78 protein-coding genes and 2 tRNA genes (1 of these 80 cut by a window edge) are annotated in these 88782 nt (G+C 43.9%); 19 read left to right on the plus strand and 61 right to left on the minus strand.

All coding sequences use genetic code 11. The annotated features are described in order from the left end of the window. A protein-coding gene (locus L8S15_RS10095) for a hypothetical protein (RefSeq protein ID WP_280572910.1) crosses the window boundary here: on the minus strand, positions 1 to 254 show its 5' portion. It extends 133 nt beyond the left edge of the window; 254 of the gene's 387 nt are visible here — the first part of the coding sequence; its start codon is at positions 252 to 254; its stop codon lies off the left edge, out of view. 157 nt (positions 255 to 411) lie between these two features. Between L8S15_RS10095 and L8S15_RS10100 the strand changes: the two genes are divergently transcribed. Next, the gene (locus tag L8S15_RS10100) at positions 412 to 1314 is read left to right on the plus strand and encodes a hypothetical protein (RefSeq protein WP_345781726.1); all 903 of its coding nucleotides are present in this window, start codon (positions 412 to 414) and stop codon (positions 1312 to 1314) included. Positions 1315 to 1714: 400 nt separating this feature from the next. Here L8S15_RS10100 and L8S15_RS10105 read toward each other — a convergent pair whose 3' ends face one another. From L8S15_RS10105 to L8S15_RS10120, 4 genes are all read right to left on the minus strand, one after another. Further along, positions 1715 to 3595, minus strand: coding sequence for a RimK/LysX family protein (locus L8S15_RS10105; protein ID WP_010440630.1), 1881 nt, complete (start codon positions 3593 to 3595; stop codon positions 1715 to 1717). Between the two features lie 305 nt (positions 3596 to 3900). Continuing rightward, positions 3901 to 4728, minus strand: a complete 828-nt coding sequence (locus L8S15_RS10110; RefSeq protein ID WP_010440629.1) for a M15 family metallopeptidase — start codon at positions 4726 to 4728, stop codon at positions 3901 to 3903. 82 nt (positions 4729 to 4810) lie between these two features. Further along, positions 4811 to 5539, minus strand: coding sequence for a DUF429 domain-containing protein (locus tag L8S15_RS10115; protein WP_010440627.1), 729 nt, complete (start codon positions 5537 to 5539; stop codon positions 4811 to 4813). A gap of 46 nt (positions 5540 to 5585) precedes the next feature. Further along, positions 5586 to 7298: a class I SAM-dependent methyltransferase gene (locus L8S15_RS10120; protein ID WP_016784814.1), complete on the minus strand. Its 1713-nt coding sequence runs from the start codon at positions 7296 to 7298 to the stop codon at positions 5586 to 5588. Positions 7299 to 7563: 265 nt separating this feature from the next. Here L8S15_RS10120 and L8S15_RS10125 point away from each other — a divergent pair, with 265 nt between their 5' ends. The 4 genes from L8S15_RS10125 (at position 7564) to L8S15_RS10140 (ending at position 13003) form a co-directional block, all read left to right on the plus strand. Then, entirely contained in the window at positions 7564 to 8502 is a 939-nt protein-coding gene (locus tag L8S15_RS10125) for a hypothetical protein (protein ID WP_010440623.1), read from the plus strand. A gap of 197 nt (positions 8503 to 8699) precedes the next feature. After that, on the plus strand, positions 8700 to 9467 hold the full coding sequence (locus L8S15_RS10130) for a 1-acylglycerol-3-phosphate O-acyltransferase (RefSeq protein WP_010440621.1): 768 nt from the start codon (positions 8700 to 8702) through the stop codon (positions 9465 to 9467). 147 nt (positions 9468 to 9614) lie between these two features. Next, on the plus strand, positions 9615 to 10985 hold the full coding sequence (locus L8S15_RS10135) for an MBL fold metallo-hydrolase (protein ID WP_010440618.1): 1371 nt from the start codon (positions 9615 to 9617) through the stop codon (positions 10983 to 10985). A 470-nt stretch (positions 10986 to 11455) separates the two neighbouring features. Then, positions 11456 to 13003 carry an alanine/glycine:cation symporter family protein gene (locus tag L8S15_RS10140; protein WP_016767148.1) on the plus strand — a complete coding sequence of 516 codons (1548 nt, stop codon included), beginning with the start codon at positions 11456 to 11458 and terminating at the stop codon, positions 13001 to 13003. A gap of 159 nt (positions 13004 to 13162) precedes the next feature. Here L8S15_RS10140 and L8S15_RS10145 read toward each other — a convergent pair whose 3' ends face one another. The 5 genes from L8S15_RS10145 to guaB form a co-directional block, all read right to left on the minus strand. Further along, entirely contained in the window at positions 13163 to 13756 is a 594-nt protein-coding gene (locus L8S15_RS10145) for a GPR1/FUN34/YaaH family transporter (protein ID WP_010440610.1), read from the minus strand. Between the two features lie 578 nt (positions 13757 to 14334). Continuing rightward, entirely contained in the window at positions 14335 to 15885 is a 1551-nt protein-coding gene (locus L8S15_RS10150; protein ID WP_016790479.1) for a Na+/H+ antiporter NhaC family protein, read from the minus strand. Between the two features lie 335 nt (positions 15886 to 16220). Beyond that, positions 16221 to 17903, minus strand: coding sequence for a chitinase (locus tag L8S15_RS10155; RefSeq protein ID WP_102286480.1), 1683 nt, complete (start codon positions 17901 to 17903; stop codon positions 16221 to 16223). A 288-nt stretch (positions 17904 to 18191) separates the two neighbouring features. Continuing rightward, entirely contained in the window at positions 18192 to 19745 is a 1554-nt protein-coding gene (gene guaA / locus L8S15_RS10160) for a glutamine-hydrolyzing GMP synthase (protein WP_010440596.1), read from the minus strand. 378 nt (positions 19746 to 20123) lie between these two features. Next, complete coding sequence (gene guaB, locus L8S15_RS10165; protein WP_010440594.1) at positions 20124 to 21587, minus strand: IMP dehydrogenase; 1464 nt, start codon at positions 21585 to 21587, stop codon at positions 20124 to 20126. Positions 21588 to 21856: 269 nt separating this feature from the next. On the opposite strand from guaB, the gene xseA reads away from it, so the two are divergent. After that, positions 21857 to 23203, plus strand: coding sequence for an exodeoxyribonuclease VII large subunit (xseA, locus tag L8S15_RS10170; RefSeq protein ID WP_010440592.1), 1347 nt, complete (start codon positions 21857 to 21859; stop codon positions 23201 to 23203). A 121-nt stretch (positions 23204 to 23324) separates the two neighbouring features. Here the strand turns inward: xseA and ureG are convergent, their stop codons facing one another. The 34 genes from ureG to trmJ form a co-directional block, all read right to left on the minus strand. After that, positions 23325 to 23966 (minus strand): urease accessory protein UreG, encoded by a 642-nt coding sequence (gene ureG, locus L8S15_RS10175; protein WP_004735125.1) that lies wholly within the window; start codon positions 23964 to 23966, stop codon positions 23325 to 23327. Positions 23967 to 24012: 46 nt separating this feature from the next. Then, complete coding sequence (locus L8S15_RS10180) at positions 24013 to 24693, minus strand: urease accessory UreF family protein (RefSeq protein WP_010440589.1); 681 nt, start codon at positions 24691 to 24693, stop codon at positions 24013 to 24015. 41 nt (positions 24694 to 24734) lie between these two features. Next, entirely contained in the window at positions 24735 to 25331 is a 597-nt protein-coding gene (locus L8S15_RS10185) for a HupE/UreJ family protein (protein ID WP_010440587.1), read from the minus strand. 73 nt (positions 25332 to 25404) lie between these two features. Next, positions 25405 to 25857, minus strand: coding sequence for an urease accessory protein UreE (gene ureE, locus L8S15_RS10190; RefSeq protein ID WP_010440584.1), 453 nt, complete (start codon positions 25855 to 25857; stop codon positions 25405 to 25407). 115 nt (positions 25858 to 25972) lie between these two features. After that, positions 25973 to 27676 carry an urease subunit alpha gene (gene ureC / locus L8S15_RS10195; protein WP_010440581.1) on the minus strand — a complete coding sequence of 568 codons (1704 nt, stop codon included), beginning with the start codon at positions 27674 to 27676 and terminating at the stop codon, positions 25973 to 25975. A gap of 41 nt (positions 27677 to 27717) precedes the next feature. Beyond that, positions 27718 to 28053, minus strand: a complete 336-nt coding sequence (locus tag L8S15_RS10200) for an urease subunit beta (RefSeq protein ID WP_010440579.1) — start codon at positions 28051 to 28053, stop codon at positions 27718 to 27720. Positions 28054 to 28064: 11 nt separating this feature from the next. Then, complete coding sequence (ureA, locus tag L8S15_RS10205) at positions 28065 to 28367, minus strand: urease subunit gamma (protein ID WP_004735119.1); 303 nt, start codon at positions 28365 to 28367, stop codon at positions 28065 to 28067. A gap of 133 nt (positions 28368 to 28500) precedes the next feature. Then, entirely contained in the window at positions 28501 to 29448 is a 948-nt protein-coding gene (locus L8S15_RS10210; protein ID WP_010440575.1) for an urease accessory protein UreD, read from the minus strand. Then, positions 29445 to 30140, minus strand: a complete 696-nt coding sequence (gene urtE, locus L8S15_RS10215) for an urea ABC transporter ATP-binding subunit UrtE (protein WP_010440573.1) — start codon at positions 30138 to 30140, stop codon at positions 29445 to 29447. The genes L8S15_RS10210 and urtE overlap by 4 nt, the downstream gene beginning before the upstream one ends. 1 nt (position 30141) lies before the next feature. Further along, entirely contained in the window at positions 30142 to 30984 is an 843-nt protein-coding gene (urtD, locus tag L8S15_RS10220; protein ID WP_010440572.1) for an urea ABC transporter ATP-binding protein UrtD, read from the minus strand. Then, a complete protein-coding gene (gene urtC, locus L8S15_RS10225; protein ID WP_010440571.1) occupies positions 30981 to 32162 on the minus strand; it encodes an urea ABC transporter permease subunit UrtC in 1182 nt (393 codons plus the stop codon). Before urtC ends, urtD begins: the two co-directional genes overlap by 4 nt. 10 nt (positions 32163 to 32172) lie before the next feature. Beyond that, positions 32173 to 33801: an urea ABC transporter permease subunit UrtB gene (gene urtB / locus L8S15_RS10230; RefSeq protein WP_010440570.1), complete on the minus strand. Its 1629-nt coding sequence runs from the start codon at positions 33799 to 33801 to the stop codon at positions 32173 to 32175. 235 nt (positions 33802 to 34036) lie between these two features. Further along, positions 34037 to 35323: an urea ABC transporter substrate-binding protein gene (urtA, locus tag L8S15_RS10235; protein ID WP_010440568.1), complete on the minus strand. Its 1287-nt coding sequence runs from the start codon at positions 35321 to 35323 to the stop codon at positions 34037 to 34039. Positions 35324 to 35618: 295 nt separating this feature from the next. Then, complete coding sequence (locus tag L8S15_RS10240) at positions 35619 to 35846, minus strand: zinc ribbon domain-containing protein (protein ID WP_010440564.1); 228 nt, start codon at positions 35844 to 35846, stop codon at positions 35619 to 35621. Between the two features lie 40 nt (positions 35847 to 35886). Then, a complete protein-coding gene (locus L8S15_RS10245) occupies positions 35887 to 36891 on the minus strand; it encodes a sensor domain-containing diguanylate cyclase (protein WP_010440561.1) in 1005 nt (334 codons plus the stop codon). Positions 36892 to 37180: 289 nt separating this feature from the next. Next, entirely contained in the window at positions 37181 to 38083 is a 903-nt protein-coding gene (locus L8S15_RS10250; RefSeq protein ID WP_010440558.1) for a metal-dependent hydrolase, read from the minus strand. 133 nt (positions 38084 to 38216) lie between these two features. Beyond that, complete coding sequence (der, locus tag L8S15_RS10255; RefSeq protein ID WP_010440555.1) at positions 38217 to 39698, minus strand: ribosome biogenesis GTPase Der; 1482 nt, start codon at positions 39696 to 39698, stop codon at positions 38217 to 38219. A 158-nt stretch (positions 39699 to 39856) separates the two neighbouring features. Further along, positions 39857 to 41017, minus strand: coding sequence for an outer membrane protein assembly factor BamB (gene bamB, locus L8S15_RS10260; protein WP_280572931.1), 1161 nt, complete (start codon positions 41015 to 41017; stop codon positions 39857 to 39859). A 10-nt stretch (positions 41018 to 41027) separates the two neighbouring features. Further along, positions 41028 to 41642: a YfgM family protein gene (locus L8S15_RS10265; protein WP_010440549.1), complete on the minus strand. Its 615-nt coding sequence runs from the start codon at positions 41640 to 41642 to the stop codon at positions 41028 to 41030. A gap of 79 nt (positions 41643 to 41721) precedes the next feature. Then, complete coding sequence (gene hisS / locus L8S15_RS10270; RefSeq protein ID WP_010440547.1) at positions 41722 to 42990, minus strand: histidine--tRNA ligase; 1269 nt, start codon at positions 42988 to 42990, stop codon at positions 41722 to 41724. 70 nt (positions 42991 to 43060) lie between these two features. Next, entirely contained in the window at positions 43061 to 44182 is a 1122-nt protein-coding gene (gene ispG / locus L8S15_RS10275; protein ID WP_009848294.1) for a flavodoxin-dependent (E)-4-hydroxy-3-methylbut-2-enyl-diphosphate synthase, read from the minus strand. Between the two features lie 7 nt (positions 44183 to 44189). After that, positions 44190 to 45125 carry a cytoskeleton protein RodZ gene (gene rodZ, locus L8S15_RS10280; protein WP_010440538.1) on the minus strand — a complete coding sequence of 312 codons (936 nt, stop codon included), beginning with the start codon at positions 45123 to 45125 and terminating at the stop codon, positions 44190 to 44192. A 441-nt stretch (positions 45126 to 45566) separates the two neighbouring features. Beyond that, complete coding sequence (locus tag L8S15_RS10285; RefSeq protein WP_010440536.1) at positions 45567 to 46709, minus strand: bifunctional tRNA (adenosine(37)-C2)-methyltransferase TrmG/ribosomal RNA large subunit methyltransferase RlmN; 1143 nt, start codon at positions 46707 to 46709, stop codon at positions 45567 to 45569. Positions 46710 to 47103: 394 nt separating this feature from the next. After that, the gene (ndk, locus tag L8S15_RS10290; RefSeq protein ID WP_010440533.1) at positions 47104 to 47538 is read right to left on the minus strand and encodes a nucleoside-diphosphate kinase; all 435 of its coding nucleotides are present in this window, start codon (positions 47536 to 47538) and stop codon (positions 47104 to 47106) included. Positions 47539 to 47644: 106 nt separating this feature from the next. After that, positions 47645 to 48940 (minus strand): aminopeptidase PepB, encoded by a 1296-nt coding sequence (gene pepB, locus L8S15_RS10295; protein WP_016767136.1) that lies wholly within the window; start codon positions 48938 to 48940, stop codon positions 47645 to 47647. A gap of 206 nt (positions 48941 to 49146) precedes the next feature. Next, on the minus strand, positions 49147 to 49347 hold the full coding sequence (gene iscX, locus L8S15_RS10300; protein WP_010440526.1) for a Fe-S cluster assembly protein IscX: 201 nt from the start codon (positions 49345 to 49347) through the stop codon (positions 49147 to 49149). A 147-nt stretch (positions 49348 to 49494) separates the two neighbouring features. Beyond that, a complete protein-coding gene (gene fdx / locus L8S15_RS10305; RefSeq protein ID WP_010440525.1) occupies positions 49495 to 49833 on the minus strand; it encodes an ISC system 2Fe-2S type ferredoxin in 339 nt (112 codons plus the stop codon). Positions 49834 to 49853: 20 nt separating this feature from the next. Further along, positions 49854 to 51704 (minus strand): Fe-S protein assembly chaperone HscA, encoded by a 1851-nt coding sequence (hscA, locus tag L8S15_RS10310; protein WP_010440524.1) that lies wholly within the window; start codon positions 51702 to 51704, stop codon positions 49854 to 49856. Between the two features lie 22 nt (positions 51705 to 51726). Continuing rightward, on the minus strand, positions 51727 to 52242 hold the full coding sequence (hscB, locus tag L8S15_RS10315; RefSeq protein WP_010440522.1) for a co-chaperone HscB: 516 nt from the start codon (positions 52240 to 52242) through the stop codon (positions 51727 to 51729). 84 nt (positions 52243 to 52326) lie between these two features. After that, complete coding sequence (gene iscA, locus L8S15_RS10320; protein WP_010440519.1) at positions 52327 to 52650, minus strand: iron-sulfur cluster assembly protein IscA; 324 nt, start codon at positions 52648 to 52650, stop codon at positions 52327 to 52329. Between the two features lie 98 nt (positions 52651 to 52748). Further along, positions 52749 to 53126: a Fe-S cluster assembly scaffold IscU gene (gene iscU, locus L8S15_RS10325; protein WP_004735094.1), complete on the minus strand. Its 378-nt coding sequence runs from the start codon at positions 53124 to 53126 to the stop codon at positions 52749 to 52751. Positions 53127 to 53159: 33 nt separating this feature from the next. After that, complete coding sequence (locus L8S15_RS10330; RefSeq protein ID WP_010440514.1) at positions 53160 to 54374, minus strand: IscS subfamily cysteine desulfurase; 1215 nt, start codon at positions 54372 to 54374, stop codon at positions 53160 to 53162. Between the two features lie 27 nt (positions 54375 to 54401). Continuing rightward, complete coding sequence (iscR, locus tag L8S15_RS10335; RefSeq protein ID WP_010440512.1) at positions 54402 to 54923, minus strand: Fe-S cluster assembly transcriptional regulator IscR; 522 nt, start codon at positions 54921 to 54923, stop codon at positions 54402 to 54404. A gap of 116 nt (positions 54924 to 55039) precedes the next feature. Further along, on the minus strand, positions 55040 to 55768 hold the full coding sequence (trmJ, locus tag L8S15_RS10340) for a tRNA (cytosine(32)/uridine(32)-2'-O)-methyltransferase TrmJ (protein ID WP_010440509.1): 729 nt from the start codon (positions 55766 to 55768) through the stop codon (positions 55040 to 55042). A gap of 181 nt (positions 55769 to 55949) precedes the next feature. Between trmJ and suhB the strand changes: the two genes are divergently transcribed. Next, the gene (suhB, locus tag L8S15_RS10345) at positions 55950 to 56753 is read left to right on the plus strand and encodes an inositol-1-monophosphatase (protein ID WP_010440508.1); all 804 of its coding nucleotides are present in this window, start codon (positions 55950 to 55952) and stop codon (positions 56751 to 56753) included. Between the two features lie 234 nt (positions 56754 to 56987). Here the strand turns inward: suhB and secF are convergent, their stop codons facing one another. The 5 genes from secF to queA form a co-directional block, all read right to left on the minus strand. Further along, the gene (gene secF / locus L8S15_RS10350; RefSeq protein ID WP_016788422.1) at positions 56988 to 57935 is read right to left on the minus strand and encodes a protein translocase subunit SecF; all 948 of its coding nucleotides are present in this window, start codon (positions 57933 to 57935) and stop codon (positions 56988 to 56990) included. A 14-nt stretch (positions 57936 to 57949) separates the two neighbouring features. Then, on the minus strand, positions 57950 to 59806 hold the full coding sequence (gene secD / locus L8S15_RS10355) for a protein translocase subunit SecD (protein ID WP_080572723.1): 1857 nt from the start codon (positions 59804 to 59806) through the stop codon (positions 57950 to 57952). A 20-nt stretch (positions 59807 to 59826) separates the two neighbouring features. Continuing rightward, positions 59827 to 60156, minus strand: coding sequence for a preprotein translocase subunit YajC (yajC, locus tag L8S15_RS10360; RefSeq protein ID WP_010440492.1), 330 nt, complete (start codon positions 60154 to 60156; stop codon positions 59827 to 59829). A gap of 111 nt (positions 60157 to 60267) precedes the next feature. Further along, positions 60268 to 61404: a tRNA guanosine(34) transglycosylase Tgt gene (gene tgt / locus L8S15_RS10365; protein ID WP_010440490.1), complete on the minus strand. Its 1137-nt coding sequence runs from the start codon at positions 61402 to 61404 to the stop codon at positions 60268 to 60270. 193 nt (positions 61405 to 61597) lie between these two features. Next, positions 61598 to 62650 carry a tRNA preQ1(34) S-adenosylmethionine ribosyltransferase-isomerase QueA gene (gene queA / locus L8S15_RS10370; RefSeq protein ID WP_010440488.1) on the minus strand — a complete coding sequence of 351 codons (1053 nt, stop codon included), beginning with the start codon at positions 62648 to 62650 and terminating at the stop codon, positions 61598 to 61600. Between the two features lie 334 nt (positions 62651 to 62984). Between queA and L8S15_RS10375 the strand changes: the two genes are divergently transcribed. Both L8S15_RS10375 and L8S15_RS10380 read left to right on the plus strand, forming a co-directional pair. Beyond that, positions 62985 to 63428, plus strand: coding sequence for a CBS domain-containing protein (locus tag L8S15_RS10375; protein WP_010440484.1), 444 nt, complete (start codon positions 62985 to 62987; stop codon positions 63426 to 63428). 275 nt (positions 63429 to 63703) lie between these two features. Then, complete coding sequence (locus tag L8S15_RS10380; RefSeq protein ID WP_010440481.1) at positions 63704 to 65644, plus strand: methyl-accepting chemotaxis protein; 1941 nt, start codon at positions 63704 to 63706, stop codon at positions 65642 to 65644. A gap of 107 nt (positions 65645 to 65751) precedes the next feature. Here the strand turns inward: L8S15_RS10380 and L8S15_RS10385 are convergent, their stop codons facing one another. After that, positions 65752 to 66657: a hydrogen peroxide-inducible genes activator gene (locus L8S15_RS10385; protein WP_010440478.1), complete on the minus strand. Its 906-nt coding sequence runs from the start codon at positions 66655 to 66657 to the stop codon at positions 65752 to 65754. Between the two features lie 209 nt (positions 66658 to 66866). Here L8S15_RS10385 and L8S15_RS10390 point away from each other — a divergent pair, with 209 nt between their 5' ends. From L8S15_RS10390 to L8S15_RS10410, 5 genes are all read left to right on the plus strand, one after another. After that, complete coding sequence (locus tag L8S15_RS10390; RefSeq protein WP_010440476.1) at positions 66867 to 67475, plus strand: peroxiredoxin C; 609 nt, start codon at positions 66867 to 66869, stop codon at positions 67473 to 67475. A 305-nt stretch (positions 67476 to 67780) separates the two neighbouring features. Beyond that, positions 67781 to 68524 carry a copper homeostasis protein CutC gene (locus L8S15_RS10395; RefSeq protein WP_016789119.1) on the plus strand — a complete coding sequence of 248 codons (744 nt, stop codon included), beginning with the start codon at positions 67781 to 67783 and terminating at the stop codon, positions 68522 to 68524. Between the two features lie 99 nt (positions 68525 to 68623). Then, positions 68624 to 69553, plus strand: a complete 930-nt coding sequence (locus L8S15_RS10400) for a LysR family transcriptional regulator (protein WP_016767126.1) — start codon at positions 68624 to 68626, stop codon at positions 69551 to 69553. Positions 69554 to 69679: 126 nt separating this feature from the next. Then, positions 69680 to 70237, plus strand: coding sequence for a porin family protein (locus L8S15_RS10405; protein WP_010440457.1), 558 nt, complete (start codon positions 69680 to 69682; stop codon positions 70235 to 70237). A 222-nt stretch (positions 70238 to 70459) separates the two neighbouring features. Continuing rightward, entirely contained in the window at positions 70460 to 70951 is a 492-nt protein-coding gene (locus tag L8S15_RS10410) for a hypothetical protein (RefSeq protein WP_102420282.1), read from the plus strand. 9 nt (positions 70952 to 70960) lie between these two features. Here L8S15_RS10410 and phoU read toward each other — a convergent pair whose 3' ends face one another. The 4 genes from phoU to L8S15_RS10430 all read right to left on the minus strand — a co-directional run bounded on the left by phoU (position 70961) and on the right by L8S15_RS10430 (position 76603). Further along, on the minus strand, positions 70961 to 71659 hold the full coding sequence (gene phoU, locus L8S15_RS10415) for a phosphate signaling complex protein PhoU (protein WP_016789121.1): 699 nt from the start codon (positions 71657 to 71659) through the stop codon (positions 70961 to 70963). A 75-nt stretch (positions 71660 to 71734) separates the two neighbouring features. After that, entirely contained in the window at positions 71735 to 72553 is an 819-nt protein-coding gene (gene pstB / locus L8S15_RS10420; RefSeq protein ID WP_010440452.1) for a phosphate ABC transporter ATP-binding protein PstB, read from the minus strand. Beyond that, positions 72554 to 74263 carry a phosphate ABC transporter permease PstA gene (gene pstA / locus L8S15_RS10425; protein WP_010440449.1) on the minus strand — a complete coding sequence of 570 codons (1710 nt, stop codon included), beginning with the start codon at positions 74261 to 74263 and terminating at the stop codon, positions 72554 to 72556. It lies immediately after the preceding gene. Between the two features lie 123 nt (positions 74264 to 74386). Further along, positions 74387 to 76603, minus strand: coding sequence for an ABC transporter permease subunit (locus tag L8S15_RS10430; RefSeq protein WP_016800981.1), 2217 nt, complete (start codon positions 76601 to 76603; stop codon positions 74387 to 74389). 200 nt (positions 76604 to 76803) lie between these two features. Here L8S15_RS10430 and ppk1 point away from each other — a divergent pair, with 200 nt between their 5' ends. Then, positions 76804 to 78909 (plus strand): polyphosphate kinase 1, encoded by a 2106-nt coding sequence (gene ppk1 / locus L8S15_RS10435; RefSeq protein WP_010440444.1) that lies wholly within the window; start codon positions 76804 to 76806, stop codon positions 78907 to 78909. Beyond that, positions 78900 to 80411, plus strand: a complete 1512-nt coding sequence (locus L8S15_RS10440; protein ID WP_016788428.1) for an exopolyphosphatase — start codon at positions 78900 to 78902, stop codon at positions 80409 to 80411. Before ppk1 ends, L8S15_RS10440 begins: the two co-directional genes overlap by 10 nt. 74 nt (positions 80412 to 80485) lie before the next feature. Here the strand turns inward: L8S15_RS10440 and L8S15_RS10445 are convergent, their stop codons facing one another. The 3 genes from L8S15_RS10445 to phoB are packed head-to-tail and all read right to left on the minus strand — an operon-like array spanning position 80486 to position 83481. Continuing rightward, complete coding sequence (locus tag L8S15_RS10445) at positions 80486 to 81442, minus strand: phosphate ABC transporter substrate-binding protein (RefSeq protein WP_010440438.1); 957 nt, start codon at positions 81440 to 81442, stop codon at positions 80486 to 80488. A 17-nt stretch (positions 81443 to 81459) separates the two neighbouring features. After that, entirely contained in the window at positions 81460 to 82758 is a 1299-nt protein-coding gene (gene phoR / locus L8S15_RS10450; RefSeq protein ID WP_010440437.1) for a phosphate regulon sensor histidine kinase PhoR, read from the minus strand. 33 nt (positions 82759 to 82791) lie between these two features. Further along, positions 82792 to 83481, minus strand: a complete 690-nt coding sequence (gene phoB / locus L8S15_RS10455) for a phosphate regulon transcriptional regulator PhoB (protein WP_004735064.1) — start codon at positions 83479 to 83481, stop codon at positions 82792 to 82794. 194 nt (positions 83482 to 83675) lie between these two features. Between phoB and rdgC the strand changes: the two genes are divergently transcribed. The 3 genes from rdgC to L8S15_RS10470 all read left to right on the plus strand — a co-directional run bounded on the left by rdgC (position 83676) and on the right by L8S15_RS10470 (position 86502). Then, positions 83676 to 84590, plus strand: coding sequence for a recombination-associated protein RdgC (gene rdgC / locus L8S15_RS10460; protein WP_010440435.1), 915 nt, complete (start codon positions 83676 to 83678; stop codon positions 84588 to 84590). Between the two features lie 205 nt (positions 84591 to 84795). Further along, positions 84796 to 86214 carry a tRNA 5-hydroxyuridine modification protein YegQ gene (yegQ, locus tag L8S15_RS10465; protein WP_010440433.1) on the plus strand — a complete coding sequence of 473 codons (1419 nt, stop codon included), beginning with the start codon at positions 84796 to 84798 and terminating at the stop codon, positions 86212 to 86214. Positions 86215 to 86247: 33 nt separating this feature from the next. Then, on the plus strand, positions 86248 to 86502 hold the full coding sequence (locus tag L8S15_RS10470; RefSeq protein ID WP_004735061.1) for a YfhL family 4Fe-4S dicluster ferredoxin: 255 nt from the start codon (positions 86248 to 86250) through the stop codon (positions 86500 to 86502). A gap of 40 nt (positions 86503 to 86542) precedes the next feature. Here the strand turns inward: L8S15_RS10470 and L8S15_RS10475 are convergent, their stop codons facing one another. The 4 genes from L8S15_RS10475 to L8S15_RS10490 all read right to left on the minus strand — a co-directional run bounded on the left by L8S15_RS10475 (position 86543) and on the right by L8S15_RS10490 (position 88739). Continuing rightward, positions 86543 to 86851, minus strand: a complete 309-nt coding sequence (locus L8S15_RS10475; protein ID WP_010440431.1) for a hypothetical protein — start codon at positions 86849 to 86851, stop codon at positions 86543 to 86545. A 274-nt stretch (positions 86852 to 87125) separates the two neighbouring features. Then, positions 87126 to 87965, minus strand: coding sequence for a penicillin-insensitive murein endopeptidase (gene mepA / locus L8S15_RS10480; protein WP_046209362.1), 840 nt, complete (start codon positions 87963 to 87965; stop codon positions 87126 to 87128). A 585-nt stretch (positions 87966 to 88550) separates the two neighbouring features. Beyond that, positions 88551 to 88627 (minus strand) — tRNA-Trp (locus tag L8S15_RS10485). 35 nt (positions 88628 to 88662) lie between these two features. Continuing rightward, positions 88663 to 88739: transfer RNA gene (locus tag L8S15_RS10490), tRNA-Asp, on the minus strand. Positions 88740 to 88782: the final 43 nt, after the last annotated feature.

The following is an 88782-nucleotide window of genomic DNA, read 5'->3' on the forward strand; positions in this document are numbered from 1 at the left end:
GTTTTTACGTCCAAAGGAAATAGAGGGTAACTCGCATCTAAAATAATTTGATCTAGCAAATTAAGTGACAACAGATTTAGCTCTAGGGTTTCTAGCAACCAGTCATAACGAGATGAATTCTCTTCCTGATCTTGTTTGCTGATGAATCCGGAATTTTGGCAATGCTTCAACACTGCTAAACGGATTTGTTCTGACTTCAATTCTGGTGTTGTCATGCTATTGGCTAGCAATTTCTCAAAATTTTGTTTTTCCATGGTTTTCTTTAAACATACAAATTGCACAAAACCAGTGCAACTTTTACTGGGGGGAGTTGAGAGGGGGTATCCCAATCTCACCAGTGGCCAAAAAACTCAGCGAAGCATGAGGTTGGCCTATCTGGAATACTCATGAGTACAGCACTATTGAAATAGGTTGTTTGCATTCTTAATCGGGAAATTAATATGCTTAATAAAAAGCATGATTAAAAATTGGACAATAACAACCGAAGCAGTAAAACATGGCACCGATGGAGTGATGGCAAGGGAGCGCTACCTATTAGCTGAAAACCATCCAAACCACAGAACCACAGAAGCGATAATTTCATTGTTTGGTAGTGCAAAGAGCTCACAACGGATTGCTCTGGTTGGGGAGCAGTTCAGACTAAGCCAGCACCTCAATCGCAAAGGCGGAAGACGGTTATCCAGCTACGCGATGGAATACTGCTTAACTCTGCCAAAAGGTCATAGACCAACACCTGAGAGTTGGAAATCAATCATCAGTGATTGCTGTTTGGCAATTAGTAAGCAGCTCGAACTTAAACCAGATGAGCTTAAACAGTTCAAACCTCAAATTCGCGCGGTATTACACCAGCAGCAACAATCAGGCGTTCGTGGCACAGGTGATCACGTTCACCTCATCATTGGAAAAGTTATAAACGGTAAGGTATTGAGAGTCCTCCAACAGAAGAAGTGTACCGCTTTGCTAAAACAGGCATTTAACGCAGCAGTGCTTAAACATACAGGTTTAGACCACAAACAATATAAGCCTCACGAACTTAACAGAGGAAAAAGACTAGAAACTTGGAAATATCGAGAGCAAAAAGCGACAGATTCTATAAACATTCAAAAGCTACTGATCAAACTGCAAACTCAAGCGGATAAGTGGTTTTTAGCTAAAGAGAATGATGATTACAGACAGCAAAATAGACAAATGAATCGATTGATAAAAACTTTTGAAGAATTATCTCACGCAGAGCTACCTAGTCACCAAAAACACAATATTCTGAAATTAAAAAATGAGATTGAATCTCGTTCTAAACGAAAACTAACGCCCTAACACTCTCGGTTCAACTCCCAACATGGGAGTTGAACCGAGAGTGTTACATTTGGTCGATGATCACCAACTTAAACACCCCATTGAAAACACCTACAAAACCTACTAACCTATGGTACTAATTCATTCATTGGCACATAGATCAAAAACAGCAAGCCTTTGATATCAGTAACTTAAGGTAGGATTGCGAACGTCTCCCGCCAGCTCCACCAAACGTTTGGAAAGGGCCAACTCGAAAGAGTTGGCCCTTTTTTTATCTTTATTTTACTAGCCATAACAAGGAAAGTTTCTTTTTAACAGTGACTTACCTTTAGCACGTCAACAATAAAAAACCACACATCCCGTTGCTGAAATGTGTGGCCGTCTAGAACTGTTATCTTACGAACTTAGATAAGTTCAGGCGTTAATCCATCTCGCCCAGCAAGTAATCTTCATTACTGCTCACTACTGCGCCGTGCTTTAAGAAGTTCTTACCTAGGATCATGCTGTATTCAAAGCGAGAGCGATCTTGAAGGTTTACCCTTACCTCTTTCTCTAAGTCACCTAACTTAACCTTCATTTCGACGACAGGGCGAATGTTCACCTTCTCGCCTTTCTTGGCTTTAATACGCATCACATCAATCACTGGCTTAGTGAAATCTTGCTTATCGCCTTGGTTGTTTTGGTAGGTAAAACTCACCATGTCTTGGCCATCTTTCTTGAATCGTTTGATGTTGACTGCATTCATTGAGCTGACATCCGCGCCAGTATCCAACTTGGCAGGGAACGTCATGCCGTTGACTTCAACAACTTCGATGTGCCCAACTTTAAATAAAGGCTCCGATTTCAAAAGGTAGTCAGATCGAGTATTCACATACACCCCATCTTTCGCCATCTTTTTGCCTAACACGAAGTAGGACTCTTTCTCGTTGCTATTAAGTACGTCGATAGCAAATTCTTGTTGGCGAACTTTACCAGCACCTAAAAATTCACCACTTACAACTGGGCGAACGTCATCCCCAACTCGAAGCTTTTTGATTATTTTCTTAATGACTTTCTGTTGCTCACCATTCGCATCAATAAGGAAGAATTCAACAGAAGCATCTTTGCCTTTACCTGTCATTTCAAAACTGTCGACCTTCAACAAAGGCGTGTTGACAGTAAATGAAGCAACAGCCTTCATAGGGAAACCATCTAATGTGATATCTTCTTCCGGTGAGATAATCAGTGGCTCAGTCTTCTTCGCGACCTCGCTGAAATTCTCAGAACCTTCAGAAAGAATATTTTCAGCGTTGGTATCAATCATGAAAAGTTCGCTAGCGGTGCTGGTTCCAAACCTCAACTGTGACTCACTACTTGAACGGTCACGTAAGTACACTAGAACATCTTTAGTGATGTTTTCATCGAGTTGAACAGGTACATACACCAAAGGTCTCTTCTTACCACTCACGCTCAACATACGAACTAATGGCAGTGTCATTTCTTTTTGCTTACCGTCGTTATCGACCATATCAAACGTGACTTCATTGTTTTTCTTGTCTACATCGATATTTTTTGAATGCAAAATACTGTATCGATTCTTTAAAGAGAAGGTCCCATTCATCGCCATTCCTGAAATAGACACTACCTCTTTTCGACCTACTACTGTCGCGTTTTCCTGCTCTTGCAAGTAGTCATAGCCCGCAAATACTAAAGCGTTATCAGCAAGAAAAGTTTTGCCAATCAGCACTGGTGCTGAAAAATGGCTTCTGTCGGTAAGGTTAACGTCTGTTTTTAATTCTTGATCCGCAATGGTGAGTGACATTTTTACGGTAGGACGAAGTAAAGGCGTGCTGCTGGTGCGGCTACGTATCATGCTGACACGCTCTAAAGGCGCTTCGATTAATACCATATCTCCCGTGCGCGGGTTTTGAACTTTAAAAGACACCACAGCCTCATATTTCGCAAAGGCACTGCCATTCCAATCATCGTAATCAACATCGGAATTATTCAACAAGTCTTCGGTTAACGCCGCCATCAACTCTTTGTCTTTAAGATTCTTATAATCGGCATTCGTGCTCTTCACATGAATATCTTCAGCATGCATAGAGGTAGTTTCTGCACCAGTGTCGATTTTGCCAATGAAAGGAACGTCTTTTAGCCCTTGAACGCTAGAGAGGTATACATTCTCAGTACGGCCTAATACCGCCTTACCATCCAATTCATAAGTTGGGTTTTGAGTCGTGTGCGAAGTGTCTGTAGCCAAAGCATATTGTGAAAAAAGTAGCGTACTTAGAAGAGTTAGAGCCAAAGGTATCTTTTTCATTAGTTGGTCCGTTGTGATCAGTTCACTAATAATACTGGCGTTTCGGCGAAGAGTTCCCCTACCAGCACAGGTTCTCACATAACGTTAACGCTATGAGTTTTTCAATGACAAACCGATGACTTTGCAGAGCAATACCTTATCGATTATTGACTAATGGATACCCAATAACCTTTTTAATGCCTAGTGTTATATTGAAGAAATGAATATAAAAAAGGCCAACGACATACGTTGACCTTAGCGATTCAAAACACACCTTAAGCAGGCTTAACTTGCTAAAACACAAACGGTTCTAGATAAACATAGCACTAAAAAGTCCCGACTGTTTTCTTTGCACAGATAGCGCGAGCTTTTTCTGCGTCCTCACCTTTATTTTTTGAATCACTGTGGTTCTTATTTAAACATTGTCGATAAGATTCGATGTAACGCTCAAATAACACCTTTGCTTCAGGTAGAGGTTTATCGAGCAGTTGGGTAACGAACTTTCTTGATCCAACCTCAAAATGTTGAGTATCGATTGGGCTATTCCAATCCCCTCCCCAGATCATAAAACCATGATGGGCGAACAGCTCAACCACTTCTTCTGCCATGCCTCGACGTTCAATTTCATCACGCGCGCGAAAACGAGTACGATTCACATAGCTTGTCGCAGATTTTGAAGGCTTTACCGTGATTTTTCCGTTGCTATCGAACTCTAAGAAAGGGTTTTGAACTGGGTTGATGTCTATTGCCACACCATACGCATGTTTCGACCAACCTCCTCCGCCTGTAATAGGACGAGCGTTAAACGCACTGCTGTTGTTCGCATCCATTGAGGCGTTATCGTCACCTCTGAATTCACGCATTAAACGAGCGGAATGAAGAGGAAAATTGCGCAGTTTGAGCTCTGAAAAGATTTGTTCAACAGCCGGCGCAACAACATCAAGCACAATCATGTTCCCCTGCTGCGTTTCGCCCTTAAAGTTAACGAAATCGAAATCCACTTTGGATAATCGCTCACAACCAACGGGGGCACCGCTACTCAAGACATTGTTCTTTTTCATCATGTCGCATTGCCATTGAGATATAGGGGCAACTTGAGCATAACTCGCAGCACTAAGCACAGTGGCCAGCCAGCCGACAAAAAAACGTTTCATATCAAAGACTCAAAAATAATAAGAGTGGAAGTAAACAGGGTTTGAAAAATAACACATTAAACAAAGCTAAACGCACGCTTTGTTAGCGCGGTTTATTCCAATAAACAATCTCTCTAACTCGTCCGTTCTGATCTGTGTCAGGAGCTCCACCAACATCAGAAAGCTCAGGCAAGGTCGATAATTGCGGAGCGTGACAGGCAACCAGCATAAGTACGAACGCATCGTAAATATCGTCTATTGCAACGTCTTTACGCTTTGTGTTTGAAATGGCCAACAACAAACCGTCACACCATTGAGGGGCTAGTTGCTGAATAATAGAAAGCCGTTCATCTTTGCCTTCTTGTGTTCGTTTGGAAAAGGTCAACGGTTCGCCTTTCAAAGCTGCAAACACGACCTCAGGATGTGATTCTCTTATAGAAAGATCTGGATGAGCTTCAATGAGTTCATCAAGCTCACGGATCTTGGGCACAATTCCCCAAGTCTGCTTAGAAAACTTCTTATCAAGCTGCTCCACATTTGCACTGCACGCCGCAATGTAATCGGTTTGATAAACCGCCTCACGACACGGTACCGGAAACACCGAAGATCCACGTTTGCTGGTAAGAAAACGCCTTGCTGCTTTGTCGCATAATCTATCCGGAGTCTGTGAATCGCTAAAACCAATCGGCATATCGATTAACGTCGTCGAACCTGCAAGTTCATCGACTAACTCATCGAGCGTGTTTACCACTTTGAACGTAGGTAGCTCATTGCCAGAGACAATCCAAGCGATCCACCCCGCCTTGCAGCCATCAATTCCGATGTATTTCATTGTTGTCTTGATAGTAAATCGCCTCAATAACTCGTTTATTTTCTGCTCAGTTCCACTCACTGATCAGAAGTCGACTTTTTACTCCACGTACTTGCAAGCCCATTGCATCAAACACCTCTTCAAAGTCTCGACACAGTGCTGGTATGTTGGGTAAAGAAAGTGCCGCTTCAGAAAAAAACTGCTGTTCAAAATGATCAGAGTCGCTCCACGCCAATTGCCACCATTCAAGAATCCGAGACTTAGACGAACGAAGCTTTTCCGCTGTGGGAACTTTATCACTTTTACTTAGGTTCTCTTTGCTCGTAGTTGGAAAGAGGTTCCACTTATCGTTGTTTGGCCAGTAAGCAAAAGGCAAACAGTGATCAACGTGATACTCATTTTTCAATGACTTTCCACTCCAGACGCTAACAATGTCGGCACGATTAGATCTAAGTTGCTCGACACGTTTACGCACATCGCGAGTGTCGTGGTTTTGATCGATCCATACCAAGCAGTCGTGATAAGTCTGTAATGAGATATTTCGCTGTCGGTTTAACTCGAAACGCTGCATCTCCATGACCCATTGATTCACCACTAGCGGTTCAATCCAAGAGTGGTAGATTCTAAAGCACTCCCACAGGCTTTCATCGAGAGTGAAATAGCCAAAACTTTCTAGGAACTCACTATCCATGACCAATGATTCCCGGCTCTTCCGTCGTTTTTGAGGAGGGTATATATCGAATAGTCTGTTGTCTTTCGAGCCTTGATAAATAAACGTCACAGGCCCTGATTTAATGGTGCTAATCGTCTGTGAAAATAGCTTTTGTAAAGCCTTGGCTTCCTCGCCCAAAAACATAGTTCCAATAGCTAGATCATCGGCACTTAAGTGCTTGAGTTTGTTCCAGCCATCTTCTTTTACAAACCCAAGTCCCTTCGTTGTGTTGCTATTTTGCTGAATCCCAGTGCCTTCTATATCGATATCAATCAAGCGCTTAAACTGTCTAACCCAATAAAGAGCGACCAAGCCCATTGGAAGTGAGATTTTCCCATCAGTTCGATCAATCACAGCGCCAGAATGAGCATCAGCTATTCTCAGTAAGGTTCTTAACAAGGCCAACTTGTATGTCGCTGACTTATTGTCATTCACAATAATGTGTCGCACCTTGTTCAAGTCACCGGAACCATCATCAGGTAATGTCATCACCACGGTTTGCCACCACACTTCACTGCGGTTCAAAGTATCTTGGCTATCATCGACATGACGAACCAACAAGGCACTGTTTTTTGATAACCGCTCAAGTTCTTCAACTGAAACTTGGTACCCTTCTCGACTATCCTGAAACTCCCCATGACGCAGAGTAATCACCAACTTGCCGTTTGGGGCTAATAAGTTAGACAACTTTCTAAATGCACGCTCTCGATAGGACGGGGCTAAGTGCATCCAAACAGCACTCACCAGTATCAGGTCAAAGCGCATTCCGAGGTTTTCAGTGCGGCCAAGCGAAGGAAGTGAGTCATCAATCCATGTAACACTTGGCCCGGTATATTCAGAGCCTTGCTCGCGTAATGAGTCACTGGGTTCTATTGCGATAACGTCAGCCCCAACTTTCTGCATCCATAACGCATCACGTCCACTACCAGCACCGACATCTAGCACTTTATCACCCTCTAAGGGCCAATAAGCTTGCCAACTTTGATGTACCGTCTCGAACGTCACTGAGTTGTACTGCTCACAAAGTGTGTGGGCATTTTTATCGTAAAAAGGAATCGATGAGGACATATGCGCTATTGGAGTAAGGAAATTAACACCATAGTAATGGCGGCCATACAGGATTACTAGCGGCACATGTAACTTCAGCTACATCCATAAACATTCATCGTTAGTCACTGTTTTATATCAATATATATCTATAGGACGATTCCTGTAATCTACGACTTAAAATTAAACTCCACGGAAAATGAAACAAACCAGGTGCAAGGTGACACGTGAACAGGGATAATTATTTTGATGCTACCCCAACCTCACCCCCTGCAGAATTAGACTAATGAACACATACTCACATATAGATACCCCGTTCAACCTACGCCACACCTGTTGGTTTTGTGGTGAACCTTCCAATGATGTTGTTGAATTTCCTAAGACAGCGCAAGCTGTTGCCAAGATTGGTCACTCACCGATAGCACTGCCGGCTTGTAATGAGTGTGCGAGAATTAACTACTCAAAGAATCTGACCTCAATTTGGGCTGTGCGCGATCAGATAAAACACGCACTCATCGATAAATATGCAAAGCACTTAGGGGTTGGTGAGAACTGGACGGAGCAAGAGCTTATTGATTCAGATTTCTCGGGCTCGACGCTTGGCGGGTTTGGGCGCAGTGCTTGGAAGATGTATCAAATCGCCAAGCAGCGAATTGACTATAAAGGTTGGCCTTTGTCGGTTGATGACATTGTAATCGAGGCCTACGACGAAACCAGTGGCTTTGAATTCGACGGTACTCGTTATGCTTCAATCAATTCGTGTATCGACTACTTCACCAAGGCTGCGGGCGTAGACAAAGAGCTGCTATCGCAACTTGTCGACATCGTTTCAACTGACCGTTTTAGCTACGCGCTTCGAATCGCCAAGCTGAATAAGAATGTCTCTAATACCAAACGCTCAGAGATCATCGAAGAGGTGTTACAGCAAGAGTCTGAGCAAGAAGAGATACAGCTTGAGCAAGCCAATTCACTGTTCAACCCAAATGTCGAAGAAGTCAGCATTTCAGGTTCGACGGCTCCGGTGTTCGCTATTCAATGGGCAATGATGAATAACGTTAAAGATTTAGCTCACCTTTGTTCACTCGAAGATGATTATTTTGACTATTTCGAACACTTAGGAGGTCCTGCAGCTTTCATGTCTTATAACGGCCTACAACTCTACTTGGAATCGCGTCAAGATCCTGAATGGGTAGAAAAGTCAGATCCAAATAAACAGTATTGGTGAACATGCCTCGCTACTAGTGAACACGTGTAAGCTCGATGATCGTGTCAAACACCCATTGTTAGTCCTTGTTTTATATAAAGATCTAAAAACAGAACCCTATAACAGTTAATTGTTGCAATTCGGTTAAATAGAGTGAAAACTTCAAGCATCTAAAACTATTTAATCACTGCAATCTTGCGGTGAGTAAGGAGTGAATTGTGCTTGCTGTTCTTCGTATAATTTTGGCTACGGTGTTTATTATTTTCACCACCCTCTGTGCTTTTGTTTACTGCTTGTTTAGCCCCAAGAACCCCAAGCATGTGTACGTTTTCTGTCGTTGGTTCAACCAGCTACAAAAGATCGTCGGTGTAAAACTGGTGCAGCGCGGCCTAGACAATGCGCCAACGTCAGAAAAAAGCGTCTACATCTCTAACCACCAAAGCATATTGGATTTTGTCACCGACCCAGGAATGCTAAGGCCTCGCACTGTTTCATTGGGCAAGCGTGATTTGTTGTATGTGCCTTTCTTTGGTCTGCTGTATTGGATCACCGGTAACATCATGATTAACCGCGAAGATAAGTCCAAAGCACGTGATACCATCAAGCAAGTGGCAGAAGCGATCCATCACAGAGATCTGTCTGTTTGGGTTTACCCAGAAGGAACACGCAGTAAAGGGCGTGGATTATTGCCATTCAAAACAGGGGCTTTCCGGATGGCGATTGAAGCCGGCGTACCTATTACCCCAATGTGTACCAGCACTACGCACAATAAGATTGACCTCAACCGAGTTAATAATGGCATTGTGATCACCGAGATGCTGGAACCTATCGATGTGTCTGGATACAAGCTCAGCGACGCAAGAGAGTTAGCCAATCGCTGTCACGCACTCATGGCAGAGAAAATCGCAGAACTTGATGCCGAAGTGGCTCGTTTAGAGGAACAACAACACCCAGAGCTGGATTCAGACCGTTCTTCTACGAGCTAACTCACAACGAACACACTGAGCCATCGCTCAATGACTTAAAAAGACACTCAACGATCGCAACTCTCATTGTTCTTGTTTTACATGCCGGCGCTTATCCGCAAAATAAAAACAGGCGTTAATGGCTTTATAGAGCAATGGGAGTAAACGATGGAAGTGATTCACCATGGTGGCAAACATACTGTCACCGGATCTTGTCACGAGCTAAGGGATTCAGGCCAAGCGGTGCTCATCGACTGTGGCCTTTTTCAAGGTTTAGATCTTCAAGATAAAAAGCTTCAAGGGGAAGACACACACCCTTTTGATATTGAATTTGAAACGTCCCACCTTAACGCTCTGCTGCTGACTCATACTCACATTGACCATATTGGCCGATTACCTTGGTTACTCGCCAGCGACTTTAACCAACCGATTTATTGTACGCAAGCCACCGCAGAACTCGCTCCTTTAATGATTGAAGACGGGCTAAAACTGCAAGGGCTCAGTCATAAACAATCAAAACTCATACTCAAAAAAATTCATTCGTTGATTGATCCTAAGCCTTATGGTGAGTGGTTTTCAATCGCTCCTAAGCAGCAAAATAACGGAATGGATCATCATAGGCCAAATACTCTGTATGCTCGCTTTCAACCTGCTGGGCACATCTTAGGTTCCGCCTATATCGAGATTAAGCTATCTAGCCAAGAGATTGTGGTCTTTTCTGGTGACTTAGGGCCAAGTAACACACCACTTCTGCCCGATCCAAAGCCACCACAACAAGCCGACTATCTGTTTATTGAATCCACATATGGCACAAGTCAACATGATGATATTGCTACTCGTTCAGACCGCCTCAAAGCGATCATTGATCGTTCGCTGCTCGATGGTGGCGTCATTCTAATTCCGGCTTTTAGCATCGGTAGAACACAAGAGCTTTTGTTTGATATCGAACACCTGATCTTTAAGCATCAACTCAGTAGCGATATTCCTATCATCCTCGATTCTCCCATGGCAGAGAAAGTGACGCGTTCCTACCGACGCTTTAAAGAGTTGTGGGGGCAAGAAGCAAAACAACGTCTTGAACTGAAACGTCACCCACTCGCTTTTGAGCAATGCATTACTGTTGATGGGCATAGAATGCACAAGAAAATCGTCAATCGCCTGCGTTCGACAGGTGAACCCGCAATTGTGGTCGCAGCTTCTGGGATGTGTCAGGGCGGCAGGATAATGAACTACTTATCAGCTTTACTTCCCGATAAACGCACCGATGTAATTTTAGCAGGCTATCAAGCTCACGGAACGCTCGGGCGAGAGCTACAACAAGGAGAGAAACAGGTTTCCATCGATAACCAACACGTTGAGGTGAAGGCTCAGATCCATAGTATGTCTGGCTACTCTGCTCATGCTGATAAAGATGATCTCAATCGATTTATAGAAGAAATAACCGTGCCACCCAAAGAGGTACATTTGATTCACGGAGATCCAAACACTCAGTCTGAGTTCGCTCAAGCTTTGGTTGGAAAAGGATTTAAAGTCGTTTAAAACAGGCGATTGATTCACGATTTCTGATTGCGGTAATCCTTACGGAAAGTTCTAAAAATCACTACTGATATTTTAAATAATACCTCCCCTTAAACCTGCCTAATTTCACTATATCGGTGATATATTCTTGCGTCTTTACCGTCGTAATGTGTTAACAGTCATTAGTACTGAACAACGTTTCCTCTCATTTTTCTTCTACTTTCCCTTCTGACACATATTGTGAGTTTCGAAAATTTGTATTAATCACTATTTATTCACTTTACAAACCGACACTAAAAACAACTAATTGCATATCAATTTTAATGGAACGATTATCAAATTAGCACTAAGCGTTAACAAACACCCCCTGTAACATGCTTTATGTCACAGTAATCCTAATAGGCAGTTAAATAATTTAACACTCGGGTTACAAGTGAAGTATTGTGTTGTTCGAAAAACAATCATAAGCAAAACTAACAGGGAAAATACTCATGCAGTCATTCGTTGATTTTTTGAATGGAATAATCTGGAGTCCAGTACTTATCTACCTATGTTTAGGTGCAGGTTTGTTCTACTCCATCATGACTCGATTTGTTCAAATCCGTCACTTCTTTGAAATGTGGCGCTTGCTACTATCGGGTAAAAGCTCGTCAAAAGGCATCTCGTCTTTCCAAGCTCTGGCCGTTTCTCTATCTGGCCGTGTCGGTACAGGTAACATTGCTGGTGTTGCTGCCGCTATCGGTTTCGGCGGCCCAGGTGCAGTATTCTGGATGTGGGTAGTGGCTTTCTTTGGCGCTGCAACAGCTTACGCAGAATCAACGCTAGCGCAAATCTACAAAGAAGAAGATGAAGGCCAGTTCCGTGGTGGTCCGGCTTACTACATCGAAAAAGCGATGGGTCAAAAATGGTACGCTTGGATCTTTGCTATCGCGACTATTTTTGCATGTGGTATTTTGCTTCCAGGTGTTCAGTCAAACAGTATTGGTAATGCTGTAGAAGCTGCATTTGGCTCAGGTGACATGATTGAAACAGCTATCGGTACATTCAGTTTCGCTAAAATTTTCACTGGTACTGTAGTTGCTATTATCCTAGCGTTCATCATCTTTGGTGGTGTTAAACGTATTGCGAACTTCACACAAATCGTTGTTCCATTCATGGCACTGGCTTACATCATCATCGCGTTCGTTATCATTCTGCTAAACATCGGCCAAGTGCCAACGGTTTTCGCAATGATCATTGGCGATGCATTCACACCTATGGCAGGCTTCGGTGCTGCAATTGGTTGGGGTGTTAAGCGTGGTGTTTACTCAAACGAAGCGGGTCAAGGTACAGGTCCTCACGCGGCTGCGGCTGCAAGTGTTGATCACCCAGCTCAGCAAGGTTTGGTACAAGCGTTCTCTATCTACATCGATACACTTCTAGTATGTTCAGCTACAGCGTTCATGATCATCATCACTGGTGCTTACAACGTTCACGGCGGCGCTGAAGGTGTGTTCCTTGTTCAGAACCTAGCAGCAAACATTGGTGCCAACGGTCCTGTATTTACACAGCTTGCTATTGAAAGTGCACTACCAGGCATTGGTAAGCCGTTCATCGCATTTGCTCTGTTCTTCTTCGCATTTACAACAATTCTTGCTTACTACTACATCGCAGAAACGAATATTGCTTACCTACGTCGTACTATCAAAATTCCTGGCATGATGTTCGTACTTAAGCTTGTTCTTATTACTGCCGTTTTCTATGGCACAGTTAAAACAGCGAACCTTGCATGGGCAATGGGTGATGTTGGTGTTGGTTTGATGGCGTGGTTAAACATTGTCGGTATTCTGATCATCTTCTTCATGTCTAAGCCTGCGCTTAAAGCTCTTGCAGACTACGAAGAACAGCAGAAACAAGGCGTCACTGAGTACACGTTCAACCCTGTAAAACTAGGCATTAAAGGTGCTACCTACTGGGAAGAGAAGTACAAGCGTAAAACAGGAAAATCTCCTGAAGCTGAAACTGCAGACACTAAACCTGTAGAGCAACCTTCAGCTTAAACTCGCCTTAACAAATAGATTGCTTTAACAAATAGACCTCTTTAACTGGCTCTATTAATAACGCATAAAAAAGGGGTTAGCCATTTCGGCTAACCCCTTTTGTTTTGTTCATAACCAATAAACAGCTTATAACAAACTAACTGTTCCCGAGTTAGAGCATTAAGCAGCAATTTCTTGTGTTGCCATTTGAGGTGCTTTCTTCTCACCGATAGGCAGTACTGTGCGGCCGTATTCGTTGTTGATTACTTGTGCCATTGCAAAGTAGATAGCTGAAGCGCCACAGAAAATACCTTCAAAACCAGCGATAGTGCCGATTAGTTCGCTGCCAGTGAAATCACGAGCGGCTAGCAGGAAGAACAAGATAGTTAGTGAACCGAATACTACTTGCTTCGCAACTGGGTAACATAGAGAACCGATGAACATGAAGCCTGTGAAAATACCCCATAGTAATAGGTACCAACCCATGAATGCAGCAGGGCTTGCTGGAAGGCCCATGTAAGGCATTACAATCAAACCAACCAAAGACAACCAGAATAGGCCGTAAGAAGTAAACGCAGTTGTACCGAACGTGTCACCACGTTTGAAACACATAGTGCCCACGATAACTTGGCTCAAACCACCGTAAAAAATACCCATTGCAAGAATCATAGAATCGATTGGGAAGAAACCTGCGTTGTGGATATTAAGAAGAATGGTGGTCATACCGAAACCCATTAAGCCTAGTGGCGCTGGGTTAGCTAGTTTGGTCGACATTACGAATTTACCTTATTAAAGTGGTTGATTAAAAAAAAACGATAAAAATTATCAGAAAATTTTAATCTATAAACCGTACAACTAGGTAATCCAGTTATCGAAAACTAAGATTGTACAAATGATCTTATGGAAAATAGGTTTCATAATGAACCTATTCAATTCACCGAAACTATCAATAAACAGATTCCCTATCACGTTCGTTCCTCACTGTAAGGAATGACGAGTGAGGTAAGTGTTGAGGCAATGAGACAAAGCCTGGTGCTACGTCACTCTAGAATCGAGGGACGGGATATCTGGAATCTACTCTTCGATATGAGCACTTGCGGCACACAAGAGCCCTCTGTCACGTTCGTTACTTACTGTGGGGAATGACGAGTTTTTTTAGGTACGATAAACGAGATGGGGATGCGAAAAGAGTCTTTAGATTTGAGTAAGCGCCCCCTTAATAGCAAACGTAGGCAACAGATGGCGAGCTTTTCGTTACTCGTTTACTCGCATCCCGTACCTACTCATTGGATCGTCATTCCAGAATCGAGGGACGAGATATCTGGAATCTCGCCCTCTTCTGTAATCTTAAATTACACTTGTTGTGTTTTAGATTCAGACACTTGAGGTTGAACTTCTGAAGAAGTGTTTTTACTCGCATCGCACTTGGCTAACAGAGTCACAAGGATAAGCTGAGCAATCAGAGCTCCTAGCACAACCCATGTACTTCCCGTAAAGCCTGCCACAACAAAGCTCACCAATGCGATAGAGCCATTCATCAACGCATAAGGAAGTTGAGTCTTAAAGTGTTCAAATTGATCACACCCTGCGCCAGTTGAAGAAAGAATGGTTGTTTCAGAGATCGGTGAACAGTGATCCCCAAACAAACCTCCCGACAACACAGCACCGATTGCCACTAATAAAGGCGCATCAATCGCAAAAGCGGTTGGAATAACCAATGGCATCATAATCGCGAAGGTTCCCCACGACGATCCCGTTGCGAATGAAATAATCGCCGACAACAAAAAAGCAACGGCAGGCACTAACCAGTAAGGAAAGCCACTTTGTGCTTGTTCTGCAATATAAGCCGCGGCGCCTAACTCTTTACCGACTGTGCTTAACGCCCATGCCAATACAAGAATGATCGCTACAGGCATCATATTTCCCATGCCCTTTAAATACACCGAAACACCATCAGACAATTTTCTTACACCGTAATAAGCCATTAGCGAGATCAAGGTAATCGCAGCAAAAAAATAAGCCGATGATAAAGCCGCTCTGAATGACGAACCTGCAACCTTTTGGAACGGGAAGCCTTGCGGAACCAACATGGTGAACAATACAACGACCATCACGAGTAACGGTGCCCAAACAAAAGATGCTTTTGCATTTTTATGCGAGAAAGGATTCAAGGACTCATTATTCGCACCAGAACAAAGACCCGCTTGGCAATCACGCTCTGCCTTTGCCATTGGTCCGAAGTCTAAACCTTTAAAAGAGACTAAAGGAACAATAAAGATCGCTAAGAAAGCGTAGAACTGAAAAGGAATCGCGCCGATGAAAGCATCCCAATCCGACATGTTGACATTCAAAGCGGTAAACTCTTTTTGAATCAACCCCATGATATAAACACCCCAGCCAATAAAAGGGATAAGAATCGCGACGGGAGAGGAGGTTGAGTCAATAATGAATGCTAGCTTCTGTCTTGAAAGTTTCAGTTTATCGAAAAGGGGACGAAAAACAGGGCCGACAATTAAAGGAGTGCCTAAGTCTGAGAAAAATATAACAATTCCACCTAACCAAGCAGACACTTGAGCTTGGCATTTATTGCTTACCCACTGAGTCACCCGCTTTGCGAATGCGACACCACCACCGGACTTTTCCATCAAAGCAACAAAACCGCCGATGAAAATCAAAAGCATAATCACACCTGCATTATAGCTATCGGTCAGTTGAGGTACCAGATAGCCTTTCACCATAGTGCCGAACGTATCAAGAGGATTAAGTTCACTAAACATACCGGTGAGCATTGCTACACCACTCAATACGCCAGCAAAAAGGCCGATCACTACATTCCTTGTCGCCAATGACAGCACCAAAGTAATCACAATGGGGATGAGTGACGTGATATCTGTCTGTTCCATAGGTACACCTTAACCCTAAAATAAAAGAATAAATATAATTAAAAAATGAATATAAATTCACAAGAGTCATTTGTACAGAACTTTATTTCATAACTAGTTAAATAATCCTCTTATTAACGAGAGTGCAGAGCAACCTACCTGAAACGATTTCCTTAATGAAATAAAGTAGGAGTCATTATTCAACTCAGTATTTGATAGTGTGGATAGTGTGGCTTCTCAACTCTCATGGTGAGAAGGCGCAATAAAAAAGCCGAAAGTCATAACTTTCGGCTTTTGAACAACACGGGTCAGCTTAGTAAGCCAATCTAAAGCAGAGGTTGATTAATAATGACAGATCACTGACAACTAATTTCATCCCAGAACCAATTCGACTGTACGGGGCTTTCCCAAACACCCGGACCGTTTTTAGCTACGAAGCACTTGCCGTTATGTGTCACCTTGTCACCATTACTCACCTGGCTGACACCTGCTTGCCATGTAATAAATACCGATGGGTCAACGACGACAGGCGGCTCAACCGGTGTTGGTTCTACCGGAACTGGATCGACTGGCGACGGGTCTGTGACGACGGGTGGTGTCGGATCTCCAGTAAGCAACTTCCAAGGGCCGCCATTGGCAGGGTCATCCCCTTGTGTCCACCATTTCGCTTCGTAAGTCGCACCATAGTGAGTCACTTGGTCACCCGCGTTGTAAACCTTCGTCGCACTCCAACCGTTACCACCGGGATCAGTACCAGGATCTACCGGATCAAGCTTGTCGACCACTTTCACTTCAGGCCAGCTCGCATGAGAACCATAAAAGTTGGTCACACACTTCTCGTAATCGCCAGCCACCAGCGCTGAATATGCCGTTTGGAATCCAACCAACTCACATTCAAATGAGTAGCCTTCTGGGCGGTCTGCGTAATATTTCCAGTTGCCATCCCAGTTGGTATACAGCACATCCGTCGCACCGTTAAGGTTCAAGCTTCCGTAAGGCGTTTGCTGCCAACATGTATTGGCTTCATCCGCTTCTACAGGGATCTCGTAGTGCGCTGCTAACCCTTCCCAATAACGAATACGGTTAACCGGTTGGCCTTTATCTTTGTTCTGCTCCCCACATTCAATACCACCATTAATCACATTGATCGTGGTACCAAACCCATAACCAATGCCCGCATCTAATTCGCGCTGAGATGGCGTCCAAGTGCGGTCGATAACGTGCAGCATTGCTGGTTTAGGTGCTTGAGGAGTAAGGAAGAACCAGATAGCAGAAGCCAAGTTCAGCCAAGAATCAGCGACTAAGCCCGGATTATTCAGTAACACCGTTGCATCACCATCGAACATCACTTCAGAGAACGCACCGTAATTAAAATGGTAAGAAAGCTGCTTGGCACCTCGCCCAAAGTAACCCTGCCCCGCGGCACATGGCCAGCGAGCATTTTGCCAATCGTTCTGACCACAACCCGTAGTGTAGCCCTCTTGGCCTTCAGACCAGCCCATTTCACGAACATGTACCAACGCTTGCTGCCACTCTTCTAGCGCTAATGGGTTATCAGAGATGTTGTCTATCGCGATGTGGCCACCCGTCTCTTGTGAGAAATGAGCAAAGGCCGTGATAATGGATTTTTTACAGATAGCGTCGGAGTCACGACCATCGGTGTACTCTCCACAGAAAGCGGGGAATTTACCAATCGCACGTAAGAAACGAGTGTAGGTGTATTCTGGTGCAGCCATCTGAGTGAGGAAGTTCCATTCAGATTGAGGGAATACACGTTCGACTCGTTTTACGTTTTCAGGATTAAAGGCTAAGCCCGGCTCTATAGCTTCAACAACACTATTGGGACGAGTTTGTAATGCCTGTGACCAGATCGCATACATAGGATCGGATGTTTTCGCTTGTTCAGCAGCTTGTAATGCCGACTTTTCAACAAGGTAACCATTCGGGTTTTGCGGATCAGGTTGGATATTCAAAGACGCATGACTTTGCGCAGCCAATGTGCAGCCGAGCACTGTCGCCAAATATTTGATTTTTAACATGATGGATTCTCTTATCTGTCCTTAATAAGTCCATCAAAGAGTATGCTTCACACGCGAAATACCATAGCCGTTGCTGTATGAATTTATAAAAATTGCGAGTGATATTTTTGATATATAGCTCATACAACAAAGCGTCTCATGGTTTCTTGAGCTGATATCTAATTTCCAACCCATTTGGTTTCTAGAGGTTAGATATGGCTCTTTAATACCCTGAATCAAAAAGAAAAAAGCCCCGAACTGAGTTCGAGGCTTAAGATCTTAATCAAAGCTGGTTAAATCTCTAAAAGATTATTCCCACTCGATAGTTGCTGGTGGTTTACCAGAAATATCGTAAACAACACGTGAAATGCCGTTAACTTCGTTGATAATACGGTTAGAAACCTTACCTAGGAAGTCGTATGGTAGGTGTGCCCAGTGAGCAGTCATGAAGTCGATAGTTTCTACTGCGCGTAGAGATACAACCCAATCGTACTTACGGCCATCACCCATTACGCCAACTGAACGTACTGGTAGGAATACCGTGAATGCTTGAGATACTTTGTGGTAAAGGTCAGCAGCGTGAAGCTCTTCAATGAAGATAGCATCAGCACGACGCAGTAAATCACAGTACTCTTTCTTCACTTCACCAAGTACACGAACACCTAGACCTGGACCCGGGAAAGGGTGACGGTAAAGCATGTTGTATGGAAGACCAAGCTCTAGGCCTATCTTACGTACTTCATCTTTAAACAGCTCACGTAGAGGCTCAACAAGGCCCATTTCCATATCATCAGGAAGGCCGCCAACGTTGTGGTGAGATTTGATTACGTGTGCTTTACCTGTCTTAGATGCTGCAGACTCGATTACGTCTGGGTAGATAGTACCCTGAGCAAGCCACTTAGCATTCTTCAGTTTCTTAGATTCTTCATCGAAGATATCTACGAATACGTGGCCGATGATCTTACGTTTCGCTTCTGGTTCAGCTTCGCCTTCCAGAGCGTTAAGGAAACGCTCTTCAGCATCTACTTTGATGATGTTTAGGCCAAACTTATTGCCGAACATCTCCATAACCTGCTCACCTTCGTTTAAACGAAGAAGGCCGTTATCTACAAATACACATGTTAGTTTGTCGCCGATAGCTCGGTGAGCAAGCATTGCTACTACTGATGAATCAACACCACCAGAAAGACCAAGGATAACTTCGTCGTCACCTACTTGTTCTTTAATACGTGCAACTGCATCTTCAATGATTGAAGCTGGAGTCCACAGACCTTCACAACCACATGCATTAAGAACAAAGTTCTCAAGCATTTTTAGGCCGTTCTTAGTGTGTGTTACTTCTGGGTGGAATTGTACGCCGTAGTACTTCTTATCTTCATTTGCCATTGCAGCGTATGGGCAAGTGTCTGTTTCAGCGATCTTTGTGAAATCAGCAGGGATCTCAACCACTTTGTCACCGTGGCTCATCCAAACATCTTGAGTCGTCTCAAGGTCAGCGAAAAGTGCTGATTCGCCAGTCACTTGTACAGCTGCGTAGCCGAACTCGCGTTCAGTAGACGTCGCTACTTTACCGCCAAGTTGCTCAGCCATAGTTTGCATTCCGTAGCAAATACCGAAGACAGGAACACCTGAATCAAATACGTACTGAGGTGCACGTGGAGAATTCTCTTCCGTTACACTTTCAGGGCCGCCAGATAGGATAATGCCGTCTGGATTGAATTCACGAATATCCGCTTCTTCTACGTCCCAGCTCCAAAGTTCACAGTAAACACCGATCTCACGAATACGACGAGCAACTAGCTGTGTGTATTGAGAACCGAAGTCCAGAATTAGAATACGTTGGTCATGAATATTTTTAGTCATTGTAAGTAGTCTTATTGGCTATGTGATAAAACGGAGGCGAGTTTACTCACCTCTGATTAACTCTTCAAGAAATAAAGCAAACGTTTTCGTAGGTTATCTGTAAGGCGATGTTTTGTGAGAATCACTCTCTAAACAAAACAAGCGGTAGATATAATACCAATCACAGTAAGTAAGTGTTCAGGAATAGCGCAGGAAAAAAGCTTGAGAACAAGGCTGCTCTATTCGACAAAGAGTTCTGATAAGTAGTTATTCTACAATCAAAAATTCTAACGAAGTTATCGAGCTTTTTAACAAGCTAGGATGACCCGTTATTTACTACGATTGGTATAAAAATGTGCCGACTAAATCAGCACACTATTCAAACGTTTGGACGTATTATTAACCTAAACGGTAGTTAGGTGCTTCTTTCGTGATTTGAACATCGTGTACGTGAGATTCTTTCATGCCCGCACCTGAGATACGAACAAACTCAGCTTTAGTACGCATGTCTTCAACAGTTGCAGAACCCGTTAGGCCCATGCTTGAGCGTAAACCGCCCATCTGTTGGTGAACGATCTCTTTTAGACGACCTTTGTATGCGATACGACCTTCAATACCTTCTGGAACAAGCTTGTCTGCAGCGTTGTCAGATTGGAAGTAACGGTCAGAAGAACCTTGAGACATAGCGCCAAGAGAACCCATACCACGGTAAGACTTGTAAGAACGACCGTTGTAAAGGATAACTTCACCCGGTGCTTCTTCAGTACCCGCGAACATTGAACCAACCATCACACAAGATGCGCCAGCAACGATCGCTTTACAGATATCACCAGAGAAGCGGATACCGCCATCTGCGATTACTGGAATACCGTATTCGTTTGCTACTTCAGCTGCATCTGCGATTGCTGTTACTTGAGGAACACCAACACCAGTAACGATACGAGTCGTACAGATTGAACCCGGGCCGATGCCAACTTTAACTGCACTTACACCCGCTTCGATAAGAGCACGAGCGCCAGCGCCAGTTGCTACGTTACCACCGATGATTTGTAGATCAGGGTAGGCAGCACGAGTTTCGCGGATACGGTTAAGTACGCCTTCAGAGTGACCGTGTGAAGAGTCGATAAGTAGAACGTCTACGCCAGCTTCAACAAGAGCAGCAACGCGCTCTTCGTTACCAGCACCAGCACCAACAGCTGCACCTACACGTAGGCTGCCGCGCTCATCTTTACAAGCGTTTGGTTTACGTTCTGCTTTGTGGAAATCTTTTGCAGTGATCATTCCAGTAAGTTGGAAGTCATCATTTACAACAAGAACTTTCTCAACACGCGCTTCGTGCATTTTCTCTTGAACTTCTTCACGAGTTGCACCTTCTTTAACAGAAGCAAGGCGAGCTTTAGGTGTCATTACTACGTCAACTTTCTTAGAAAGGTCAGTCACAAAGCGAACGTCACGGCCAGTAATAATACCAACAAGTTCGTTTGTTTCAGTAACAACAGGGAAACCAGCGAAGCCGTGTTTTTGAGTAAGAGCTACAACATCAGCGATTGTCGCGTCAGGGTTTACAGTAACAGGGTGAGAAACCACACCTGCTTCGTAAATTTTAACCTGGCGAACCATTTCAGCTTGCTGTTCAATAGACATGTTCTTATGAATGAAGCCGATTCCGCCTTCTTGTGCCAGTGCAATCGCTAGGCGAGCTTCTGTCACAGTATCCATCGATGCAGAGATCATTGGGATGTTTAGGGAAATATTCTTCGTCAGCTGAGTGCGAAGATCAGCTGTATTAGGGAGAACGGTGGAGTGTGCTGGCACTAGCAGTACGTCGTCGAATGTCAGCGCTTCTTTGGCAATTCTTAGCATTTGCAATATCTCACAATAATAGGAGTAAAAAGAAACAATCCAATCTCATCGTTTCGCCTAATGAGGGCAGCCAATTAAGGAAAATTAAACTGCATTTGGATTAGATATTGCGGACGGATTATACGGCCAACGAAATCGCTTGGCTACACATTTTTGTATTTTTAATTTGCATTCCCCCCCTTGCTATGTATTATATTGCCGCTATCTTCCATACTCACGCCCTGTGAGATTCCAAGAAAGACCTTCCTTCAAGGAAAGATAGTGCTTCTATGACTAATCCAAACATCTTTACTGTTTCTCGCCTCAACTCAGAGGTTCGTCTCCTATTAGAAAACGAAATGGGGATAGTCTGGCTCGTTGGTGAAATCTCAAACTTCTCAGCACCTGTCTCTGGTCACTGGTACCTCACGCTTAAAGACTCTCGCGCTCAAGTTAAGTGCGCTATGTTTCGTGGCAATAACCGTCGTGTGACTTTTAAGCCTCAGAACGGTAATCAAGTTTTAGTCAAAGCACGTCTGTCTCTTTATGAGCCGCGTGGTGACTATCAGCTAATCATCGAAAGCATGCAGCCAGAAGGTGATGGTAAGCTTCAACAAGAGTTTGAAAAGCTTAAGATGAACCTCGCCGCAGAAGGGTTATTTGCTCAATCAAGCAAGCAACCGCTTCCTGAACACCCAAAGCGCGTTGGCGTGATCACCTCAAAAACCGGTGCTGCACTGTTTGACATCCTTGATGTACTGAAAAGACGCGATCCTTCATTACCGGTTGTGGTTTACCCAACCATGGTTCAAGGCGAAGAGGCTGCAATTCAGATAGCTCAAGCGATTGGACGAGCTAACGAACGCAATGAATGTGATGTGTTGATCGTGGGTCGTGGCGGCGGTTCATTAGAAGACTTATGGTGCTTTAATAACGAGATCGTTGCTCGCACAATTGCAGCAAGCCAGATCCCGATTATCAGCGCAGTTGGCCACGAAATTGACGTCACTATAGCTGATTTCGTCGCAGATATGCGTGCACCAACACCGTCAGCAGCAGCCGAACTGGTTAGCCGTGATAACAGTCATAAAGAACAAGCTTTTGTCTCTAAACGCGCTCGCTTAGTCAGTGCAATTCGTCATGTACTAATCAAACAAGCGCAATCAACTCAAACGTTGAAATACCGCTTAGAGAAACAACACCCTAGCTACCAACTGCAAAAACAGAGTCAGCAGCTTGATGACTTAGACATGCGCTTACGTCGTGGTATGGCTCAATACCTAAAGCAGCATGCACAGCGTGTTGAACGTAAACAACATCAGCTTCAGTTGAACTCGCCAGTGAAGCGCCTTGGCGAACAGAAGTTGCATCTACAACGCTCAGAACAGAAGCTATTGGATGCGATGGATAAAACACTGCTAACCACTCGCCACCAGCTAGCCATGGCTGCAGAGAAGTTAGAGACAGTGAGCCCACTGGCAACCTTGAAGCGAGGCTACAGCATTACCCATTCAACATCGGGCAATACCGTGTCATCAATTAACGATGTCGAACCAGGTGAAGTGATCACCACTCAAGTTGAAGATGGCGTGATTGAGTCACAAGTGACAACAAGAGTCGCTAAGAGCGAGCTTTAGATTCGACTCGAACGTTAAAAGCCCTTTAAAATCAGAAAGCCCTATCGATAATCGACAGGGCTTTTTTGTGTCTAATAAATTAGAAAGCGAACGGATTTAAACTCTACTCCCTATTCATGATTCACGACTCAGTCGTAGAAGGCTCCTTCATAGTCAGCATACCTTCCGTCACAATAAAGTTGATGATGAAGTCCAAACCTTGGCTCTCTTTTAGGTTGGTGAACACGTATGGTTTGGTTGGACGCATGCGCTGCGTATCTTGCTCCATCACCTCAAGTGACGCGCCAACATACGGTGCTAAATCGATTTTATTGATAACCAACAGATCAGATCGTGTAATACCTGGGCCACCTTTACGTGGGATCTTCTCCCCTTCAGCAACATCAATCACGTAGATAGTAAGGTCGGCTAACTCAGGGCTGAACGTCGCACTCAGGTTATCGCCACCACTTTCAACAAACACCACATCAAGGTTCTTATGTAGCTTAGCAAGCTCCTCTACGGCAGCTAAGTTCATCGAAGCATCTTCACGGATAGCCGTGTGCGGACAACCACCGGTTTCTACGCCAATGATGCGGTCAGGTTCGAGAGCTTCAGCACGTGTGAGTATCTTTGCATCTTCTTGGGTGTAAATGTCGTTGGTTACCACAGCAATGTTTAGCTTGTCGCGAATCGCCTTACACAACACCTCTAACAATGCTGTTTTACCAGAGCCTACCGGGCCGCCAATACCAATTCGAAGGGGTTGCTTATAACTTTCCATTGACTACTTCCTTATATTCTTTTTACTACATCGTTCGTGCTAACCGCTACGAACGAAATAGTCTCGTGTATTGTGTTTCGTGCAGTGAACTTGCTAATGCCATTGATGGCGAAAAGCTGCCTATCATCCAATCTTCTATCGTGCGTGCTTTCTCAATGATCTCGGGAAACGTGTTGGTGATATTAATCAGTGCCAACTGACCATCGGTTTGACCTAAAGGCACTAACTTGACCCCTGCGGTAACGATGTTTTCAAGCCAGCTCCATAAATAACCCTGCTTGAGGATCTCTAAATCAATGCCCCAATGCTGAGCCGCCATACACATGCCCAACAGTTGGTTAGGATGACTATCAACAGAGTCCACCAACGAAATATCGATATCTAAACGCTTCAACAGAGTATTCAAGGCTTGTCCACGCTGTTTCTCTTCCGCTCGCAATTCACTGGTTTCACGACTTGAGTACAAATAGTTACACCAGTGCTCAATCTCATCGAGCTCACCTTTTTCTAGCGCGTGATAAAGGCGCTCTAAGATGGGCAATTCCAAAGTCGCGACACTGGAACTGACGATGGTATTGAGCCACTGTTCCATGCTGTTGCGATCGGTCACCCACCCCGCTTCTACAGCAAGCTCTAGCCCTTGCGAATAAGTGAAACCACCAATCGGCAACGATGGACTGATCAATTGAAAGAGACGATAAATAGCGATATTTTCTGTTTTGGTCATACTCTTGCTCTCTGCCTTCTAGAATCAAAAAGTTCGAGAGCTTACGCGCCTAAAATCAATAGTGCGCTTGCTGAAGCCACGCCAACCGACAGCCATTTAGAGTAAACCGCACGGCCAACCAAAGTGCCGATAACCATTAATGCCAAAGCACTGATGCCCATGCCTGCTGCAAACTGAGTCAGATTACTTGCCGCCTCAACACCGTGTGCGTAACCATGGAAAAACAACATACCAATCGAAGCCGCTAATACACTGTTTACACGCTTAGTTGATGGTGAGAATACATGCCATAAACATAAACTAACTACAAACAGAGAAGCGATGATCGCTGGTTCAACAATCACAGAGAAACCCAAGGCTTGGCCTGCGATAAGACCAAGCATTAACGATACTAATCCACCACCAATCAAAGCTGCTTTGATCTTGGTTGAAAATGACAGTGCGCCAATTAATAGACCAAAAGCGATCAGCATGATCAGGTGATCCATGCCTGTCACAGGGTGAGTTAAGCCAGACATAAATGAGTGAGACTCATGAACCGAGTGAGATCCATGACCTGGGTGAGCTAATGCCAATGTCGATGTTGTTAGAGAAGCTATTGTGAAAGTACATAAGCCTGCAGCTGTTTTAAAGTTCATCGCGAGTTCCTTGCGTTTATAGTTATTAATATCGTGGTTGTATCTATAAATGGGTGAGTCTCAAATGACTCGATTAATGATGGTGGTGATGACCACCCGAGCGACCGCCATAAGCGCCGCCTTCAGGTTCAAACGGTTGTGTCTCGGTGGTCACTTTAGCGCCTAAGCCTTCAACCATTTCATCCAAAACATGGTCGTGTTGATAACGAACCCAGCCAGCTTCCACTTGTAACGGAACATGTCGATTGCCAAGGTGGTAAGCCACTCGCGTTAGTAGGAGCAGATCTTCACAGTAAATAGTCGAAACGGTTTCAGGTGCCGCTTTCACTTCCACGACCAAGCCACATTCACTTGAGAGTTGTTCACCGCCACGCAAGATATGACCTCGTGGTAGAAACAGCCCTGCATTGCGCCCGTCATCGAGTGTGACTTTAAGACGACTCTTAATACGACTATCGATCGGTAGACTTAGAAAGCCATCAGGAGTCGTGTTTAACTCCTCTTGAATATGAGTTAGTTCAATCATGCTATTACCTCAATCTCCTTGTGAGATTTATAACGTTCAAAATAAGAGCCCTCAGCCAAGAGCTAAAACACGAGCTTCAGCTAAAGGTCTAAGATAAGAGCCTTCAGCCGAGCTATTAAAATAGAAAATATCTTTGAGCCATTGGCAGTTCTTCAGCAGGTTCACACGTAAGCAGCTCGCCATCAGCGCGCACTTGATAAGTCTGAGAGTCGACCTCAATCTTCGGCATCCAATCGTTAAGCTTCATGTCAGCTTTACTGATGTTTCGGCAGTTGCTCACTACGCCAATCAAACTCTGCAGCCCCAACTGCTTATCGATGTTCTGCGCCTTGGCTTCCTTGGAAACAAACAACATCGATGTGTTCTGACACGCCTTGCCATAGCTACCAAACATAGAGCGATAGTGAACTGGCTGAGGGGTTGGGATAGAAGCATTGGGATCACCCATTGGTGCCATGGCGATCATGCCGCCTTTCAAAATCACGCTTGGTTTCACACCAAAGAAAGCGGGCTTCCACAACACTAAGTCTGCTAATTTTCCGGCTTCGATAGAACCGATTTCATGAGACATACCATGAGTAATCGCAGGGTTGATGGTGTACTTAGCGACATAACGTCTTAGACGGAAGTTATCGCTGTAGTCTGAATCTTCTTTTAGGCTACCGCGCTGAACTTTCATCTTGTGCGCGGTTTGCCAAGTTCGAGTTATTACTTCACCCACTCGCCCCATCGCTTGAGAATCCGAAGCGATCATAGAAAACGCACCTAAATCATGAAGAATGTCTTCAGCGGCAATGGTTTCACGACGAATACGCGACTCGGCGAACGCCACATCTTCAGCAATAGACGGGGAAAGGTGGTGACATACCATCAACATGTCCAAATGCTCATCGACGGTGTTTATGGTGTAAGGTCGTGTAGGGTTAGTCGAAGAAGGCAGAACATTCGGTTCACCTGCAGCACGAATAATATCAGGAGCGTGACCACCACCCGCACCTTCGGTGTGATATGTATGAATCACGCGGTCACCGATTGCGCCAAGTGTCGATTCAACAAAACCAGATTCATTCAGAGTGTCGGTATGAATCGCAACTTGTACGTCCATCTCGTCAGCAACACTTAAGCAGGTATCGATTGAAGCGGGGGTTGTTCCCCAGTCTTCGTGCAACTTCAAACCGACTGCACCTGCTGCGACTTGTTCGCGTAGAGCTTCTGGCTGACTTGCATTGCCTTTACCTAACAAACCAAAGTTCATTGGGAATTGATCGAGTGATTCCAACATGCGGTGCATGTTCCAAGGCCCTGGCGTACATGTGGTTGCGTTAGTACCCGTATTTGGCCCAGTGCCACCGCCAATCATGGTGGTAACACCTGAAGCTAGCGCTTCTTCAATTTGTTGCGGGCAGATAAAGTGGATGTGTGAATCAATGCCACCAGCCGTCAGAATAGAGCCTTCACCGGCTAAAATTTCGGTGCCTGGGCCAATCACAATATCAACACCCGGTTGAACATCTGGGTTGCCCGCTTTACCTAATGCCTGAACTCGGCCATCTTTAATTGCGACATCGGCTTTCACGATGCCCCAGTAGTCTAATACGATGGCGTTGGTAATCACCAAATCCGGTGTCTCAGCACTTGGACGTTGGCTTTGCCCTTGTCCATCACGGATGACTTTGCCACCGCCGAATTTCACTTCGTCGCCGTAAACGGTGTAATCTTTTTCAACTTCTAACCATAAATCGGTGTCAGCAAGACGCACTCGGTCTCCAACTGTTGGCCCGAACATTTCGGCGTAAGCCTGTCTGGATATCGTCGCCATGATCAATCCTTTGTTGTTTTAATTATTTCCGTGAGGAGCGCTTAAAGCTTGCCCATCACCTTTCCTTGGAAGCCGTAAATTTCTAACTTACCGGCATAACGTACTAACTCGACGCTACGCGACTGACCCGGCTCGAATCGAGTTGCAGTGCCCGCAGGGATATTGAGCCGAAAGCCTTTAGTGGTTTCTCTATCAAAGATCAGCGAAGGATTTGCTTCATAGAAGTGGTAATGAGAGCCAATTTGAATAGGACGATCGCCAATGTTTTGAACTTTAACTGACGTTGTCTCGCGACCTTCATTTAAGGTGATGTCACCGGGAGCGGTTTCTACTTTGCCGGGAACGAAACCTGAGTATTTTTTTGTGGAACCAGCCATCTTGCTTCTCCCTACACAATAGGTTCATGAACGGTCACCAACTTGGTGCCATCAGGAAAAGTGGCTTCGACTTGTACATCAGGGATCATGGAAGGGATCCCCTCCATAACGTCATCGACAGTAAGAAGTGTGCGTCCAAAATCCATCAACTCTGAAACGGTTTTACCCTCGCGGGCACCTTCAAGAATGGCACTGCTGATCAGTGCAATAGATTCTGGATAGTTGAGTTTTAAGCCTTTTTGTTTGCGCTGCTGTGCCAGCATTCCTGCGCAGAAGATAAGTAGCTTATCTTTTTCTCTTGGTGTTAATTCCATTTAGCCGCCCGCTGTTAGTGTTGTTTTCTTAGTGCTCAAAAACGCATGAGCAGTAAGTGGGATTCAAACATAGCAAGCTTTAAAAAATGTACCGAGGGCCGGAAGTCGCCCTCGGTACAAAAAGGGCTAATCGCTAAGTCGCCCAAATCCTTGGTAAATCAGGAGTCGTACCACACAAATGAGAGCGAGTTGCTTGCCATATCTGACCAAAGGCTTGGAGGATGTCTTCACTCCAATTACCCAAGGCTCGCACCACAATCAATCCCTCTATTTGCGTCGCACCCATTATTAATGTGGGCTCATTCGGCACTTTCGATGTGACTGATTGCTGTGAAGCTTGCTGTGTAATAGATAAGAGCAAGCTCTGTACCAACTCTAAATCTTGCTTCTCATTTGACGTAAGATAAAAGGTTCCCATCATTGAGAAATCAAGTAACCCCATATTTATCATTAACTTATCGCCACCATGAAAATTAAAACCTTCAGTGAGAAGCCTTTGATTATCAAGATAGATTTCTGTTTTCCCTACAAGGTGACCATGCTCAAATCCCTCATTCTGTGCAGGTCGCCCAAAACAGTGCATCTCCCAACCCCAAAACTGTGCGCCCTTTTCTAGCCGAATTTCAGTGTCTAAACGTACGTGTGCATTAGGGAAAAAAATGTTCTCTTGCGGCATCCATTCCAAGCGCGCATCTTTCTTCACTCGCAAGGTCTGCTTCTGCTTGGCGTACTTATTATTAGAACGATAAAACTTAGTGGCACCGGGGGTGGTAATTAGCGCATGAGCGCCACTTTCTATGGTCGCTTCAATGTTGAGAGTGTCACCACCTACTACTCCGCCGGGGGGATGGAGTAAGTAGGTGTGACACGTTTCCCCATCAGGATACAAGGGGCGTTGCACCGCAAGCGGACCAGACTGCTGACGATTCTTTAAAACGGTTTTATCACCACGGTCGACAAAGTTGAGGTTTAAGCTCGCCTGCCAGCCGTCTCGAATATCTTGTTCAATGGTTTCATTCAGAGACAAAGCCTCGGTTAAAGAAGCGTCCCTTTCTTCGCTCAAAGAAAATAAAGCACTCATACGGTCAGGTACTCCTTGATCAAGGATTCATTGAGCCCTTTCATTTCTCCTTCCGCGACCTGACGTCCACGGTCAAGAATGCAGAAGCGATCACCAACCTTTCTCGCAAATGGTAGCTTTTGCTCTACAAGCAGAACCGTGAGTCCCATCTTCTCGTTAAGCATACGAATGATGTCGCCAATCTCTTGCACGATATTGGGCTGAATACCTTCTGTCGGTTCATCCAAGATCAATAGCTTAGGGTTAACCACCAACGCACGACCAATCGCGAGCTGTTGTTGCTGACCACCAGATAAGTCGCCACCACGTCGATGCAGCATCTCTTTTAATACAGGGAAGATATCGAAGATAAATTCTGGGATCTTACGGTCACCCTTGTCGCGAATCGGCAAACCGACTTCTAGATTTTCTTGCACAGTAAGCATCGGAAAGATCTGACGTCCCTGCGGCACATAACCGATTCCTTGGCGAGCACGATCTTCGGCATCGGTTTTCAAAAGCGATTCACCCGATAACGAAATGTCACCACTTTTGACTTTAACTAGCCCCATGATGCATTGCAGAAGAGTCGTTTTACCAACGCCATTGCGTCCCATCAATACCGTGCATTTGCCTTCTGGGATCTGCATGTCTAAATCCCACAATGTGTGGCTCTCACCGTAATATTGATTAACTGATTTAACCTCTAGCATCCTATTCTCCGAGATAAACTTGTTTAACTTCAGGGTGAGCTTGCACTTGATCCATGGTGCCTTCGGCCAACACGTGACCTTGATGAAGTACGGTGACATGGCTAGCGATTGAACGAACGAAATCCATATCGTGTTCAACCACGACTACAGAGTGTTTGCCTGCCAGTGAGTTAAGTAACTCCGATGTACGATCCATCTCTTGGTGAGTCATACCTGCAACGGGCTCATCCACCAGCAACAGCTTGGGGTTCTGCATCAATAACATGCCGATCTCTAACCACTGCTTTTGTCCGTGAGAGAGATTGCCAGCCAAGTTGGCGGCTTCGTCTTTTAGGTGAATAAGTTCAAGTACCGAGGTGAGCTTGTCCTTCTGCTCACCAGACATCACCGCAGTGAAAGTAGACCAAACAGAGCGGTCGCCCGCCATGGCTAATTCAAGGTTTTGCCAAACGGTTAGACATTCAATCACGGTCGGTTTTTGAAACTTACGCCCAACTCCAGCATTGGCAATTTCTGCTTCATTCATCTTCAATAAGTTAATGTTCGAGCCTAACCACACATCACCAGTATCTGGCTTTGTTTTACCCGTAATGATATCCATCATGGTGGTTTTACCCGCGCCATTAGGACCGATGATGCAGCGCAGTTCGCCTTCTTTGATATAAAGATTGAGGTCGTTTATCGCTTGGAAACCATCGAAGCTTTTGTTAACGCCTTCCACGTACAACAACACGTTATGACGAGTATCGATGGCAGGATGAACATCAGGTTTGAGGTAATCAAAGACTTCGTCTCGGCGAGTGAAAGCTTGAACCGATTCCTTAACGTTACTAAATGTGGTCATACGATCACCTCCTTGTTTTCTGACTGATCATCCTTATCTGATTTTCCTTTTCCCTTGCCTCGTGAACCTGACGCCTTACGCAGTTGTTGCCATTTCTCGCTAACAAAGCCAATCACACCTTGTGGGAAGTACATGGTTGAAAGTACAAATAGACCACCTAGGGCGAATAACCACACCTCTGGGAATTCAACCGTAAACCAACTCTTGGCGTAGTTGATGATCAGGGCACCAACGATGGCACCAAACAGAGTGGCACGACCGCCCAAGGCAACCCAAACCACTATCTCAATCGAGTTAAGCGGAGCAAACTCTCCCGGGTTGATGATACCGACTTGAGGCACATATAAAGCACCAGCAATACCCGCGATAACCGCAGACAGAACGAAGACCCACAGCTTGATACCATCGACGTCGTAACCCATGAATCGAGTGCGAGATTCAGTATCACGAATCGCTAAAGCCACTCGCCCTAATCGACTGGTCACCACCATGCGACACGCGATGTAGCTGAGGATTAGCGCAATACCAGTCGCAACAAACAGACCTATCTTGACTGCATCACTTTGCAAGCTCAGACCGATGATGTCTTTAAAGTCCGTCAATCCATTGTTACCACCAAAGCCCATTTCGTTGCGGAAAAACGCCAGCATCAATGCGTAAGTTAACGCTTGAGTCATGATAGAAAGATACACCCCTGACACTCGAGAACGGAAAGCCAGATAACCGAACAAATAAGCCAATGCGCCCGGTACCAACACCACCATTAGGCAGGCGAACCAGAACTGATCAAAGCCCTGCCAGAACCATGGCAACGCCGACCAATCAAGAAACACCATGAAGTCAGGTAGGATTGGGTCACCATATACCCCACGGTCACCAATCTGGCGCATTAAGTACATGCCCATCGCATAGCCACCAAGCGCAAAGAAAGCGCCATGGCCTAGACTCAAGATTCCGAGGTAGCCCCACACAAGATCGAGCGCCAACGCCAACATTGCGTAACTCAGGTATTTGCCCATTAATGAGATTGTAAAAGTCTCAACATGAAACGGGTGTCCACTTGGCAACATGGTGTTAGCCAGCGGAATAAGAATGACGGCCGCAAGAATGGCAAGGATGGTCAGTTGACCACCTTTGTCACCACGCATCGCCGAAAGTACAAATGATTTAGACTGCATGATGTTGTCCTTAACCTTCAGCCGCACGGCCACGTTGCGGGAATAGTCCGCGTGGACGTTTTTGAATAAACAGAATGATGAAAACCAGTACTAGGATCTTGGCGAGAACCGCACCAGCCCATGGTTCTAAAATCTTATTAAATAAGCCAAGGCTGAGCCCTGCGACTAGTGTGCCCCATAAGTTGCCAACCCCGCCAAACACCACCACCATGAAAGAATCAATGATGTACGCCTGCCCCATATTTGGGCCAACGTTAGTCAGTTGAGAAAGCGCTACACCCGCAACACCTGCGACGCCAGAGCCTAAACCGAAGGTCATCGCATCAACACGTTCCGATCGAATCCCCATCGCACGAGCCATACCACGGTTTTGAGAAACGGCACGAACCTGAAGGCCTAACGGTGTCTTTTTCAGAACCATCAATAACCCCATAAACACCAAGCCACAGAACAAGATGATGTAAAGACGGTTATAAGTCAGCGATAGCATAGGATTCAATTGAAGCGCACCAGACATCCATTCAGGTGTACTCACTGATCGGTTCAGCGGAGAGAAAATAGAGCGAACGGCTTGCTGCAAGATTAAGCTGATACCAAAGGTGGCGAGCAAGGTCTCTAATGGACGCCCATAAAGGTGACGAATCACGCTTCGCTCAATCGCAATACCCACTAAGCCCGAAACGATGAATGCTGCAGGAATAGAAAGTATTAGCGCTAAACCAATATGATTCGGCATCAGAAGTTGCAATACATAGGTGGTGTAAGCGCCAATCATGATCAGCTCACCATGAGCCATGTTGATAACGCCCATCACACCAAAGGTGATCGCTAAGCCAATGCCCGCTAGTACCAATACCGAACCTAAACTCAAGCCAAAGAATACGGTTTCAACACCTGAGTACAGAGCTTGGCTTTGTTGATAATCGTCCATCGCACGCTCTGTTGCAGCCAAAATGCTTGGTTCTTGCTCACCGTTAAGTAGTTGGTTCAGTGTTTTTAGAACGACTGAATGCTTAAAGTCGCCCACTCGTTCAATCGATGTTACTCGAGCTTCAGTTGTTGCACTGTTATCAAGCGAGGTAAAAATAGCTAATGACAAATCCATTAGTTCAGCGACTTTACCATCGGTCTCATTTTCTCTAAGTTCGGATAAACGATCGATGATAGTGGCATCCTTAGTTCCCAGTAGATCGAGAACCGCTTGATAACGCACATCTGGGTTACTGCTATTTAATCCAATAGAGGCAATTTCACCCCGTAAGATCCCGCGAAGTTTGTTGTTTACGCGCACCTTTTTAAACAGCTTAGCATTGTCGATATTGAGAGTTGATTCATCCCATACAGACTGAACTGAAGTGGCTGTTTTGGTGTTTTGAATGAGATAGAGCTGTTTATAATGTTCGTTTTTTTTATCATTGAAGTAATAGAGATTGCCGTTTAACCATCCATCTAAAATAGCCTTCGACACGTCTTCCGTTTGTGTCTCAATGATCCAATCGATGGCTAGCTCTTTATCCGATGTTTTTTTACCAACTAGCGCCTTGGTAAAGCTAGCTTCATCCGTTATTCCAGCAAAAGCCAACTGAGCACTGATAGCCATGAGCAACAGCGCCTTAAATACGTTTAATACGTTCTTCATCCCTGCTTCCTTAACCAACAAGTTAGATATTGTTATTTTTTACTTGGTGGATGTTTGGATAGTTGTTGTGACTTGAAACTAATTTGAGCCTTCTCTTTCGTTGCGCCTCCATGCAGAAGCACTCTTCCCTAAAGAGAAGGCTCAATATTCATAGCTAGTAGTTACCGGTAATAGCTAACACCCAGTAACGAAAGCTGATAACCAGTAACTAGTTATCAGCCAAGAGCGAATAACTCTAGTTACCACCAGAACACTTTTTAGTTTCAACGTTGAACGCACCACATGAGAATGGCTTAGACCAACTAGAGAATAGTTTTGCTGATTCAGGTAAGTAGTTAGACCAAGCATCACCTGCAACAAGGCCTGTGGTTTCCCAAACGATGTCAAACTGGCCATCATCTTGAATCTCACCAATCAATACAGGTTTAGTTATGTGGTGGTTTGGTAGCATGGTTGAGTAGCCACCAGATAGGTTTGGAACAGACACACCAATCAATGCATCTTGCACCGCTTCGGCATCGGTTGTGCCCGCATTAGTCACAGCTTGAGCCCACATATTGAAACCAATATAGTGTGCTTCCATCGGGTCATTCGTTACACGTTTGTCACTCTTAATGAATGACTGCCATGTTTCAACGAACTCTTCATTGACTTCGGTATCGACGCTCATGAAATAGTTCCATGCCGCTAAGTGACCCACTAGAGGTTCAGTATCCATGCCCGATAGCTCTTCTTCGCCAACCGAGAATGCAATCACCGGAATGTCTTCAGATGAAACACCTTGAGCACCAAGCTCTTTATAGAAAGGTACGTTTGCATCGCCATTCACAGTAGATACAACGGCGGTTTTCTTACCAGCTTCACCAAACTTCTTGATATCTGAAACAATAGATTGCCAATCAGAATGACCAAACGGTGTGTAGTTGATCATGATGTCTTCTTCTGCGACACCTTTACTTTTTAGGTAGGCCTCTAAGATCTTATTGGTGGTACGTGGATAAACGTAATCGGTACCTGCAAGCACCCAACGTTCCACTTCAAGTTCATCCATTAAGTAATCAACGGCAGGAATCGCTTGTTGGTTTGGCGCAGCACCGGTGTAGAAAACGTTTTTAGAGGACTCTTCGCCTTCATACTGTACTGGGTAGAAAAGGATGCTGTTTAGCTCTTCAAAAACTGGCAGCATGGATTTACGTGATACCGATGTCCAACCACCAAATACCACATCCACTTTTTCTTTCTCGATAAGCTCACGTGCTTTCTCAGCAAACAACGGCCAGTTTGACGCAGGGTCAACAACTACAGGCTCAAGCTTCTTACCAAGTAAGCCACCTTTTTTGTTTTGCTCGTCGATGAGCATAAGAACGGTATCTTTTAGCGTTGTTTCACTGATCGCCATAGTGCCTGACAATGAATGTAGAACGCCGACTTTAATGGTATCGTCAGCCGCAAGCACTGTTGCAGAAGAAAATGAAAGTGTTGTACACAGTGCAGCTAGCGATAAATTGAACACCTTGTTCATGATTGTTACTCCATAATTGTATTTTTGTTATTCAATTACAGAGTTACAAGAAGAGTGCCAAACTTAAAACATAACCAACAAAGTTTTAAGCCTTTGTATTTAATAGTACTTTAACTAAGTTAACACCAATGCAGTGCATAGCGACAAGGTTACTATGTTTCATGCTGGTGCAGTGACGATAAGATTGAACCAAGATGACACACGCATATTCGCTAAATACAAAAAAGGCCCAATATTTTCATACTAGACCTACAAAAAACACCTCAGATTATCGTCTTGCCATTGAGAGGTAAGACTATTCGGCTTGTTGAAACTCGAATTTCACTCTCGACTTAGATTTAAGCTCGTTACAATCACCATTGCAGAAATAGCTCGCAGCCCCACAAGCTTGAAGCTTCTCTAATTGGCTGCTGCACTCAGGACAAAAGCCCACTTTTGTAAAGTGATCTTGGCAGCTTTCACAGTGGTATTTACCATCCCAGCTAAGTTCTGACTGGCATTTAGGGCAGATATTTTCACTCATAGGAAATCCTAACTTTTTACTTTCAGTACTAATAAGCAATCTACTCTTTCTTCGCCTTGGCTTGCTTGATTTGATACATGCTTTTGTCAGCTGACGCAATCAACTGATCGAGCCCTTTAGGCGACTTTTCACAAGCAATCCCAACACTGACTGAAAACTGAACGCCATTAATATAGAGAGCTTTATCCAACGCTTTTTCTAAGCTGTGATAAAAGTCTGACACTTTTTGTTCGGTATCAAAGCAAGAAAACACTACAAACTCGTCACCACCGTAACGACCTACCTTGGCACATGCCGTAGTCGCTTCATCGAGAACTTTTGCAACGGCTAACAGAACATCATCGCCAAAGCTATGGCCATACGTATCGTTGATTGACTTGAATTTATCAACATCAACAAACAGGCAGGCCATCACTTTGTCCGCAAAACATCGTTTAACTAAAACCTTCTTAGCTTCACTTAACAATGCTCGGCGGTTCAAGCAATGCGTCAGCGAATCATGACTGGCAAAAAAGTTGAGTTGATTCTCTAGCTCGTATTTCTCTAGCGCTACTGAATACAAAGAAGCAAGCAGCTCCAAGATCTCGAGTTCAAATTCATGAGGTTCTGAAATGCATCGGCTGTAAATCGCAAATGTACCTAGCACGTGGCCATGCGAAGAGATAATGGGCACCGACCAACAAGCGTGTAAGTTGGCTTGATTGGTCAAGGTTAAGAAAGGCGCCCAATTTGAGTGAGTATTAATATCAGAGACCATAACAGCTTTCTTAAGCGCAGCAGCCTCTCCACAAGAACCAATACCAACGCCAATTCCAATACCTTCTATCTGCTGATTATAAAAATCGGGCAAGTTAGGCGCGCATTCGATGTGTAAAGTGTTCGACTTTGAGTTAAGCAGTAATATTGAGGCCATACGTTGCCCAAAAAGCTGCTCTGTAAGCTGAATGATCTTATGGTTTAAATCCTTACGATCCATTCCAAGTGCAAGCTTTCGAAGCAAACGATTCACTGCTCGGTGGCCTTCTAATAAAAATTGTTGTTCCATTCACTAAAGCTTTCAATTGTGTAGTCGGGTGCAGCCTGTTCTTATGCAAGCTTGCTGTTGGTTAATAATAACACACTAAATAACCACAACACACAATCGAAGATCATAGGTTGATCTTTTGCTTTATCTATTTTGATCAGCGATCTACCCCAAAAAGAATATTTATATCACCACATACCGAAAGCATAAGTTACATGTGCTGCATTTCAATTTTAAATGGTTATTTATTTTGATAATTGCATGTAAAAACAGGTTAAACAGAATAAGTAATTTCGATCTGTAACCGAAATCATCGAATTACATGCGTTAGCATTTCAATATGTTGCTCATCTAGCTGAGTTAACTTAACCGATAACGCTCCAAGCTCTGAGGTATTATCTATGTGAGTACCACCACACGGAATCGACACTAAAGTATCGCTATCCAATTGCCATTCCCAATAGCGAGAGTCTGTTAATGCCTCGCCTTCCAATCTCATTGCCACTGGCGTCGAATCTGCGAGCCAACCTTTAATCATCTGATTGATGTCAGCTTCGATACCATCAAGATTGGTTAGCATATCTGCTACGTTCAAACCACGCTTCTTCAGGGTTTTGCCCAAACGATACTTATCAGTACACAACTCAGGAGTCACAAAGCTAGTCACTTGTGCGTAGCTATTAAAGTCGTAACTGCCGAGCGGATCTTTTCTGTCGGCATCTTTCCGCCAGTAGCTCTCAGCCAATACTTTATTCAACGCTAAGAAAGCAATGTGGCCAGCACTGTGACCTCGGCTCAAACTGGCTTGGTACTCTTTATCAACCGACAACAGCACTTCATCGTTAACATTAATCATAGAAACTAATACAGGTAGCTGGTGGACAACCACAAACGCCCAGCCTTCCGTATCACGCTTAACAGGAATATCGGCTGCGATGTGAAGTTTTCCAGTAGATTGTTCTATTGCACCAACAAGGCAGTCTTCCACAGGATATTGCTCGTCACCAACATTGACGAAGCCTTGGTCTGCTGGGTGATCGGGCCAAATATGACTCACAGGATGAAAAGGCGTCACATCAGTGATCAGGTAAGTTTTACTGCTGTCGCTTTCTACATACAGCGCTTTCGCCGTAAGTTGCCACGCTTGATGACAAAATTGAGTAATGGTTGGTGGGATTGCTTCAGCTTGTGTAATCAAATCGCTAGTGGTCATATTGTTCTTCTTTTGAAATCTAGTCTGATTCGTTAAGCCACAGCGAAACAAAAATGTGTCTTTGTGGCTTAACGTGAATTTTGCTTAAAAAAATACCCGAGACAGGCTCGGGTATCAAATCTATTGGAAAGGTTTACTTACGACCTTTAACCATGCTCATCATGCGCTTACGTTTACGTTCTTGAGAGATTGTCAGCTTGTTTGTTTTCGCTTCAAATGGGTTCTCGCTGTTCTGGAATTGAATGCGAATAGGTGTACCCATAATCTCTAGTGAACGACGATAGTAGTTCATCAAGAATCGCTTGTATGAATCTGGCAAGTTGCGAACTTGGTTACCGTGGATAACGATAATAGGTGGGTTGTAGCCACCAGCGTGCGCGTATTTCAGTTTCACACGACGGCCACGAACCATAGGCGGTTGGTGATCATCGGTTGCCATTTTCATGATACGAGTTAGCACAGAAGTACCAACACGAGTCGTTGCTGACTTGTAAGCCTCTTGAACAGACTCAAACAAGTGACCAACGCCTGTACCATGAAGTGCAGAAATAAAGTGAATACGTGCGAAATCAACGAAACCTAAACGACGGTCTAATTCTTTCTTAACGCGATCTTTAACGTCGTTATCTAGGCCATCCCATTTGTTTACTGCAATAACAATTGAACGACCCGCGTTCAATGCAAAGCCTAACAAGCTTAGATCTTGATCGGAGATGTTTTCGCGAGCATCGATAAGCAGCAATACAACGTTTGCATCTTCAATCGCTTTCAGTGTTTTAACCACTGAGAACTTCTCAACCGTTTCGTTGATATTTTTACGACGACGAACACCCGCAGTATCAATTAGAACGTATTCACGCTCATCACGCTGCATTGGAATGTAGATAGAGTCGCGGGTTGTGCCCGGCATATCGTAAACAACAACACGTTCTTCACCAAGAATACGGTTAGTTAATGTTGATTTACCTACGTTAGGACGGCCAATGATCGCTAGCTTGATCGGTTGATCTTGAAGGCGCTTGAATTCTTCTTCCGCTTCTTCTTCAGTGAAATCAACTTGCTCTTCTTCTTCGTCTTCAAACTCAGTCAAATCGCTTACTTCGCCATTCTCAGCTTTAAGCGCTTCCGCAAATGGGTTAAGAGCAAGATCAATCAACGCTGTTACACCACGACCGTGCGCAGCAGCGATCTGATACATGTCTTCTACACCTAGTTGCCAGAAGTCAGCACTTGCCGCATCAGGGTCAATACCATCAACCTTGTTTACTACTAGCATTGAAGGCTTTTCTAGTTGACGAAGGTGCTTAGCAATCGCTACGTCTGAAGGTGTTAGACCAGCACGGCCATCTACCATAAATAGAACGACATCAGCTTCATCAATCGCCGCTAGCGACTGTTCAGCCATTTTAGTTTCAACACCTTCTTCGGTACCGTCGATACCACCAGTGTCAATAACAATAAAGTCATGCTCGCTAAAATGAGCATGACCGTATTTACGGTCACGCGTTAAGCCAGGAAAATCCGCAACCAATGCATCACGAGTTCGAGTCAATCGGTTAAATAACGTAGATTTACCTACGTTCGGACGCCCTACTAGAGCAACAACAGGTACCATAACAACCTCTACAATTTCTTCTCTAAATGTAGTTATAGGTAAGCACTTGTTCGCAAGTTTAAACTCTTACCTATAACCACACGGTTTATTAATTTTTAACAACAAAACGGCTCCTGGCTGTTACCAACCAGGAGCCGACTGTGAATTGTATCACGCTTTTATTGGCTAATCGTTAGTTTCTTTACATCGCCATTGCGAGTCGTCACTAAGTAGCCTTCAGGCAATTCAATTGGTGCTACCGCAAAGCCGCTATCATCGACTAACTGTTGAGCAACAAACTCACCAGATGAACGATCTAACCAGTGCAGATAACCTTCGGTGTCACCCACGACAACATAACCATTAATAATAGCAGGTGCTGTCAGTAAGCGGTTTTCTAACAATGGAGTGCTCCAAAGTTCAGTACCACTACGAGCATCAACTGCAACCACATGGTCTTTATCGGTAACCACAAACAAACGACTGCCATCACTCGCGAGATCAATCGCTGACGAATAGTTACGTTTCCAAATTGGCTTGCCAGCTCGAAGATCGATAGCAATCAATTGACCATTGATACCAACGGTATACAAAGTACCACCAAGAACAACTGGAGATGCATCAACATCCACTAAGCGATCAATTTCCGTTGCGCCTTTTGGCATACCTACTGGCTGTTGCCAAATAAGCTGGCCACGGTCAACAATAGCGGCAGCTAGACGACCATTTGCCGTACCCCAGAAAACACCACCAGAAACAGCAACAGGCGTACTGTCACCACGGAGTGTTAGGCTTGGAACTTCAGTGCTGATTGTCCACTTTTGCTCACCGGTCTCTTGGTCTAGAGCAATCATCATGCCGCGACTAGTATGAACCAGTACCATATTGTTTTCAGTCGCTGGGGATGCAAGCACCTCGCCATTCACTGAAACACGCCATAGCTCTTCACCCGTCGATTCGTCCAACGCGATCATTTCGCCATTCTCAGAACCAACAAATACTTTGCCGTAAGCCGCCGTTAAGCCACCCGATAAACGAGCCAGTACGTCTTTCTCTAGATCGACTTTCCAGAGCTCTTTACCCGTTTCAGGATCAAGCGCTTTAACCAAACCTTCGCGGCTTGCAACAAATACTTTGTCGTACGCCAGTTCTGGCGATAGTTTTGAAAAGTAGTGACCAACACCATCACCAACTGACGTAGACCATTCCTGTTTAGGAGTGAACTCGCTATTTACTGTTGGTACTGGAGCCATAATGACTGTGTCTTCTTCACCCGCACAGCCTGCTAACAGGCCAAGAGCAATCGCACACAACGCCGCTTTGGGAAACATCTTCTTCATTCAAAGCGCCTTATTTAGCTAGGTCGTCAAGTTTGATTTGAAGCGTTTGGCTAGCATCAACAGCTTGCTGTGCTTCTGTGTAAGCACTGTATGCTGCGTCTGTATCGCCTTTACGAAGTGAAATATCACCACGTAGTTCAGCAACACGGCCTTTCCAGGATTCGTCAGTCATCGCTTCAAGATCAGTCAATGCTGCGTCAAATTCACCTTGCTCAGCTTTGATACGTGCAACACGGTAAGTAAGAAGTGGCGCTAGAGCCGCATCCTTAGTTGCCGATTTTGCCCACTCAAGCTGTTCAAGTGCCGCTGCAAGTTCGCCCGCTTGTACTTGTGCTTTTGCTAGTTGCATAGCAGCAAGAACGGAATACTCAGCGTCTTTATTTGCGTCGATGAAAGCTTGAATGTCAGATTGAGCATCAACGCCCTTAGCATCAAGAGCTGAAATGACAGAGGTGTAGCTTTCTGAAGCAGCTTCACGCGCTTCAAGGACTGAATCTTGGTAATAGCGCCAACCAAATAGACCACCTAAACCAATAACCGCACCAAAGATTACGGCTTTACCGTTCTCTTTCCACCAATCTTTAATGGCTTCAACCTGTTGCTCTTCGCTATCGTAAAGTTCCACTTCCTGTCCTCTTTAATTCTTTAAACGCCAGCATAGTGCTGACGTTAATATTCATTATGAGCGTTTGCTCAATGGCTAATTAGATTAGCGCAGCAACTTTCTCTGCAACTTCCGCTTGAGACACGGTTTCTTGCTCGCCGCCAACCAAATCTTTTAGTACAACGGTATTATCAGCAACTTCGTTCTCACCAAGCACTAGCGCCACAACGGCACCTACTTTGTCAGCACGTTTGAATTGCTTCTTGAAGTTACCACCACCAAAGTGGTTCATCACACGCACGCCTTCTACAGTGTCGCGTAATTGATTCGCTAGTTGCATGCCTGCGATCATAGTGCCTTCGCCAGCCGCAACCATGTAAACATCAACGCTACGGCGAACTTCTGTTAGTTCTAGCGTTTCCATCATCAGAACCAGACGCTCTAGACCCATTGCGAAGCCAACTGCGTTGGTTGCTTTTCCGCCCAGTTGTTCAACAAGACCATCGTAACGGCCGCCGCCACATACTGTACCTTGAGCACCAAGGCTGTCTGTGATCCACTCAAATACGGTACGGTTGTAGTAATCTAGGCCGCGTACTAGACGCTCATTAACTTGGTATTCGATACCAACAGCGTCAAGAAGTTCACATAAACCAGCAAAATGTTGCTTCGATTCTTCACCTAGATATTCAGATAGTCGAGGTGCGTCACCTAAGATAGCTTGAACATCAGGGTTCTTAGTATCAAGTACACGTAGAGGGTTAGTGTGCATACGACGTTTGCAGTCTTCATCAAGCACATCAATGTGTTGCTCAAGGAAAGCCACTAACGCAGTGCGGTAGCTTACGCGATCTTCTTGAGAACCGATTGAGTTTAGCTCTAGGCGAACGTGCTTATCGATACCTAGCTCACGCCATAGGCGAGCTGTCATCATGATAAGTTCTGCGTCAACGTCTGGACCGTCTAAGCCAAACACTTCAACACCACATTGGTGGAATTGACGGTAACGACCTTTTTGAGGACGCTCGTGGCGGAACATCGGGCCCATGTACCATAGGCGCTGTTCATCACGGTTGATAAGGCTATTTTGAATACATGAACGTACACAACCAGCTGTGCCTTCAGGACGCAGCGTTAGGCTATCGCCATTGCGGTCGTCAAAGGTGTACATCTCTTTAGAAACAACGTCTGTCTCTTCACCAACGGCACGGCTAAATAGGTTTGTTTCTTCAACGATAGGCATACGTACTTCGTTGTAACCGTATGCACTCACCACGTTTTTAACTGCGCTTTCTACTTTCTGCCACAGTGGTGATTGAGTTGGAAGGCAGTCGTTCATGCCTCGAATTGCTTGGATATTTTTAGCCACAGTATTTATTCCGTAATTTCTCACGACCAGGTGTTAGTGCGAATAGACAGTCACACCCCATCGCGTTGTATTAATCTTCTAAGTTTTCTACATCAATGCGATTTGCTTTATCAAGCACTGACGCTTTTGCACGAATCTTAGCTTCAAGTTTGTCGACAAGATCATCGTTGTCGAAGCGCTCTTTCTGACGCTTACCGTCTTCGTAGAAGGCACTTTTACGTGCACTACCGGCTAAACCTAAGTGAGACACTTCAGCTTCACCAGGGCCGTTAACCACACAACCGATGATTGATACGTCCATTGGGGTAATAACGTCTTCTAAGCGCTCTTCAAGGGCGTTAACGGTGTTAATAACATCGAACTCTTGACGAGAACAGCTCGGGCACGCAATGAAGTTGATGCCACGCGAGCGAATGCGCAAAGATTTAAGAATATCAAAGCCAACTTTGATCTCTTCAACAGGATCAGCCGCTAGCGAGATACGCAGCGTGTCACCGATACCTTCAGAAAGAAGCATACCTAGACCCACAGCTGACTTCACAGAGCCAGCACGAGCACCGCCCGCTTCGGTGATACCAAGGTGAAGTGGTTGGTCAATCTGCTTAGCCAGCAAACGGTAAGAGCCGACGGCGAGGAAGACATCAGAAGCCTTAACGCTGACTTTAAATTGATCAAAGTTCAAACGGTCTAGGATATCGACGTGACGCATTGCGGATTCAACAAGCGCTTCGGCTGTCGGTTCTGTGTATTTCTCTTGGATCTCTTTTTCAAGAGAGCCGCCGTTAACACCAATACGAATCGGAATATTCATATCGCGAGCACAATCAACAACGGAGCGGATACGACTTTCATTACCGATGTTACCAGGGTTGATACGCAAACAGTCAACGCCATATTCAGCCACTTTAAGGGCGATACGGTAGTCGAAATGAATATCAGCAACCAAAGGAACAGATACTTGCTGCTTGATTAACTTAAACGCTTCAGCGGCATCCATAGTAGGAACAGATACGCGAACGATATCAGCACCCACTTTTTCCAAAGCTCGAATTTGAGCAACGGTCGCGGCTACATCAGTTGTTCTTGTGTTGGTCATGGATTGCACAGCAATTGGTGCACCATCACCGATCGGCACATCACCCACATAAATACGGGTTGATTTGCGACGAATAATAGGAGATTCGTGTTGCATATTAACTCTAAGGTAAGGTTATTCTAGCTACTTTGCCTGAAGTATACCCAGAAAGGTCGACAGGTTCACTTGCAAATGTCATCGATACGCCTTCAGGCGCACCCAGAATCACTTTATATGGTGCAGCTCCAGAAAGATTTAAGGTCTGGCCTGCTTTTTTGATGCCAGTAGACAACGTTTTACCCGAAGCATCTTTCACTTGGATCCAGCAATCAGCAGAAAACTGCATCACTAGCTCGTTAACCACAGATTCTGGAGCTACCGTTTCTAATTCTGCCGTAACAGAAGCGACGTCTGCAGCTTGTTGTGCTTCTTCCATCTGTTCAACTGGTTCAATAGTTTCTGAAGTTTCAGCTGTATTTGTAGAAGTCAGATCATCAGAGTTTTCAGTAACAAAAGATGTCTCTGTGTTTTGTTCAGCTTCAATCACTTCTAATGACGTTAATTCAGGGTCTAGCGACTCATCGACCATTAGCTCTTCTGAGCTTTCGGTATTAACCAGAGATTGAGACAAGGTGTCTTGCTGTTGGTTCTGCCACCACCACAATGAAGACATGCCTACAATCACCGCGAAAATACTCCAAGTTAGGAACATAATACGGCTATTGTGCTTTTCGGTTTTGGTCTTACGAGAAAAGCTCAGCATTTCTTGTTCTTGATGTTGAGCGTCACCAGAATGATGAAGCGCATTTAAAACCACTTTCTCATCAAGATTAACGTACTTCGCATATGAGCGAATGTAGCCACGCATAAACGTTGCCACTTGGTCAGATTCGAACTGGTTTTCTTCGATTTGTTGAATCAAAGTAACGCGAAGCTTCAAGCGATCAGAGATCTGCTTTTGTGTTAAACCAAGAGATTCACGCTTATTTTTAAGCAGTGTTCCTGCTTCTAAAGTCGGTGCAACTATTTCAGGTGTTTTTGTGTCGTGTTCTGTGTTCATAGAGAGTGAACTTCTAAAGTATTATCGCAGGTTGATGAGAGCATGTTTTTATTGTCGTTTAAGCTCAATCTAGCAACCCACTTTATGTGGAATTTTTCCTGTTACTTAAATCATCAACCCTTAAAGACAAACATCGGTCATACCGTTATGAACGACGCTCTCAGGAAGCTAGTTTATCAAGTAGCCAACCTAAATAGACATATTGATGATCAGTAACAAGCGAGCACTTAAAATTAATTTAAGATTAGTTAATCATAAGCTAATGCCATTACAAGGCAAAAACACTTTAAACAAAATTTACCGTCAGCTCATGGTTTTGTCCAAAATTTGACGAAAAATGTAAGAAAGCATGGGAAAAAAGTCTAAAAATTGGAAATTAACTCTCCCAAAAAGCAACAAGCCAGAAGTTAGACTTCTGGCTTGTTTAAATTCCAATCGCGTTTAAACCGCTTTTACTTCAATCACACCACCTGCAATGAGGTTAGCTTCTGAGGCGGCTTTCAGCATTTTGGTACGCTTGGTTCTGTCAATAACATCCCCCACCAATTGGCCACATGCGGCATCAATGTCATCACCACGAGTTTTACGAACCGTTACTGTGTAGTTGTATTCCATCAGCGTTTTTTGGAAGCGATCAATACGAGAATTACTTGGCTTCTTGTAAGGTGACCCTGGGTAAGGGTTAAATGGAATCAAGTTAATCTTACATGGCGTATCTTTCATTAGCTCAGCAAGTTCACGAGCATGGTCCATATCGTCATTCACATGATCCAATAGAACGTACTCAACGGTTACTTTACCGCGGTTAGCATTTGAAGAAGCAATGTAACGACGAACAGACGCTAGGAAGTCTTGGATATCCCAACGGTCGTTGATCGGCATGATTTGGCTACGTAGTGCATCGTTTGGTGCATGTAGAGAAATCGCAAGTGCTACGTCGATGTTATCAGTCATTTGGTCAAGGCCAGATACAACACCAGAAGTTGATACCGTTACACGACGCTTAGACAGTGCGAAGCCAAGATCATCAAGCATGATTTCTAATGATGGAATTAGATTCTTCATGTTCAATAGAGGTTCACCCATACCCATCATTACAACGTTAGTAATTGGGCGACGACCTGTTTCTTTCTCTAGACCGATCTCACGAGATGCACGCCAAATTTGACCAACAATCTCTGAAACTTTTAGGTTACGATTAAAGCCTTGTTGAGCTGTTGAACAGAATTTACACTCAAGTGCACAACCAACTTGTGAAGATACACATAGCGTCGCACGGTCACCATCTGGGATGTATACGGTTTCAACGTCTTGGTCGCCAACGCTCATAGCCCATTTAATTGTGCCATCTGTAGAGTGCTGAGCTTCAGAAACAACAGGTGCAACGATCTCACAACGACGTTGAAGTTTCTCACGTAACTTTTTGTTAATGTTGTTCATTTGTTCGAAGTCATCGACACCGAAGTGATAAATCCACTTCATCACTTGCTCTGCTCTAAACGCTTTCTCATTCAGTTCTTCTGTGAAAAATTTACGAAGACCTTTACGATCAAAATCGAGTAGATTGACTTTAGCTGTGGTCATGATGCCTCTCAGTGACGGAACAATAATTAAGGGCGCGAATTGTACAGGCTTTACGCAACTTCAACAAGTACTGTAAAACCTTGTGTTTACTAAGACATTCAAACTTAAGTGATTAAAATTCACACAACCAAATTTACCTGCTTACGTTTGGCCAATTCAAAGCGAGATTCTCGATTACGCTCCTCCGTCGCTATCGGGAATAACGTAAAAACTTACTCAGTAACTTTCCATTCATAGTCATCAGGTCACGAGTTCCTCAAACCTCGTCATTCCAGAACCGAGGGACGAGGTATCTGGAATCTCTCTTTTAACTGCACCTCTTTTCCCACAATCCATCAGATACAAAAAAGGCCTCACCGAAGTGAAGCCTTTATTGATACTTGCTGTTGTCTGCTTATTCAGCTGGGCGCGGGCAAATTTCAGATTCTGGGAAGAAGAATTCGATTTCACGAGCTGCTGACTCAGGGCTGTCACTGCCATGTACTGAGTTGTAACGCATGCTGATAGCGTAGTCAGCACGGATAGTGCCGCATGCTGCTTCTTCTGGGTTTGTTTTGCCCATCAATTCGCGGTAACGAGCAATCGCGTTTTCGCCTTCAAGTACTTGAACCATGATAGGACCAGAAGTCATAAACTCTTTAAGAGCCGGGAAGAATTCTTTGCCTTCGTGTTCTGCGTAGAAGCCACTTGCTTGTTCTTCAGTAAGACGAACCATTTTAGCAGCAATAATTTCTAGGCCTGCCTTTTCGATGCGGTGGTAGATTTCACCAACAAGGTTACGCTTAACTGCATCTGGCTTAACAATTGAGAACGTTCTTTCTAGAGCCATAGGGATTCCTTCACTTCATTTTTTTGTTATTAAATACTGAAATTACTGAGATCATTCGATCTTAGTTTCTGAATGAGCGGCATCGAAATACCGTACATTCTTATTATTATTTTGCTTGATCGATAAGAAGGCGAGCGAGCGTACGAACACCCATACCCGTTGCACCAGCCGACCATTTATCACTTGCAGATTTACGGTAAGTACCTGAGCAATCCAGGTGAATCCAACCTTTTTTGTAGTCGTCTACAAAGTAAGAAAGGAATGCAGCAGCGGTACTTGCACCCGGCGTGTAATCTCCTGAACTGATGTTTGAAAGATCAGCAAAGTTTGAAGGCAGCATACCACGGTGGAAATCAGCAAGAGGCAGTGGCCATAGGCCTTCTTTCTCTTGGTTCGCAGCCGTTAGCGCTTGGTGAGACAGTTCATCATCGAAGCTTAATAGTGCATGGTAGTCGTTACCTAGTGCATTTTTCGCTGCGCCAGTTAGCGTTGCGCAATCAATGATCAATTCTGGATTTTGTGCACTTGCGTACATCAAACCATCAGCAAGAACCAAGCGACCTTCAGCGTCAGTATTCATGATCTCAACCGTCTTACCATTTTTGTAGGTAATGATGTCGCCAAGCTTCAATGCACGACCAGAGATCATGTTCTCTGCACAACATAGAATAAGCTTAATACGCTTGTTCAAGCCACGTTCAATTGCAAGACCAAGGCCACCAGTGATGGTTGCAGCGCCGCCCATATCAGCCTTCATTGCTGTCATGAATTGACCTGGCTTGATGCTGTAACCGCCTGAGTCGAAAGTGATACCTTTACCGACTAGACAAGCAAATACAGGTGCATTTTCGTCGCCTGTTGGGTTGAAATCCAATTGAAGCATTGCTGATGTACGCTCAGAGCCACGCCCTACTGCGTAGATGCCTTCCCAACCTTCAGTTAGTAGATCTTTATCTTTAACGATTTTCGCTTTCACTGTGCCTGCTGGCGCCACTGACTTGATGTATTCGGCAGCCATTGTCGCTAATTGACGAGGTGCCACTTCTTCAGCGGTTTTGTTGATAATGTCACGAGTCCAATCAGTAGCACGAATGCGAGCTTCTAGCTCTACTTGATCAGCTTCTGAAAGTGCATCCCATTCCAATGCATTCTTTTTCTTTGGTCCACGGTAGCCTTGGTAGAAAGCCCAAACGCTTTCTAGATCCCAACCTTCACCACGAAGTGAAACGAATGCGATACCTTGTCCGTCAAGCGTACGACCAGCACGTTGAACTGCGCCTAAATCGTGACCTTCACCAATGTGAATTGTCGCTCCTGCTTCAGAAAACGATAAAATAGCTCTAGCTCCCCACTGAGGCTGGGCAGCTTCTTGACTTAAAAATACTGACATCTGTGTAGACATGATTTCTCCTTGTCATGAACCACCGTTATTAAGTGGTTCTGATTATTTTTTATTAGCGCACTGATGTTAGCATTATGTAGGAGTAAAATGTCATTTTGATAAAAAAACGGACCATAAGGTCCGCTGTTTTTAGTAAGAATTGTTAACTTGGCTGCGTTTTATATTGGACTGATGCCAACCCACAACCTAATCATTAGACAAGAGGATTAATCCATCTCATCCATCCAGCACAAAATAATAGCCTCTAAGATTTTCTCATTAGAGTTGTTCGGCGCGTCGTCGAACTCTTCAAGGTCTAACACCCACTGATGCAAATCGGTAAAACGAACCGTTTTAGGGTCAGTATCTGGGTACAAATCACATAGTTCAATTGCGATATCTCGCGAATCAATCCACTTCAAGCTCATAACACTTCCTTATTTTTATCAGCGACGCTCTGCCACCTTTATGATCTATATTCTAGGCCTGTTTCTTAACATGGCTGTTCTAGTAATGGTTGTCTAAATAATAATTACACAGTTATAACCATAGAAACCGTTACTAAAAACAAGTTCTTAGTGATCTTCAGAAGCTAGGTTCAGCGTGTACTTTGGAATCTCTACAACAAGATCCGTATCAGCAACTTTAGCTTGGCAACCTAGGCGGGATTCCATCTCTAAGCCCCATGCTTTATCTAGCATGTCGTCTTCTAGGTCATCGCTCTCTTCTAAAGAATCAAAGCCTTCACGAATCACAACGTGACATGTAGTACATGCACACGACTTCTCACATGCGTGTTCAATACCAATACCGGCCTTCAATGCAACATCAAGAACCGTCTCACCAGTTTTTGCTTCTAAAACAGCGCCTTCTGGACATAGATCTTCGTGAGGTAAAACAATAATCTTTGGCATGTTTATCTATTCTCTAACTATTAAATATTATCGACTGACTGACCTGACAGTGCAGCACGAATTGATTTATCCATACGACGAGAAGCAAAGTCTTGGCTCGCTTTGTCGATATTTTTAATTTCTAGTTCAATGGCATCGGCATTGTCGCCATTGCGCACTTCAATCAGTGCTTCAATGGCTTGAACAAGTTGTTGCTTGCCTTGCTCATCCAGCAACTCATCACCATCGGCTTGCATCGCAGCAATTAAGCCTTCAATAACGCGATCCGCTTCTACGCGTTGCTCAGCAAGAGCACGCGCTTGCATGTCTTCTTTTGCAAACGTCATCGAATCTTTCAGCATGCTGGCCACTTCGTTATCGCTTAGACCGTAAGAAGGCTTAACTTGGATTTCAGCTTGAACGCCAGTGCTCTTCTCCATTGCGGTAACCGACAGTAGACCATCAGCATCCACTTGGTAAGTAACGCGAATATGAGCAGCACCTGCTGTCATCGGCGGGATGCCTTTCAAAGCAAATCGAGCCAGTGAACGACAGTCATCAACCATCTCACGCTCGCCTTGCACGGTGTGTACTGTCATTGCAGTTTGACCGTCTTTGAACGTGGTAAACTCTTGTGCACGAGCAACTGGGATCGTGGTATTACGAGGGATGATCTTTTCGACTAAGCCACCCATGGTTTCGATACCCAGTGACAGAGGGATAACATCCAATAGCAGCATCTCAGAGTCAGGCTTGTTGCCAACTAAGATATCCGCTTGAATCGATGCGCCAATCGCAACCACTTCATCAGGGTTAATACTGGTTAATGGAGTACGACCAAAGAAGCCACCGACCATTTCACGAACAAGTGAGGTACGAGTTGAACCACCTACCATCACTACTTCTAGTACTTCATCCGCGTCAACTTCCGCATCTTTCAGTGCTCGGCGGCACGAAAGCAGCGTTTTCTTAACTAGTGGCTTGATGATCTCTTCGAACTCTTCACGAGTTAATGAGCCAGACCAACCTAGTGCTTCAACATTAACGCTTTCAGCTTCAGATAAGCCAATCTTCGCTTCTGTTGCTGCGTCTAGAAGAATACGGTTCTGTTCTGCTGTCAGCTCTAACAAGCCCATTTGCTCTTGGAAATGCTCCGCAATTAAATGGTCAAAGTCATCGCCGCCTAATGCAGAGTCACCACCGGTTGCTAAAACTTCGAAGACACCTTTAGACAGGCGTAGGATAGAGATATCAAACGTACCACCGCCTAAGTCATAAACAGCGATTACCCCTTCTTTACCTGAATCCAAGCCATAAGCAATCGCAGCTGCAGTGGGTTCATTAAGAAGACGTAACACATGAAGACCAGCAAGTTGCGCTGCGTCTTTGGTACCTGCACGTTGTGCATCATCAAAGTACGCAGGGACGGTAATCACGGCACCAGCCAATTCACCACCTAACGTCGACTCAGCACGTTGACCGAGTGCACGAAGAATATCTGCAGATACTTGAATTGGGTTCTTATTTCCTTGCGCTGTGTTAATCACAGGCAGGCCATTATCACTTTCTTCAAACTGATATGGCAGAGATGGGTATCGCTGTTGAATATCTGACAGTGAACGACCGATTAATCGCTTAACTGAGATAATGGTATTTTTAGGATCAGTTTGTGCATTTACACGCGCTTCATCACCAGTGGTGTACGACTCTGACTGATAGTGAACAACGGAAGGGAGAATACTGCGACCTTGTTGATCAACAAGCGTGCTTGCCTCACCACTGCGCACTGACGCAACCAATGAGTTTGTTGTACCTAAATCAATACCCACTGCAAGCTTGTGCTGGTGAGGAGCGGCGCTTTGCCCTGGTTCTGCAATCTGAAGTAGTGCCATGGATGTGTCCTTGTTATACGAACTAGCCGATCAAACGATCTTCAACTAACTCGATTTCATTCTTTAATTTTGCAATAAACTTAAGCTTTCTTACTCGGTCTGCAGCTTCTAACCAAGCTTCGCTGTCGAGTTCTTGTTGGATAGCGCTTAATTGTTGTTTATACATTTTGCTAACCTTTCCTTCAAATGCAAACAAAGCATCTTCAGGATCAGAACTGTCGGCGATATCTTCCAGCTCTTCACGCAATTCCATTTGCTCCATCAGGAACATAGGATCTTGCATAGTCTGCTGCTCACCACGAATATCCTCACCATGTTGAACTAACAGGTATTCAGCGCGGCTGACTGGATTTTTCAACACCTGGTACGCATCATTGATTTGCGCAGCTTTTTGCACAGCCAGCAAGCGATCTCGCTCAGAAGCCGTGGCAAATTTATCAGGGTGGAATTGGCGTTGCAGATCTCTAAACTGAGAAGAAAGAAGGCTACCATCCAGTTGAAACTGAAGTGGTAGCCCAAATAATTCGAAATGATTCATGTAACGGTGGTCCTAAGTTTAGGCTCTTTACTTAGAGCCTAATTTTATTCTTCGCTCATTATAAACGCTCAACGATTGAGGCGTTTATACATTGAAGCTCTCACCACAACCACATTCGCCTTTCGCGTTAGGGTTGTTGAATTCAAAACCTTCGTTTAGGCCTTCTTTTACGTAATCAAGCTCAGTACCGTCTAGGTAAACTAGGCTCTTTGGATCAATGATGACCTTAACACCTGAATGCTCGAACACTTCGTCTTCTTCGTTGAGCTCGTCAACGAATTCCAGTACATACGCCATACCCGAACAGCCAGTAGTTTTTACCGCTAAGCGCAACCCGATACCTTTACCTCGGTTATCTAGGAAAGCTTGAACTCGGCTTGCTGCCGTATCTGTCATGGTGATGGCCATACTACAACCTTGTGTTTTATATAAATTGAGAACTCAGGGGGAGCACAAAGGGTGCTCCCAAATATTACTTTTTTGAAGTGATTACGTTGTAGAAACGATTAGTGCTTCTTTTTGTAATCCGCAACCGCTGCTTTGATTGCATCTTCAGCAAGAATTGAACAGTGAACTTTCACTGGTGGCAACTCTAACTCTTCTGCGATTTCAGAGTTTTTAATAGCAGCTGCTTCATCAATACTTTTACCTTTAACCCACTCAGTTACTAGTGAGCTAGAAGCGATTGCGCTACCGCAACCGTAAGTCTTGAATTTTGCGTCTTCAATAATACCTTCTGCAGATACTTTGATTTGCAGTTTCATTACGTCACCACAAGCTGGTGCGCCAACCATGCCGCTACCTACACTTGGATCTTCTTTATCAAACGAACCTACGTTACGTGGGTTTTCGTAGTGATCAATTACTTTTTCGCTATATGCCATGATAGTTACCTCGAATCCTCTATTTCCGTGAGATTAGTGATGAGCCCACTCAACAGTGTTCAAATCAATCCCTTCTTTATACATATCCCATAGAGGAGACATGTCGCGTAATTTATTTACTGCTACACGGATTTGTGCAATCGCGTAGTCGATTTCTTCTTCCGTAGTGAAACGGCCGAATGAAAAACGTACTGAGCTGTGTGCCAGTTCATCGTTTAAGCCAAGAGCGCGTAAAACGTATGAAGGCTCAAGACTCGCTGATGTACATGCAGAACCTGATGATACCGCTAAGTCTTTTAAAGACATAAGCAGAGATTCACCTTCAACGAAAGCAAAGCTCACGTTTAGGTTATGTGGTACACGTTGATCTAAGTCGCCATTTACCGTTACTGCTTCTAGATCTTGAACCCCTTTCAATAGACGCTCGCGAAGTGCTAGTGCGTGGTCATAATCTTTCTGCATGTCTTGTTTAGCGACAGCAAAAGCTTCACCCATACCCACGATTTGGTGAGTAGCAAGCGTACCAGAACGGAAACCACGTTCGTGACCTCCACCGTGCATCTGTGCTTCAAGACGAATACGTGGCTTACGACGAACGTACAAAGCACCAATGCCTTTAGGGCCGTATGCTTTGTGTGCAGAAAGAGAGATAAGGTCAACTTTCATCTCTTTTACATCTAGTGGGATTTTACCCGCAGACTGAGCCGCATCAACGTGGAAGATGATCTTGCGTGAACGACATAATTCGCCGATTGCAGAGATATCTTGGATTACACCAATCTCGTTGTTTACGTGCATGATAGAAACAAGAACCGTATCTTCACGCATTGCTGCTTGTAGCTTGTCTAAATCAATGATGCCGTTTGCTTCAGGCTCAAGGTAAGTCACCTCAAAACCTTCACGTTCTAGTTGGCGACATGGATCAAGAACCGCTTTATGTTCTGTTTTACACGTGATTACGTGCTTACCTTTCTTCTCGTAAAAGTGCGCTGCACCTTTGATAGCAAGGTTATCTGACTCTGTAGCACCTGACGTGAAAACAATCTCACGTGGGTCTGCATTTAGTAGATCGGCAATTTGCTCACGAGCATTATCTACTGATTCTTCTGCCTGCCAGCCGTAACGGTGTGAACGAGATGCAGGGTTACCGAAGTTACCGTCCATCGTCATGCACTGAACCATTTTTTCAGCAACACGTGGATCGACTGGGCATGTAGCTGAATAGTCAAAGTAAATAGGCAGTTTCATTTTCTACTCCAATGTAAAAACTGACCGCTAAGAGCGGGCATTAACACCGTGAGGTGCTGCACTAATCGTTGTAGTGCTCGTATTTTTATGTGCAAAACCATTATTAACCGCAAGATCGATATCTTGACGATCAGAAATCTCTAAAACTTCGTTATCTTTCATTAGCTCACCGAGCGTAATGTCATTTAAGAAGCTGCTGATTCGGGAGCTTAAATCACGCCAAAGAGTGTGAGTTAAACAACGACTACCACCTTGGCAATCTGCTCGACCGTGACACTTGGTTGCATCCACTGATTCGTCTACTGCTGCAATAACAGTTCCGACAGCAATGTCGCTCGCTTCAGCACCTAAGCGGTAACCACCACCAGGGCCGCGAACACTAGCAACTAAGCCAGCTTTACGTAACTTAGAAAAGAGTTGTTCTAAGTAAGATAACGAGATGCCTTGTCGCTCTGAAATATCAGCCAGAGGAACTGGGCTTTTTTGCGAATGCAGTGCTACATCTAGCATAGCTGTTACCGCATATCTTCCTTTAGATGTAAGTTTCATATCACACCGTATCCACATTGTTTATGTGGTTGGAATTTTCCCATACCCGACTAAATTGGTCAAGTATTTAGTTGACTATTTTAGTCAAGTATTCATCCCTAGAGGTTGTATGGGATTTATTTGCCCGATTTACTCTTCTCAATCGAAGTCAAAATACCGCGCAAAGTGTTGATCTCTTGAAGCTCTGGGCGAGCACGGCTGAATAGACGACGTAACTTGTTCATCACCTGACCCGGCTTATCCTTAGAGATAAATTGGGTATCAATGATCACTTTTTCAAGGTGCTCATAGAACATTTCTAGTTCTTCGTGACGTGGGTAGTCATCTTGTTGTTGTGGCTGATATTGGCTAGCCACCATATCAAGGTGTGCAACACGAACTTCGTAGCTCAGAGTCTGTACCGCCATCGCTAGATTTAATGAGCTGTATTCTGGGTTAGCAGGGATACATACGTGATAGTGACATTTCTGCAACTCGTCATTCGTTAAGCCAGTACGTTCACGACCGAACACTAATGCGACTGGATGTTTTTGACCTTCAACGGCAAACTTTTCGCCACACTCGCGAGGCTCAAGCATTGGCCACTCAAGCGTACGAGAACGAGCACTTGAGCCTACAACCAAACCACAGTCTTTTACTGCTTCTTCTAGAGTAGAAACAATGGTCGCGTTTTCTGCGATGTCACCTGCACCCGCAGCCAGTGCTAAGGTCTGCTCGTCAACTTCACATTGAGGGTCTACAAGAACCAACTGACTCAAACCCATCACTTTCATTGCGCGAGCTGCTGAGCCGATATTTCCCGAATGAGACGTACCAACCAGAACGACTTTTACATTGTCTAACATGCTATATGACACCACTTTAAAAATAATCGCGAGATATTAACACATAGCAAAGTAAAATGGTCAGACCCTTAACGGAATGTGAAACCAAGAGTTCAAAAAATAACCACTTCCCTTTTACGGAAACTTTGGTATACTCGCCGCCGCTTTAAATTGTTCTTTAACATCTTGTGGGAAAAACCATATGCATCCAATGCTAAACATTGCGATACGCGCTGCGCGTAAAGCTGGCAACCATATTGCTAAATCTCTTGAAACAACTGATAAGATCGAAACATCTCTAAAAGGTAACAACGATTACGTTACTAACATTGCTCAAGAAGCTGAGTACATGATTATTGAGACAATCAAATCATCTTACCCAGAGCACAGCATTATTTCTGAAGAGTCAGGCCTGACTGAAGGTAAAGACTCTGACGTACAATGGATCGTTGACCCACTAGATGGCACCAACAACTTTGTAAAAGGTTTCCCTCACTTCTCTGTATCTATTGCTGTTCGTATGAACGGTCGTACAGAAGTTGCTTGTGTTTATGACCCAATGCTAAACGAGCTATTCACTGCTCAACGTGGCGCTGGCGCTCAACTTAACAACGCTCGTATGCGTGTTACTCAACTTAAAGACCTTCAAGGTACTGTTTTAGCGACTGGTTTCCCATTCAAGCAAAAACAACACTCTGAATCTTTCATGAAAATCATCTCAGCTTTATTCGTAGATTGCGCTGACTTCCGTCGTACTGGTTCTCCAGCTCTTGACCTATGTTACCTAGCGGCTGGTCGTGTTGACGGTTACCTAGAACTTGGTCTTAAGCCATGGGATCTAGCTGCTGGCGATCTAATCGCTCGTGAAGCTGGTGCTATCATGACTGACTTTGCTGGCGGTACTGATTACATGACGTCTGGTAATGTTGTTGCTTCAAGCGCTCGTGGTGTTAAGTCTATTCTTAAGCACGTTCGTGAAAACTCTAACGAAGGTATGCTGAAGTAATTCAGACCTTACGTTAATGCTCTTTAGTTAAGAGCAGAAGATTTTCAAAGCCTCGCTATTGCGGGGCTTTTTTGTATCTGTGATACGAGCTACGAGCAAGATGGCGGTTAGTCGCGATGAGCACAACACACTTCGCTGATGAATTGCATTGAGCTTATCGACAAAATACAGACGTAAAAAAACCGCTGACTAGGCAGCGGTTTTTTTGTTTAGCGAAACTTATTAAGCCAAGGCCTAAGGCATCTCGTCAAACTCTTCACCTTCTTTGTCCACTTGCGGTGGCATTAGGTGTTCACGCGTAATACCCAACTTCATAGCCAGTGCAGATGCAACGTAGATAGAAGAGTATGTACCCACTGTAATACCTAATAGAAGTGCAGTCGCGAAGCCGTGAATCATAGCGCCGCCCTGAACAAACAGTGCGATAACTACGAATAACGTTGTACCAGAAGTGATCAATGTACGGCTCAATGTTTGTGTGATTGAGCTGTTCAGTACTTCAGGTGCTTCACCCTTACGCATCTTACGGAAGTTCTCACGAATCCGGTCAAATACCACTATGGTATCGTTGAGGGAGTAACCGACCACCGTCAGCAAGGCTGCTACGATTGTAAGGTCTACCTCAATTTGCATTAGAGAGAACACACCTAGTGTGATGATAACGTCGTGTGCTAGGGCTAATACAGCACCTGCAGCCAAACGCCATTCAAATCGCACTGACACGTAGATCAAGATACAGATAAGAGAAACTAGAATAGCAAGACCACCAGCTTCTGTTAGTTCATCACCCACGTTTGGACCAACGAACTCGATACGGCGCATTTCAACTTGCTCACCAGTACCATCTTTAATTGCAGTCAGGATCTGGTTACCAAGCGTTTCGCCTGCAACACCGTCACGTGGACGTAGACGAACCATTACCTCACGCGCAGAACCAAAGTTCTGAACCGTAGCATCACCAAAGCCTTCAGCTTCTAGTGCACTTCGAATGTCAGGTAGGTTTGCTGGTTGCTCGAAACCCACTTCAATCAGCGTACCGCCGGTAAAATCTAAACCCCAGTTCAACGACTTCGTTGTTAAGGTGAAGATAGCAGTACCAATCATCAAGATAGAGAATACAAAGGCAACCTTTGACCAACGCATAAAGTCGATCATTTTTTCTGCTTTTAGAATCTGAAACATATTAATTCCTAGCCTTAGATCGACAGTTTCTTAACGCGTTTGCCGCCATACATCAGGTTCACGATACAACGTGTTCCGACAATAGCTGTAAACATTGAAGTCAAGATACCGATTGATAACGTTACCGCGAAGCCTTTAATCGCACCTGTACCTACAGCAAACAGAATGATTGCTGTCAGTAGTGTGGTGATGTTGGCATCGGCGATTGTACTAAATGCGTTTGCATAGCCTTGGTGAATTGCTTGTTGTGGACTGCGTCCATCTCGAAGTTCTTCACGTATACGCTCAAAGATAAGAACGTTGGCATCGACTGCCATACCAACCGTCAATACGATACCGGCAATACCTGGTAGCGTCATTGTCGCGCCAGGAATCATCGACATGACACCAATAATCAACACAAGGTTAGCCATCAGAGCGACGTTCGCGATCAGACCGAAAGTTCGGTAGTAAAGCAGTGTAAACAGCATTACTGCAGCCATACCCCAAACCATCGCCATGATACCCATATCGATGTTTTGTTGCCCCATAGATGGACCAATCGTACGTTCTTCTACAATCGAGATAGGCGCAATCAATGCACCAGCACGTAGTAGAAGTGCCAAGTTATGAGCTTCAGCCGTTGAGTCGATACCTGTAATACGGAAGTTACGGCCAAGTGCAGATTGAATCGTCGCTTGGTTAATCACTTCTTCGTGCTTACTTAGAATCACTCGGCCTTCAGGCGTTTTACGACCGCTGTCTTTATACTCTGCAAATACCGTTGCCATTAGCTTACCGATATTCTGACGAGAGAACGCAGACATCTTGCTACCACCTTCGCTGTCTAGCGAGATGTTAACTTGTGGACGACCATATTCATCAACACTTGAGCTTGCGTCAGTAATACTTGAACCGCCTAAGATAACGCGCTTCTGAAGTACAACAGGACGACCATCACGATCTTGCTTGATTTCGCTACCCGCAGGGGCACGACCAGAAGCGGCAGCGGCTAAATCAGCACTGCTATCCACTTCACGGAATTCAAGTGTTGCCGTCGCACCAAGAATTTCTTTAGCGCGCGCCGTGTCTTGAACACCAGGCAATTCCACTACGATACGGCTAGCACCTTGACGTTGAACCAAAGGCTCAGCTACACCAAGTTCATTAACACGGTTACGTAGGATAGTGATGTTTTGCTCTACCGCGTAGTTACGGATTTCTTGAAGACGAGCTTCTGTGAAGTTTGCAACCAAAGAAAAACGACCGTTAGATGCAGAATCGACGAACGTCATGTCTTGGTGTTTAGATTGCAGTAGCGATTTCGCTTCAGCAAGCTGCTCTTCGTTACGCAGAATCACTTCAACCGCATCTTTACCTGATGGGCGAATTGCACGGTAACGAATCTTTTCTTCACGAAGTTCACTGCGGAACGCTTCTTCTTGTTGGCCAACCAGCTTTTCCATTGCAGCATCCATATCCACTTCCATTAAGAAGTGAACACCGCCACGTAGGTCAAGACCGAGCTTCATTGGTGCAGCACCAATAGATTCAAGCCAATCAGGAGTTGAAGCCGCTAAGTTTAAAGCAACGATAACATCATCACCTAGTGCTTCTGTGATGATATCACGGGCACTAATTTGCGTATCTGTATCGTTAAAGCGAACAAGAATGGAACCGTTCTCTAGAGCAACGGATTTAGTAGAAAGGCTCTCTGCTTCAAGAGCATCGGTGACAGCATCCAGCGTAGACAGATCTACAGAGGCGCCGCGCGCCCCTGTAACTTGAACTGCCGGATCTTCACCGTATATATTTGGAAGTGCGTATAACGCAGCAATAGCGATGGCAAACATCACCATCAAATACTTCCATAACGGATAACGGTTTAGCACAGCGAGGATCCTCTAGCTGTTTATAGAGATTTCAGAGTACCTTTTGGTAGCACTGCTGTAACGAAGTCTTTCTTGATAACTACTTCGTTGTTTGCGTTCAATTCGATAGCAACGTAGTCGCTGTCTTCAGCAATCTTAGTAATCTTACCGATTAAGCCACCGCTTGTAAGAACTTCATCGCCTTTGCCCATTGAAGACATAAGGTTCTTGTGCTCTTTAACACGCTTAGCTTGTGGACGGTAGATCATGAAGTAGAAGATCACAGCAAACATACCTAGCATGATAAGCATTTCGAAACCGCCGCCTGCTGGTGCACCTTCTGCTGCTGCGTGAGCTTGAGAAATAAACATTTAAAACATCCTCTATTATATTTTCGTAATTGTTTGTCTAATTGGGTTGCACCCCTTTATTTTCAAGCCCCAACTCTCGGAAGAGAGATGGGGCTCGCAAAAAAAGAAATACTAAGATTCTTTACCTAGTGGTGGCACTTCACGCCCCATTCTTGCGTAGAACTCTGCAACGAACTCTTCAAAGCGATCTTCATCGATAGACTGACGAATGTCTGACATTACTCGCTGGTAGAAACGCAGGTTATGAATCGTGTTCAGTCGAGCACCTAGGATCTCATTACAACGATCCAAATGGTGTAAGTACGACTTGCTATAGTTCTTACAAGTGTAACAGTCACACTCTGAATCTAGTGGTGTTGTATCCATTTTATGCTTCGCATTACGGATCTTGATCACACCTTCAGTTACAAATAGGTGGCCATTACGTGCATTTCGCGTTGGCATTACACAGTCAAACATGTCGATACCGCGACGAACACCTTCAACCAAGTCTTCAGGTTTGCCTACGCCCATTAGGTAACGTGGCTTATCTTCAGGTAATTGAGGACATGTGTGCTCAAGAATACGGTGCATGTCTTCTTTTGGTTCGCCTACAGCTAGGCCGCCAACAGCGTAACCGTCAAAACCAATTTCTGTTAGGCCTTTAACGGACACATCACGAAGGTCTTCGTATACGCCACCTTGTACAATACCGAACAGTGAGTTCGGGTTTTCTTGCTTATCAAAGTGATCGCGTGAACGTTGAGCCCAACGAAGAGACATCTCCATCGAGTCTTTAGCTTCTTTATGCGTCGCAGGGTAAGGCGTACATTCATCAAAGATCATTACGATGTCTGAGCCTAGATCCTTTTGGATTTCCATCGACTTTTCAGCGTCCATGAAGATCTTGTCACCGTTTACAGGGTTACGGAAGTGAACACCCTCTTCAGTGATTTTACGCGTCGCACCTAGGCTGAATACTTGGAAACCGCCTGAATCAGTCAGGATAGGTCCTTTCCAGTTCATGAAATCGTGCAAGTCACCGTGCAGCTTCATGATTTCTTGACCAGGGCGTAACCATAGATGGAACGTATTACCTAGTAGGATTTCAGCACCGGTGTCTTTCACTTCTTCAGGCGTCATACCTTTTACCGTACCGTAAGTACCTACTGGCATGAATGCTGGTGTTTCAACGGTACCACGTTCAAACTGAAGTTGACCACGACGTGCGCCGCTGTTTGTTTTTTTAAGTTCGTATTTTAATTTCACGAAGCCTCCAATATGCCAGAGAAACAATCTGACTGATAATTCAGAACCTTAAGCTAAACATAAGTTCAATCTCGCGAGTTCTATGAGGAGCGGTCGCGTATTCCCTGCGAGAGATTAGACAGACACTCTGCCCAACTCCTAGCTTACTGCTAGCACCCGTAAATTCTTTTTATATCGTTTATAACGAGTTAGATTAGCTCGTTTTCTTATTGATGAACATCGCATCACCGTAGCTAAAGAAGCGATATTCGCTCTTCACTGCGTGATCGTATGCGCCCATCACATTGTCGTAGCCAGCAAATGCACTCACCAACATAATCAGTGTTGATTCTGGTAAGTGGAAGTTGGTAATCAAGCAATCCACCAACTGATATTCATAACCAGGGAAGATGAAAATTTCTGTATCGCCAAAGAAAGGAACTAATTCGGTGCCCTTCTTCAGTGCATCTTGCGCTGCACTTTCTAGTGAGCGCACTGATGTTGTACCAACGGCAATAATACGACCGCCACGAGCTTTTGCTGCAGCAACGGCATCAACCACTTCTTGCGGTACCTCAACGTACTCAGCATGCATGTGATGATCATTGATATTATCAACTTTTACTGGTTGGAATGTGCCCGCACCTACGTGAAGTGTCACGTAAGCAAACTCTACACCTTTAGCTTTCATGTCAGCCATTAGCTTGTCATCAAAGTGAAGGCCAGCTGTTGGCGCAGCAACGGCACCGGGCTTCTCATTGTAAACCGTCTGGTAACGCTCTTTATCTGCGTCTTCATCAGGACGATCGATGTAAGGTGGCAGTGGCATGTGACCAACACTGTTAAGAATTTCTAATACGCTTTGGTCGGAAGTGAAATGGATTTCAAACAACGCATCATGACGCGCTACCATTTCAGCTTCATACTCGTCATTCTCACCAAGAAACAATTTAGTGCCTGGTTTAGGAGATTTAGAACAACGAACGTGGGCTAGAATACTCTTCTCGTCGAGCATTCGTTCAACCAACACTTCAAGCTTACCGCCTGATGCCTTGCGACCGAACACGCGAGCAGGAATAACTCGAGTATTATTGAAAACGACAAGATCGCCCGGCTCAACCAAGTCTAAAACGTCTTTAAACGAACCATCCGTCAGGTTGCCATTATTGCCGTCTAATTTAAGCAGGCGGCTTGCTGTACGCTCTTCTTGAGGGTAACGAGCAATAAGTTCATCTGGTAGGTCAAAGTGAAAATCTGAAACTTGCATGTGTCTAGTCTTGTCTTAGTTGATGAGATTCGTGCCGTTGACGAATAATAAATCATGCTTGCTAATCGATCGTTACGATAAGTAATTCATTACCGGGAACTGATGACAAACACGACTAAAAATTTCGCAGTGGGCTAGTATAGGCACACGAGCCGCAATAGCAAGGTTTACAGCACTGGATTATTGTAAAGAGGCGTAAAATAAAGCTAACGATTCACCTCCTCAAACTAAAGAATTAGTTGCATAAAACTCGCCCAAAAATGCGTCAGGTCTCAGTTATTTTTTGGATAAAAAACTATAGTAATAGCAACAAATAAAAAAGAAGGAGGTTCGTATGATCAAGGTTGAAGATATGATGACTCGCAACCCTCATACCCTATTGCGCTCACACTCACTGGCCGATGCTAAGCACATGATGGAAGCGCTTGATATCCGCCATATCCCAGTTGTAGATGCCGACAGAAAATTATTAGGCGTCGTAACACAACGTGACGTTCTTGCCGCTCAAGAATCTAGTCTACAAAACATCCCACAAGCTCAATCATTTACTCTTGCGACACCACTCAACGATATCATGCACAAAAGCGTTATGTCGGTAGAGCCGCGAGCTGGATTGAAAGAGTCAGCTGTTTATATGCAAAAGCACAAAGTGGGCTGTTTACCTGTTGTCGATGACCACGAATTAATAGGGATTATCACTGATAGCGACTTCGTCACGATAGCGATCAATCTACTCGAACTCCAAGAAGAAGTAGAACCGGAAGAAGTCGAAAGTTAGCCAACGTTGTTCTATCCGCTATCCCCCTAGAGCCTTTCAATCCAAGGCTCTTTACATGTCCAACAATCACATATTCACTGTGAAACTCACTGTACCCCTCATTTCTTCTTAGAGACCAGTTCCAAAATTCAAGCCTCTCAATAAACCGAACTCACTTATTGTTCTTATATATGAGAATGTAAGGCTCTAATTGGATTTATTGATATATCTATCGTTTGGATAATGTAAAAATTTGTTAACAATAAAAACAAACTGCCTTTCTGGGAATGATACTTATGAGTTTAAAGAAATTGCTGTCCTTGGGTTTTGGCGTAATTCTTGCGCTAATTTTGGTTATTTCAGTCGTTGCTTCATTGCGCTTTTATCAATCGAGTGATGGATTTAACACCTATCGTTCCCTCGCATTAACAAGCGTATCCACAGGGCGAATCCAAGCCAACATATTGGAAGCTCGTTTATCTGCATTAAAATATATAAAGGACCCTGTTGCATCGCATGCTTCAGAACTGGACAAGCGCATCACTACATCAATTCAATTGATCGATGAAGTGTTAGAGGCTCATCTTGACGACCTCCATAAAAATGAGTTCTTAGCGATAGAGAAGCAGCTTAAACAGTATAGCCAAGGGTTTAGCCAAGTTGTTCAACTGGTCAATACTAGAAATAGCTTAGTAAAAGAGAGCTTAGACCCATCAGGTTTAAAAATGCGACAAGCAGTGACTAACTTGATGACTCAAGCTTCTGCTGAAGAGGATTTAGAGGTTGCAGTCAGTTCAGGACAACTTCAACAACACGTATTGCTATCAAGATTATATGCTTCTAAATTTCTGACCAGTAACAACACAGAAGATGCTCAGCGAGCAGAAAAAGAATTTGCATCAGCAGCGTTGCTTGTGGAAACAATAGAATCTCAACTAATGTCGAACGAGCAAATTCGATACTTAACTGATTTTAATACCGCTTTTAAAGCCTACCGTCTGACATTTTCAGAAGTCGTTGACACGATAAATGAAAGAAACCACATCGTTTCTGGCACCCTTGATGTTGCTGGTAGCAACGCAGCAAAAACAATTGAAGAAATCAAACTATCCACAAAGTCAAAACAAGACTCTGTAGGACCAAGCATGGTTGAACGATTTTCAAATGCTCAATTTATCTTAGGTGCACTTTCAATCATTGTTATCGCTATCGCCCTTGGCATTGCAATCTCCATTTACCGAAGCGTATGGAAAGTTGTAGGAGGGGAGCCTAGCGAGATTCAATCGATTGTCGAAGAAGTTGCTTCAGGCGATCTTTCAAAACAGATTCCAGTAACAGGTAAAGAAACGGGTATATACGCCAACATTTTAGAAATGCGCCAAGAACTACGTCGCATCATCGATGGATTCCACCAAATTTCAGACAACGTTTCAGCAGCTTCAGTCGAGTTAACAGCCGTAATGAGCCAAACCGAGGGGAACGCTCAACAAGAGCTGAGTCAAATGGAACAAATAGCAACTGCCATCAATGAGCTCTCTAGTACTGCGAATGAAGTCAGCCACAACGCTGCTAGTGCTGAGAACGCGGCAACGGGTGCAACTTCCAATGTCAAAGAGGGGGGAGTTTCACTCGATGCATCCGATGATATATCTCGCAAGGTTGAAGACTCAATCGAAGAAACATCAAACATCGTCAATCAACTGCAAGAGTACTCGGTAGAGATCGGGACTGTTATTGAAGTGATCAACTCGATTTCCGAACAGACGAATTTGCTTGCGTTAAATGCGGCAATTGAAGCAGCACGAGCTGGTGAGCAAGGGCGTGGTTTTGCTGTCGTTGCTGATGAAGTTCGTTCTCTGGCCGCTAAAACACAACAATCAACTGTCGATATTCAAGAGATAATCTCTCGACTTCAAGCACAGGCAAAAGATGCCAACCAGTTCATGCAATCTAACCTATCGTTAGCCGTCGAGTCGCGTCATTACAGCGAACAGCTTAGAACGGCATTCGCATCAATAACGGAGTCTGTTGGCCTGATTTCAGATATGAATACACAAGTAGCAACAGCATCTGAAGAGCAATCAGGAGTCACACAGGATATTTCACAAAATGTTTCTTTAACCTTTGATATCGTTCACCAAAATGTTTCAGGAATCGAACAAAGCAAACAAGCGAGTGAGGAGTTATCTTCATTAGCAGTGAAACAAAAAGACTTACTGAGTTTTTTCAAAATCTAACGCTGTAAATAAATTTCCAACGCCACAGTTTGTGGCGTTTTTCTTCTAAAATAAATAGAAAGAGCGGCTAAAATGGCCGCTCTTTTTGTTTTGATGTTCTAGGTTTTTTATAACAACTCAGACACCACATCCGCTAACTGATGGAATGTTTCACGGCGCGATGAGCTCGGTCGCCACACAAGACCAATATCTCGGTACGCTTGCTGACCAGGAGGATCAATAACCACTAGGTTTTGATTTTCCAGCAAGCCATGATCGATCGCCATTTGTGGAATAAAGGTGGTTCCTAAACCATTGGCCACCATTTGCACCAGTGTGTGTAGGCTTGTGGCGGTAAATGGGTTTATCTTCTCTTTATCCGTTAACTTGCACGCTGATACCGCGTGCTCGGTTAAGCAGTGCTCGTTCTCCAGCAAAAATACAGACTCATCTGGCAAGTCATCGTATTTAATCGGAACACGAATGCCATCAGCTTGATTACGACTGATCACCATTCTGAACGGGTCTTGCCCGACAACTTGGCTCTCCATGTTGTCGATATCGACAGGCAAAGCTAAAATCAAAACATCCAACTCACCATGACGCAGCGCTGCTAATAAGTTAGTTGTTGTGTCTTCACGTAACAGCAAATTTAACTGTGGAAAGCGTTGGTTAACTTCTTGTACTAAATCGCACAACAAGAACGGCGCGATGGTAGGAATACACCCTACTCGTAGCTGCCCTTGCATTGCATCCCCATTGCATAAGTTTCCGAGCTCGACAAGGTCTTGCCCTTTCGCCAGTAGCTCTCGACCATGCTTAACCACCAGCTCACCCGCTTGTGTAAATACTAATGGACTCTTTTTATCTTTTTTCTCATACAAAGGGCAACCAATCAGCTCTTCGAGGTTTTGAATACCTTTACTTAGCGTGGATTGACTGACGAAACAGCGATCAGCAGCATCGCTGAAGTGGCGTGTTTCGTGAAGAGTAACGAGATAATAAAGTTGCTTAAGACTTGGCCATTTATTCATGAAATTACTTTGTAATATGAGTAGGATAAGTTGGACAAAGGTCAGCAGACCTAAGGACTGAGCAAAGAATAAGCTTATCGCTTTTTTCGATTAACTTAATCTATTTAATTCGCTTTTTTCTATAGTACCGATTGTACTATAGTTTGTCCCGTAGAAACGGAGCCCAAACAAAGATGTGTTGGGCCAACTAATTTTTTAGGAGATTCCAAATGGTACTAGTAGGTCGTCAAGCCCCTGACTTTACTGCAGCAGCTGTTCTAGGTAACGGCGAGATCGTTGATAACTTCAACTTCGCAGAATTCACTAAAGGTAAGAAAGCGGTAGTTTTCTTCTACCCACTAGACTTCACTTTCGTTTGTCCTTCAGAGCTAATCGCTTTCGACAACCGTCTTGAAGATTTCCAAGCTAAAGGCGTTGAAGTAATCGGTGTTTCTATCGATTCACAATTCTCTCACAACGCATGGCGTAACACTGCTATCGCTGATGGCGGTATCGGTCAAGTTAAATACCCTCTAGTTGCTGACGTTAAGCACGAAATCTGCAAAGCATACGATGTTGAGCACCCAGAAGCAGGCGTTGCTTTCCGTGGTTCTTTCCTAATCGACGCAGACGGTCTTGTACGTCATCAAGTAGTGAACGATCTTCCACTAGGTCGTAACATCGACGAAATGCTACGTATGGTAGACGCACTAAACTTCCACGAGAAGAACGGTGAAGTTTGTCCTGCACAATGGGAAGAAGGTAAATCAGGTATGGACGCATCTCCAAAAGGTGTTGCAGCATTCCTATCTGAGCACGCTGGCGACCTAAGCAAGTAATTACCTCTTAAGCCCGAACTCAACGCGGGTTAATGGTTGGAAGACTCTCTATAAAGAGAAATAAAGCATAAGCTAATAGCGCAAAGCGCACCGCCAATCAGTTAAGAAGTAAAGTCCTATTAAAAGCCCGAAGTTAACGCTTCGGGCTTTTTGTTTTTACACGCTTTAATCCATTCCCTTTCTCACAATGAATAGGGGTAACTGCAAAGCAAAACTTTACCCCTATTTCCCTCTTCAAACATCTATTCAGAATCACATCTAGATTGCTATTATTTCATCAATAACTTTTTGAACGAATAAATCTGATGAACACCGAAATTGAAGTCTGTATCGATAACTTAGAATCTCTACATAACGCACTATCTGGCGGTGCGAATCGAATTGAGCTTTGCTCTTCCTTGTCACTTGGCGGGTTAACTCCAAGCTTCGGAATGATGAAGCAAGCAGCAAAAGTTTCGTCAGTTCCAGTATATGCCATGATACGGCCAAGACAAGGCGACTTCATTTTCGATGATGACGACATGCTCTGTATGCTTGAAGATATTGAAGCTTGTGCAAGTGCCGGGGTAAATGGGGTCGTACTTGGCGTGTTAGAGCCTAATGGAAGTATTGATATGCCAAAAATGCAGCAACTGGCTGACAAAGCGCACTCATTAAAGCTTGGAATTACGTTCCACAGAGCCATTGATCAAAGTTCTGACTACCAAGTAGCATTAGAACAAATCATTACACTTGGATGCGAAAGAATCCTAACGTCAGGGCTTGCTGTTAATGCAGAGCAAGGCATCGATGTATTGGCAGCAATGGTCAAACAAGCCGATAGCAGAATCGATATCATGGCTGGGGCTGGCGTCAACGCAACAAATGCTAAGATTATTCAAAGCAATACCCAAGTGCCAGCTCTTCACCTTTCAGGAAAATCAACAAGACCAAGCCTAATGGAAAACAACTCAAGTGCTCAAATGGGCAGTGATGATATTGATGATTATCAGATCCCAGTGACCGACGCTAATAAGATATCCGATGTAAGAGAAGCCCTCATTGTTTAGGGCAATAATCACTAACACAAATCTAAGAGAACCTCGCGACTAATCTAACTAACTGACGTATATTAGATTTAATAGTGCCGAAAATTTTCATGGATAGATATGGCTAAAGACTTATTCAGTACTCTTGATTTAAACCTGTTACGAACATTCCTCATTGTTTATCAAGAAAAAAACACCAGAAAGGCTGCGGAGCGACTCTTTGTTTCACAGCCAGCAGTCAGCCAAGCCCTACAGAAGCTAAGATATCACTTCAATGATGACCTCTTCGTAAAGGTTCATGGTGGCCTGCAACCTACCTCATTCAGTGAGCAACTCATCAATGAAATAACACCACACTTTGATGGCCTAATGACCGCTGTGAATGCATCCAATCGATTTAATCCAAGTGAAATTGACTACCCCTTAAAGATAGCGTTATCACCTGTAGTACTAGCTTGTTTATCCGGTACCTTATATAAAGAGCTTATGAGACAAGCACCAAATTCAAAACTCGAGCTTGTAAGTTGGTCTACCTCATCTTGTGAAGATATACAGAAAGGAGAGGTTCTATTAGGCGTTGCTTACGAGCTTCCTTTTACATCAAAAGAGATTTATGTAAAAAAACTGGTGGAAATTACCGGCCGATTATTTGTAAGAAAGGATCATCCGATAAAGCAAGCTTCAGTCAGTCCCGAAGAGTTAGCAGGTTATGAAATAGCATCAATGATATCTCCTGGCTGGAACGACAATTTTAGCCATGCAGCCAACATATTAGAGTCACGTTCAATTCCACACAGTATTGGCTTTCGTTCCGAGATTTTGATGGCTATCATCGATGTCGTGGCGAACTCAGATATGTACATGCCACATTCCAACCTATTCCCCATAGATAACTACCCAACGCTGCGAGCTATAGATGTAGATCTTGACACTAAACACAAAAATATCAGCGTTTACAGCCACATACACACTAAAAACCGCAATAACCCTCTCATATCCTGGCTTTTCGATGTAATCAAAGATGCGCTACTACAACAAATTAATAAGTAATGCTTATTACAGATATACGAGAACCTATTTAGCTTAAAAATATAACACTGTTTAATATTCACTCCATCGACAGGGAGTCAATCAAATATAAGGATGCAATAATTAAACATTAAGAGCGTTATTTATATGAAATTACTAACTACAGCACTAACCGTTATCGCAATCACTTCTGCTTCATCAGCTTATGCTCAGAAAGACTATTCTGGACATCGTATTGGTTTCGGTATTGTTTCTAGTGAAGTCGATCATCTAGATTCAAATTTCTCTCGAAGCGATTTAGGTAATGGGTTAAAGCTCGAATATGGTTATGACATTAACCGAATCTTTGGTGTGAATATCTCATCAGATACGAGTAAAGAAGATGAAAATTTTGAAGGCTATGGATATGAGACTAAAGTTTCAACCTTCAAAATAGACACAGACATCGGCTATGCATTCTTCCTCAATGGCTTTGATGTAAAGCCATACGGTGCTATTGGTTTTGCTCGTGTAGAGGAAAAGATCACGTTAAATACGCCTGACGGTAGTGCAAGTATCAAAGACAACAATACTTCTCTATTGCTAGGCACCGGAGTTAGAGCAAATTTTGATTTCGGTCTTTATACCGACCTACGCTTCAACTTCATCATGATGGATGACTATGACATCGATCAGTTATCTTTCACTGTCGGATACAAGTTCTAAGAATAGCTTTCCATCAATTAAACACTTTGTTCACAATCAGTTTGGGTTGTGAGCAAAGTAATCATGCGTACCAATAAGTAGGCATTATCACCGATATAACCAATACGAATTAGCCTACTCTTTCTAAAATATTACAATATGAGTGTTATTCAATTGCTTCACTGGTTTTACACATGGAGCGACATAATGCTAAGGAGAGCAAACAATTACTTCGGTGGTACCATGAAATTTAAAACACTTCTTTTAGCTTCTGCTTTATTCTCAACCTCTGCATTTTCAAATGGTCTTCATTTATCCCCAGAACTAAAGATTGGTTCTTATCATGGTTTTGGAATGCAAGCAGGTATTACTGACGTTGCAAATCTAGGCGCCATTTACCTGAGCTATTCTCACCTATGGTATGACAGCGATCGATATGATGAAACGGTTGATGCTTATCGCGTTGGTATCCAGAACATGTTTGGAAGAAACCAAAACCACGGCTTTCAGGCGGAGATTGGTGTAGCGAGTTATGACGGTACAAAAACGCGCTCAGGCGAAGTTGAAGAGAAGACTGCACATGGTTTAAGCTTAGGCGGTGCCTACGTGTACCAAGCGACACCAATGCTTGGGCTACGTGCTGGTGTTGATATGAATATTTTTGATCACAATAAGACCTTCGTGCCTTACGACACAACAATCAACCTTAACCTTGGTTCAATTATTCGATTCTAAAGTTAATACCTACTTCAGTGCGTCATCTAAGCTTTGCTCACCAAGGTGGCGTACATCTTTACCCTTCACAAAATAAATAATGTATTCACAGATATTTTGACAACGATCTCCCACTCGCTCAATCGCACGGGCTGACCACATCACTTGTAGAATATTGGGGATGTTCTTAGGATCCTCCATCATGTACGTCATCAACTGACGAATCACAGCTTCATATTCCGCATCCAGCTTATCGTCAAGTTTATGTACTTCTGCCGCCGCATCGACATCCATACGAGCAAAAGCATCTAATACTTGATGCAACATAGTAATTGCCTGACGACACAATGGCTCTAACGAGACGTGAAACTTTTGCTCTTTCGTAGAAGGGATCTCTATCGCGCCTTGAGCGATCTTAGAAGCAACATCACCAATTCTTTCGAGATCAGTAATTGTTTTGATGATCGCCATAATCAAACGTAGATCTTTCGCTGTAGGCTGACGTTTGGCGATAATACGAGTACATGCTTCATCGATCGAAACTTCCATCGCATTCACTTTATGGTCGTCACGAATTACTTTTTTGGCCAGTTCCGCGTCATCTTTATGAAGCGCTTGCATCGCAAACGAAAGTTGCTGCTCCACCAACCCGCCCATGGTAAGTACATGAGTACGGATAGACTCTAGTTCTACGTTGAATTGCCCTGAAATATGACGACCGAAATGCATATCAGCTCCTTGAAAAGAAATGAAACAAGCCATTGATATAAGAGTGGCTTAGCTCTGAGTGGCTCCGATTAAACGTTAGCCATACCTACCTGTTATGTAGTCTTCTGTTTGATTTTTCAATGGAGACGTAAAGATTGAATCCGTATCTGAGTACTCGATCAATTTTCCCATATGGATAAAGGCAGTGTGATCACTAACACGAGCAGCCTGCTGCATGTTATGAGTAACAATCACTACGGTATACTGGGTTTTCAGATCGTTAATCAACTCTTCAATGGTCAACGTAGAGATAGGATCCAATGCTGATGTCGGTTCATCTAACAACAGAACTTCTGGTTCAATCGCCACTGCACGGGCAATGACCAAACGCTGCTGTTGACCGCCAGATAAACCAAAGGCATTCTCATGCAATCGGTCTTTCACTTCGTCCCATAGCGCAGCTGCGCGCAAAGAACGTTCAACAGCATCATCGAGATCTCGACTGTTACTCATGCCTTGTAGTCTCAAACCGTAAACCACATTCTCATAAATAGACTTAGGGAAAGGGTTTGGGCGTTGAAAAACCATTCCAACACGACGTCTCAATGTAGCCACATCAACCTTAGGGTGATAGACATTCTTACCATGAAGTTTTACTTTCCCTGAAACCTTACACCCCTCAACCAAATCGTTCATACGATTAATACAGCGTAATAGGGTCGACTTACCACACCCAGATGGGCCGATAAATGCGGTCACTTGTCCTTTAGGAATCTGCATTGAGATATCATCGAGCGCTTGGCTTTCTTTATAATAAAGATTCAACCCTTCAATTGAGATAGCGGTTTGCTCGTCAGTTAGGTTATGAACATCTAGTGGAGCTTGGTAACCCAAGGTTTCATTAATTGAGAACATTTAATCTTGTCCTAAGGTTCGATATTTTTCACGCAAGTTATTACGGATATTGATGGCTGTTAAATTCAAACCAACGATCACCGTAACCAGTAAAAATGAAGTCGCATACACTAAAGGTCGTGCCGCTTCGATATTCGAAGTCTGAAAACCAACATCGTAGATATGAAAGCCTAAATGCATGAACTTTCTATCTAAGTGTATGTAAGGGAACTGACTATCAACAGGCAAACTTGATGCGAGTTTAACAACCCCTACTAACATCAATGGGGCAACTTCTCCCGCAGCTCTAGCAATCGCTAATATTAACCCCGTAATAATCGCAGGGCTTGCCATCGGTAACACAATACGCCATAGCGTCTCAAATTGAGTTGCACCAAGCGCTAAAGAGCCATGTCTTACAGAGCTAGGAATTCGCGTCAAACCTTCTTCTGTTGTCACAATAACAACCGGAAGCGTCAATACCGCTAAAGTCAGTGCAGACCAAAGCAGTCCAGGAGTCCCAAATGTTGGAGCAGGTAAACGCTCTGCATAAAATAAGCTATCGATTGATCCGCCAATGGTATAAACAAAAAAGCCTAAACCAAAAACACCATATACGATCGATGGAACACCCGCCAAATTGATCACGGCAATACGAATTAAACGAGTCAATGCGTTACTTTTTGCGTACTCATGTAGGTAAATAGCCGCAACAACGCCTAAAGGCATCACTACGATCGACATCAGTATTACAAGCAACACAGTACCAAAAATAGCGGGAAAAACCCCGCCTTCAGAATTGGAGTCTCGCGGATTTTCAGATAAGAATTTCCAAACTTGCTTACCCCAATGCCCGACCTTTTCAGGATAAGACATTTTATTGGGATACCAGTAATCCAGTATATGACTGAGCGGTATTTCTACCTTTTCGCCTGTCATATCTTCCACCAGCAAACTTTCCACATTCAATTGCGTTCTGAGATGCTCCAGCTTTAATTCGGCTTCATCTAATTGACGGTTTAATTCAAGTTTGGTTTCTGTATATGTTTTAAGATAGTCATCACTCACTGACTCATTTAGCTCTAGCTTACGCTTTTCTAAACGTAAATTTTCTAATTGCCAACTAACGTTACGTATCTCTTGATTTACAACACGTGACGTTTCTTCACGCAATGTATCGGCAAACGCCAAACCGTCTTCAAGCTTTTGGTCAATGTTCGAGTAAAAGGTTCCAGAAGCCGTTTTAAAGCCAACGGGTTTACCAAAGAAATACCCACCACGACTGCGTTCAATCACAGCCCATTCAGAGGGGGTGGTTGGCTCTAGTAAATTCACATCCAGTATTGATACAAAATCAGCAGGGTAAAGTTCTCTGTTTGCGACTTTGATATTTAAGCGCTGTATTAACCCAGTAGAAATGTTTTGTGGCGATAAAAGATCATGAGCTTGTGGTACCTGTTCTATCGGAATGTATTTTCGTTCATACAACTGACCAATTAGCACATCTTGCTTTGACACCGTTTCATCAAGGTCGACAACCAAAGATAGATCTTTAGACTCAACTTGCCATTGGTACAGCGGGGCCGGCCAAAAATAAGTTAACCCTTTCCAGCCAATCAATAACATTAAACCAAGAACAGAAAGCATACTAATACTCACTGCACCGCCGGTTAACCAGATCCATGGAGAGCCAGATTTAATCCAAGATATTAATGATTTTAGCTTATCCATCACCACCAACCTCGAACGTTGTCCACATAAACAAAACTGTCATCGTTTTCATGAATAGCACAACGCTCAGTGTCCTTAGTGAAACAACGAGATTCAAGCACGCAATGAGACAAAACATCAAAACTACAGAGCACGATATTTATCTCTCAATCTTTGTCTTACCCACTCAGCAACTGAGTTCACCGCGAACGTAAAAATAAACAGCAGGAGTGCAGCTAAGAACAACAAGCGGAAATGAGACCCGCCCACTTCAGATTCTGGCAATTCGACAGCGATCGTTGCCGATAACGTCCTCATCCCTTCCAAAATATTCCAATCGAGGATCGGTGTATTACCTGTTGCCATCAAAACGATCATCGTTTCACCGACAGCACGCCCTAGCCCCATCATAATTGCTGAAAAAATACCGGGGCTGGCCGTGAGTAATACGACGTAAATCAGGGTCTGCCACGCTGTTGCGCCTAAAGCTAATGATCCATCTGACAGGTGCTTAGGTACTGAGAAAATAGCATCTTCTGCAATGGTGAAAATCGTAGGAATGACCGCAAAGCCCATAGCAAAACCAACGACCAACGCGTTACGTTGATCAAAATCGACGCCATAACTAGCCAGGAAAGTTCGAATATCACCATCAAACAACAAAGCTTCAATGCTGCTGCCACCAGCAAATACCGCAACCACAGTGACAATCAAAACGGGTATCAAAATCAGCGCATGCCAGCCATTAGAGAAGCGACTCGTCACCACCTTAGGTAAACAGAACCAAGCTAGCCCAGTCAATAGCGTACTTAATGGCAGCAACACCATTAATGAAAATACAGCCGTTAAATGGGTTTCAACGATTGGGGCAAACCATAAGCCAGCTAAAAAGCCAATGATAACTGTCGGTAAAGCTTCCATCAGTTCAATCGAAGGCTTCACTACTCTTCTCATCCGTGGAGACATAAAGTAAGCGGTATAAATAGCTCCGAGTACAGCAACCGGTACTGCAAACATCATGGCAAACAGAGCCGCCTTGATGGTACCGAAAGTGATAGGGACTAAACTGAACTTCTCTTCAAAATCATCATTGGCAGACGTTGATTGCCAAACATATTGAGGCTCTGGATAGCTTTCATACCAAACTTTTTGCCACAGCGATGAAAACGAAATTTGTGGGTATTCATTGTCGACCTTAGCCACGCTTATTTTGTTGTCAATTAGCGTTGCCAGATGTAATTCATTAGCAGACATGGCTGCTAATGTAGGTGATTTATCAAATGCTCGTTCAAATAGAGAGAGCTTCTCGCTGGTCGTATAATGGCTTTGTAATGTGCCATTCTTATAGAAGCTGTAGAAACCCTTTCGGTAAGTATCCGGCAAAATAAATTGCACTTCTTCAGCCAGTTGGAAATCGCGGATGTGAGTCAGACTACGCTGTTCATCTTTCAGCACATCAAACCATTGGGAAACTTGTCCGTCCTGATGCGTTACTAACAGGGAGTAAGCACCCGATAATAAATCGATGCTTTTAACGGCGTGCTTCGCGTCATTCAAACTAAGATCAATGACTTCGCGAACATCAAAACCAACGTCCGATCGCTTTAATATCACGAGATCAGATTGAGATCTTAGGTATAGAGTTTGCCCATCAGGGGTAATGAGCAGCTGTTGCTGTAAACCTAGCTTGTCCGATAGCCATTGGCTTTTTTTAAAAGTATATGCACCTGCAAGATCACTCTGGTACCACTTAACAAGGACTCGCTGATCTGTTAACTGAGTAATAACGGTGATATCACGTCCACTTTTAGAAAACGCGAATTGTTCGATCACAGCACCATTTGCAGGTTCATCGTGTAAAAAAGGCTCAGGGAGCGTGATCTGTTCTATTTTTGGCTCTGTCTCTGTGCCCTTTTGCAGCACAGGCGCACTATACTCTGGGTAGAAAAAAGTCATGTTGCTTGCGCCATCCGCAAAGGCAAACCAATTTTCAGAAGGGGTATTTCGAGAAAAAGCGATTGGATTGGTTACAACACTACGCTCAAAGTAAGAGTGTTTTTTTTGAGAGTCTAAATCCCAAAATTGTACCAAACCAGATTTTTCGATGGTAAATGCATGTTGGCCATATTCATCAACAGATAAAGCGATAGGCTCTTCTACACCAACGGTTTTAACGACTTGAGCCGTCTCTAAACCGGTATCAGAAAATACGGGTAAAATAACCATCGCCAAGTAAACAAAGATCAAAACCAAAGCAGCTAAAACACTGACGCCGCCACATGTCACGGAAAAACGGACGAGACGATCTTTCAACCATCTTTTTTTGTCGCGTTCTTTCAATGAAAATTGGGCTGAAGCCATCTGTTTATCTACCTTTTTTTAGCTACTGACATAATATGTACCTTAGATGACAGTTATATTACAAGTAACGTTAAACAACTGATACTAATAACAAGTTTGTTCACCTTATTTCTTAAAATAAGATCGTGCATTTTGTGAATCTTATTGTTCTAAATTAAAATACCGCCTCAATAACCTGCATTCTAGGACTAATCATAACGATGGAAAAAGACTATGTCACAAAAGAACTTAGCTGGTTATCTTTCAATGAAAGAGTACTGCAAGAAGCGGCAGATAAATCGGTTCCATTGATCGAAAGGGTCCGTTTTTTGGGCATTTACTCCAAAAATCTCGATGAGTTCTACAAAGTCCGATTTGCTGATGTAAAACGTAAGATCTTGTTAAAAGATCCACCGTCAACAAATGTTCCCAAAACCTTGCTGACCCAAATGCAGAACAAAACCAGAGATCTAGAGGTTCACTTCCATGAACTTTATAATGATTTATTATTGGAATTAGCACGTAACCGTATTTTTTTGGTCAACGAACAGCAAATCAGCACAGAACAAAGTGAATGGGTTAGAAAATATTTTAGAAAGAAAATACTCCCGCACTTAACCCCTTTATTGCTAAACGAAGATAGCTTGTTGCTCAACACCCTAAAAGATGATCAGAGCTATTTAGCCATCGACATCAACCGTAATAGATCTTCTCAATATGCCTTACTAGAGATCCCATCTGAACAACTCCCTCGTTTTGTCAAACTTCCAGAGACTTCAGATTCACAACGTACAACTTTGATCTTATTAGATAATATAGTTCGATTCTGTTTAGACGACCTGCTAAAAGGGTTCTTTGATTATGATTCGTTGAGCTGCTTTGCCATTAAAATGACTCGCGATGCCGATTACGATCTGCAAAAAGACTACGATTTTCAGAAAAGCAACGGCCTACTAGAGGCAATGTCATTAGGCTTAGAACAGCGTCTCACAGCACTGCCAATTCGCCTCATTTATGAATCTGAAATGCCATCAAAGATGCTGAGTTATTTGCGACTAAAGCTCAAGCTATCAGATTATGACAGCGTCATTGCAGGTGGGCGATATCATAACTTCAAACACTTTTCTGAGTTCCCAAGCCTCAATCGACACGACTTAATTAATCGCCCCCTCTCAGCAATTAAATGCGCTCAATTCAACCATTACCCTAACTATTTTGAAGCTATCAAAGCACGCGATATCTTATTACATTATCCCTATCACACCTTTGACCACATCACGGAACTGGTTAGACAAGCCTCATTTGACCCGAAGGTAAAAGCTATAAAGATCAATGTCTATCGTGTAGCTAAAGGCTCAAAGCTGCTTAACTCCATTATTGATGCTGCACATAATGGTAAGAAAGTGACGGTCGTGGTTGAGCTGCAAGCCCGCTTTGATGAACAAGCCAATATTCAATGGGCGAAGACTCTTCAAGACGCTGGTGTCAAAGTACTCCATGGCCTACCAAGTTTAAAAATTCACTCCAAGCTACTGCTCATTAAAAGAAAAAACGGCAAAGCGCTGGAACATTATGCTCATATTGGAACGGGCAATTTTCACGAAGTGACGGCTCGCGTCTATACTGACTTCTCTTTACTGACTGCAAATGAGGAGTTAACGCAAGAGGTTCGGCAAGTATTCAGATACATTGAAAACCCTTATCAAAAAGTACAATTTAAGCAGCTTATTGTTTCACCCAAAAATACCAGAAAGCGTCTTTATCAGTTGATCGACAATGAAATTCAGAATGCGGCAAATGACAAACCAGCATCGATCACTCTGAAATTAAACAACTTAGTCGACCGTGAGATCATCGAAAAACTGTATCAAGCCAGTCAGGCAAACGTAAAAGTGAGAATGATCATTCGTGGTATGTGTTCTTTGGTTCCAGGGCTCCCCAACGTCAGTGACAATATAGAGATCATTAGCGTGATAGACCGTTTTCTTGAACACCCAAGAGTAATGATCTTTGGTAATAATGATAATCCCAAAGTCTATATATCTTCTGCTGATTGGATGACGAGAAATTTTGACCGTAGAATCGAAGTGGCGACGCCAATTTTAGATCCAAAGATCAAGCAAACTATTATCGACATCACTGAGTTTCATTTTGACGACTGCAACAAAGCCCGAAGACTTGACCGAACAATGAGCAACCATTACTTACCACCACAATCTAACCGCTTAGATGATTCAACGTCACAGCTTGCGACTTACCACTATATTAAACATATTGAGAAACTGGCTCGTAAGAAATACAAGCAAGAGAACAAATCATGCAGTTAATCGAAAGTAAACGCCCCAGATGTATCGCAGCTATCGATTTAGGTTCGAACAGCTTCCATATGGTGGTCGCTCAAGTTTTTGAACAACACCTACAATTGGTTAGTCGACATAAGCAAAAAGTCAAATTAGCCGACGGATTCAATGAGCATCAATGTATAACCGAAAGTTCTATCGAAAGAGGCTTGGCATGCCTGACACTCTTTGCCGAAAGGCTCACTGACTTTAAAATTGATGATGTCAGAGTGGTTGGCACACACACGCTAAGAAAAGCGAAGAACTCAAAAGAATTTTTGGAACGAGCGAAGACCATATTCCCCTTTCCTATAGAAATAATTTCAGGCCCAGAAGAAGCTCGGATTATCTATAATGGTGTCGAGCATACACAAGTAACCTCCAACACTAAGCTCGTGATTGATATCGGAGGAGGAAGTACCGAAATAGTTGCGGGGCAAGGCTTTACACCCAAGATTACGCATAGCTTATCAATGGGGTGTGTCAGTTTCACTCAGCGTTTTTTTGCTGATGGTAAGCTCTCATCGCAACAGTTCTCCGAAGCCTATTCTGCAGCTATTCAACTATTAACTCCTTTGGTTGATGACTTCCACTTTTTAACTTGGGATATCGCCTTTGGTTCATCGGGTACTACTAAATCAATCAAAGAGGTACTCACTGAATTAGGGTTTAACGACGGCCTCATTACGCCGCAACGTTTGTCCTATTTAAAAAACCACTTATGTGAATTTCCATCATCTGAGAAATTAGACCTATCAGGTCTAAATGATGAGAGAAAGTCAGTGTTTGCAGCTGGTGTCACCATTCTTTCAGCAGCCATGGATACGCTAGACATCAAGGAGTTACATTTTTCTGATGGTGCCCTGAGAGAAGGTGTTCTTTATGACATGGAGGATAGATTTAAAGATATTGATGTTCGAACAAGAACTGCCGAAACGCTAGTCTCTCGATACCATGTTGACGTAGCCCATGGCCAGAAAGTCAAAGTACTCGCTCTTGCATTATTGAAACAAGTGCAGCCTCAAGTGACTACTACAGTCACTAATGAGCTATATGATCTGGTTGGTTGGACAGCATTGCTTCATGAGGTTGGACAAAGCATTGCATTTCAAGGCTATCACCGCCATTCAGCTTATCTACTCAAACATACGACAATGCCCGGTTTCAATACCGAGCAGCAACGCCTGATCTCAACATTGGTTCGTTACCAAAGAAAAGCACTCAAGCCACAAGATTTACCGGAACTTTCCCTGTTTGATCCACAACAAATAACGCTGCTAATCCGCATATTAAGACTCGCAATTTTACTCAATCGACAGCGAAGTCAAGCACTAGTCCCTGACGTCACCCTAACGATTGAACTACATGGAGATTGGGAATTAAAAGGCACCTGCAGCAACTGGTTAGCTGAAAATCAACTGCTTAATTATGAACTCAGAGAAGAACAAAAACGCTGGGGGTGTGCAGGATGGTCATTGATACTAAAATGATAGAGCTTCAACACAAAAACAGCCTGCGACTTCGCAAGCTGTTCATACGTTTTTTCTACGTCCAGTCGCCTTAATCAGAGCCCGACTTTTGCCAACTCTTTCTCTGCAAACTCAGACGGTATCGCTAAGTAACCATCTTTTTCTACAAGCTCTTGCCCCTGCTTTGAGAATATAAAAGTAAGAAACTCTCTCTCAACAGGAGAAAGCGGCTTATCGGGATGCTTGTTCACGTATACATATAAAAAGCGAGACAATGGATAGTCACCGCTTAAAATATTGACACGAGTAGGCTCAACAAATTGCGAACCTTGCTCTGCAATCGGAATTAATTTAACGCCAGCGACTCGATAACCAATGCCTGAATAACCTATCCCACTGACGGATGATGCGACAGATTGAACCACTGAAGCAGAACCTGGTTGTTCATTGACTCGATTCTTAAAGTCACCACCGCACAATGCGTTTTGCTTGAAATAGCCGTAGGTTCCCGAAACGGAATTACGCCCAAACAGTTGGAATCGATGTTTTGCCCAAGGTTGGTCTACGCCTAGATCTTGCCAATTGTTCAGAGGTTTCGTCGCACCACAGCGTAATGTCTCAGAAAAAATGGCGTCTATCTGGTGAAAATTTAGCCCTTCAATTGGATTATCACGGTGTACAAACAAACCAATAGCATCGATAGCAACTCGAAGCGCTGTTGGCTTATAGCCATGCTCTCTTTCGAATGCTTCTACTTCTCTTAGACGCATTGGTCGACTCATAGGACCAAGGTGAGCCGTGCCTTCCGTTAGAGCAGGAGGTGCCGTTGCAGAACCTGAAGCTTGGACCTGAGCGTTAACATTCGGATAGTAAGATTTAAATTCTTCAACCCATAACGTTGTCATACCAGCCAAAGTATCCGAGCCTACCGATAATAAGCTCCCAGAAATACCTGGTACCTTAGAATAATTAGGAAGCGACTCAACGCTCTGTTCAGCATAGCTAGGATTAACCACAGCAAACGCTAATAATGTACTAATGGGTAAACGCATCCTGCGTATCAAATTGTTCATGACACGGTTAGTCTATTTGGAAGCGTGAAATGGAATCGGCTACCAACACCAACTTCACTTTGAATTTCTAAATGCGAGTCATGATGACTAAGTGCATGCTTTACAATCGCTAACCCAAGCCCACTACCACCCGTATCGCGTGAGCGGGCTTTATCAACACGATAAAAACGCTCTGTGAGTCGATGCAGGTGCTGTGGCTCGATTCCGTCTCCGGTGTCTGATACGTCCAAACATGCGCCTTGGCTAGTTTGATACCAACGAACCTTAACCGTAGCGCCTGGCGGTGTGTATTTGACTGCGTTGTACACAAGATTCGATATAGCACTTCTTAGCTGATCTTCATCAGCTAGAACTCGTAAACTCTTATCAATATCAAATTCTAGCTTGTGCTCCCGATCGCCACTTAGACTTGCGGCTTCTTTTTCAAGCACTTCCAACATAGCCGGTACATTGACGACTTCATCCAACTCATGCATCGGAGCAGCTTCAATTTTTGACAGTGTTAAGAGCTGGTTCACTAGACTGTTCATGCGATTCAGTTGTTCAGTCATCACGCCATGGGCTTTAGGCCACATAGGTCCAACGATCATGTCTGGATCTTCCGTCATTTCAAGATAGCCCTGAAGTACAGTCATTGGAGTACGCAGTTCGTGGGAAACGTTAGCAAAGAAGTTACGACGCATGCCTTCCAGCTGTTTTAGCTGAGTAACATCACGTACTACCATCAAGTGCTCACCTTCAGTGTAAGGCACGATACGCAGCTCAAGCATACGTTCCACATTGAGTGGCGATGGCATTTCTAACGGCTCTGAGAAATCTTGTTTATTAAGGTACTTGATGAAGTCCGGCGTGCGGATTAAGTTGGAAATAGGTTGCCCTGAATCGTCTGGCCAGCGAAAGCCCAGTAAATACTGAGCGAGCTTATTACACCAAACGATATTGCCTTCACCGCGAAATACCACAACGGCATCGGGCAGAGATTCCGCACCGTTTCTGAAACGGCGAATTAGGTTAGTCAACTCTTTGCGTTTGCGACGCTGCCTCTGCTGCATACGATATATACCATTGAACAGAGACTCCCAATTTCCAGAACCTGATGGTGGCGTTAGACGCTTCTCATCCCACAACCATGCGGACAAACGCATTTGATTGTGTAGATGCCAGCCGAGCTGCAATACCGTAGCAGCCAGCAGTAACCATGGTAAGTAACCGAATATCCATCCGACTAAAATCCAAGGTGCGTAAAAAAAAGCCAGCTCCCAAGCCAGCTTTTTCCAGGTTAACTTTTCAACCATTCAGGACTCCGTAAACTGGGTAGCGAAGCCACACTAAGCCTTTGTAGAAAAACGGTAGCCCGCGCCGCGAACCGTTTGGATTAGCTTGTCGTGACCTGCGGATTCAAGTGCTTTACGCAGGCGTCGAATATGTACATCAACAGTACGATCTTCAACGTAAACGTTGGTGCCCCAAACATTATTCAATAGTTGCTCTCGGCTATACACACGCTCTTGGTGAGTCATAAAGAAGTGCAGCATTTTGAACTCTGTAGGTCCCATATCAACCGGACCTTCGCTTGCGGTAACGCGGTGAGATACAGGGTCTAACTTAAGACCTTGAACATCAATCACATCTTCCAGTGCAGTTGGCGTTACACGACGAATAACGGCTTTAAGACGCGCCACTAACTCTTTTGGCGAAAATGGCTTAGTGATGTAATCATCAGCGCCGACTTCTAATCCACGAACCTTGTCTTCTTCTTCACCACGAGCCGTCAGCATCACTACTGGGATGTTGCGAGTTAACTCTTCACGCTTCATGTGCTTGATAAAGTTTATCCCACTACCGCCAGGTAGCATCCAATCTAGTAATACTAGATCTGGGAAAGGTTCACATAGCTTGTTTACCGCTGTATCGTAATCTTCAGCCTCTACTGCTTGGTAGCCTTTTTGTTCAAGGACAAAACACAACATCTCACGAATAGGTGCTTCATCTTCAACGACCAGAATCCTTCTCGACATAATTGAATAGCCTTTGTATTTAATCAACGCATTGCATTATCTGAGTTAATTATGACACTTTTGTGACCTTTGAAAACAAATTTTCATATAACTGTCTCAAACAATTCACTTTATAACTTTTGATACAGAGCTAGGGACAAATCAACTTAGATCTCATATCATGAGGCACTTCTAAAAAGGTATGAGAAAAATTTATGTGGTTTAAAAATTGCCTAGTCTATCGCTTCAACCGTGATATTGATTTCAATGCAGATCAGCTAGAGAAACAACTTGAAGAGTTCCGTTTTACCCCTTGTGGTAGCCAAGACAAACAGAAGTTTGGCTGGGTAAATGCGATGGGTAGACACGGCGATATGATGACGCACGTATCAGAAAACCGCATTCTAATCTGTGCAAAGAAAGAAGAAAAAATGCTTCCTGCTTCTGTGATCAAAGATTCATTAAATGCAAAAGTAGAAACACTTGAAGCGGAGTCTGGTACTCCTCTGAAAAAGAAAGAGAAAGATAGCCTAAAAGAAGACATCATCATCGACCTTCTTCCTCGAGCTTTCAGCCGCAGTAACTTCACTTACGCGCTGATCATGCCGAAAGAAGGCTTTATTGTGGTTGATGCTAGCAGCTACAAAAAAGCTGAAGACGTATTGGCATTACTACGTAAAACTATGGGTAGCCTACCAGTAGTGCCAGCTATTCCAGAGCAAGCGATTGAAACGACTCTGACAGAGTGGGTGAAATCAGGTGATACGCCTAAAGGAATCACCATGCTTGATGAAGCTGAACTAAAATCAATCCAAGAAGACGGCGGTATTGTCAGAGTTAAGAAACAAGAACTAGAAACGGATGAGATTAAAAACCACATTGAAGCCAACAAAGTTGTGACTAAGCTTCTTATCAACTGGCAAGATCGCATTGAGTTCATCCTTGCTGAAGATGGCAGCATCAAGCGCCTGAAATTCAGTGATGAACTAAAAGATGAGAACGACGATATTCCTCGTGAAGATCAAGCTGCACGTTTTGATGCAGACTTCTCTCTACTTTGTGGTGAGTTCAGTGTTTTCCTTCCAAACCTATTTGAATCATTAGGCGGGTTAACTCAACCTAACGCTTAATTGTTTCGATTTAGAGCTCAGGTGTCGACGATATCTGAGCTTGTTTTCTTCTCCACCCCGCTTATCAACACCTAACAACACTCTTCGCAATACCATTGTTATCTTTAGGGCTATCAACCAAACTCATTTTAGCGTAAAATTTGCGCCCCTTTGATATCACTTGGTGGTATCAACCTGACTTGAGATCAGATTAGAGAACGAAGCAATGACTACACAAAAACCATTTGTACCTGAACTATTATCACCGGCAGGAAGCCTTAAAAACATGCGTTACGCATTCGCCTACGGCGCAGATGCAGTTTACGCTGGCCAGCCACGTTACAGCCTTCGTGTTCGTAACAACGAGTTCAATCACGAAAACCTACAAATCGGTATCGATGAAGCTCATGCTCAAGGCAAAAAGTTATATGTTGTATGTAACATTCAGCCACACAACTCTAAATTAAAAACATTCATTCGCGACCTTAAGCCAGTTGTTGAGATGGGCCCAGACGCTCTTATCATGTCAGATCCAGGTCTTATCATGATGGTACGTGAATCATTCCCTGAAATGCCGATCCACCTTTCAGTTCAAGCAAATGCCGTAAACTGGGCGACCGTTAAGTTCTGGTCAACTCAAGGCGTTGAGCGTGTGATCCTATCTCGTGAGCTTTCACTTGAAGAGATCGAAGAGATTCGCGAACACTGTCCAGAAACAGAACTAGAGATCTTTGTTCACGGTGCACTATGCATGGCTTACTCTGGTCGTTGCCTACTTTCTGGCTACATGAACAAACGCGATCCAAACCAAGGTACTTGTACTAACGCTTGTCGTTGGGAATACAAGACAGAAGCAGCAAAAGAAGACGAAAACGGTCAGATCGTTGAAGCTAACCCTACAGGCGTTGCTATTCAAGAAGTCGAAACTCAAGGTATTGAAGTTCAAGACGAGCGCCCTGACAACACACTAGGCCTTGGTAAGCCAACTGATGAAGTCGTTTTACTTTCTGAATCACACAAACCTGAAGAGAAAATGGCGGCGTTTGAAGATGAGCATGGTACTTACATCATGAACTCGAAAGACCTTCGCGCAATCCAACACGTTGAGCGCCTAACTAAGATGGGAGTTCACTCTCTAAAAATCGAAGGCCGTACTAAGTCTTTCTACTACTGTGCACGTACAGCCCAGGTTTACCGTAAAGCTATCGACGATGCTGTAGCAGGCAAACCATTCGACGAAAGCTTAATGGGTACACTAGAGAGCCTAGCTCACCGTGGTTACACTGAAGGCTTCCTTCGTCGTCACACTCACGATTCATACCAAAACTACGAATACGGTTACTCTATCTCTGATACTCAACAGTTTGTTGGTGAATTCACAGGTAAACGCCGTGGCGACCTAGCTGAAGTAGAAGTGAAAAACAAATTCCTAGTTGGTGACAGCCTAGAAATGATGACACCGAAAGGTAACATTGTTTTCAAACTAGAAGTTATGGAAAACCGTAAATCTGAAGCAGTAGACGATGCAAAAGGTAACGGTCACTTTGTATTTATCCCTGTACCAGCAGATTTGGATTTAGAGTACGGCTTACTGATGCGTAACTTAAGCGCAGGTCAAGATACACGTAACGCATCAGGTAAATAACCTTTACTTGAGAAACTTTGCTGAGAATAATATATGGCTCTGTTAATTACCGACAAGTGCATAAACTGTGATATGTGTGATCCTGAATGCCCAAATGGTGCAATCACTATGGGCGACAGTATCTTTGAGATCGATCCTGATTTATGTACTGAGTGTAAAGGTCACTATGAGAAGCCAACATGTCAGTCAGTGTGCCCCATTACAAAATGCATCATCACTGACCCAAACCATATTGAAACTGATGACGAGCTGCTAGAAAAGTTTGTCATTATTCAAGGCTTGACCTAATAAAGAAAAGGTTCAACTTATTATAAGCTGAACCTTTTTTTTAACCTGATTTTCCGATTGGATAAATATTGCAAAAGAGCTCCTTTTCAAATTGATATTCAAGTCTCTCTCGCCAATTTATCGATTGCGCGATAGGAATAAGATAGAAATTTTCCCTACTGGTATCTGTCACAAATGCCATTCCATACTGCATCAACTCATAATGGACATCATTAACAAAACTCGGGTCTAAGCGTTGTCTACCAGTCAGGTGATTAATGTCATCTCTTGAAATAGAAATACCTGAATTTTCTGTACTGAATCTATGTCTTAACCATTCTGAAAATTCCTTTGCACAAATCATAGTCATAGTCTTATCCTTGAATTATCTATCGACGGGCATCAGACTCTGATTTCGCATACTGCACATAAGCCGCATCTTTCACCCCAAAAACACTCCATTCCTGACCAAACGTTATCAAATTCGTAACTACTCGTACTATTCTCATTATTGTTCTTATTAATATCAAACGATGTTCTTAATCTTGTGTTTATAAACTCTAGACAAAAGTGTGACATTTCTCCAGTTTTAGAAATGAGAAAACCAATGGCATTACCACTCTAGTTGAGCCTAGTAACTAAAATTACTTCTTGGATATCAAAGCTAAACACTGACTAGGCATCACTTTTATTTTTTTCTTTTTAGTAGTCTTAGCGACTTTTTTCGGGGGGGAGACTGGAATATTTTTCGGAGCCCAACTTGCAAGTTCATCTCCACAGCCATCACCTTTTGGAGGGTTTGCTTGCGCGATACAGTTCGAACTACCTTCGGGGCACTTTAAGCGTACATGAAAATGTGAATGGTGCCCCCACCAAGGCCTAATTTTCCCCAACCAAGCTCTGTCTTTCATATCTGAGGACTCTTGGTTACACAGGATTTGTTTAATAACTGGATGGACAAATATACGCACTACTTTTTCATCTCTAGCTGCATAGCGAATCACCTGAAAATGCTCATCAGTCCAATTCGACTCACGCAACTTGTAGTTGGTGAGATCCACGACACTCATTGGCTTGGGGACAGCAAGTTCATTCTCAGATAGCCTTTTATTCGTCAACCTTAACCAGATATCAATATCTAATCCAGTTTGGTGACTTGAATGACCCGAAGAAAAGCGCCCTCCTCTAGGAAGTGAAATATCACCGACCAATAAATTAGTATTGAGTTTCTCGCTGGTCGTTCCACCTAACCTTTCAATAAACCTTATAGCTTCTATATGGCCATAATAGCGCCCTCTTTGAGGACGAATGATCTGATATCCCAAACCATTAATAGGTAAAGCCTTCGCACCATCTAGACAGCCATTAGCATAACTTCCAATTGATGAGGGTGAGTTATTAGTAGGGTGACTCTCTTTCTCCCACGAAGTTGCTGATAAAGAAAAGGAACAAAAGAATACAAACAGTGCGAAAAAAAACCTCATAATAACCCTAAATTATTGACGCTTACTCATTATATTAGTCGTCATTTAGGATTAGGTGCATATCGTATTTAAATTTTTGGTGCTAGCCAGTGAATGAGACGGGTTAAAGCTATAAAGTAGGAAAAGAGAAAACAGAAAAATCTCGGTATAGATGAATTTTGAAGCGTAATGAGCTATTTAGACCAGGTTACTTTCTATAATTTATCAAGCTCCAGAAAGCAAAAAGGCCCTAGCATTTCTGCCGGGACGCGCAGTCTAGAGCCTTAAATATGGCAGAGGTGGACTGAGCCGGCACCCCGGAGATTCGAACTCCCAACACGCGCTGTTTTAGCAAGTCGGGGAATCCGCTGCTCTGCTAATGGTGTATTATATTAGATTCAGAAAGCAAAAAGGCTCTAGCATTTCTGCCGGGACGCGCAGTCTAGAGCCTTAAATATGGCAGGGGTGGACTGAGCCGGCACCCCGGAGATTCGAACTCCCAACACGCGCTGTTTTGGTAAGTCGGGGAATCCGCTGCTTTACTAATTGCGTATATTAGATTCAGAAAGCAAAAAGGCTCTAGCATTTCTGCTAGAGCCTTAAATATGGCAGGGGTGGAGAGATTCGAACTCCCAACACGCGGATTTGGAATCCGCTGCTCTGCCAATTGGAGCTACACCCCTATTTTCAGTTTTAAAGAGCTGAAACTCTGAATAAGTGGCGGAGTGGACGGGACTCGAACCCGCGACCCCCGGCGTGACAGGCCGGTATTCTAACCAACTGAACTACCACTCCGCAGTGGTCAACTCACTAAGTGAGCGTCCATATCTCCAGGTTG

It is taken from the genome of Vibrio sp. S/42/10 (assembly GCF_029890535.1).
GTDB classification, from domain to species: Bacteria; Pseudomonadota; Gammaproteobacteria; order Enterobacterales; family Vibrionaceae; genus Vibrio; species Vibrio cyclitrophicus.

Coding starts and splice junctions, on each gene's coding strand:
- urtB (WP_010440570.1), bottom strand. CDS start 33,801: ATGAAGAACGTATTAAACGTATTTAAGGCGCTGTTGCTCATGGCTATC.
- ndk (WP_010440533.1), bottom strand. CDS start 47,538: ATGGCTCTAGAAAGAACGTTCTCAATTGTTAAGCCAGATGCAGTTAAG.
- ureA (WP_004735119.1), bottom strand. CDS start 28,367: ATGGAATTAACACCAAGAGAAAAAGATAAGCTACTTATCTTCTGCGCA.
- L8S15_RS10240 (WP_010440564.1), bottom strand. CDS start 35,846: ATGAGTGAAAATATCTGCCCTAAATGCCAGTCAGAACTTAGCTGGGAT.
- urtC (WP_010440571.1), bottom strand. CDS start 32,162: ATGCAGTCTAAATCATTTGTACTTTCGGCGATGCGTGGTGACAAAGGT.
- pstA (WP_010440449.1), bottom strand. CDS start 74,263: ATGGATAAGCTAAAATCATTAATATCTTGGATTAAATCTGGCTCTCCA.
- L8S15_RS10330 (WP_010440514.1), bottom strand. CDS start 54,374: ATGAAACTGCCTATTTACTTTGACTATTCAGCTACATGCCCAGTCGAT.
- L8S15_RS10180 (WP_010440589.1), bottom strand. CDS start 24,693: ATGACCAAAACAGAAAATATCGCTATTTATCGTCTCTTTCAATTGATC.
- L8S15_RS10155 (WP_102286480.1), bottom strand. CDS start 17,903: ATGTTAAAAATCAAATATTTGGCGACAGTGCTCGGCTGCACATTGGCT.
- urtD (WP_010440572.1), bottom strand. CDS start 30,984: ATGACCACATTTAGTAACGTTAAGGAATCGGTTCAAGCTTTCACTCGC.
- ppk1 (WP_010440444.1), top strand. CDS start 76,804: ATGGAAAAAGACTATGTCACAAAAGAACTTAGCTGGTTATCTTTCAAT.
- L8S15_RS10380 (WP_010440481.1), top strand. CDS start 63,704: ATGAGTTTAAAGAAATTGCTGTCCTTGGGTTTTGGCGTAATTCTTGCG.
- iscA (WP_010440519.1), bottom strand. CDS start 52,650: ATGGCCATCACCATGACAGATACGGCAGCAAGCCGAGTTCAAGCTTTC.
- fdx (WP_010440525.1), bottom strand. CDS start 49,833: ATGCCAAAGATTATTGTTTTACCTCACGAAGATCTATGTCCAGAAGGC.
- L8S15_RS10410 (WP_102420282.1), top strand. CDS start 70,460: ATGAAATTTAAAACACTTCTTTTAGCTTCTGCTTTATTCTCAACCTCT.
- L8S15_RS10185 (WP_010440587.1), bottom strand. CDS start 25,331: ATGAACTTTAAAACAGCTGCAGGCTTATGTACTTTCACAATAGCTTCT.
- iscX (WP_010440526.1), bottom strand. CDS start 49,347: ATGAGCTTGAAGTGGATTGATTCGCGAGATATCGCAATTGAACTATGT.
- L8S15_RS10125 (WP_010440623.1), top strand. CDS start 7,564: ATGAACACATACTCACATATAGATACCCCGTTCAACCTACGCCACACC.
- phoU (WP_016789121.1), bottom strand. CDS start 71,659: ATGCATTTCGGTCGTCATATTTCAGGGCAATTCAACGTAGAACTAGAG.
- yajC (WP_010440492.1), bottom strand. CDS start 60,156: ATGTTTATTTCTCAAGCTCACGCAGCAGCAGAAGGTGCACCAGCAGGC.
- rodZ (WP_010440538.1), bottom strand. CDS start 45,125: ATGAACACAGAACACGACACAAAAACACCTGAAATAGTTGCACCGACT.
- mepA (WP_046209362.1), bottom strand. CDS start 87,965: ATGAGGTTTTTTTTCGCACTGTTTGTATTCTTTTGTTCCTTTTCTTTA.
- iscU (WP_004735094.1), bottom strand. CDS start 53,126: ATGGCATATAGCGAAAAAGTAATTGATCACTACGAAAACCCACGTAAC.
- phoR (WP_010440437.1), bottom strand. CDS start 82,758: ATGGTTGAAAAGTTAACCTGGAAAAAGCTGGCTTGGGAGCTGGCTTTT.
- phoB (WP_004735064.1), bottom strand. CDS start 83,481: ATGTCGAGAAGGATTCTGGTCGTTGAAGATGAAGCACCTATTCGTGAG.
- secF (WP_016788422.1), bottom strand. CDS start 57,935: ATGTTTCAGATTCTAAAAGCAGAAAAAATGATCGACTTTATGCGTTGG.
- ureC (WP_010440581.1), bottom strand. CDS start 27,676: ATGGCGACGATATCCAGACAGGCTTACGCCGAAATGTTCGGGCCAACA.
- L8S15_RS10470 (WP_004735061.1), top strand. CDS start 86,248: ATGGCTCTGTTAATTACCGACAAGTGCATAAACTGTGATATGTGTGAT.
- urtE (WP_010440573.1), bottom strand. CDS start 30,140: ATGCTAGAGGTTAAATCAGTTAATCAATATTACGGTGAGAGCCACACA.
- L8S15_RS10135 (WP_010440618.1), top strand. CDS start 9,615: ATGGAAGTGATTCACCATGGTGGCAAACATACTGTCACCGGATCTTGT.
- L8S15_RS10120 (WP_016784814.1), bottom strand. CDS start 7,298: ATGTCCTCATCGATTCCTTTTTACGATAAAAATGCCCACACACTTTGT.
- L8S15_RS10200 (WP_010440579.1), bottom strand. CDS start 28,053: ATGGCTGGTTCCACAAAAAAATACTCAGGTTTCGTTCCCGGCAAAGTA.
- pstB (WP_010440452.1), bottom strand. CDS start 72,553: ATGTTCTCAATTAATGAAACCTTGGGTTACCAAGCTCCACTAGATGTT.
- L8S15_RS10150 (WP_016790479.1), bottom strand. CDS start 15,885: ATGGAACAGACAGATATCACGTCACTCATCCCCATTGTGATTACTTTG.
- der (WP_010440555.1), bottom strand. CDS start 39,698: ATGGTACCTGTTGTTGCTCTAGTAGGGCGTCCGAACGTAGGTAAATCT.
- guaA (WP_010440596.1), bottom strand. CDS start 19,745: ATGACTAAAAATATTCATGACCAACGTATTCTAATTCTGGACTTCGGT.
- L8S15_RS10140 (WP_016767148.1), top strand. CDS start 11,456: ATGCAGTCATTCGTTGATTTTTTGAATGGAATAATCTGGAGTCCAGTA.
- L8S15_RS10285 (WP_010440536.1), bottom strand. CDS start 46,709: ATGACCACAGCTAAAGTCAATCTACTCGATTTTGATCGTAAAGGTCTT.
- L8S15_RS10475 (WP_010440431.1), bottom strand. CDS start 86,851: ATGACTATGATTTGTGCAAAGGAATTTTCAGAATGGTTAAGACATAGA.
- pepB (WP_016767136.1), bottom strand. CDS start 48,940: ATGTCTACACAGATGTCAGTATTTTTAAGTCAAGAAGCTGCCCAGCCT.
- queA (WP_010440488.1), bottom strand. CDS start 62,650: ATGCAAGTTTCAGATTTTCACTTTGACCTACCAGATGAACTTATTGCT.
- iscR (WP_010440512.1), bottom strand. CDS start 54,923: ATGAAACTTACATCTAAAGGAAGATATGCGGTAACAGCTATGCTAGAT.
- L8S15_RS10110 (WP_010440629.1), bottom strand. CDS start 4,728: ATGAAACGTTTTTTTGTCGGCTGGCTGGCCACTGTGCTTAGTGCTGCG.
- L8S15_RS10395 (WP_016789119.1), top strand. CDS start 67,781: ATGAACACCGAAATTGAAGTCTGTATCGATAACTTAGAATCTCTACAT.
- hscA (WP_010440524.1), bottom strand. CDS start 51,704: ATGGCACTACTTCAGATTGCAGAACCAGGGCAAAGCGCCGCTCCTCAC.
- yegQ (WP_010440433.1), top strand. CDS start 84,796: ATGACTACACAAAAACCATTTGTACCTGAACTATTATCACCGGCAGGA.
- L8S15_RS10250 (WP_010440558.1), bottom strand. CDS start 38,083: ATGACCACTAGCGATTTGATTACACAAGCTGAAGCAATCCCACCAACC.
- L8S15_RS10385 (WP_010440478.1), bottom strand. CDS start 66,657: ATGAATAAATGGCCAAGTCTTAAGCAACTTTATTATCTCGTTACTCTT.
- xseA (WP_010440592.1), top strand. CDS start 21,857: ATGACTAATCCAAACATCTTTACTGTTTCTCGCCTCAACTCAGAGGTT.
- L8S15_RS10445 (WP_010440438.1), bottom strand. CDS start 81,442: ATGCGTTTACCCATTAGTACATTATTAGCGTTTGCTGTGGTTAATCCT.
- ispG (WP_009848294.1), bottom strand. CDS start 44,182: ATGCAACACGAATCTCCTATTATTCGTCGCAAATCAACCCGTATTTAT.
- trmJ (WP_010440509.1), bottom strand. CDS start 55,768: ATGTTAGACAATGTAAAAGTCGTTCTGGTTGGTACGTCTCATTCGGGA.
- L8S15_RS10400 (WP_016767126.1), top strand. CDS start 68,624: ATGGCTAAAGACTTATTCAGTACTCTTGATTTAAACCTGTTACGAACA.
- L8S15_RS10145 (WP_010440610.1), bottom strand. CDS start 13,756: ATGTCGACCAAACTAGCTAACCCAGCGCCACTAGGCTTAATGGGTTTC.
- rdgC (WP_010440435.1), top strand. CDS start 83,676: ATGTGGTTTAAAAATTGCCTAGTCTATCGCTTCAACCGTGATATTGAT.
- hscB (WP_010440522.1), bottom strand. CDS start 52,242: ATGAATCATTTCGAATTATTTGGGCTACCACTTCAGTTTCAACTGGAT.
- L8S15_RS10430 (WP_016800981.1), bottom strand. CDS start 76,603: ATGGCTTCAGCCCAATTTTCATTGAAAGAACGCGACAAAAAAAGATGG.
- L8S15_RS10210 (WP_010440575.1), bottom strand. CDS start 29,448: ATGAGTGCTTTATTTTCTTTGAGCGAAGAAAGGGACGCTTCTTTAACC.
- L8S15_RS10440 (WP_016788428.1), top strand. CDS start 78,900: ATGCAGTTAATCGAAAGTAAACGCCCCAGATGTATCGCAGCTATCGAT.
- bamB (WP_280572931.1), bottom strand. CDS start 41,017: ATGAAGAAGATGTTTCCCAAAGCGGCGTTGTGTGCGATTGCTCTTGGC.
- L8S15_RS10245 (WP_010440561.1), bottom strand. CDS start 36,891: ATGGAACAACAATTTTTATTAGAAGGCCACCGAGCAGTGAATCGTTTG.
- ureG (WP_004735125.1), bottom strand. CDS start 23,966: ATGGAAAGTTATAAGCAACCCCTTCGAATTGGTATTGGCGGCCCGGTA.
- L8S15_RS10375 (WP_010440484.1), top strand. CDS start 62,985: ATGATCAAGGTTGAAGATATGATGACTCGCAACCCTCATACCCTATTG.
- ureE (WP_010440584.1), bottom strand. CDS start 25,857: ATGATTGAACTAACTCATATTCAAGAGGAGTTAAACACGACTCCTGAT.
- L8S15_RS10405 (WP_010440457.1), top strand. CDS start 69,680: ATGAAATTACTAACTACAGCACTAACCGTTATCGCAATCACTTCTGCT.
- L8S15_RS10105 (WP_010440630.1), bottom strand. CDS start 3,595: ATGAAAAAGATACCTTTGGCTCTAACTCTTCTAAGTACGCTACTTTTT.
- suhB (WP_010440508.1), top strand. CDS start 55,950: ATGCATCCAATGCTAAACATTGCGATACGCGCTGCGCGTAAAGCTGGC.
- L8S15_RS10390 (WP_010440476.1), top strand. CDS start 66,867: ATGGTACTAGTAGGTCGTCAAGCCCCTGACTTTACTGCAGCAGCTGTT.
- guaB (WP_010440594.1), bottom strand. CDS start 21,587: ATGCTAAGAATTGCCAAAGAAGCGCTGACATTCGACGACGTACTGCTA.
- L8S15_RS10115 (WP_010440627.1), bottom strand. CDS start 5,539: ATGAAATACATCGGAATTGATGGCTGCAAGGCGGGGTGGATCGCTTGG.
- urtA (WP_010440568.1), bottom strand. CDS start 35,323: ATGAACAAGGTGTTCAATTTATCGCTAGCTGCACTGTGTACAACACTT.